Origin of the sequence: Thermococcus sp. M36 (assembly GCF_012027355.1) — an archaeon.
In the GTDB taxonomy this organism is placed as follows: Archaea; Methanobacteriota_B; Thermococci; order Thermococcales; family Thermococcaceae; genus Thermococcus.
This window is the reverse complement of the sequence record NZ_SNUH01000001.1, coordinates 488,405-597,780: the sequence shown is the minus strand read 5'-3', so window position 1 is coordinate 597,780 and position 109,376 is coordinate 488,405. Positions and strand designations below refer to the sequence as shown.

Below are 109,376 nucleotides of genomic sequence, written 5' to 3'. Positions count from 1 at the left end.
GGCGATAGTGGTTGGAGCGGTGGTCATCGGGGTGTTCCTGTTTACCATAAAGGGGGTGACGCGGTGAGGGCCGCTGCCGCCACCTTGACACTTGCACTGGGCATTCTGCTCCTCTCGCTGAGCTACTCGCCGCCCTACGGCGGGAGCTACACGTACTATGTCACCCACTGGACGGAAATAAACGTTCCCAACCTAGTATCGGCGATACTCGCTGGATGGAGGGCCTACGACAGTCTCGGCGAGGCGAGCCTGCTCTTCACGGCCGTCATCGGTTTTTACGTCCTCCTCGGGGGGAAGAAAAAGTGAAGATGAGCACCGTTGTGAGGACGACGACCAAGATGGTAAGCCCATTCCTCGTCACCTATGCGGTCTATCTGATGCTCTACGGCCACATAAGCCCCGGCGGCGGTTTCCAGGGAGGGGTTATCCTGGCGGTGGCCGTAATACTGCTCATCACATCACACGGCTACAGCAAAGTCCGGAGGAGGTTCCACTTCAACTGGGCAAGCCTCATAGAGAGCTCCGCCGGGGCGATGCTCGTGCTCCTGGGAATGACCGGACTTGCGTTTGGGGCGTTCTATGCCAACTTCCTGCCCACGGAGGGCGGGATAATCCTTCCGTTCAACGTCATCGTTGGCCTTGAGGTCGGTGCGGCGTTCACGTTCGTATTCTACATCCTGCTGAGGTGGGTTGAAAGTGATTAGCCCGGAACAGGCTGGAGTAGTAATCATGCTTATCGGGACCTACGGCCTGATGGCCAAAAAGGAGCCGATAAAGCTAGTGCTCTCCATCAACGTCGTCTCCCTTGGTCTGGTTCTCTTCTTCGTGGGGCTGGCATATTCGCCGGGAAAGGACGTCCCCATAATGCCCACGGATCCCGTTGATCCGCTCCCAGCGACGCTTATGCTCACCACCCTTGTAGTTGATGTCGCGATAACTTCCCTAGCCCTGGCGATTATAATGCGCATGCGGAGGGATAGTCAGTGATTTCGATGATGGTAGCGTCCCCGCTCCTCTTTGCTTTCCTTATCGTCCTGTTGGACACGCTGAGGGTGAAAAAGCCTATAATACAGGTTTCCTTCCTGCTTGGTGCCATCCTCCCTGCCGCGGTTCTCTTCATGGGCACCCCGGAGGGGGAGATAGTCGGCGGCTGGAACCGGATAAGTGGCATAGAGGTGGGGATAAGCGAACTGAACCTGCCGTTCATCGTGGGGGAGCTCATACTCTTCGTCTTTGCGGCACTTTACTCAATATCCTACTTTGACTTCAGGGACAAGAAAACGCCCAAGGCTTTGGCTTTGTTCCTGCTTCTCCACGCTGGCCTTCTGGGAGCGTTCATAGCGAGAGACCTCTTTAACTTCTACATCTACATGGAGATTGCATCTGTCTCGGCCTTCGCGCTCATAGCCTTCTTGGGCGAGCCGAACTCCAGGAGAGCCGCCTTCAAGTACCTCATGCTCTCACTCCTGGCTTCCTACTTCTTCGTCTTCGCCATAGGGCTGATATACATGGAGACGGGCTATCTAAACCTTATTCTTATATCCGAGAACGCCGTCCCCTCAAGGGAGCTGAACGCGGCCGTTGGGATAGCCTTTGCCTCGCTGCTCCTGAAGGCGGGCATCTTTCCGCTCCACTCATGGCTTCCGGATGCCCATTCGAGTGCTCCCACTCCGGTCAGCGCGGTTCTCTCTGGGGCGGTGGTTAAAGCTCCCGCCTACGGCTTGGTTCTCATGTTCTCAGCCCTTCCTATAGGGGGGACCCTAAGAACCCTCGCCATGGGTACGGCAGTCGTGTCCATTTTCTTTGGCATAGCTATGGCGCTCCTACAAAGGGACGCAAAGCGTTTTCTGGCTTACTCGACGGTCTCCCAGATGGGCTATGTGCTTCTCGGGATAGCGAGTCTCAACTTTCTAGGGGCAGCATACTACGCACTCGCTCATTCACTCTTCAAGGGTGGCCTTTTCCTGAGCGTTGGTGCTCTGGGAAGAAAAACCCGGGAACTCGGGAAGTTTGGCTACAGGAACGTGCCCCTCATGGCGCTTTCCGTGGTCATGCTCAGTCTGGCCATAGGCGGCGTTTCTCCCTTCGTAGGCTCCTACGCGAAGGGTTTGATCTCTTCTGGCCTCGATGGGGCATGGAAGTATGTCCTCTATGCCGGGAGCGTCGGCACGCTGGTTTCCTTCACAAAACTCAACTACTACCTGCTGAAGGGTCCCTCCGAGGACATTAAGTCTGTCTGGAAGTTTTCTTCCAGCTTCCTTGCATTCATCACTTTAGGCTCTGGGCTGTATTTAGGGGCCGTCCTTGATCCAAAAGACATCGTATACATAGTCCTGGCCATGGTTCTGTTCTTCATCCTGAAGGCAGCGGGTATTTTCGAGAAGAGAGTTCACGTCGGCTTTGGAGAAATAGGAAAGGAAGTAAACGTCCTCACGGCGATTTTTATACTGGCAATTCTGACATCGGTCCTACTCCAGGGGGCGTAGGACCACCTCCTTAACTTCCTTCAGCACCTCAAGTTCTCCCCTCAGCTCCTCCAGCGTGCCGCTCATTCCGCTCACGTCTATGACCGCAACTATCCCGGCCAGTTCTATGCCTTCAAGCTCCTCTGACTCGCTGAAGAGTATGTTCGCTCCATACTTCCCGAAGAGACCGCTTATCTTCGCCAGAACACCGGGCTTGTCTTCGACAATAAGTTCGACTTCCACGAGCTTCTTCCCTGGTAGAGCTATTCTTTCCATGTGTACCTCGTTGAGGTTCGTGTCAATCTCCAGAAGGAAGTAGGCACCTTCGACAAGACCGAGCTCGTAGGCGTAATCGAGGGGTATCTCAACCTTTCCGTTCTCCTTTATTCGAACTATCTCGTAGTGCCTCATAATTGGAGCTCTCATTTAATTGATAAAAGCCTTGCCCAGCGGAAACATTATTAACCCAGCCACCATAGGAAACCAACATGGAAATCATAGGGTACGTCTTTGTAATCATAGCCTTTGCAAGGCTCCTTGCTGAGGGCTTCGAAAGACTGGGTTATCCTGGCTTTCTTGGGGAGATAACCGCCGGGATGGCACTGAGCGCCCTTCTGATTAACATGCCCAGGGATCAGATGGAGCTGATGGCCGAGCTCGGGCTTTTCTTCCTTATGATATCCGCTGGCCTTGAGGTCACTCCCGAAGAGCTCCATTATGCGGGCAGGAAAACAGTGCCCCTGTACGTCGTCACGTACCTGACAATGCTCGTCCTAACGCTCCCCTTTGCGGGGTGGAGGTTAAGCTCGGACACTATAATAGTGGCCGCGATACTGTCCACGGCCTCGGCGCCGATAGTCCTCCGTCTGAAGAGGTTCTTCGGTGAGGACTTCATCCACGTCGCCCTGTCTTACGCAGTTATAAGCGAGGTAATGAGCCTGTTCATCGTTTATGTGATGGTGAGGGTGCACGAGAACCCTGGGAACTACCTGCCCATCCTTGAGAGCGTTCTCAAGGATGCCTTCTTCATAGGTATCATACTGTACCTGAATTATATAATTGGAATAAGGCACAAGGTTATGATAATCCGATTCCTCAGGAGACTTAAGAGTGATGAGGCCGTTTTTGGGCTTTTCATGGTTTTTTCGACGTCCCTCGCATTTGTCAGTGAGGAGCTAGGGCTCCACTTCAGCATAGGAGGGTTCCTTGCCGGCCTGATGATGCACAGCGACCTTGTCGGTACCAAGCAGTACGACAGGCTGACCACGATAGTGAGCGGCGTTACCTACGGCATCTTCGCTCCCATATTCTTCGCCTGGCGTGGCCTGAATTTCGAGACCGAGCTGTCCTTCGTCGTCGTGGAGTTCTTTGTCTTTGTTTACGTCGTCAGGCTTGTCGTATCGTCGGTGATGGTGAGGCACGGGGATCCGCTGACGTCCGCCGTCAGGGGTGCGGGGATAGCAAGCTTCGGTGTCCTGGGCCTGCTTGTCGGAGAGATAGGGTTTGTGTCAGGGGTGCTGAGCGAGCACATGTACGCTATGGCCTCGCTCACGAGCGTCATGGGTATATTTGCCTCCGCAACCCTGGGAAGGGCCGTGAACTATTACCGGGAAAGGAACTCCGACAGGGCCTTGTGACCTAAGAGGGGCTATCATATGGGGGTAGGGGGAGCATGCAGGGAGTGTGGGGCTTTTTTAATGGGATGGAAACGTTTTTAAGACCCCGTCAGATTAGGGAGTAGACAAATCGAGGTACGGTCTAAAGTCATCTAACCTGTGAGAACCGGGAGGAGGAAGCCGAGATGAGCTGGACAACGCCCAAGAGGGCTTTTATAGGAGCCGCCGCTGCAGAGGGTGGGACTAAGCTCAACGCCTTTGACAACGCACTCCTCAAGCTTGGGATAGGGAACGTCAATCTCGTTAAGCTGAGCAGTGTCATCCCGGCCCACATTGAGTGGATCAGAGAGGTTCCGGACGTGCCCATAGGCATGCTCCTTCCCACAGTCTACGCCCACATAGAGAGCGACGAGCCCGGGATGACCATCAGCGCGGCGCTCGGAATAGGCATCAGTGAGGGCAACGAGGGCGGCCTCATCTACGAGTACTCCGGCTACTGCACCAAGGAAGAGGCGGAGGAGATGGTCAGGAAGATGGTCGAGGAGGGGTTCAGGCAGAGGGGCTGGAAGCTGGCAGAGTTCCGCGTTGCCAGCGCGAGCATAACCGTCAGGGACAAGCCGGCAGCGGCCCTCGCAGTCGTCGTCATGTTCCCCTACTGACCTGCACTTTCTTATTTCATCCATTCCCCGAACGGGGGCAGGCTCCTTTCTACCGGTGCGTAAACCTTAAGCTTTAAAACACAATCCCCAACCTTAAAGCGGTGAGACTCATGGGATACAACGAGAAGGAAAGGGCTTTCATCGAGTGGTACCCTCGCGGTTACGGTGTCGGCTTTAAGGTCAAGGAGAGGCTCTTTGAGACGCAGACGAAGTATCAGAGGCTCGAACTATACGAGACGGAGGGATTCGGCAAGCTTCTCGTTCTCGACGGCACCGTCCAGCTCGTTGAGGAGGGTGAGGAGAGCTACCACGAACCGCTGGTCCATCCGGTCATGCTTGCCCACCCGAACCCGCGGAGGGTTCTCGTAATAGGCGGGGGCGACGGGGGCACACTGCGGGAGGTTCTGAGGCACGAGACTGTGGACAGGGCGGTGATGGTGGAAATTGACGACATGGTTATCGAGGCGTCGAAGCTCTACCTCAACGTTGCAAGGGGAGCCTTTGAAGACCCCCGGGCCGAGGTAATGGTCGGCGACGGTGTGAAATACCTTCGGGAGACGGAAGAGCGCTTTGACGTCATCATAGTCGACTCCACAGATCCCGTTGGTCCGGCGAAGCTCCTCTTTAGTGAGGAGTTCTACCGCGACGCCTACGAGAAGCTGAACGAGAGGGGACTATACATCACCCAGGCCGGGAGCGTTTACCTGTTCACGAACGAGCTCCTCGACGCGTACAGGGCTATGAAGAGCGTCTTTGACCGCGTTTATTACTTCAGCTTCCCGGTTATAGGCTACGCCTCTCCGTGGAGTTTCCTGGTCGGCGTCAAGGGCGACGTGGACTTCACAAAAGTTGACCTTGGGCGTGCGGCAAAGCTTGAACTCAAATACTACGACCCTGAGAGGCACGAAACTCTGTTCCAGATGCCGAGGTACGTCAGGAAGCTTCTTGAGTCGGAGTGATCCCCTCCACGACTTCCTTTTTAACACGCCCTTTCGGGGAACATTTATAAGTGCGGTGCCCAGTGGGGAGAGGGTGGTATATCACATGGCATCCATTACTGCGATCGTTAAGAATCTCCGGCCGTTGGACGGGCGAGCGTACGTGGCCCTCATAGGCCTCGCCATTCTCATGAACTACCGGCCAGGGCTCGAGGGGGCCGCGGCGGTCTCCTTCCTGGCTGGAGTGCTGTTTGTGTGGTACTCATTTTCGATAAACAACTGTTTTGATGTTGATACCGACTCAAAAAATCCCCGGAAGCTGCATAAAAATCCCGTGGCGTCGGGAGAGCTCACTTTCCGGGAGGGAATCGTGACATCCCTGTCCCTCTCCCTCCTGGGCACGCTCCTTGCGTACACCCTTAGCTGGCCGTCGTTCGTCGTGTACCTCTCGATGGTCTTCCTAGCCACCGTGTACTCCGCACCCCCGAGGCTCAAGGCCAGACCTGCCCTGGACGTCCTGGTGCACGGGCTGTTCTTTGGATTCCTGCCCTTCGTATACGGGTCTCTGGTGGACGGCACCCTCTCAAAAAACGAACTGCTCATAGCGGCAGCAGTGGGCCTCTACTCTTTCTCTCTGGAGCTCAGGAACCACCTTGAGGACTATGAAAGCGATCTCTCCGCCGGCCTAAGAACCACGCCTGCAGTCATAGGGAAGAGGCGTTCGGAGACCCTAGTTGCAGTTTTTTCGGGCCTTACCCTCGTCCTCCTTCTCGCGGCCCTGAACCCTGTGCTTGGGCTGGTTGGAGGGGCGTTTTACGGGTTCAGGGACAACTACAGGCTGAGCGATGCCGCGGTTGTTGTACTCTTGGTGTTCCATGCGCTGGGGGCGGTGGTCTGAATGAGAATAGCGCTCGTAAGCGACTGGTACTACCCGAAGATCGGCGGTGTCGCCAGCCACATCCACAGCCTTGCCCTGAAGCTCGCTGGGAGGGGACACGAGGTCTCAATAGTGACCAACGATCTGGAAACCGGGAAGGAGGGGGAGCTCGCGGAGTATGGGATAGAGCTGGTCAGGGTGCCCGGCAGGGTGAGCCCGGTGCTGGGAATAAACCTGGGGCAGTCTGTGGTTTCCAGCAAGGAAATGGGGAGCTTCCTCCAGGACTGCGACGTTGTCCACTCCCACCACGCCTTCACGCCGCTGGCCCTTAAAGCGGTAAAGGCAGGTAGGAATATGGGAAAGGCGACACTGCTGACAACACACAGCATATCCTTTTCCTACGAGTCCCGGCTGTGGGAGGCACTAGGTCTCACGATCCCCCTCTTCAGCAGGTACCTGAAGTACCCCCACGAGATAATAGCTGTGAGCAGGGCCGCCGGGGCGTTTATAGGCCACTTTACCGACGTGCCGGTCAGGGTGATCCCCAACGGGGTTGATGACGGGCGCTTCAGGCCCCTTTCCAGGGAAGAGAAGGAGGCAGTAAAAGATGAACTGGGCCTGGAGGGCAGGGTTGTTCTGTACGTAAGCAGGATGTCGCCCAGGAAGGGCCCTCACGTTCTCCTTAATGCATTCCAGGACATCACGAGGAGCAACGACGATGTGACCCTGCTCATGGTGGGCTCGGGGGAGATGCTCCCGTTCCTGAAGGCCCAGGCGAGGTTCCTCAGGATGGATGACAGGGTTAGGTTCATGGGCTACGTCCCCGGCGAGGAGCTTCCGAAGATCTTTGGAATCGCCGACCTCTTTGTTCTCCCCTCCATTACCGCCGAAGCGTTCGGGATTGTGATACTTGAGGCCATGGCCTCAGGGGTACCTGTTGTTGCAACCGACGTTGGCGGCATACCCGAGGTCATCAGGGAGAGCGAAAGTGGTCTTCTGGTCCCCCCTGGAAACGAACCTGCCCTTAGAAGCGCCATGGAAGCACTTCTGTCTGACGAGAGGCTGGCGCACAGGCTTGGAGAAAACGGAAGGAAGGCGGTTGAAGAGCGCTACTCTTGGTCAAAGGTGGTGGTGGAGATAGAAAAGGCTTATGAGGACGCGCTCCAAAAGGTCTAAGGAAGACCCGTGCAGGTGGAGAGATGTACTTGGCGGGGGTTTGGGGCCTCCTGGGCGTGTTGGGCTGGGAGACAGCGGCGCTTATCGCTGGTGGTCGGAATGGGCGTGGATGAAGTACTCGACGAGATAGACCGACGGATAAAACGCCTCCAGGCCGAGATAGAGATTGCGGAGGAGAGGATGAGGTATCTGGAACAGTTTGGGGCCCCCCAGGGCCCCTCCGGTTACATGGGGGATCATTCCTTTTACTATCTGCTTCTGCTGGGGATATGGGCCTTCATTGGCTTTCTGGTTCTCCTCTACTTAAGGAACCGCTTACCCTCCGGTGTCCGTGTGCCCATTCTGCCCTATGCCGTGATTGCCGCCGCGATGGTCGCTCTTCCCATAGTGTATAACGTCCTTCAGGGCAGGAGGGAGGAGAAGACCCTTCTTGAAGAGGCTGAAGAGAGGGGACGCCTCGCGAGGCTCGTCCTCTCGCGCTTTTACCGCCCCTTCCGGGAGGCCGTTGAGAAGAACGACCTGAGGGCAATGGAGGCCCTCGCGGACGCCCTCCTTGGGGATCCGATCCTTGCGGAGGCCATGGAAAGAACCATGGAGGGCGATCCCAAGATCGTTGCCTACGCTCTCTACCTGTACACTAGGTACAGTCCTGAGCTGAGGGACGAGGTTGCAGAGGCCATTGAGCGCCTGAACAACCGGCCCGTCAGGGCCCTCCTTCTGGAGCTGATCGGGGGCCAAAGGTTATAACTCCTTGTACCCTTTTATTACACCGGTGAGAGGCTTGAGGCTGGAGGTTCTGAGCAGGGAGGATATGAACTCACTTTCGAGGGAGCTCAGCAGGGCGGGCATCATGAACCGGACGCGGGAGGAGGTTTATCCTGAGGTGTCCCACTACATAATCCTCAAAGGGACGTACGCGGAGCTTCTTGAGCGTGCCGAGGAGATACCCCCCGTTGAGGAGTCCCTTGAGGAGCTGAAGTCCTCCTACGAGGACATGATGGGGGACTGGGAGATCGGCGGTAGAAAATCCCTTGAAGAGCTCTTCGATGAGTCTGACCTGGAAAAGCTGATACTGGTGACGGCCCTCATCGAGGCAGGGGCCGCGGTCGAGGAGGACGGGACGCTAGTCCTGAAGGAGAAGCCGCCCCTGGACATGCTTCGCGTCGAGCTCAGGTTCCCCATAGAGGAAGTCGAGGAGTACCTTGAGGATATTGAAAAGCTGTTTGAGACGAGCATGGTTACCGAGTACACCCTAGAGAAGAGGTACTACGTGGAGGTCATGGAAGTGGACAGGGAGCTCGTCGAGGCGGCCCTTGAGATAGCCGAGGGCTACGCTACCGAGGAGAGCATGGTCGAGGCCATGTTCGACGGCATAGCCCGCTCGGTTCTCGCAGACGTAATCCTAGAGCTCGCTGGAAAGCACAGGAGGAAGAACGAGCTCATAGAGGCCCTTCTTGAGCGGGAGCCGATAGTGGTTGAGGGGGAGCATGAGAGGCTCAACATATACTTCGACGAGGAAGCTATAGAGGACTTCCTGAAGGAGTTGCAGACGCTGGGATACCTCAAGGTCAAGGGCAACAGGATATGGGCATGACGCAAACCTTAAAAATTCAATCTCCTACGGGCGATGGGGGTGGAGGAGATGGCGGTGCTGAAGGCCGTCAGATTCAAGGACAGGGACGGAGAGCTCTACTTCCGCTGCCCCAGGTGCGGTATGGTCTTCCGCAGGAGCAGGGACTACATAAGGCACGTCAACAGGGCGCACGGCCATCTCTTCAGGAAGTGATCCTGCACGTTCTTTTTTTCTTGGGATGAGGAAAACGGCCAGGGCTGAAAAAGTGATGAGCGGGTTCGGGCTTGCCGACCGTCAATCCCTGATCACTATCTCCTTTGTGAGCTTCACCGTGAACGTCTTGCCGACCTTCTCCCTCTCCACCAGTTGCTTTTTCTCAAGCTCCTGGATTATCCTGCTTATCGTGGGCCTTGAATAGCCGGTCATCTCCGGGAGCTCCTCCTGCTTGACAGTCCCGCCCTTTTCAAGTATCGCTTTGACGACTATGCGCTCCTTCTCGGTGAGCACTTCTATTGGCACCCTGTTGGTGGCCCAGCGCTTCTTGGCATAGTATATGGAAACCGGAACCGCTACTGCCAGGGAAAGAATAACGGCCATAGCTATGGCCGCCCAGTCCGTTCTTTTCGGCTGTTCTGGGATCTCTATTTTGAGGTTTTCCCTGTACCAGTACGTCTCGTAGCCCATGGATCTGATTTTCGCCTCAACATCTTTGGACATCCCGGCCCCCATGAGGAGCACCAGCTTCGGGTTGAGCTTTTTCAGAGCGTTTGCTGTTGAGTCTGAGAGTGCATCTTCCTGGGTGAGGAGTAGGGGGTAGCCGTATATCATTGCCCACCTCGCCGCCGCCAGTGCGGAGCCGTAGTCGCTTGAGCTGGCGACCACAACGGTCTCGTAGCCGTTGGGGTAGAACTGGAGGGCAAGCTTCGCGGCAGTTTCGGTTCTGACGGCGCCACCTATTCTCTCAACAGTGAATCCCATGTTGAGGAGCTCGTCCTGAACCCTGTCGCTGACCGCTTGGGAATCGCCTATTATCAGGACGTGGTTCCACCCGAACTGGGCATAGCTCTGGAGCTGGGCAATGGTGCCGGGATCCAGCTCCTTCGGGTTCACAGGAAGGATCGGGACGTCGAGCATCTTGGCGTAGGGGAGCGCGACGATGTAGTCGATAAGGTCGTCGTTCCTCACGATTATGAGGTCGTACTTCGGCACGCCCTCACCGTTCTGGGCAGACGCGTGGGGGATCAGGAAGGACGAGAGCACCAGCACGATGAACGCTACAGCGACGGCCCTTTTTACCATTCCACCACCTAAACGGGGAGTAGTACGAGGCCCTTAAAAAGGTTTTTCGGTTCAGAACGCCGGAGGGGAAGTTCTGTGATTCAAAAGGCCCACTGCACAGGGATTCTGGAGTATGTACAGCTCCCCGCGCAAAACGCCGGGCACCCGCCGCAGGGGCTGGCCAACCTTGGACGGCTTAAAACGGGAAAAGAAGCCCGGAAGAGTCCCGGTATGATCAGAGTTCAAGCTCCTCTCCGGGTTCAAGGACGACGACTTCGGCCCTGTCGCCAACCCGCCTCTTAAACTCCTCCGGGTCTGCTGAAATTGGAGGCCAGGTGCTGTAGTGCATGGGGACGACCCTCTTGGGCTTCAACAGCTCGACGGCCTTGGCTGCCTCCCTCGGCCCCATGGTGAAGTGTCCGCCTATCGGGAGGAGTGCGACGTCAATGGGCCCGTAGAGCTCGTTAAAGAGCTCCATGTCCCTGAACACGAAGGTGTCGCCCGCGTGGTATATCTTAACGCCATCGAGCTCGACGATGTAGCCGCAGGCACTGCCTATGCTGTACTTACCGTCGCTGCTGGAGTGCCAGGCCGGAACCTGGACGATCTTAACCCCGTCAACCTCTGTCGGGCCGTAGTTCATGCCGATGGTCGTTATCCCCTGGTTGCCCTCGACGAGGTAGTTGGCTATGTCGTACATGGCGACTATCTTTGCCCCGGTCCTCTGCGCTATGGCAACGGCGTCGCCGATGTGGTCTCCGTGGGCGTGGGTTATGAGGATCAGGTCTGCCTCAAGCTCTTCCGGCTTTGCGGCCGCCTTGGGGTTGCCCGTGAGGAACGGGTCTATCAGGATCTTCTTGCTCCCCTCGATCAGGAAAGCAGCATGGCCGAGAAACTTCACCTTCACCATCGCTATCACCTCACTGGTTATAATAACCCGAACTAACTTAAACCTTTCGGGGAAATGAAATTCTGCGCAGTAGTGCCCTTTTCAGCCCATTGAGGCCTTACTTTTTCCCTTCCATGCCCATAATTGCCTCACTGTCCTTTTTGGGAAAGCTTATATACAATTCCACCCAGATTCCAACGGTGAGTCACAGATGACGTTTGACTATTTCTTCAAGCCGAAGGCTATAGCTGTCATCGGGGCATCAAACGACCCCCTCAAGCTCGGCTATGAAGTCTTCAAGAACCTCAAGAACTACAGAGACGGAAAGGTCTATCCCATCAACGTCAAGGACGATGAAGTCCAGGGAGTCAAGGCCTACAGGAACGTGAAGGACATCCCCGACGAGGTCGACCTCGCGGTCGTTGTAGTCCCGAAGCGCTTCGTCAAGCAGACGATAATAGACTGCGGCAAAAAGGGCGTCAAAGGAATAATCCTCATCACGGCGGGCTTCGGAGAGGTCGGAGAGGAAGGGAAGAAGGAAGAGAGGGAGCTCGTCGAGATAGCCCATAGGTATGGCATGAGGATAGTCGGCCCGAACTGTGTCGGCATAATGAACACCCACAACGACATGAACGCCACCTTCGTGATGAACGCGAAGAAGGGCGACATAGCCTTCATAAGCCAGAGCGGTGCCCTTGGAGCAGGAATCATCTACAAGACCGTCAAGGAAGGGATAGGTTTCTCGAAGTTCGTGAGCATTGGCAACATGGCGGATGTGGATTTTGCTGAGTTCATGGAATACCTCGCCGACACCAAGGAGGACAAGGCGATAGCGCTCTACATCGAGGGCCTCAAGGACGGGAGGCGCTTCATGGAGGTCGCTAAGAGGGTGACCAAAAAGAAGCCCGTCATAGTCCTTAAGGCCGGAAGGAGCGAGAGTGGAGCTAGAGCCGCTTCGAGCCACACCGGTTCCCTCGCTGGAAGCTGGCGCATCTACGAGGCCGCCTTCAAGCAGAGCGGTGTCATAGTCGCGGAGACTATAGACGACATGCTCAGCATGGCTCGCGCTTTCACCCAGCCCCTCCCGAAGGGCAACAGGGTCGCGATAATGACCAACGCCGGCGGCCCGGGCGTCCTCACCGCCGATGCGATAGACAGGCTTGGCCTCAAGCTGGCAGATCTCGAGGAGAGCACGATTGAGGAGCTCCGCTCGTTTCTGCCCCCGATGGCTGCAGTCAAGAACCCCGTTGACATGATAGCAAGCGCGAGGGGCGAGGACTACTACAGGACCGCAAAGGCCCTCCTCGAAGACCCGAACGTTGACATGCTCATAAGCATCTGTGTCGTCCCCACCTTCGCGGGGATGACCTCGACCGAGCACGCTGAGGGCGTTGTCAGGGCCGTTAAGGAGGTCAACAACGGCAAGCCCGTCCTCGGCCTCTTCATGGCGGGCTACGTGAGTGAAAAGGCCAAGGAAGTCCTCGAAGCTAACGGAATTCCAAGCTACGAGAGGCCCGAGGATGTTGCTGCCGGCGCTTATGCGCTCGTGGAGTTTGCGAAGGCAAGGGGAGTTTTGAAGGAGGAGTGAGGTGATTTTGGATGGCGAAAGTTACCGACATGGTTTTATGGGACAAGCCGGGGGAGAAGGTTCTCCTCCTCGGCAACCAGGCCATAGCGCGCGGTGCACTTGAGGCGAACATAGCGGTTTACGCCGCCTATCCAGGAACCCCCAGTTCAGAGCTTACCGACACAATGGCTATCGTTGCCAAGAAAGCCGGCGTATACATGGAGTACTCGACCAACGAGAAGGTCGCCTTCGAGACGGCTCTGGCCGCTGCATGGAGCGGTCTCCGTGCCATGACGGCGATGAAGCATGTCGGCCTCAATGTCGCGGCAGACACCTTCCTCAGCTCCGTCGGCATGGGCGTCGAGGGCGGCTTCGTCATAATGGTCGCCGACGACCCGAGCATGTGGAGCAGCCAGAACGAGCAGGACACCCGCGTTTACGGCAAGTTTGCCAACGTCCCGGTTCTTGAGCCGAGCTCGCCCCACGAGGCAAAGGAGATGACGGAGTACGCCTTCGAGCTCAGCGAGAAGTTCAAGCACTTTGTTATCCTCAGGACGACCACCAGAACCTCCCACGCGAGGGGGGACGTCGTCCTCGGCGAACTGCCCGAGGAGATAAAGCAGGGCAAGAGGAAGTTCGGAAAGTTCAACAAAGATCCGAACAGGTTCGTCGACGTCCCGGCAAACGCTAGGAAGTTCCACCCGATAATCCTGGAGAAGATAGAGAAGATCCGCGAGGAGTTCAATAACATGCCTTTCAACTGGATAGAGGGCGACGAGAGCGCGAAGGTCGGTATCATCGCCCCCGGATTGGCATACGCCTACGTCAAGGAAGCTCTCCACTGGCTCGGCGTCGAGAACGTCAAGGTCCTCAAGCTCGGAACCCCATTCCCGGTTCCCTATGGCCTGCTTGAGAAGTTCATGGACGGCCTTGAGAAGGTTCTCATCGTTGAGGAGCTCGAACCGGTCGTTGAGGAGCAGGTCAAGACCTGGGCGTACGACAGAGGTTTGAGGATCCCGATTCACGGGAAAGACCTCGTTCCACGCGTTTACGAGATGACCACCCGGAGGGCGGTTACCGCTATAGCCAAGTTCCTCGGTATTGATGTTCCGCTGGACTACGGGGAGCTCGACGCGAAGTACAACAAGGCCCTCGAGATAGTTCCGCCGAGGCCGCCGAGCCTCTGTCCAGCTTGCCCCCACAGGAACAGCTTCTACGCCATAAAGAAGGCCACCAGGGCGAGGGGCATCTACCCGAGCGACATAGGCTGCTACACCCTCGGTCTCCTCCCGCCGCTCAACGCGGTTGACACCACCGTCGCGATGGGCGGCTCAATAGGCATCGCCCACGGTCTTGAGATAGCCCAGCACGGTTCCATGAGCGAGGAGCAGAGGAAGAAGGAGAAGAAGATCATAGTGGCTACTATAGGCGACTCGACCTTCTACCACACCGGACTTCCCGCTCTGGCCAACGCCATCTACAACCGCTCCAACATCCTGATAGTCGTCCTCGACAACCTCGTTACCGCAATGACCGGCGACCAGCCGAACCCGAGCACCGGTCAGACCCCCCATGGCATGGGTAAGAGGATTCCGATAGAGGACGTCGCTAAAGCAATGGGCGCCGACTTCGTCGAGGTCGTTGACCCCTACGACACAAAGAAGACCTACGAGGTCATGAAGAAGGCCCTCGAGGTCGAAGGAGTCAGCGTCGTCGTGTCGAGACAGGTCTGTGCCCTCTACAAGATAGGCCAGATGAGGAGGAGAGGCGAGAAGTGGCCGATATACTACGTCGACGAGGACGCCTGCACCGGCTGTAAGGTCTGTATCAACGCCTACGGATGTCCGGCCATCTACTGGGACGAGGAGAGGAAGCAGGCGAGGATAGAGCCCAGCATGTGCTGGGGCTGCGGTGGGTGTGCGCAGATCTGTCCGTTCGGTGCCTTCAAGCCCGTGGAGGAGGGAGAGGAATGAAGGTTAAGGAGTACAACATAGTCATCGCCGGTGTCGGCGGCCAGGGTGTCCTTACGGCCGCCAACATCCTTGGCTGGGCCGCCCTTCACGCCGGCTACAAGGTGAGGATGGGTGAGGTTCACGGCATGAGCCAGCGCTTTGGTAGCGTTGTCTCGTACGTCCGCTTCGGCGAAGAGGTCTACGGCTCGATGGTTCCCGAGGGCAAGGGCGACGTTATACTCGGCTTCGAGCCGGTGGAAGCTCTGAGATACATCAACCACCTCAGGCAGGGCGGAATGGTCGTCGTCAACACCAAGCCCATCGTTCCCGTCCAGGTCTCGATGGGTAAGGCCCGCTACCCGGAGATCGACGAGATAAAGAAGATCGTGGAAGAGGACTTCAAGGCCAAGTGGATAGGCTTCAACGCTGAGGAGCTCGCCATAAAGGCCGGTCACGTCGTCACGACCAACACAGTCCTCATCGGTGCGCTGACACAGATCCCCGAGTTCCCGCTCGACGCGGAGCACGTCAGGGAGGTCATAAGGCTCAGCGTCCCGCCGAAGGCTGTCGACATAAACATGAAGGCCTTCGACCTCGGAATTGAAGCCGCGAAAGAGATTCTGGGGCTCTGATGCCCTTATTATCTTTCGTCTCTTTATTCTCTCTCCCAAAATGCTTATTAGTTCTCAAACGGAATAACTTTTTGGTGCAACCATGGAGTGTATTGATGGTGAGCCGTTCAATGACTGGAGAATATTCTCCGCTAAGGCAGGCTGTCGGGCATTTAAAGAGGAAGATAGAATCTGCCTGATTGAATGGACGGACTATTATATCGAAGGCGAGACTCTAAAAACGGTTATAATAAACGGCAAGCCTGCGAAAAAGCTCAAAAACGGGCTCTTTATGATATCCTTCGGAAATTTCGTTGGCCTTTCTGAATTGGTTCTCCTGTTTGAAGGCGGCAAGACAACAAAAGTTCCCGTTGAGGTTCTTTCGCTCAAAGTTTCGAGGATGTATCCAAAACTTTTTTCATCATTTGAAGGTTATGGTATTGAAAAGCTCTCACGCCTCCAGAACGCTTTTGTGGAGGCATTAACTGGCGAAATTCTTCGGTATTCGAGTGCCATCCCCTTCCACTTAGAGTCTCCCACTGGGTTCTCGACCTTGGAAAGCGATGAGCCGATCAACGAACTCTTTGCCTACCACTACCTCCGCTCGAAGGGTGAACGAATCATTGAGGCCTTTGAAACAGTGATGCACCGCATGAAGAGGGAACTGGTCATGGAGAAGGAATGGCTGAGGCCCGACGAGGTCGATGAGGTAACACCTGAAACTCTGCTCTCAATCGTCCAGCACCCGGAGTATCTGGCTCCAGCAGGAGAGGGTGTCCTGGTAGCCAATTACCTGAACGGCTATGTCCCCACCAAGGTTCTAGGATTTAGGAAGTACGAAAGCTTCGACACTCCCGAGAACCGGTTCGTAAAGCATTTCCTCAACCTACTCGTTGAGTGGAGCGAGAAGGTTATAGAAACCTTCGATGAAAAGAAGGCAAATCTGGAGCCGATCAAAGAACTCCTCGGGGAGCTTGAGTTCATAGGAAGCGATGGACTCTGGGAAGACGTTGGCGAGATGACGCTTTTTCCGTACACTTCACAGACGCTTTTGAAGGGCGACGGCTACCGCGACCTGCTTGAGCTTTACAGGGAGTTTACTTCCTATGCTCCGTTCTTCGAGGAGCTGCAGAGGGCGATAGACAACAAAGACATTGCCAAGCTGTACGAGTATTGGGCGTTCTTCAGGCTCATTGATGAGCTTGGGGCAATTCTCGGAAGGAAAGAGCTCAAAATCCATGTGCTTCCGGCGGGCGAGCTCTCCGAAAGCGGAGACGTTTACGCTGAATTCGACAATGGTTGGAGGCTCTACTACAACAAGCGGCTGACTCCAATGAGGTGGAGCTACTCGGTGACGTTAAGGCCGGACTTCTCGCTTTTCACAGGGAGCCCAAATAGCAAAAACGCACAGCTTGTAGGGGTTTTTGACGCCAAGTTCAAAGTCGAGGTGGTTGACGAACGGGAAGAAATAGAGGATTTCGATGAAGAGGCCGAGATGGCAGAGAAAAATGGCGACTACACCACCTGGGCGAAGCTTGAGGATATCTACAAGATGCACACATACCGGGACGCACTCGGGTGCAGGTTCGCGGTTGTGGTTTATCCTGGGGAGAGAAGCACGTTTTTTGATGTGAACGGGAACAAAGTCGACGGTTTCGCAATTGCCCATATTTTGGCCGGGAATCTGGATGGTGTTGGTTATTTGAGGCTGATTCCGGAGGTGGAAATATGGTAGTCACCAGAGAAGATGCGGAGAATCTCCTAAATGAAATATCCGGGGAATTTTTAAGAAAGGTGCAAGGAGAAACGCCCAAGCCCTCAAAAATAAGGTACTTCGATGAGCACCAGGTTGTTGAGGTTAAATTCGATCTGTGGCACAGGTATGTAAACAGACGGAAGCATGAAGTCTCTTATATGTGGACAATTTATTTAAGAACTCAAAGGATTAGGTACGGACTTGCCGTTTCCTGTTCCTCTGCCGACGCCAGTGAGCGGGCGTTAATTAAACTACTCGGGGAGGACACGATTAAGTCCCTAAAGGAGAGGGGCCTTTCTATCATACGGCTTGACCGCAGGGTGATGCTGGGAAAAGAGATGTCTCTGGATGCTTTTGGGGAAGCCCAGAAAGAGGAAAGCCTGAATCTGATGCTGGGTGTGCACTCGTTCCTTGCCAACAATATCTCCACGTTCGAGGAGAGTCTATGTTTTGATGGAGGGAATGACCCCCTAATCGAGGCTTTGAGGGATATGAAAACTCTTTACTGGAGGGAATGGGAAAATAAAGGAAAGCCTCTGATCGAGAAGGCCCGGGAAGAAGTGATTAAGTTCGCTAAAGGCGAGTCTGGCGAATTAAGCCTACCTTCAGACACCGATGGGGATGCTGGGCGTCTGCTCTGGTTTGTTGCAGGAGGAGTTAGTGACAGAGGAGACCCGGATGGGCTCAGAGAGTTCTTGAGGGCGCTAATAGGGACGTCTCCTGAGAATGCAATACAGCTCGTGCGAGAGTACTCCCACAAAATAAAAGGGACCAGCATGCTGGGCATCATAAACCTGGCGGCGCTGGTTTATCCAGAAGTCATCATGCCTATCTGGGGTAGTCCTAAGGATACCCGGGGCATTCTGAACCCGGTGAGTTCAAAACTTCTTGGGATTACAAAACCAGCCTCCCACCTTACCATTAGGGAGTATCTAGATTTAGTGAAACGTGTCAAATTGGCTTCTAAAGAGGCAAACATTTCAAATCTTTTGGAGATTGCGTTTTATTTAGTCAAGCTATCCCGAGAATCCCTACCACAGAGTTACAGAGTTTACATGGAAATAACAAAACCTTTTGGAGGCAGGAAACCTAGTAAAAAGTACCTTCTCCAAGATCTCAATAGAAGCCATGTCGGTCGTTTTCTCTGGTCTCCCGCTGATGAAAAATACTGGAACGGTCGTTACGGGAAGATTGGCCTCTTGAAAGTAGGGGATATAGTTCTCCATGATGTTCATGGCAAGATTGTCGGCTATTCAGTCGTAGCAGAGCCCCCTAAAGAGCTAACAAAAGAGGAAATCATAAAGCTTTTTGAAAAAATTGGGATCTGGAATGAAAAGTACAAAGAATTTGCAGAAAGTTGGTTTAAAAAGTCTCAAACTGGGAAGTTTTACATTGTTAGACTCAAGAACTTTAGGGAACTGGATAAGCCCATTGGGTATACCAAAGTTGAAGGTTTGCCATATCCATGGGAACTCCAAGGGATGTATCTGATCGAAATATCCCCTGAAGTCCTGAAGAAGCTGAAGATAGTCCAAGAAGGTATTGATACGAAGGTCATTAAATTGGATGAGTATTTCGCCTCAAAGGGCTACCTCTACCCGGAACACCTTGTCTCCCAGTTCTACACCGCCCTCAAGACCAAGGGTTTTGTAATTCTTTCGGGCCTCACTGGAACTGGAAAGACAAAGATAGCCCAAGAGCTGGCTGAGCTCCTCGATCCATCAAAGAAAAACTTCCTATTCCTCTCGGTCCGCCCAGACTGGCGTGATTCAAAACCATTGCTTGGCTACTACAATCCCCTAACAGAAAAATACCACAAAACCAGCCTTCTGGAGTTCATTTTGAAGGCTATTAAAGACTACGAAGACAATTGGGATGAGGCTATTCCTTATTTTGTACTCCTAGATGAGATGAACCTCGCTCATGTCGAGTAATACTTCGCCGACTTCCTCAGCGTCCTTGAGAGTGGAAGGAATGAGGACGGGTTCACAAGGGAGCCCTTGAGGCTCCATGACGTTGATGAGATTGAAGAAAAGGAGGGCATCCCTAAGGAACTCTTCCTCCCGCCCAACCTCTACATCATTGGGACGGTGAACATGGACGAGACTACCTATTCCTTCAGCCCCAAGGTTCTCGACAGGGCTTTCACGATAGAGTTCCACGATGTCGAGCTTGATGTATACCCTCCAGAAAATATAAGCGGCGGGTTATCCCCTGGGCTCGTAGAGTCTCTGAAAGAGGCAATACTGGAAGACCTCTGTGGCAGGGATGGCCAGTTCCTTGCCCGCTCGAAAGAGGAAATAAACGAGGCCGTCAAAAAGCTGAAAGATACCGAGTACTGGCAAATCCTCATTGAATTAAACAAAGCCCTTGAACCCTACGACCTCCACTTCGGCTACCGCGTTGTTGATGAGATTGCCCTCTTTTTCCAGAACGCTGAGGAGAGCTGGAAAAAGGGAATCGTCGAGTTCGAAAGTGAAGACGAGATATTTGATCTGGCACTGCTCATGAAAGTCCTCCCAAAGTTCCACGGGAACAGGAAGAGGCTTGAGAAGCCCTTGAGAGAGGTGCTGAAGCTCTGCCTTGCAGATGGTTCACAAGTCAACGTGGATGAGTTGAGAAGTGGGGAGATCGTTGATATCATTAGAAACTGGGAGGAACACAACAAAAACTTCCGCTTTAAGCACACAGCTAAAAAAGTCCTCCGCATGCTCCGGCAGCTCTATGAGATAGGCTTTGCGAGCTTCAGCTGACCTTTCCCTCTTTTCGAAACCCTTATAACTTACCCCGGGGTAAGTAGCTTACGGTGGGGTAAGTTGCTGTTCGACCTCCAGCCCAAGACCAAGAGAGAAGACCTGTACGACCGCGAGAAAGAACTTAAAGAGTTCCAGAATGCCATAAACCTAGGCGAAAGGCTGGTTCTGCTCCTCGGGATCAGACGCCTTGGGAAGAGCTCCCTCCTCAACGTCGCTCTTGCTGAGTCAGGGATGCCCTACGCCAAAATCGACGTCCGCTCCCTGTACTTCACTCACGGCTCGATACCCCAGGAGATTCTGGCGAGAAAAATCCTGGGCTCACTGCTATCAACGGTCTCCACAAAGAAATCCCTCCGGCTGAGGCTTGAGAAGATGTTGAACTCGATCAGGGGTCTAAAAGTTTCGGGGCTTCACGTCGAGTTCGAGAGAAAACCCGACCTGGCTGAGATTCTGGAAAAGATCGATTCCTGGGCTGAAAAAGAGGATATCAGGGCCATAATGGCCTTCGACGAGGCCCAGTACCTAAGGCTCTCAGGCATTCAATACGACGGCCTGATAGCCTACGCCGTTGATAACCTTCCAAACGTTACCTTCGTCCTCACCGGATCCGAGATGGGGATGCTCCACGACTTTCTTGGCCTCGACAATCCCAAAAAGCCACTCTTCGGGAGGTACGCAAGGGAGATAATCCTTGAACGGTTCAACAGGAAACAGAGCATGGACTTTCTCAGGAGTGGTTTTGAGGAGCTTGGGACCGAGGTTGACGATGGGGATATAGAAAGGGCTGTTGAGAGGCTCGACGGAATCGTCGGTTGGCTGACAACCTACGGTTATTTGAGGGGGATGAGGAAGCTCTCCGAGAAAGAGGCCCTTGAGGAACTTTTCCAACGGGCTCGGGCCCTTGTTAGTGAGGAGTTGTCCACCCTCATTGCATACAGCAGGAGGTACGGTCTCATACTCAAAGCCGTCGCGATGGGCAACGGAACCTGGAGTACCATAAAGGAGTACGTTGAGTTTCGGGGAGGGCCAATAAACGATGCAAAGTTCTCTAACCTGCTCAAGAACCTCGTGAAGTATGGTTACCTTGAAAAGAAGGGCAATGAATACTCCATACCTGATCCCGTTGTCGGTAAGGTGGTGGAGGGGCTTCAACTTACCCCCCGGTAAGCTCCTTACCCCCGGGTAAGTTACACGGTTCCGTCAGAGAGCTCCGGAACCACGTGGGCTGTTCTCTAATTAGTAACAAACGAAACATTTAAATGTTTTCGCAACATATCTTGTTTTGGTGAAGGCAGTGAAGCTTTACCGGACTGGTGAAGCGGCAAGAAAACTCGGAGTTTCAAAGATGACAGTCCTCCGCTGGATTAAAGCGGGCAAACTCAAAGCCCACAGAATTGGCAAAGAATACCGTGTCCCCGAAAGCGAAATCAAAAGACTCCTCGAAGGCAAAACTCTTGATAAAGTCGCCATCTATGTAAGAGTCTCAAGCCGAGACCAGAAAGAAGACTTGGAAAGACAAATCGAATACCTCAAAAATTATTGCACTTCCAGAGGTTACCAAGTGGCTAAAATCCTCACTGACATCTCCTCCGGCTTGAACGAGAACAGAAAGGGCCTAAAACAACTCTTCAAGCTAGTCGAAAGCGGAGAAGTAACCAAAGTCGTCATAACTTACAGGGACGGGCTTACACGCTTCGGCTTCAAATACCTCGAACAATACTTCAACTCTCACGGCGTCGAGATTGAAGTAATCTTTGACGATGAAGAAAAAACACCAGAAAAAGAGCTCGTGGAGGACTTGTTGGCCATAGTAACCTCCTTCGCCGGAAAGCTCTATGGGGCTCGTTCTCACAAGAAAAAACATCTCATCGAGGCTGTGAAGAATGCCCTTCGAGACGATTAAACTGACCGCCAAGTTCAAACTCAAGGAAATACCTAATGGGTTAGATGACCTCTTCTCCACTTACCGTGAGATTGTGAATTTTCTCATCACTCACGCTTATGAGAACAACATCACCAGCTTTAAACGGCTTAAAAAAGAGACTTACAAAAGCCTTCGCAAGGAATATCCAGAACTACCAAGCCACTGCATTTACACAGCCTGCCAGATGGCTACTGCAATTTACAAGAGTTATCGGAAGAGGAAGCGGAAGGGGAAGGCTAATGGCAGGCCAGTATTCAAGAAGGAAGTTATTATGCTTGATGACCACTTGTTTAAACTCGACTTGGAGAAGAGAATAATCAAACTCTCCACTCCAAACGGGAGAGTTGTTTTAGAGTTTTATCCAGCAAAATATCACGAAAAGTTCAGGGACTGGAAGGTTGGTCAAGCGTGGTTGGTTAGGACGCCAAAAGGAGTGTTCATTAACGTTGTCTTCTCCAAGGAGGTTGAGGTTGGAGAGCCAAAAGCCTTTGTCGGCGTGGACTTGAACGAGAACAATGTTACGCTCAGCCTTCCTAACGGTGAATTCGTGCAGATTATTACCCACGAGCGGGAAATTAGGACTGGTTACTTCCTAAAGCGGAGGAAGATTCAGAGAAAAATTAGAGCTGGAAAGAAGAGGAAAAAACTCCTTGAAAAGTACGGCGAGAGGGAGAGAAACAGGTTGAACGACTTGTATCACAAACTCGCTAACAAGATTGTTGAGTTGGCGGGGAAATACGGTGGTATTGCTCTTGAAGATTTAACGGAAATCAGGGATTCGATTAGGTATTCTGCCGAGATGAATGGTAGGTTACACCGCTGGAGCTTTAGAAAGCTCCAGTCAATCATCGAATACAAGGCTAAGTTGAGGGGGATTAAGGTTGTCTTCGTGAATCCTGCTCACACTTCCTCCCTGTGCCCGGTATGTGGGGAGAAACTAAGCCCGAATGGGCACAGGGTTTTGAAGTGCTCAAACTGTGGGTTTGAGGCCGATAGGGATGTCGTCGGCTCTTGGAACATCTTTCTTAGAGCCCTGAAGATGTGGGGAGTTTCCGTTCCCCCCGAAAGCCCCGCAATGAAGACGGGAGCGGAGAAGGTTATCCGCTACGAGTGGTGCGGAGGTTCCACCCGTGCCAAAAGTAGCGGATAACTAGAACGGGACAAAAACTTCGGCATACATGAAAAGCGGGAGAATAGATAACCGAGAAGGCCAAAGGCCTTCACCATTCTTCCTCTTCCTCTATGAGACCGTATTTCTCCAGCTCGCGGAGGAGCTTTCTGACGGCTTCCCAGGCGTCGTGCTCACTCTTGGCACCGGAGCAGACTATCTTTCCGGAGGAGAAGAGCAGTATCACGGCCCTCGGCTCCTTTACACGGTATATGACGCCGGGGAACTGCTCCGGCTCGTACTCACAGTTGGGAAGGCTCAGCGCAACTGCATCGAGGTTGAACTCCATGCCTATGTCGCCGCTGAAGACCATGTTCTGGATGTCTATCTGGGGCGCGCGGCCGAACTTGGCGCCTATCTTCTTGAGCATCTGGATGAGCTTGTTTACCGCCCTCTCGATGTCCTCGACGCTCTTGGCGCCGGTGACGACCAGCTTTCCGGAGCTGAAGATTAGAAGCGCGACCTTAGGCTCCTCGAAGCGGCAGATGATCCCGGGGAACTCCTCTGGGTTGTACTTGGAGTTCGGGCAGATTTCAATGACCTTCTCGAGGTTGAGCTGTGTAAACAAGTCAACAGAAGCGACAATATTCTCAATCCTGAGCTTTACATTGCTCATGTCTACCAAGGCTTACACCTCCGGATGGTGGGTTTAAAAACCCTTTATAAATGAGGCATGTTGAGTTTTTAAAGGTTTAGGTGTCTGTGGTGTGGCTCTGCATCATGGCCAGAGATCCCTGTTCAGCCCGACCAGGATCGCCCCTATTATTATCAGCACGACCCCTATCCAGCGGCTGAGCCGTACGGGCTCGTGGAGCCACACGAACGCGAGGAGCGTCGTGACTATGTACGCGAGGCTGAGCATGGGGTACATGAAGCTGAGCTGGAACTTTGAGAGCGCCAGGAGCCAGAGGAAAAAGGAGAGGGCGTAGAGGACGGCCCCGGTAAGGATATGGGGAGTGAGGAGCATCCGGATGAAGCCGCCCGGGGTGAATATGTTTATCTCCCCCTCAATGCGTGTGAGCCCCACCTTAAACAGCACCTGTGCAAATGCGCCAAAGAGTATGCAGGCGGCGAGTATACCGAAGGCCGCCATCCTGTTCATGCGGAAAACCTCCAAAGAACTATTTTTGGCATGATTTTGATGTACCTCCATATTGTCTTCTTGAGGTTCATCTTGCTCTCTCCCTCTTTGAGCCCGTAGTCCAGAACCAGCGGTACCTCCGCTACCCTCTTACACCCCAGGATGTAGGTACGTACAAGGAGCTCCACGGAAACCTCGAATCCGTGTGACGTTATGGCGCCCTCCCCGTACCTCTCGAACAGGCCTTTAATGCACTCCCACCTGTACGCGCGGTAGCCGCTAGTCAGGTCTCTCGCGGGTATGCCTGACAGGAGCCTGACGAGAATGTTCACGGCGCGGCTGAGAAAAACCCTATGTGAGGGAACGTTAAGCTGGGCTCCCCCCGGAACGTACCTTGACGCTATTACTATGTCGTGGCTTTGGATGCTCTCAAGCATCTGGTGTATGAACCTCGGGTCGTGGGTGTCGTCTGCGTCCATGGTCACGACAACGTCCCCCTCCCTCCCGAGCCGGACTGCCTCAAGGAGTCCGCTCCTGAGCGCGGCCTGAAGGCCCCGGTTTTTTTCGTGGGTGACTATCCTGAGGGGGTAAGAGGCCTCCATGTTTGAGAGAACCGAGGCGGTATCGTCCACGCTTCCGTCGTTAACCGCTATTATAATGTACTCCATGTCCTCAAGGGCGGCCCCTATCTTCGGTATGAGCTTTACCAGATTTGAGCCTTCGTTGTAGCACGGGAGCACTATGAAGATCACAGTCCCACCTTATCCTTATCCGCGGCCGGAGTTAAAAACTTTCCCGGAACATCTTTAAATACTCCCGCCTAAACAGAGCCCGGTGATAGCATGAGAAACACGATTGTGTTAGTAAGGACCGACAACTTTCAGAAGGCCAGCATAGCCCTTGCGGACCTCGTCCGCTACGGTGGTATGAAGATACGCGGCGATCCCAGGATAATACCGCCTGCACTGTCGGACTGGGCTTTTGAAAAGATAAGCGGCGAGAAGCCGAGGAGGCGCTTCAGGGCCCACGTGATTGCCCAGATAGACCTCCCACCGGCAAAGGCGATCGGCAGGCTCATGGACATCCATCCACCAGCGCACGTTCTCGTGATCCCACCGGATACCGAAGTCTGGGAGGAGCTGATGCGCCTCTGGGGGAGCTTCGAGAAGCTGCGTGGGTTCCACCCGCCAAAGAGAACCAAAGCGGAGGAGCTCAGGAAGAAGAGGGAGGAAGAGGAAGGGCTGGAGGAGTTCTAACCACATCCTTGACTTCCCATGACCTTGTTGAGAACTTTTATAAAATTCCTGTTTGGTTGGGAGGAATTCCCATTTTTTAGATATTCCAAGTCGTAGGCAACGACGTAAAGCTTAGTCCCGTCAAAGAACTCAAATTCCAGGCGTTTGTTCGCCTGTCGTATTCCTCACATAGTTTGTTGCAAGCCAAGTCTTTCCAGTTCCAGGAGGTCCATAGAGGATGACCTGACCTTTTCCTTCGATTTGTTCTTTTCCGACAAGAAGAGTCTCAAGCTTAGACAGTATCTCTTTGCTTTTTATGCAAGCTTCCTTTTTACCCATTGTTATCACCCCCATATCACCTTTCCAACTTTGTCCAGCGTTTTCCGTATCGCCCTCCAATAAATCAAATCCTTCTCATCCCGTATCTTCTCTTCATTCACAAGATAAGCCCCCTCAGGCGTCTGAAGGATCAATTTCTGCTCCAAAAGTTCCCGCAGAGTCTCATCCAGAGATTTCCATGGTTTGATGATGCTGGAGAACATCTCTTCATCAACATAGTACAGCTCCCCTAGAAATATCTCAAGGTCCTCCCTAGTGACACCCTCTTCCTTTCCTTGGACATGCTGGATATAGTAGATGATGTTTAGAAGCAAAAATCTCCGCCGGCCTGCTCGGAGCCAGTCTTCCCAGTGCTCTGGATGGTTTTCGGGATGTTCTATGCAATCACGGATGTATTTAATAATCCGAGACATATCCCGTTTCGGAGGGTTCCCCATTTTTCAGACCTCCAAGCTGTCCCCGTTTTGTAAAACAACGACCTTTTCATCCCAATGTTCAACAAACCATCCCGGCTGTTCGGTGTGAACTGGGATTATGTAATCCGGGTCTATCTCATCAATTACTCTCATCAATTCTTCCCTTGATACATGGCCTGAGGCGTGAAGACCTTTTTCAAAAACAGGCTTCCCGTTACTGTTCAGTCGGAATCCGTAAACATCGAAACCGAAATACTGGAGCCAGTTCCAAAGCCTCAGAAAACTGAACTCCTGCTCCTCGCCAAAAGCCTCGCTGGAGGAGTAAATATAGACCCCGCCCTTTGGATTTACGTCTAACAGGTGCGGGAGGTCGTAGAATGAGAAGCATAGGACATAATTATCGGGATTACGCTGCAATTCCTCAGGAGGAACCTTTAGCTCCTCATAGCGTTCCATGATCCACTGTTCCCAGCCACGCAAGGATGACCTTGAATTCTCATATATGCCCACATTGTCGAGATACCCCTTACCGGTTGCAAGTTCGAGGGCGTAGAGAAAATACGCATCCTTCGAAGTTATGACAAGCTCACGGCCGACTTCTCTGGCGATTCTTTTAAAGGTCTCAAGTCTTTCAAAATTTCTTGCGGAGAAGTCTGCAATAACAAGCCCTTTTGCCTCCTCGGTAATCTTCTTGGCGTTTAGATAAACCTCCCTCTCGGAAACGTTTCCTTCCTCATCACGTCCAACTCTAGTGCCCTCAGTAATCAAGATGCTGGCTCTTTTGGCAGCTTTAATGAATTCCTTCGTAGCGTCTGCGTTACCACCGTGGAATCTGAAATCTCCTGTGTATGCAACGCTTGTATCTCCATTCACAATGTAGCCTGTCGCACCCAGGATAGAGTGATCAACTGAATAAGCCTCAATTTCAAATCCAACCTCCGTAGCAGAAAGCTCATCTATCTTGCCCTTTTCTATGGGCTTCACCCGTTTACCTAAATCCTCTTCAACACGCTTCTGAAGGAACTCAATAGATTCATGGTTTGGACTTTCTGTCAGGAACAAGGGGCGCCATTTATACGTTTTCGTCTTTTTAGATTCAAGAACTGCGGGATTTCCCTGTTTTGGCTGCTTTGGAGAGTAATAAGGTATTCCCATACCGAGGTGGGATCCATGACCGGTGTCTCTAAGGGCTTTCAGGATCACCATAGTAACCAAAGAACCTACCATTGGGATGCCCTCATGCAGAATGGCAACGTTGCCAACGTGATCGAGATGAGCATGGCTTATGAGAACAGCATTTATAGGAATCCGGTTGTATGTTGAGATTTCGGCTTTGAGGTCATTGGGCAACAGATCGCTTCTGTATATGTTGAGCTTCGGAATTAATCCGAGCCTCCAGAGGTCATAGATTCCCCTTGATGGCCTTTCGCCTACGAAGTCTTGGTAGTAGAGAGAATATCTAGCGAAATTCATTCCAAAGTCAAGGAAAAGACCGTTATCATTTTCCAATATGTGAATTTTATTTCCACCAATACTGCCGGCGCCATCGTAGACTGTTATCCTCATTAATTCCACCCACCACATCTAGAATTTACATTTATTCAGGACTTAAAGTAAATAAATGTTATGGATATGCAAGAAAAAGTGCACAAAAATTAGTGTAATTTACCAGCATGGCCAGGGAAGTAAAAGAGAAACTGTGGTCACTTCTTCTTCCGCTTCCGTATCCTGATGTTCGCTATGTCCCCGAGCGTCGGCTCGTAGTCCCTCGGGATGGTCTTCTTCTCAAGGAGCTCCTCGCCACCCGTCTCAATGAGCTCTATCTTGAAGTACTTTTCCAGCTTCCTGGCCTCCTTTATCGTCGGCTCGCGGTAGCCGTGGGCTATTGCTCTCAAATCGTTCATCGAAAGGCCTATCTCGTGGGAAAGCTCCTCGTAACTCTTCCCCGAGCGCTGTATCGCCCGGTAAACCCTCTCTGCGTAGTCCTCCACGATCTCCTCCGTGTAGAGCGGCCTCTCGGTTCTTGGTTTGGACGGCCTCGGCCTTGAGGTCGGCCTGGAATAGGTTCTCCTGACGGGCTGTCTGCCGGTGGGCATTATGCTGAAGGTTCCGGGCTTTTTACCGCCGTATTTCGAGTAACACCTGTCGCAGACGAGAACCTCAGCACCCTCAATCCTCACCCTGTGTCCCGGTCCCCTGATTGGAGCGCCACATATCTCGCAGTACTTGGGCTTGGCCTTCCCCATCTCAACCACCTTCTTCATTCAGGGAAAGCTCGGAGTTAGCCTTTTTAAACCCCACGATGGAGCTTATAACGATGAGCGCGGTGAGGATTGAGAGACTCAAGGAACTTGACCAGGAAACGCTGGAGAGGCTCATTGAAATCTACATGAGGGGATACGAGGACATGCGCGAGTACGGCGGTGAAGGGGAGAGCTACGCGAAGCGCTACCTCAGGTGGTGCTGGGACAAGGCAAAGGACGGCTTTTTCATCGCGAAGGTCGGTGATGAGATAGCGGGCTTTATAGTCTGCGACAACGACTGGTACAGCAAGTACGAAGGCAGAACCGTTGGGGCGATTCACGAGTTTGTGGTAGACAAGCGGTTCCAGGGGCATGGAATAGGCCACAGGCTCATGGAGAAATGCTTGGAGTACCTGGGGGAGCACAATGACAGAATAGAGCTGTGGGTCGGGGAGAAGAACGAAAAGGCCATCAGGTTCTACGAGGATTACGGGTTCAAACGCGTTGGTCAGAGCGGAATATGGGTGCGTATGGTTAAAGACCTGCGAAGGGATGACATACCCCGAGAAAAAGGGAAGTAGGTGGTTGAATGTCGTGCATAAAACCGCCCGAGCCCGAGAAGGTGAGAAAATTGAAGGAAGAAAGTTTCATACGCGAAGGTAAAGGCAGGTTGAGGGTCGTTATAGAGAGCGAGGGGGAGCGGATTGAGACCACCATGAACGGCTCCCTGAAGAGTGTCAGCGAGATAGCGGAGATGCTGGGCGTCGAGGCTAGGGACGGAAAAATAGACGCCGTCGTCGACGGGGTGAAGATCAACGCCGAGCGCGGAAAGCTGGAGATGGAGTTCGAGAACGGGGACAGGCTGAGGATTGAGAAGGCCTGAGCCACGTTAAGTATAAAAAGGAAGCAGAAAAAGGCCTCATTTCACCGGTGGCCTGAACTTGTAGCCGTAGAGGATTATTCCGTCCTCCTCGAACTCCTTTATCTTCTTGGTGACGACCTCGACCTCCATTCCGAAGTCTATCTCCTCAGGGTCCACGTCGGTGAGCTGGGCAAGGACGATGGGCCCCTCTTCGAGCTCTATCAGTGCCAGCGGGAAGGGCTTGTAGTACTCGAAGCCGCTCGGCGGGTTTCTGACTATCGTCCAGCTGATGACCTTGCCCTTTCCGCTCAGCTCGATTTCCTCGACGTTCCTTGAGCCGCAGACCGGACAGACCGGCCTCTTCGGAAAGTGGACGTGTCCGTTCTCGCACTTACCACCTATGAGCCTGTACTTCTCACGGAAGTGTCTCCAGTAGCGAGAAACCTGCATGGGACGGGCCATCTTCACACCCTCCTGAATATGCTAACGGTTATGTTTGAACCGGTCCCGCCTATGTTCTGGGTCAGGCCGATTTCCGCATCGGGCACCTGGCTCGGCGCCTCGCCGCGGAGCTGGAGCACCGCCTCGACCGTCTGGTAGACTCCAGTGGCACCGACGGGGTGTCCTCTAGCCTTGAGCCCGCCCATGGTCTGTATGGGGTAGTCGGCATCGATGGCTATCTGTCCCTCCTTCGCCAGCTTGGCCCCCTCTCCCTTCTTGGCGGCGCCGAGGGCTTCGAGGCTGAGTGCCGCCATGACAGTGAAAGCATCGTGAACCTCGAAGAAGTCAATGTCTTTCGGCTCGACGCCCGCCATCTTGTAGGCCCTCTCGGCGGCCACTTTGGCGGCCTTGAGGGTGAGTAAATCCTCTCTGCTGGCGAGGCTTATGGTGTCTATGGCGCGCCCCATTCCGGCAACCTCGACCCACTTCTCCTTCGGAACGCCAAGCTCCTTGGCCTTCTCGGGTGTGGTAATTATCACGGACGCGGCACCGTCGCAGACGGGAGATGCATCGAAGAGCTTGAGCGGGTCCGCCACGTAGGGGCTCTTGAGGACGGTCTCGACCTTAATCGGGCGCTTGAACATTGCGTAGGGGTTCTTAGCACCGTTGGCGTGGGCGTTGACGGCGAACAAAGCGAGGTCCTCCTCGGTGTAGCCGTAGGTCTTCATGTAGTAGCGCATGACGAGTGCGTTGAGAGCGACAAAGCTCGCCCCGTGGAAGAGCTCCCACTCAGCATCTGCCGCGTAGGCAAGGTATCTGGTGGCGTCGCTCGGCCATGCGTCGGTCATCTTCTCGACGCCAACGACCGCGACGACGTCCTCAAGGCCGCTCATGACGGCCTTAACCCCTTCCTGAACCGCGGCACCTCCGCTCGCACAGGCTGCCTCTATCTTGACGGCTGGTATGTTCCCGAGGCCCGCCCAGTCCGCTATGAGGGCTCCGAGGTTCTCCTGTTCAACGAAGGGGCCGGAAATCATGTTTCCGACGTAGAGGGAGTCGACCTTATCTATTCCAGCGTCTTCCATCGCGTTAAAAATGGCCTCGACGGCGAGATCCCTAAGCCCGAGCTTCCAGTGTTCTCCGACGGGGGTCATGCCGGCACCGATTATAACGGCCTTTCTCATCTCAACCACCTCACATGATGAACTTTCTCCTCGCCTTCGCGTAGAGGGCGTAGTCTATGTACTTCTTCCTGTTAACGTAGTCCATGGTCTTCGGCGCAAGGTCGCGCTTCTCCTCAATGGCGTCCTGGACCACGAGGCTGAAGGCGTCGCTTCCCGCGCCGCTTCCAAAGCTTACCCACAGTATCCTGTCCCCGGGCTTGGCTATGTCCAGAACTGCCGAGACGCCGACCATCGTTGCACCGCTGTATGTGTTGCCGATTATCCCCGTGAGCAGTCCGGGGAGAACTTTTTCCTTCGGGATTCCGAGTATCTTGGCTGCCGTGAGCGGGAACTTGACGTTGGGCTGGTGGAAGACCGCGTAGTCGAAGTCGTTGACGGTCAAGCCGAGCTCCTCCATGAGCGTCTTGGCGGCGTTGATTATGTGGTGGAAGTAGGCGGGCTCACCGGTGAACCTGTTCCCGTGCCTCGGGTAGTGCTCGTGCTGGCGCCTCCAGAAGTCGGGCGTGTCTGTGACGTAGGAGTAGCTGCCCTCAAAGTAGGCGACGGTATCGGAGCTCTTGGGGCCGACTATGAAGGCCGCGCCTCCAGCGCCGGCGGTGAACTCAAGGTGGTCGCCGGGCCTGCCCTGGGCCGTGTCCGCACCGATGGCCATGGCGTAGTCAGCCATCTCTGAGCCGACGAAGCCTATTGCAGTCTGAAGCGCCTCGGTCCCGGCCTTACACGCGAACTCAAAGTCCGCCGTGCTGACGTCCGGGGTCGCGCCTATCGCCTCGGCAATGACCGTGCCGGTCGGCTTAACGGCGTATGGCTTGCTCTCGCTTCCGAACCAGACGGCGCGGATAAGCTTCGGGTCTATCCCTGCCCTCTTAAGGGCGTTTCTCGCCGCTTCAATCCCTATGGTGAGTGCGTCCTCGTCAAGGCCGGGGACTGCCTTCTCCTGTATTGGGAAGCTCGAAACCCCCCAAACGCGCCCTATCTCTTCCGCCTTGATTCTATACATCGGGACGTAGGCACCGTAGCCGACAATGCCGACTTCGCGCCTCGGCTTCAGGAGCTTTTTCATGGTGCATCACCCACAAAAGCTGAACGTAACTTCGGCTAAGGTTGAGGGGCGCGTTATAAAAGTCTTTCGGTGAAAGTAAAAGCCCCTTTCGACGATCGGCTATACCGATGTATATAAAGGTTGACGGCAACACTTTACCCGGGTGAATCCGAATGAAGTACGAGATAAGGCACAGGCCGAGCTTCTCCCTGCTTGAGGTGGAGCTTGAGAGGGGCGAGGCCATACAGGCGGAGTCCGGGGCTATGGTTCACATGAGCCCCACGATAAAGCTCGAAACCAAGGCAAAGGGGGGCATTTTTGGAGCTTTAAAGCGTTCGGTGCTCGGTGGAGAGAGCTTTTTCATAAACACCTTCAGGGCTGAAGATGGTCCCGGAACCGTTGGGCTGGCGCCAGCGTATCCCGGCGACATCGAGGTCTTTGAACTGGACGGGACGCTCTACGCCCAGAGCGGTGCTTTCCTGGCCAGCTCGGAGGGGATAAGCATCGACACCAAGTGGGGCGGTGCGAAGACCTTCTTTGGACGGGAGGGTCTGTTCCTCCTCAAGATGACGGGAAGGGGGCTCGTGTTCCTTTCTAGCTTTGGGGCAATATACAAGAAGGAGCTCCACAACGAGCGCTTCGTGATAGACACCGGCCACATGGTGGCCTTCAGCGAGGGGCTGGACTTCCGGGTGAAGAGGGTTGGCGGGCTCAAGAGCACGCTCTTCAGCGGTGAGGGGCTCGTTGCCGAGTTCTATGGGACTGGGACACTCTACATCCAGACGCGCAGTGTGGACAGCTTCATAGGCTGGATAATCCCGTACCTGCCGATAAAGAGGGAATGAAAAACAGAGGTTTTTTTCACTTCTTTCTAACCACGAAGAGCGTGTGGTCCTTCTCGTAGGGCTCAAGCGAAAGCCTCTCGACGACCTCGAAGTAGGTCGCAAGCTCCTTCTCGACCTCCTTGAAGACCTGCTCCGGCTCCTTGGTGACGTCAATGCTCCTGCTCTTGACGGATATCATTCCGTAGCCGCCGCTCTTGAGGTAAACCTTGGCGTTGTCGATGAGTATCTTCGCCTGTGTTGGCTGGGCGACGTCCTCGAAGATGACGTCCACCTTGGGAACCAGCGCGCGATAGCCCTCTGGCTTCGTTGCATCGCCAAGTATCGGGACTATGTTCCTTCTTTCCTCGACTATTGGAACGAGCTCCCTGAGGACGCGTGGAGAGAACTCCACTCCAAAGACCTTGCCCTCCCAGCCGACTATGTCGCTGACGTGGGAAGCGGTCGTTCCGCTCGCCACACCGAGGTAGAGCACGGTTGAGCCCGGCTTAATCGGGAAGTGCTTGAGGCCGTTCAGTATGGCCGCGCCGAGCTTGGAGCGCCTCGGGTTCCAGACCCTGTACTCCTCGCCCTCAAACTTGATCAGCCTCTCGCCGTAGACCTTCTGGCCGGGGACGAGGTTCTTGGTGGCTATCTTCTCGCTCCCGTCCTCATCGATGAAGACGTAAACGCCCGGGAACTTGTGCTTCTTAATCCTCATCTACCTCACCTCTTGCCTTTCTTCTTTTTCTTTCCGCCTTTCTCGCCCTTCTTACCCTTTCCTGCCTTTTCCTTCTTCTTTCCACCGAAGCCCTTGCCCTTCTTCTCCTTGCCCTTGAACTTCTTCTTTTTCTTCTTTTCCGGCTTGGCCTTCCTCTTAGGCGGGTTCGGATACTTCTGCTTTATCTCCTGGATGCGCTGCTCTATCTCCTGCTTCAGCTCCTCGGCTATGTACTCGCCGGAGAAGTAGTCGACTCTGGCAGCTATGGCGAGCTTTCCGGCCAAGGCTCTCGCTATCTTACCCCTCTGCCACCATGGTGAGCGGTTTATGGCTGGATACTGGAAGATGACGCCGTGCTTTGGAGGTTTAGCACCGCTCCTCAGGTGCCTGAAGAGGGCCTTCTCGGCACCGAGGACCTGTATGGTTGAGGCGGGCATCATGGCGAGCTCCTTGAGCCCACCGGCGAGGCTGAGGAGCCTTGCACCGAGCTTGGCGCCGACGAGGGCCTTGAGGTTCGGAGCGACCTCATCCATTGCCATCTCGAGATAGTCCTCTATCTGCTCCCTGAGCTTGTAGAGGTCGCTTATCTCGCTCGCGAGCTTCATTATGATGTCCGCGTCGAACTTTCCGAGCGGAGCACCCATCGAGGTTTCCGCCGCCCTCATAATCTTCTCAATCTTGCCCTCGGGAAGGCCAAGGCTCTTGAGCTTCTCCTCGCTCACGTTCTCCCTCGGGCCGACTGCCTTGACGAAGGCAACGTACTGCTGGTGCTTGGGTAGTATCTCGTCAAGCTCCGGGAAGTGCAGGCTGTACCACTCCCTGAGGCGTGAAACCAGCAGGTTGATGACCTTGTCGATGTCGTCAAGGGACTCGATGGCCTGGATTATCATCTTGTCTCTGGCACCGCTCTGCTCCTGTATGCGGAGCCTGGTCAGGGCAACACCGACGTTGAAGTACTCGTCAAACCAGTTCTCGCCGAGGAACTCCTCCGGGCTTGAGCGGAGCTTCTCACCGGCTATGTTTGGAAACTCCGCCGTGGCGTTGTAGCCGAGCTCTTTCAGCGCCCTTCCGAGCTCGGAGTCCTCCACCACGAACTCGTCGTAGCCCCTCTCCTTGAGTTCGTCAAGGAAAGAAACCAGCTCGTCACTTGGCTCGCCCTTTAAAAGCCTGTCAAGGCTCGCTTCCGGCCTTCCAGAGAAAACCTTCTGATCAATGAGATTACCGCTCTCGTCAAAGGCGTATATGCCCCTGACGTTCTCGGCAAGGTACGCTTTCATCATCATCACCTTCTCAGTTTTTGTCTCCGAAGTATAAAAGGGCTACCCCTTTTAAGTCCTATCGGTAGAACAGCGTGAGAGAAAAGAAAAAAGCCCTCAGTCCTCCCAGGGCTCGGTGTACTTGAGGGCCCAGCCGAACTCCTCCTTGAGGATGTCGATGGCCGCGCTCGGCGGGATTATGCCGCGCTCGGTTATGATGACGTCGATGTACTCCGGGGGAGTAACGTCGAACGCTGGATTCCAGACCTCTATGTTCTTCGGCCAGGTTTCAAGTTCCTCCTTCGGAATCACCTCGTAGGGGTCGCGCATCTCTATCTCAACCAGCTGGCCGAGCATGGTCTCCGGGTGGAACTTGTAGGTCTCGGCAGCGATCATAGTCCAAATCCTGTGCTCCTTTGCGGTGAGGGCTATGAGAGCCGTTCCAATCTTGTTTATAACCGCACCGTTGACCGTTATGCTGTCCGCGCCCATGACGACCTTGTCCGTCATCTTCATGTAGTGCCTGGCCGCCGAGTCAACGACGTAGATGACCGGAATGCCGTAGCTTGCGAGCTCCTTCGCGGTGAGCTTGCCCTGCCACTTGGGCCTTGTCTCAGTAACGATGACCTTTATGTCCTTGCCCTGCTCCCAGGCAGTTTTCATGACGCTTATAGCAGCCTTGCTGTGGCAGTGCGTCATTATAACGTCTCCGTCTTCGATGCGCTTGGCGCCCATCTCGCCTATCCTCTCGATAGCCTTCTCGGAGTTGTGGATGAACTCCTTGGCCGCGTTTATGACTATGAACTTCAGCTGGTCAAGGTCGGCACCGCCGGCGTATGCTACTTTCCCGCGGTGCATGACGTAGCGGAGCGCGTTTGGAAGGGAAACTGCCGTCGGCCTTGTCTCGTAGAGTATCTTTGCCGCCTGCTTCATCTCCTTCCAGAACTCATCAACGTCCGTCGCTCTGCTCTTCTCGGCCTGTATCTGGAGGGCGTACGCTGCGGAACGGGCGATTTTGCCAGCGCCCCTTATCTTCATATCCCTAATCTCATCTGCAATTTCAAGCACTTCCTTCACTACCGGCATCTCCGTTCACCCCCTCTGGTAACCCCCATTTATGGCGGGAGGGTTTATAGAACTTTTCGTGTTCACCAGTGCCCCCTGCTGTTCGTTGATGTTCTTAAAAATACTTTCTCCCCCACTTTTACGTTTGTAAATGGCTCTAACGACCATTGCAGAAAGATTTATAACCAATCGCCGCTAAACCTACGTGTATAGACCTGGGGACGTGTTCAAAAGTGTACATTAAATGGGGGGAACGGAAGTGGAGGAAAAGCTTATGCGCAAACTGAGTTCTGGTTCACTGGATTTTGAGGTGTACTTCTCAGACAAGGCCAGAGAAATGAAGGCGTCCGAGATCAGGGAGCTCCTCAAGCTCGTTGAGACGGGGGATGTGATTTCCCTTGCGGGAGGCCTCCCGGCCCCTGAAACGTTTCCCGTTGAGATAATAAAGGATATTGCCGCCGAAGTGCTCACCCACCACGCAGACAAAGCTCTGCAGTACGGAACCACAAAGGGCTTCACCCCGCTCCGCCTTGCCCTCGCGAAGTGGATGGAAAACCGCTACGGCATCCCGACCAGCAAAGTCGAGATAATGATGGTCGCGGGGAGCCAGCAGGCACTCGACCTTATCGGGAGGACATTCATCAACAGGGGCGACATAGTGATAGTCGAGGGGCCGACTTACCTCGCCGCACTCAACGCCTTCAAGTACTATGAACCTGAATTCATCAGCATCCCCATGGACGATGAGGGTATGAGGGTGGATCTTCTTGAGGAGAAGCTGGAGGAGCTGAGGAGGCAGGGGAAGAGGATCAAGTTCGTCTACACCGTATCGACCTTCCAGAACCCCGCTGGCGTCACGATGAGCCTTGAGAGGAGGAAGAGGCTCATTGAGCTTGCCGATGAATACGACTTCCTCATCGTTGAGGACAGTCCCTACAGCGAGCTCCGCTACTCCGGTGAGCCGATACCGCCGATAAAGCACTTCGACGACGAGGGGAGGGTTATCTACCTCGGAACCTTTTCGAAGATACTCGCCCCCGGCTTCCGCCTTGGCTGGATAGCGGCACACCCGCACTTCATAAGGAAGATAGAGATCGCCAAGCAGGCCGTTGACCTCTGTGCCAACACCCTCAGTCAGGTCATAGCCTGGAAGTACGTTGAGGACGGCCACCTCGACAGGCACATCCCGAAGATAATCGAGTTCTACAAGCCGCGTAGGGACGCAATGCTGGAGGCGCTTGAGGAGTACATGCCCGAAGGTGTCAGATGGACGAAGCCCGATGGGGGAATGTTCATCTGGGTCACCCTGCCGGAGGGCATAGACACAAAGCTGATGGCGGAGAAGGCCATAAGGAAGGGCGTCGCCTACGTCCCAGGTGAGGCGTTCTTCGCCCACCGCGACGTCAAGAACACCATGAGGCTCAACTTCACGTACGTGCCTGAGGACGTCATCCACGACGGCGTCAAGAGGCTTGCTGGGGTTATAGAGGAAGAAATCCGGGCGCTCCGGAAGTGACCTCTGCAGTTTTCCGCAAACCTTTTTTACATCTTCCCTTCCCACCTTGTATAAGGTGGTAAACCATGCCCCCACTGATAGGTATCATAGGTCAGGTGGATCCCTTGAGCGGACGGCTGTTTGTTGACGGCACCCATCTGAGGATAATCAGCTCGATAGGCGGAATACCCGTAGTGTTCGGGCTGAACCAGCCCCCGTATGATGTTGTTACCAACGTTGATGGGGTTCTCCTCATCGATGGCCCCGATGTCCACCCCTACTTCTATGGGGAAGACCCTTCGAACAGCCTGAGGGCCGTCGATACTGAGAGGGACGACTTCGAGGTGAAGCTCGTCAAGCTGGCGGTGAAGGCCGGACTGCCCCTGCTCGGGATGGGCAGGGGTATGCACGTGATAAACGTGGCCCTGGGCGGCACCCTGTACCAGGATCTCGGCGTCATACCCAAAGCCGTAAAGCATGACTGGGATCCCGCAACCACCAACCCCCGTCAGAGAGTCCACCAGGTAAGGATAAAGACGAGCTCCAAACTCTACGAGATCCTGAGACAGGAAATCAACGTTGAGAGCACCAACGAAGTTTACATAGGGGTCAACAGCTTCCACCACCAGGCGGTTAAGCGTGTGGGGGAGGGGATAAAGCCTGTGGCGTATTCCGTGGACGGCCTTATCGAGGCAGTTGAGGGCACAGAGGGGTTTATCCTCGGCGTCCAGTGGCGGCCGGAGTATCTTCCGGAGATGAAGAGGCTCTACGAGGCGTTTATCAAGGCCGCCGCGGAGTACAGGGTGCAGAGAAGAGAGCTTGAGAGGGCAGAGATAGAGGCGGAGATCCGGGAGGAGCTCACGGGGGGACTAGATGAGACCCGTCGCAGCTCGGAAACGAACGGTAGCCTTCCCGACACGAACCAAACGTGATCCCCCTTTCCAGAATCTTTCTCTCCGCTTCCCTTAAGATCTCAAACCTCAGCTCGCGCGGCAGGTAGTAATATCCGCCTATCCTCTCACCCCTCTCGTATAGCGGCCAGAGTTTTTCCATCAGCTCCGGGAACTTGGCGGACATGCGCCTCTTTGAGTCTGGCCGGAGCTTGAGAGTCGAAACCGTTATGTGGTCAACAAAATCCAGCGCGTCGAGCGTCTCATCGAAGTCTTCCCACGTGTAGAATGGGATTATCGGGTCTATGCGGGCATAAACGGGGATGCCCGCCTCTTTCGCTTTCCTGAGCGCCCGGATTCTGGCCATCGGCGACAGCGCGTTCGGTTCAAGGAGCTTTGCCTTCCTCTCGTTGACTGTCGTCACGGTTACACCAACGGCGCACTTCAGCTCGGCCAGGATGTCGAGATCGCGCTCAAATATGTCCGACTTCGTGAGGATCATGCACCTGACACCATAGCGCCTGAAGAGCTCCAGAACCTTCCGCGTTATGCCCAGCTCGCGCTCCACCGTTGGATACGGGTCGGAGGAGTATGAAAGGGCTACGATGTACCTCCTGTCGAACCTTCTGAGCTCTCTCTCCAGCTTCGGCAGAAGGCCCTCCTTAGTCCTCACCCGGAAGGCGTTGGGGATGTAGCTCGTTATGTAGCAGTAAACGCACGCGTGGTCGCAGCCAGTGTAGACGTTCAGCGTGTACTTAAAGGGGCAGGTGCAGAGCTTCGCCTTCCAGGGGTCAAAGGGTCGGATGTACATGTTTTACCCTACGAAAACCCCTTAAAAGGAATTGCGTCTTATCGAATGGGTGGAGCAAGTGGGGGACGAAATAAAGGGAAAGCTGAGGTGGACGGAAGGAGCCCAGTTCATTGGAAGGATAGAGGGTGAAAGTTGCGCGGTGGTTCTCGGGGAAGGAGGAATAAGCCCGATGAAGCTCCTTCTTCTCATCGTCGCCGGATGCACAGCCTATGATGTCGTCATGATACTCCAGAAGATGCGCGAGCCGATTAGAGGCCTGGAGGTCGAGATAAGCGGCGAGAGGCGCGAGGAGCACCCGAGAATTTACAGGAGGGTTCACATCCACTACAGGATTTACGGCGACGTGAGCAAGGAGAAGGCGAAGCGCGCCATAGAGCTGAGCCAGGACAAGTATTGCTCGGCCAGCGCGCACGTGAAGCTCAGCGGTGCCGAGGTCACGTACTCTTTTGAGATAATCCCCGATGAAAGCCGGGGGGATTAACTTTTTAACCCCATCTTTTCCTGCCGGTGCGGGTGGTCGCGTGATAGAGTATCTCAAATACTTCGTGCTGCTCTACGGTGGGCTGTTCGCGATAACCAACCCGGTCGGAGCCGTCCCTGTGTTTCTGAGTGTTACCCACGACCTGAGCTGGAAAGAGAGGCGCGAAATAGCGACAAAGACCGCACTGACGGTGGTGGTGACCCTCGTGGTCTTCGCCCTCATTGGGGAGTGGATATTCAAGTTCTTTGGTTCGAGTGTTGACGCCTTCGCGATAGCCGGTGGCATACTGCTTTTCAAGATGGCAATGGACATGCTCTCCGGAAGGCTCTCTACCGTGAAGATAAGCAAGGAGGAAACCGAAGAGTTCAGCGAGGACGTCGTCACCCTGGAGGAGGTCGCCATAATACCCCTCGCGATACCCCTTATCTCAGGCCCGGGAGCGATAACGACGGTCATGCTCTACATGGCCAAGAGCCGCGAGGTTTCCGAGAAGGCGACCGTCATAGCGAGCATCGTCGCGATAGGCCTCACTGTCTGGCTGATCCTTTGCTCCTCGAACAGGATACAGAAAAGGCTCGGAAGGGTGGGCATCAAAGTGCTGACGAGGATGATGGGTCTGATACTGACCTCTATGGCCGTGCAGATGATAATTAACGGGATCAAGGGGGCGTTTGGGCTCTGACATTTCTCTCTTGAAAGCCTCGCCCTTTGGGGCGGGGAGGAGGTTAGCGTCTATTTGGGGCCATAATCATCCTTTTAAACTCCCCTGCCTATTTTTTGATGGTGTCGAAAATGCGCGGCGACCTGATAAGGGTTCTCAGCTCTGTTGAGGAGAAGGCCAACGAGCTGAAGCTCGACGGCTACGAGCCGGACGTGGTTCTGCTTGGAAAGAAGGCCTACGAGTTCATAAGAGAGCAGGTGAACGAGGAGTTTGGCGACGAGGAGGAGGTCTTAGAGCTCTCCGGGCTGAGGGTGGAGGTTGTGGAGGAGCTTGAGGGGGACGCGGTGGTTGTAGACAGCAAAGCCCTCGGGCTCGGCCCCGGCGGCGCGAAGAGGTTTAAGGTCGTCCTATAACTCCCCATACCTTTCCGTTTCTGATTTCCATCCTGAGCCCCCTCAAAACGAGCAGGCTCAGCGAGACGGCCATTATATCAGCGAGACTGCCAGGATTCCTTAAATCACCTTTCTCTCGCATGAAGGCGTCGAACTCCTTTAGGGAGAGCTTTCCGTTGAGAACTTCCCTGGCTTTTCTCCTCACGAGATCGGCCTCTCTCCTTCCCGCCTTCCTCATTATGAGCGTGTCCTCCTTCTCAGCCAGGAGCTCAAGGAATGCCTCCACAACCGCGTCCTCAAGCGGGAGCTCCTTTATCAGATCGTAGAGCCTGCCAAAGGTGGAATAGCTCAGGTCGTAGCCGTTGAGCCACTCGCAGAAGATGAGCTCCCTTTCACAGCTCATCTCCGCCAGCCGGGCAAGGTTTATCCCGTCCTGGAAGAGCTCCCTGAAGGACTCGTCACTGTAAACGTCATACTTAACCCCGCTGGGGATTCCTTTGGGGTTGGCCACCCTTATCGCCCTGTAGAACTCCATGCTGTCCCTGACGGTGGACTCCTCTATCAGAAGCCTCGCCTTCTCCCGAGCGTCGAGCATGTTCCTGCCCAGAACCATTCCCATGATGAGCGGGACCGAGAGCGCTATAACTCCGAAGTTGGGATTCGAGTCCTGAGCCTCGCGCGAGGCCTGAACCGCGCGTTTTATCAGCTCCCCGATGCCGGCCTCACTGAAAGATAGGATGCCCTTTCGCAGGAGTTCAGCCGTCTTCACGGCCTCGTAGTAGACCCCGATGACTGCCGTATCAGCGAACAGGAAGTTGTAGAGGGTCAGATCCTCGAAGTCCCGGTAGCGGTTCACGTTGCCGGGCTTCGGAACCGTCGCCTCAATGAGGGGGCCGAGGATGAAGGCACGGACTATCTTAAAGCGCTCCATTCACACCACCAGATAGAGCAGCAGGTACAGGAGGTAGAGAACCAGAACCGCCTTCTTCGCCGCTTTTCTGAGCATCATGTAGAGCCCAAAGGCTATGAGCGTCACGCCCCAGAAGGCGTCCTTTATGTAGGGCGCATAGGGCTTCAGCGGCTCAATGAATGCGGGCTGGAACTCCCTCAGCAGGATGAGGAGGCCGAGGAAGACTAGGAGGGCACCGAGCCGCCTCATCTCAGTCACCCCTCATGAGGAGGATTATGCCAACAACCAGGAGGACGACCGCCAATAGCGTCCTGAAGTCCACTGCAGGCATGAAGGCCGGGATAAACGGTCCAGCCAGAAGGACTGCGCCGAGGACTATGAGGACGAGCGCTATCACCTTTGAGTCCTCACTGGCCGGGAAAACCTCCTCCAGCCGGGCACCTGTCTCGCGCATTATCTCATCGACCCTCTCGGACAGCGGCTTGTCGGCTTCGCCCTCTTCCTCAGGGATTATGAGCGCCGCGAGGAAGTAGAGCAGCGTCATAGCGACTGGGTTGAAGACGAGGAGAACGATGAATATGAGCCTCACAAGTGCGGGATCCACCTCAAGGTGCTCGGCCAGCCCCCCGAGGACGCCGAGGAGGACCCTGTCCTCCTTTGATCTTATCAGTTTCTTTACCATCTTATCCACCACACAAGAAAAAGGAAGCCGGCTTAAAAATCATTGCCCTATGGAGACGTCGCCAACAACGTCGGAAATCTTGATAATGATTGGTCTTCCCTCGCCGGAGTAGGTGTTCTCGACCTTTCCAAGGACGTCGTTGAGGGAAAGGCTGACAGTGTAATCATGGGGCACGTGTATTCTAATGTCGCCCACGACGTCGTTTATGGTAACGTCTCCCCCGGCATGAATCACAACGTCGCCAACCACGTCATCAACCCGGTACTCTGCCGGGGCGGCCCCCTTAAGGTCCCCGACGGTGTCCTCGATTAGGGCCTTCGTGACGTTTGCCCCTATGAAAACGTCTCCAACGGTGTTCCGAACCCACACATCGGTCAGTCCCGTCCCCACCTCTATGACGACCTTTCCGTTCCTGTAGTCCCCGCAGAGGTTGTGGGTGCTGATTCCAAACACGCTTCTCTTCTCTTCAACGAGACAGTAAACCGTCAGAAGGCCGTTCCGGTAAGTTGCGTTTACCGGGAGGTTGCTCTTAACGACCACTCCTTCAACTTCGGATGGAACCAGCTCAACGCTTCCTATCACATTTCTAACCACTATAGAGCCGGCGTGGAAGCGGCCAATTTCCTTAACCGGGCCTGCGTCCTCTTTGAATGGTCCCCCTTCGATGTGGATGTAGCCTCGAAATGCCAATGCTGTCACTACTATGCCAACAATAAGAAGGGCCAGAAAGATGCCGGCCAAGACCCCCAGGAGACCGGCCCGTCTCCTCACGAGTATCACCGGTGAAAATTTCATCATACACCGTATAAAGGTTACGCTGGATGGTTGGAGAGTGCCATCCTGCGGAGGTGAAAACAGGGTATTAAAAGAAATGGAATTACTTCAAAAGCTTAACAAACTCCCTCATCCAGGCGTAGAGGTCACCGGGGTGTCTTGAGCTGACCCAGTTGCCGTCAACCACTACCTCCTCGTTCACCCACTCGGCGCCGGCGTTTATGACGTCGTCCCTGATGGTTATGGTGCTCGTCCCTTTTCTGCCCCTCAGCACTCCCGCCGAGATGAGTATCTGCGGGCCGTGGCAGATGCTCGCCACCGGCTTCCCTTCCTCGAACATCTTCTTGGTTATGGCGACTGCCTTCTCGTTGAGCCTGACGATCTCCGGCGCCCTCCCGCCGGGGAGGACGAGCGCGTCGAAGTTGTCGGGGTCAATCTCGTCGAAGGCAAGGTCAACGTTGACCGAGTAGCCGTGCTTGCCCGTTATCTTGCCCCTCTGGAAGCTGGCGACGTAGACCTCGTGGCCCTCCTCCTTTATCCTGTGGAGGGGGTATATGAGCTCCAGGTCTTCAAAACCGTCCGCGCTCAGAAACAGCACCTTCATAAGCACACCTCCATGCTAACGTTCAGAGGAGAATAGAAAGGGGCACTTATAAGGCTTTTTGGACATAGATGGTCAGAGAGGAAGCTCCGTGGTCTCCTTATGAACCTTGAGGACGACCATGGTGTGGGTGGCTTCAACACCCTCTATCTCACCTATCGTGTCCAGAAACTCGTTGAGCTCTTCGCTCCCGCGGGTTCTTATTTTGATGAGCATGTCGTAGTCCCCGGTGGTCTCGTAGATCTCAACTATCTCCGGATACTTCTTAAGTTCGAGGGCAACGTTGGAGTACTTTCCGGCCTTGGCCTTTATCAGTATAAACGCCAGAATGCCGAAGCCGAGGGCGTTGGGGTCAAGTATCACGGTGAACCTCTTTATTATCCCCCTTTCCTTCAGCTTCTTTATTCTCTCGTAGACAGTAGACTCCGCCAGGTTGACTTCCCTGGAAATTTCCCTGAGGGGTGTTCTGCTGTTCTTTTGCAGGATGGCCAGAATCTTCCTGTCGGTATCGTCCAAGCCGGTTCGCATGAGCATCACCGCCAGTAAAAAATTTTCGAAAGATTTTATAAACCTGCCGATTTCGGAGAACCATACTTTTATAAAAAGGCCTCCGCTTTTTAATTCAGAACTTCTGGGAGGGTCAGCGATGCCAACGAACGTGACAGCGGAGTACCTTGCAGCCGAGGAGGAGTACAGGAACGCCAAGACTATCCCGGAGAAAATACGCGCCCTCGAAAAGATGTACGCCACGGTGCCAAAGCACAAGGGGACGGAGAAGCTTAGGCTCCAGATAAAGAGGAAGCTCGCCGAGCTGAGGAAAGAGCTTGAGAAACAGCGTCAGCTGAAGAAGGGTGGCGGCGGGCCTTCAATGGCAGTCAGGAAGGAGGGGGCGGCCCAGATAGTCCTGGCAGGCCTCCCAAACGTCGGCAAGAGCTCACTGATGAAGGCGCTGACCAACGTCGACGCCGACGTCGCCGACTACGCCTTCACGACGGTTGAGCCGATTCCCGGGATGATGCACCATAAAGACGTCCAGATACAGCTCGTCGAGGTTCCTGGCCTCGTGGAAGGTGCTGCACTTGGAAAGGGTATGGGGCCGCAGCTCCTGAGCGTTATTAGGAACGCCGATGCAATAGCCATAGTCGTAGACCTCTCCCAGGACCCGGTCAAGCAGATGGAAACCCTCCTGAGGGAGTTTGAGAGGGCCGGCATAAAGCTCAATAAGAGGCGCCCGAGGGTCGAAATCAAGAGGACAGCGAGCGGCGGAATCATCATCAACGGCCAGGAGAACATCAAGGGGGACATCCAGGAAGTCATGAAGATGCTCCGCGAGGAGAGGATCCATTCCGCGGAGATAACCGTCAAGGAACCGGTTACGCTTGAGGAGTTCGCAGACGCTTTAGATGGGAGCCTCGTCTGGAGGAGGGCGATAATCATAGCCAACAAGGGCGACGCCCCCGGTAGCAAGGAGAACTACGAGAAACTCGTTGAGGCCTACGGAGACAGGTTCAAGATAATTCCCGTCTCGGCGAAGAGAAAGATTCAGCTAGACAAGCTCAAGGACGAGCTCTACGAGCTGGCCGGAATAATCCGTGTCTTCACTAAGAGCCCCGGGGAGGAGCCAGCTTACCCGCCGGTGCCGCTGAAGAAGGGTTCAACGGTCATGGACCTGGCCGAGAGAATCCACAAGGACTTCGCCAAGAACTTCCGCTATGCTAGAGTCTGGGGCAAGAGCGTCAAGTTCCCGGGCCAGCGCGTTGGGGCTGACCACGTTCTGGAGGATGGGGACATAGTGGAGATTCATGCCCGTTAGCCGCAGAACGGCCCCTTGCACTTTCTTCCGCCCTTTCCGGCCATTGCATCAAGCGGGTACTCCTTTCCGTCGAGGCTGTCCATTATGAACTTTTCTCCCTCCCTCTCATAGAGCCAGAAGACCTTGTAGGCCCTCTCGTGCCTCACTATCTCTATCCTCGGGAGCCACCACGAAACGACGCGGGAGTTGCCCCAGGTTATCGCGCTCTCGAAGGCCTTCATCTTTGCCTCCTCGTAGTCCACGAGCGGTTCCATAACCTTCTTCTCCTCGACATCCCACTCGTAGAGATCTATGAAACCGTCCCCCCTCTCCGCCCCGAGGCGGTAGAGGTCTACGTAGGCGAAGTAGTCAAAAACTCTGTCCTTCATGCCCAAGCGCCTGTAGAACAGCCTGAGGTGGAATATGTGGTAAGGGTACAGCACGAAGTCCGGATTCGAGGTTTCTTCGGGTTTGAATATCGGCCTCATTACAAGCACCCTCATCCCTCACCCTCCCTGAATATACGTCGTGGGGCTTTATTAATCCTAGCCTTCCCTATTGTCACTTTGTCCAAACATTCCGTTCCGGCTTCGGAATAGTTAAACCAATATATTTATATTTGCAAATGTCTATAGTGTCGGTTGATGGACCTTAAGTAACATCGATGTATTGAGGTGGTGTCAAATGGGGCTTAGCGGTGCTGCCTGGGCAACGCTTCTGGTCCCCACCTTTCTGGGGATACTGACCATGGTGCTCTACGGCTACTGGGACAGGATAACCGGCAGGGAGTACTACGTTGACGAAGAGATTCTGGCCTACGACGAAGACCTTGTAAAACAGCTCAAGGAGGAGGGTAAGCTATGAACGCCGGAATACTCTTCGGTTTCCTTGTTTACCTGGCTCTGCTGGCCTACATCGGCTGGTGGGCCAACAGGTACACCAAGACCGAGGATCAGTACTTCGTCGGCGGCAGGCGGGTCCATGTCCTAGCGGCGACGCTCTCGGACAAGGCCAGCGATTTCAGTGGCTGGCTGATGCTGGGCTATCCAGGGGCGGCTTTTAAGAGCGGTCTGGGGGCCTTCTGGGCTGCCATAGGCTGTCTCTTTGGGACCCTTGCAGACTACGTTCTCATTGGCCCGAGGCTCAGAATCTACGCCGGCAAGTTCAGGGCCATAACTGTCCCTGACTACCTTGAAGCCAGGCTCAAAGATGACACCAAACTGATAAGAATCCTGAGCGCGCTGATAATCATCATCTTCATGACAGCTTATGTGGCCGCGCAGTTCACCGCCGGAGGAAAGACCTTCGCGGAAGGATTCGGAATAAGCGACAACGCGGGGATCATAATAACGGTGATAATCCTCACAGCGTACGTTATCACCGGTGGATTCTTCGCGGTTGTCTGGACCGACGTCGTTCAGGCCACGTTTATGCTGCTGACGCTGATTATAGTGCCCTTCCTTGCGCTGTCAAAGATAGGAGGCTTTGAGAGGGCCACGGAGATAATAGCTTCAGCTGACCCGACGAAGCTCCATCCCTTCGGGGGCGCCACTGGCCTGGCGGCCATAGTCTTCGCCATAGGCTATGCCTCGTGGATAGTCGGCTACCTCGGCCAGCCCCACATAGTTACGCGCTACATGAGCGTTGAAGACCCAAGGAAGCTCAGGAGGCCGGGCATATTCATCAGCGGCACATGGACGATACTCGTCCTCTGGGGAGCGTTCTTTGCAGGATTCCTTGGATTTGCCATGTACCAGGCGGGCATCCTCCAGGTCAGCGATCCGGAGAAGGTCATCCCCGCTATGGCGGTTGAGCTCATGCCGAGCTGGCTTGCGGGCTTCGTCATAGCGGGCATAATCTCGGCGGTCATGAGTACAGCAGACTCACAGCTCCTCGTCGCCTCTTCTGCAATAGCGAGGGACTTCTACCACAAGGTTCTCGGCAAGGAGCTCGGGAAGAAGCAGATGGTCAACATATCACGGCTGGTGGTTGCTGGCGTTGCCCTCGTCGGCCTCTGGTTCGCCATAAGCGGCCCGAAGGTCATCTACCAGATGGTCGCAACGGCCTGGGGAGGTTTAGCCGTCGGCTTCGGTCCGATACTTACGTTGAGCCTCTGGTGGAAGAGAACGACCAAGGAAGGTGCGATAGTCGGAATGGCCTACGGCCTCATCAGCGAGGTCATCCTTGAGGCCAAGATATACGGATGGGCGTTCACCAGCGATGCCCCTGGAATCTGGGGAACCATAGGCGGCTGGTTCCAAGACGTGCCGGTGTTCTTCGTCAACTTCTTCGTGACGCTGGTAGTCATCGTAATCATCAGTCTCCTCACCAAGCCGCCGGAGGACGTCGTGAAGCTCCACGAGGAGATATTCAGGAAGGTTCCCATTGAGACCGGCGGGAAGACCCTCACTGAGACCAGGGCCAAGAGCCAGGTTGAGAACGTCGCCGAGTTCGTTCTGACCAGGGGGATGGCCTGACCGGCCCCTCTTTTTGTTTTCTGGCTTCGTTGTCGTGTGTTTCTGGTTCCTGTATCAAACCGATGGTTTTAAACCATTTTTGGCCAACCTAACGTTTATAAGCATCGAGGCACATATTTGAACGCAGATTAAAATTTTCGGGGTGGGAGCATGAGACCGCTCGACCTGACGGAAAAGGACCCTTCTAAGCGCATCACGATCTATTTTGAGGGCCGCCCCCTTGAGGCCTACGAGGGTGAAAAACTCCCCGTTGCTATGCTCGCTAACGGCATCTACTGGCTTACCACCAGCACGGAGGGTAGGAAGAGGGGGGCGTTCACCTTCGGCCCGGTTCCGGTTGTCCTTAACGGGGTCAGGAACGTCAACGGAAGGAAGCTCAAGGTTAAGGACGGAATGAGGATAGAGCGCCAGAACTACGGCGAGTTCCAGGAGGCGGTCGAGATAGATGAGGGCAAGCCCGTTGAGAGGCTCGTCGTGGATGTCGCGATTGTGGGTGCCGGGCCCGCTGGAATAGGGGCGGCCCTTGAGGTTCAGGAACACCTCACCGTCGCGCTCATAGAGGAAAAGGGCTGGCTCGGCGGCGACCTCTGGCTGAAGGGCCTGCCACAGGAAGGTTTCGGGGATAGGCCCCCTCAGGAGGTCGTTAAGGGGCTGGTAGCCAGGTTCAACGAGAACGTGAAGGTCTTTAAGGGAACTATAGCCTTGGGCGTCTTCAACAAAGGCGAGTACTTCCTTGTCCCTGTTGTTAGAGGGGATCAGCTCGTGGAGATACTTGCCAAGCGCGTTGTCCTGGCAACTGGCGCCGTCGACAGCATAGCCCTTTTCGAAAACAACGAGTTTCCCGGGGTCTTCAGGAGGGACTTTGCCCTCGAAGTAATGAACGTATGGGGCGTGGCGCCGGGAAGGAAGGTGGCCGTCGTCGGGAGCAGGCCGGAAGAGGTCGTCCCGGAGCTGGAACGTTGGGGCATTGATTACATCGTCGTGCCCAATCCAAAGCGCGTTGGGGGAAGGGAGAAGGTTGAGAAGCTTATAGATATGAACGGCAACACCTACGAAGTTGACGCGGTGATAGTCTCGGAGGGGAGGATACCCGACATCAACCCGATCACACAGGCCGGCGGGAAGCTACGCTTTAGGAGGGGATACTACGTCCCGGTTCTCGATTCAAGGCACAGGATAAGGGACGGCATCTACGTTGCCGGGAGCGCCGTGAGCATAAAATCCCACTACGCGAACTACATCGAGGGCAGGCTGGTCGGGGCCTACATACTGGAGGAGTTCGGCTTTGAGAGCGAGCCGTGCGTTTACGAGAGGAAGCTGAAGGAGTACGAGCCCGTGCCAATACAGGTTCCCAGGATACCCTTTGAGAGCTTCAACCTTGAGGACGTCCAGATATGCGGCTGCGACGTGAACCTCAAGAAGGTAGATGACGTCGTTAAGAGCGGCATAACTGACCTGCAGATAATCAAGCGCCTCACCCACCTCGCGATGGGCTTCTGTCAGGGCAGGTTCTGTCTGTTCAACGGGGCCGTGGTTGTCTCCCAGAGGACGGGCACCCCGATGGCAAAGCTTGACATCCCCGTCGCAAGGCCGCCCCTCAAGAACGTTAGGATGAAGGTAACCGCCGGGAGGGAGTGAGATGCCGACAAGGGAGCTTCCCGAAAGGAGCGAAATCGTCGTTATTGGTGGAGGAATAGTCGGCGTGGCCATCGCCCACGAGCTGTCGAAGCGCGGGGAGGAGGTTACCGTCATCGAGAAGCGCTTCATCGGTTCCGGCTCGACCTTCCGCTGCGGAACAGGTATAAGGCAGCAGTTCAACGACGAGGCCAACGTCCGGGTGATGAAGCGCTCAGTTGAGCTGTGGGGGCACTACAGCGAGGAATACGGGTTCCCATTTGAGCAGACCGGCTACCTTTTCTTGCTCTACTATGATGACGAGGTGGAGGAGTTCAGAAGGAACATCGAGATACAGAACCGCTTTGGGGTTCCGACGAGGCTCATAACCCCTGAGGAGGCGAAGGAGATAGTCCCGCTCCTCGACATAAGCGAGGTCATAGCGGCTTCCTGGAACCCGACCGACGGAAAGGCCGACCCCTTCCACGCGACGGCGAAGTTTGCACTCAACGCCGAGAGATTTGGGGCAAGACTCGTCGAGTACACGGAGGTCAAGGGCTTCATAGTGGAGAACGGGGAGATAAAAGGCCTGAAGACCAGCAGGGGAACCATCAAGACCGGAACTGTCATCAACGCCACCAACGCCTGGGCCAAGCTCATCAACGCAATGGCCGGTATAAAAACCAAGATACCCATCGAGCCCTACAAGCACCAGGCAGTTATAACCCAGCCGGTAAGGAAGGGCGCGGTGAAGCCCATGGTGATATCCTTCAAGTACGGCCATGCATACCTGACCCAGACAAGCCACGGTGGCATCGTCGGCGGCGTCGGCTACGAGGAGGGCCCCACCTACGACCTGAACCCCAGCTACGAGTTCCTCCGGGAGGTCAGCTACTACTTCACCAAGATAATCCCGGCTTTGAGGGAGCTCCTCATACTGAGGACGTGGGCCGGCTACTACGCCAAAACGCCTGACAGCAACCCCGCCATAGGAAAGATCGAGGAGCTGAGCGACTACTACATTGCTGCCGGCTTCAGCGGCCACGGGTTCATGATGGCACCGGCAGTTGCGGAGATGGTGGCCGATTTGATAACCAAGGGCAGAACTGACCTTCCAGTCGAGTGGTACGACCCATACCGCTTTGAGCGCGGTGAGCTGCGTGGACAGGCCCTTCAAATGGGATGACGGATGCTTTTCTTTCATTTCCCTATATTGGCCCTTTTCTTTTCGTGCCGGAACACGCCCCTGGGGGCGGGAAGCTTTATAAGGGGGTTTCTTTTATCGCCCGGCGATGAAAAGGGAGCTCGTTGTGACCCAGGGACGCCGTGAAAAAGCGGGGAAAATCCGGAGGCTCAGAACAAAGCGCAGAAACGTCCTGCTGTTGGCCCTCAGCATGTTCATGGCCAACGTCTCCTTCGGCATCGCTTTCCCCTACCTGAGCGTCTATATGCGCCTCATCGGCGGAACCATGTTGATGGTCGGCCTGCTCAGCGTGGTCTTCAACCTCACCTCCACGGTCTTCCAGTATCCCTTTGGCTACCTCTCCGACCAGACGAGGAACAGGAAGTCGTTCATCTCCTTCGGCCTCTTCTCTGTGGGGGTATTTTACGTCCTCATGGCTGCCGTTTCCACTCCCCTCGCTTTGCTTGCCCTGAGAACCGCTCAAGGCGCCCTCGGCTCAGCGATGATGCCTGCAAAGTCCGCCCTGATAGCGGAGCTGTCAACAAGGGTCGGCTCTGCATACGGGTTCTTCTCCACCGTTGAGAACGCGGGCTACATGCTGGGCAACTTCATCGGAGGCTTCTTGGTCAGGAGGGTGGGGATAGGGGGTATTTTCCTGCTGGCGGGATTTCTGCTGGGAGTCTCGGCACTTGTTGTCCTCCTCCTGAGGGAAAGACCGAGGCCGAAAAGGGCGCCCCTGCTGCTCCTTATAGTCCAAGAGGGGAGGGGGAGCGAGAGGGTAACCTTCGAGGGAGGAGCGTTCAAAAGGCTCATGCGCGGCCATCTTGGCCTCTTCTACCTCAGCGTCCTTCTCGTGATGGTGGCGAGCGGGCAGGTGTATTCCGTCGTTTCAGTTTATTTCGGCGAGACCTTTGGAGATGAGTGGGTTGGCATACTCTTTGGGATAGACTCGCTCGCGGCCGCGCTCAGCGGCTACTACATAGGGCGGCTTATAGACCGCTACGGGGCAAGGCGCTTTTACCTCCTGGCCGTGGTGGGATACGGAGTAGCTTTCCTCGGCTACGCCTTTGCGAGGAGCATATACCTGATGGTGCCCGTGGCGGTGCTCTCAGGGATAAAGTGGTCAATGACCATTAACTCTGCCTCCACGTATGTTGCGGAAAGGGCCAAGGCCAGCGAGCGCGGCCAGGCGATGGGACTGCTCAACGCCATGATGAGCCTCGGCTGGGTGGTTGGCCCTCTGCTTGGCGGCTACCTCTCCGGGATAAGCTTCACACTCAACTTCGTGAGCACGCTGATACCTCTTGGGCTGGCCTTTTTCCTGGCGTTCAGACTCCCAGAGTGATGCACTCCGGCGGAACGCGCTCGACTATCCTAACGTTCCTCCCGGCCTTGTAGATTCTCAGGCCTTTTCTCCTCAGGCACTCGGCGTCAATTATCAGAAGAACGACGTCCCTTCCGTGCCTCCTGCCGGTTTCGAGGGCTTCAACCTTAGAAACGCTCAGGTGGACGAACTGCCTCTTCATAGGCTTCAGACCTTCCCGCAGGATGGACGGCAGGTTCCTCCTTGGCGTTCCGTGGTAGAGAACCCTGCTCTTCTCGTCTTCCTCGTGGTTCAAAGAGACGGGATAACTGTGGCCGTAGCGGGCGCGTATTTTGTCCCCTATAATTTCATAGCGGCCCTTTGGGTCGTTCTCGACTATCTCGCGCACGAACTCCTCGGTGACGTCGGGGTAGACTGTCGCCAGAGCCCTCACGAGACCATCGAGGGGAACGAAGCCCTCCACATCGGGTTTGAGCCCGAACTCCTCAGGAGAATGCCTCAGGATGTAGGCCATGAGCTTGCTGACCTTCACCCTCGGCGGCATGGTGAAAGTTTGGGCGGCGTGCATAAAAGCTTGTGCCCGGCGGACGCGGCTACCCCTCTACGAGGGGCTCCCCGATGGATATGTTTCCTTCCTCTATGCTGAACCTGCAGAACCCGGAGCGCCCGCCGGGGGACTTCTTCACCCTCATGACAAGGGTTACGTTGGACCCGTCCACCGTTTCGGTGATGTCAATGATGTGGGTGGCCAGGTTCTCGAATATGGCTATGTCTTTCTCCTTAAGGTTGCGCTTGTCCACAGTGACGACAAAGATGATTTTTTTCTCCTGCACAGTGCTGACAAGATCCTCCATGAACATATAAATCGCTTCCCTGGGCCTGAAGAGAAGGAGAACATCGAGCCGGATGGCCACGAGGAGCGATCCTTCCGGGAGTCCCTTTATCCGGTGGAGGATCTCGTAGAGCCTCTCCGCGTGGACGTTTTTCCCCAGGATGAGCAGATCAGTCCCGTCGATGGGGAGCAACCGCCTCTCGGAAGCACCCTTGGAGAGCAGTATCATTACGCGCCGTTCTGCATCCCTGCTGCCCCTGATGACCTTTGAAAGCAGTTCTATGCCCAGACTCCCGATGGTCTCGATTAGCAGGACGTCGCCCCCCTCGATCTCTCCGAGAACTCTGTCCAGCTTTTCAATACCTAGTCTCATGGGATCACCTGGCGTACAGACTCTCCGATGCGTAGACCTCTATTCCCTTTTCGGAGAATATGTACGGTCTTACGTCCTCATCGAAGGAACTTCCCCTCATTTTCAGTATCTGCACGCCCCTGACGGTGCGCCCCTTGACTCCGTACCTCTTCAGCTCTATCACGCCACTGGTGAGGTAGTCCTCTACCTCTGGATCCCCATGCAGGATGTTGGAGGTTATGAGAACAGTAACACCGTACCTCATGAACACCTTTAGAAACTCTATGAAAACCCTCCTGTACTCAAGCTCTTCCCTTGTCGTTAGCCTCAGCATGGTTATGGGGTCGACGGCAACGCGCTTTATGTTGCTGTCCCTTATCCTCTCCTCAACGGCCCTTGAGAACTTCTCAAAGCTTTCGGCAAACTCCTCGTAGTAGATCGCCTCAAATATATGGGTCCTCTTCCCTACAGGGGTGGCGTCGATCCCATGGAAAAGGGGGTTATCGAGGTCAAAGCCGAAAAGCCTCATGTCCTTTTTTACCATCTCCAGGGGCTCTTCAAGGGTTATGTACATAACGTTCTCTCCTCTCCGGACACCCTCCATAAGAAACTGTATCGAAAGGGTTGTCTTGCCCATCCCCGGCTCGCCCTTTATAAGGTATGCCCTTCCAGGAATCAACCCACCGTTCAACATCTTGTCAAGCCCGGGTATCCCGGTGGATACCCTCTCCATCACATACACACCCGGATAAATTTTGCCGGCATGATATATAAACATTCCCTGTGCCTCTCTTGGGCTGTTTAGGCCCGCACGGGGAGCGCGTTTTGATACGTAAGCGGACAAAAATTGACAAATAGAAAGGGATTACCTGAACCTTCTCATGGCCATCTCAGCAGCGACCGTTATCGGGTCGATGGTCGGGCTTACCGGTGGGGCATAGGCAGTCTCGAGGTATACGACGTCCTCAACGGTTGCTCCCTTCTGGGCAAGGGCGGAGAGCGTCATTATCCTGCCCCAGACGCGCTCGCCGCCGACTATCTGCGCGCCGATGAGCTTTCTATCGGATTTCCTGAAGATGACCTTCACAGTTATCGGCTTGCCGCCGGGGTAGTACTCGGGCTTTGTGCTTCCCTTGAACTTGCCGACGGCTATCGCAATGCCCTCTTTCTTCGCCCTATCCTCCGTTATGCCGAAGGTGCCGATCTCAAGGCCGAAGAGCTCTGTTATTGCCGTGTTGAAGACGGGCCTGAAGGCGACGTCCTTTCCTGCTATGTGCTCCGCCGCGACCTTGGCCATTCTAACGGCACTCGTTCCGAGCTGGCTGAGGGTTCTCTCGCCGGTTACGCCATCGACTACCTCAGCACAGTCGCCTATCGCGTAGATATCCGGGTCGCTCGTCTGGAGGTGCTCGTTAACGACTATGCCCCAGTGCACCTCAAGGCCTGCTTTCTTGGCGAGGTCAACGTTCGCTCTAACACCAGTTGCCACGAGAACGAGATCGGCTTCAACCTCCTCGTCGCCTATCCTCACAGCCTCGACGGGACTGCCGACTATCTCGCTCACTCCAACGCTAAAGCGGAAGGAAACGCCGTGCCTCTCCATCTCCGCCTGGACGAGCTTTGCCGTATCCTTGTCGAGCATGGTCGGCATGAGCCTGTCCATCAGCTCTACTACCAGAACCTCCATGCCGAGCTTTGCGAACGCCTCGGCCCCTTCGAGGCCTATCAGTCCGGCACCTATGACTACGGCCTTCTTCGGCTTTCTCTCGGCGATGTAGGCCTTGATTTTTCTCACATCGTCGAGGCTCTTGAGCGTGAAAACTCCCTCGTTCTCGGCGCCCTTAATTGGTGGAACGAAAGCCTTTGAGCCTAAGGCCAGAACGAGCTTATCGTAGGAAACTTCGCCCTTGTCTGTAATGACAACTTTCCTCTCGCGGTCTATTGCTTTAGCCTCGGTGCCGAGCATGAGCGTGATTTTCTGTTTCTCGTAGAACTCGTTAGGGAAGACGATAACGTCCTCAGGCTTCTCAATCGTGCCGCTTATTACGTGGGGCAGGGCGCAGGGTGAGTACTGCATCGTGGGTTCCTTCCCTATGACGGTTATCTCAGCCTTTCTGTCGAGCTTGCGCATGAATAAGGCGAAGTTGCTTCCAGCGGTTCCAGAACCGATGACGACGACTTTCATGTGCACCACCGGGAGAAGAAGGGCGAGGAGGTATAAAAAGTTGGTCTTAACCTTAGGTTCAGCGGTATGCCCTTTCGCGTGGTTCGACCTTCAAGATAACAATGGTATCCTCGTCCCATCGAACCGTGTAAAGAACCCGATAACTGCCGAGTCTAACGCGGTAAGCCCTCTCCGAACCGCGCATCTTCTTGACGTCAAAACTTTCAACGGGGACAGGGTTGGTTTTCAGTGTCTCAACAAGTTCGGCAAAACGCTTTAGATGGACTGGAGGAAGGTTTCGTATCCCCTTCTCGGCCTTTTTGCCGATGATAACCTTAAAGCTCATAGGCCAAGCTCCTTCTTCAGCTCTTCCCAGTCCTTTCCGTTTTCAAGCGCTTCCCTTTCGAGGGCTTCGATTTCATCAGGACTTTCACCCTCTTCCTCCTCAACGAGCCTCGCCTTGAGCATAAGGAGGGCTTTTTCCATCTCGTCGAGCCTCTTCTTCATCTCGCGGATATCGTAGAGGAGAACGTTTATCGGGTCGGCTTCCATGCTCCCACCTTTTCCAACTATGTGCCGGAAATATAAAAGGATTGAGTCAGCGCATCCACTTCCTCGCTATGACCGCAACTATCAGCGCCATGAAGACCGCCCCGGTTAATGCTTCGAGGGCGCTAAGAGCTTTTAGCCAGCCGGTCGGGTGCATGTCGCCGTAGCCGAGGGTGGTGAAGGTGACGAGGGAGTAGTAGAGAGCGTTGAGAAAACGGACGAGGTAATTTGAGGTTTGAGGAAAGCCTTCAATGTAGGCGCTCCAGAGGGCGTATGGAACCGCGTTGCCAATAATAACGAGCAGTGAAAAGAGAAAGAGCCGAACCCAGTTCGTGCCGTATTCTGAGGGCAGATCGCCCAAAAGCCATTCAATGAAGTTGTGAGTGCGAGCTTTAAGTTTCTCTACCTTACCCTGTGCGTTCCTTAGCCGTGCCCTTCTTTTGGCGCGCATTTCGAGGACAAACATTCTGTCGGCATCGTCGCGCTTGCCTTCCTTTTCATAGCTGAGGCGCTGAACGCGACGGGCTTCTATTTCCGCTTCGGGAAGTTTGAATAAACTACTGTCAAAATCAATCTCTATACCACCATGTAAAACCACATTTGAAAAGTCCAAATAGCCATGGAACATAAAACCTCCTGGAAGGGATATTAATTTCTCAAGTTCCTCTTCGAAATCAGGCCATACAAATAGTAGTTTCCCTCGAAATATTGAACCTAAAAGAGTAAGATTATGATGGAAAACTCCAGAAAGTAAGTGATACTCAGTATCATTAAATTGTGAGTTAGCGAACGACACAGATCCTTCAAAAATAACATTGCAAAAGAATGGATTAAATGGGGCATAATAGGGTTCATGACCTCTTGAGTTGAAAGATACCCTATCAAAAGACACATCACAATGAAAAGTGCTTCTGTTAAAGTAAGCTCCATCTTCGAAGATAGAATTGCGGAATGTGACCCCGGGCACTATAAGATCATCCAAGACTGAGAATTTATCTTGACGGTGCTGTTTGATGAATTTTATAAATTCATTGATCGTTGAAAACTTAGTAGAGCCGTCAAGAGTACTCTCTGGGAAGTGAGGACGGTCATAAAACTCTGCATTTTCAAAATCAACTTCCCATTTAAAAACAGAGCTTTCAAAATTGACGCCATTCCTGAAAATAGAGAATTGAAAAAACAATTTCGAGTACTCCTTTGGGGGCTTTGGAAAAACATAGCCCATACATTCGACATAATCCTCGAAAACCAACCTCTTTATCTTCCGCCCATCAACCTCAATCTCCTCAACCCTCGGCTTGAACCTCTCCAGAAACTTCCTCCAAAACTCCTTCGCTTCCTCCTCGCTCTTGTTCGGTTTATGAAAAATACAGTACTCCTGGTCGGCCGTCTCAGGGTCGCAGTTTCCGAAGTGCGCCTTCTTGCACATGGGTGCTCACTAATTTAACTACGCCTTGAAGTTTTTATCCCTTTCGACGACCTCAAGGAACTCGGCGGGGGTCAAGATTAGAAACTCATGCCCTTTAAGAGAAAATCTTCTCTCTCCATCCCTCAGCTTCAGCACGTGCTTCTTGTCTAGGCTTATCATAAAGTCAGCTTTGGCCGAATACACCACGTCAAACAACTTGTTGTCGTCTGGATCAGGCGAGACCTCAAAGCGCTCAGCCGGCTCAACAAGGATTGACAAAGCCCTAAAAATCCGGTAAATCCATAGGGCGTAAACCCGGCTCTCAAGGTATTGCAGAACTTTCTCGCTCGTCAGCTTGAAGCGAAGCTCCTCAAGTATCGCCTCCGAGGTGTAGGAAAGAACCCTCTTCCCGACGACTAAGTCCATGACCTTTCCAGAACTTCCAAGGGGGTTTATCGCGGCCGTTATGATGACGTTGGTGTCTAAGACGACCTTGAACGCTTCCATTCCTCGTCCACTTCCTCAAGGAGCTTTTCGATTTCCTTCTCGGATGGGACCCTCCTCTCCTTCGCGAGGAGCTTATATGTCTCCCAGAGATCCTCGGGGGACTCGTAGTGCATCAGGAAGAACCTCACGGCTTCCTTGATAAGCTCGCTCCGGCTTGAGAACTCGCCGCTCTCCACGAGTTCATCAATTTCCCTCATAATGCCCTGAGGAAAGCGGACTGAAACCTTCTCGGTGGCAGACATTCAATCACCGTAGGACAATAGTCGGACAGAATATATAAACGTTGCGAAGCAAAATTGAAAGGAACCTCACGGCTCCACAACCGTCCCGCTGTGCTTACCCTTTATCACTTCGAAGAGGCTGTAAGCGTCCTTCTTGCCCACGATGTACGTCCTTATCTTGCCGCGCTGGATGAACTTCGCAGCAAGGGCATCGACGACGCCGCTTCCGCCGGCCTTGCTTTCGCCCTCCATCGCTATGTCGACGAGCTGGTCGACGGTTATCCTGTCGAGCTTCTTTGCGTCAGGGTTCTTCCTCGGGTCGCTGTCGTAGACGCCATCGACGTTGGTGACCACGATCAGAAGGTCGGCCTGCAGGTACTCGGCGAGAAGGGCAGCGACCGCATCGGTCGTGTGTCCTGGGTGAGTTCCGCCCATTATGGGTATCTTCTTGAGCTGTATGACCTCCCAGGCCTTCCTGAAGTCCTGGACGACGAAGGGATAAGCTTTCTCGCCGAGCGCAGCTATCAGAAGCATCGCGTTGGCCCTGGTGATGTGAATCCCTATGTAGTCCTTGAAGGTCTCGTTGGGCGTGAAGGTCTTCGCAGCCTTGATGTACTTGCGCGCCACTTTGCCGCCGCCGACTACCACAGCCACCTCATGGTCCTCGCTTATCTTGGTGAGCTCATACGCGATGGCCTTGATAAAATCGATGTCGGGATCGTCCGGAACGAGAACTGAACCTCCTATGTCAAAGACTATCCTCATGATGACCCTCACGATGCTAACCGGGGCCCCTTTATAACCTTTTCTTGCCGAGAAGATATCAAAGAAGATAGAAAGCCCTCAGTAGTAGTACCAGATGGTCTCGTAGTCTTCCCGCTTCTCCCCGATGCTCTCCAGGTAGCGGAGGTACTCCTTTATTGGGACGTCCGTGTATGTGTAGAGTTTCGTCTCGCTGATGCCCTTCTCCCACGGGTGGAAGAGGTACACCCTGCTTCCGTCGGGCTTTATGGCTATGAGCTCCCTGTCCTGCCAGGCCCTCAGGTGGTTCTTGCCCATCCTCGGCACGTTGAATATCGGCTCGTCCGTCCTGAACTGGCCCGGTAAGAGCCTCGCCTCCTCCTTCCTCTCCTGGACGACCCTCGCTATCGGCACGAGGTAGTCCCTCTGCTCGGTCTTGCCCTTTGGATAGAAGGTGTAGTATGGATCGATGCCGATCTTCTTGAGGGCTATTCTAAGTGCAACGTTCTCGAAGCGCCTGCTGACGTTTCTCTGGTAGACCAGCTGGTTGTAGACGTATATTCCCTGCCTCCTAAGGTTGTAGACTGCCCTGGCCATCTCTGGGGTTACCTCGTAGGCCGTTTCTACATGGGTCGAGACGGCCACGTTCCTCTTGCCTGGTTCGATGTACGATCCGAGTATCTCGGCCAGCTCTTCAGTTATGCGCATTGGGACGGTCACTGGAATCCTTGTTCCCCAGCGGATGTTAATGACGTGGTCGAACTCGCTCAGACGGGACATTATCTTGTCTATAATCTTGTTGCTCAGGGCGAAGGGGTCTCCTCCGGTTATGAGCACGTCTATCATCGACTCGCGCTCGCCGAACCACTCTATAGCCTTCTCTATCTTGTCCCAGCCCGGGAAGGAGCCGGCCATGAATGGCTCAAGGACCTCCCAGTTCCTCTGGCAGTAGACGCATATCTGTGGGCAGGTGTCGAAGGCCTTGAGGATCGCTATCATCACGTACCTCCTCGTGACGAGGTCTATCGGAGAGGTGTCGTGCTCGCCCATGAAGTCGAAGGCGTACTCTCTGTCCTTGCGGTGGAGTATCATGTTGTCCATGTACCACTTGGGCGGCATCACCTGCCTTCTGACGTGCCTGTCCTCCTTGTAGGGCTCCTTAAAGTCCCAGAGGTGGAGGTAGTAAGGTGTTATTCCCCAGGGGATGCGATACTTGACCGCCCTCTCGACTTCTTCCAGATCCTCCTCTGGAACCTTGACGATACCAAGTTCGTTGAGCTCTCTGAGGGTTTCGAGGCCCTTCCTGCCCTTGAGGACATGGCTGAACTGCCACCTGTAGTCGAACCACTCCTCATCGCCTATGCCCCAGTACTCCTCGAGCTGCTTCCTCTGCTCCTCCCTCTTCTTGATTATCCTCTCGTCGAGTCCACTTGGATAGCGGTCGAGCCAGGTCTTTATGTACTCGTAGACCTTGTCTAGGTAGTCGGAGCGTAGCTTCCCTGCCTCCCTGCCGTGAACCTTACTGAAGTCGGGTGAAACTATGCCTGCTTTTTCCAGCTTCGGCCCAAGCCAGCCCTTGGAGTAGTTGGCCTTACCAGACATGGCAAGGAAGAGGTGCCTGAACTCCTCGAGGAATCCCTTGGTAAGAATGCTCAAGGCCTTTTCGTCGCCCTTGGCGGCTTTCCAGAGGTATTCCAGCGTTGAGAAACCTGCTGCCTTTTCGCTGTATGGCGAGAGAACGTTCTCAAAGACGTCGCAGGCATAGAGCGCGAGCCACCTGTCTATGGGGCTTACCTCTATCTCGCTGTTTTTGAACTTCCACCTTAGGTTTCTCGTGAATTCCAGGAGCTTCTGCCTTGCCTCCTCAAGACTCTCGCTCCTCTGGAGAATTTCGCCTATTTCTGGCAGTGGCTCGAAGATTTCCATGAATTCTCCGTGTCCCACCCCCTGCTCGAGGCCCCATGGGGACTCCTCAACTCCAAAGGCTGAAAGGGCACTCTCAACCCTAATCACGGTGACCACCTCCTGATCTTGAAGAGGACAGAAAGAGGCGTGGAAGTACGTATGCGTGCATTAATTCTGAGAAGACCTATTTAAATTTTACTCCTATTCCCGAATAACCTTCGTTACATAGTGTAAAAAACAAAAGAATATTTGGCAAACTTTTGGGATACATCAGCCTATCTGGAAGGCCGAGCTCCTCAGTTCGCCGCGCTCGAATCTGTACGGGTCGTACCACTCCCAGTCGAGGGGCACTTTGCTTCTTCCTTTGGTCATGAACTCCGCCATCGCTTGGGCAACCGCTGGGGCCATCATGAAGCCGTGGCCGCTGAAGCCTGCTGCAATATAGAAGTTGTCGAGGAGCTTCCCTATGGCAGGGTTCTTGTCAGGAGTTTTAGCGTAGAAGCCGGCCCACTGGCGAACGATGTGGGCGTGTCTGATGGGGGGAATTATCTGGACGGCGTACCTCAGCACACCCCTCAGGAAGTCGTAGGTCGGCTCGTAGTCATCGAGGCTTTTGGCTTTATGCTCTATTCCCGAGCCGCAGATTATTCCACCGTCCTCGCCGTCCTGGATGACGTAGCTGTCGTTCCAGCTCGGCGGGCATACCAACGGTTCGACCTGACCAGGCTTGAGGGGCTCCGTCTTCACGAGCTGGTGCTTGTACGCGGTTATGGGAACGAGTTCCCTGCTCAGGCCTGCCATCTCATTAATCAGCGGTGCCCATGCGTTGGCCGCGTTGAGAAGGGCGTCAACCTTAACGCTCTCCACCTTCCCGTTGCTTCTGAACTTCACCGTGATTATCTCGTCCCTCTCGCGCTCCAGAGCCACAACCTCCGTGTGCTCCCTCGCCTCAACGCCCATCTCCTTGGCTTTCATGAGATAGGCAAAGAGCGTCTTGAAGGGGTTGGCCTTTCCGTCCATCGGGTTCCAGGCCCCGGCCAAGAACGGCTCCGTGTTGAGCGGCGGGACTATTTCCTTTGCCTCGTCCATATCTATGAGCCTCGTGGGAACGCCAAATCTGTTCTGGAGCTTTATGTTGTTTTTAAAGGCTTCAACCTCCTCTTCGCTCGTCGCCAGGAAGAGGTAACCGGAGTGCCTGAAGCCTATCTCGGCCTCGAGCTCCTCTTCAAGCCTCTCCCAGCGCTCGATGGAGTACTTCATGAGCCTGATGTTGGCTTCGTCCGTGAACTGCGCCCTTATTCCCGTTGCACAGCGGAAGGTCGAGCCCGAGCCGAAGTAGTTCTTCTCGAAGAGGATTACCTCTTCCCCGAGCTTTGCCAGCTCGTAGGCCGTCGCGACGCCTATTATTCCGCCGCCGATGATCGCTATCTTACTCATCGGCATCACCCACCAGAACCTCGACGCGGACGGGCATTATCGGAACCCTCGACTTCGGGAGCGGTATATCTTCCTGCCTCTTTCCCGTCTTTCTCGCAAGGATCGAGAGCACTATCGGGATGCACGTCCTCCCCTGGCAGGGCCCCATGCCTATCCTGAGAAGCCTCTTGATTTCCTCGATGTCCGTGATGCCCGAGTCGATAAGCCTCTCGACGTCTTCAACCGTGACGTCATTGCAGCGGCAGACGATTTTCTTCCCGCTCATTCTCTCACCACCACAGCCCTTTCTGATGAAAGCGCTGGCGGAATGTTTCTGACTCCCAAACTAGCTTCAACGATATTGGGTGCCCGCGCAATTGATGCCATTCCCTTGTTCACCCCTGAAATGCGCCCTTCGGGCGCGAGATGACTGTGAACCTTACAGAGGTGTCCCATCTTTTGGCACCCATCAGATACAATCTCGGCGACCGTCATTCTCTCACCACCCTAACCGCTCTGACCTCCCAGGCAAGCTCTATCGGAACTTCCACGATGATTATTGGCGTGTCACCCTTGCTTTTCTCCCTCGGGACTACCGTGAGGACTTTCCCCTTACCAACAGGCTCCCCGACGCGGTTAAGGAGAACGACCTCCTCGCCCCTCTCCGGAACCGGCAGAAGCTCGTGGGGCATCGTTATCCTCGCCTTGTCGCCAACGTAGTGCATCATGAAGAACGCTAGGCCGGGGCATATCTGGACACAGAGGGAGCAGCCTATGCACTTGTCATAGTCAACGATGGGCAAATCGTTCGGCGTGGGCATGCTTATGGCTCCAGTAGGGCATATCTCCCTGCAGGGGGCGCAGGGTATCTCCTGCGGACACTCTGGAATTGCTACTGGCCTTTTCCTCAGCCTCTCCTCGCTCGGAAGCGGGATGAACTTCTGAAGCTCCTCGGGCGTTATGTAGCCGGTTCTCAGGTACTCAGGAATCTCGCTCATTCTCTCACCACCAGAGCTTTCTTAACACCTTCCATAGCGTGCCTGCCGAAGGGCCCGGAGCGGAACTCGTCCAAGTCCCTCTGTGCCTTCTCTATCTCTTTGACCCAGCTTTCGTCGGCTATGCCGAGCCTCAGGGCAGCGGCTATTCCTGCTATCTTGCCCTCCAGCATTGCAGTGGTAGCCTCCTCTATTCCGGCGGAATCGCCGGCCACGAAGATGCCTCTCACGGTTGTCTCCATCCACTCGTCGCGAACTGCCACGTGGCCGCTGAGCTCCCGGATGTATTTTATCTGGCAGCCTACCTGGTGGAGGAGCTCTATGCTCGGCCTCAGGCCAACGGCAAGGGCTATCACATCGACCTCGAAGACCTTCTCCGTTCCGGGAATGACGTTCCAGTTCTCGTCGAGCTGAGCAACGACGGCCCTCTCGACCCTCTCCTTTCCTTCAGCGCGAAGAATAGTGTGCCTGGTCAGTATCGGAACGCCCAAGCGCCTAACCTTGGCCGCGTGAACGAAGTAGCCTCCCACCTTCGGCATCGCCTCGACTATAGCCTTGACTTCAACTCCAGCCTGGATGAGCTGATACGCCAGAATAAGTCCCACATTGCCCGCACCAACGATTAGAACCTTGTCGCCTGGCTTCACCCCGTAGGTGTTCATGAGGGTCTGAATGGCTCCGGCGCCGTAGATTCCGGGCAGATCGTTGTTCTCAAAGGGAATCATCTTCTCCATCGCACCGGTGGCAACGATGACGGCCCTTCCACGGAACTCTATGAGCTCGCGGTTGTTTTTGACGGCCAGGACGAGCTTCTCATCCCCATCTTGGAATATTCCCACCGCCGAAGTTCCGAGGAAGACCTCGACGTTCTCCCTTCTTCTGACTTCATCCTCCAGAATCCTGGCTATCTCGACGCCCCTCACTCCAGCGAACTGCTCGCGTTTGCCAAAGAACTTGTGGGTCTGCTTGACGAGCTGGCCGCCGAGCATCGGGTTCTCGTCGAGAAGAACGATCTTTGCTCCAGCATCGGCCGCATGGATTGCCGCCATCAGTCCGGCGGGCCCACCCCCAATGATGACGATATCTGCCTTCACGACCTTGGCGTCCTTCCACTCCGGCGGCTTGGCGTCCCTCGGGAGCTCGGCCTTCCCTCTCTGACGCTCTATGGTCATGCCATCCTCGACGAGGGTTATGCACGTCCTGACGTTGGGGATTCCGTTAACAACCATCAAACAGGAGGAGCACTTCCCTATGGCGCAGAAAAGCCCCCGCGGACGTTCGGAGTTCTGAGAATAATTGAGAACCCGTATTCCCGCGGCGTGGAGTGCCGTTGCTATTGTTTCTCCCTCATAGGCTTTGATCGGTTGTCCTTCGAAGTAGATTGTTACCTCTCTTCCACGCTTAAAATGTAGAACAGGATGTTCAGTTAGGCGCACGGTATATCACCCGAGCACTTATCTGCGCATTGGCTTATGAAAATTTTTCAATCCAATGGTGGGCAACCTTTGGTTGCTGGAGGTTCCACCACCTACCAAAGCTTTATATATCTGCCCGAGGATAAGTTAGCTGGCGGCGGGCTAGGCCGGGGGGTTCGGCGTCCCCTGTAACCGGAAACCGTCGATATGCCGGGGCCGAAGCCCGGGGGGCGGTTCCCAAAGCCACCCGCGGAAGCCGGGGCACAACGGTGATCCCTCGTCCCACGGGGCCGGCGGTGGGCGGGGTCCGGCTGGAGGGCCGGACTAACGCCCTTTACCCGCCGAACCCCGCCAGGCCCGGAAGGGAGCAGCGGTAGGCGGGACGTTCGGCGCTCGTGGGGTAGCGGGGGTGAGCGAGCCCCGGTGGAAGCGGACGGTGGAGGGTTCCCACCCCCGGGCGCGCCCGCCGCCGTTAGAATTCTGGCAAAAACCTTAATAGCAAACCACCTCTTTTGCCTTCGGGGTGTTAAATATGGTGAGGCTTTCCGTTGAGGTCGCCGGTCTTAAGCTTGAAAACCCGCTTATTCTCGCCTCGGGGGTAAACGATAAGACCCCTGAACAGTGGATACGCGCTCATGAGGAAGGTGCTGGCGGCGTCGTTACCAAGTCCATCGGAATCGAGCCGAGGGCAGGTTACGACAATCCAACGATTGTGGAGCTTCCCTACGGCCTGATAAACGCGATGGGCCTTCCGAATCCCGGCTGGAAGGGCTTTCTGGAGATGGTTGAAGGCTACACCTTTGACTTTCCGCTGATAGTCTCGATATTCGGCGGAACGCCGGAGGAGTTTGCCTTTCTCGCTGAGAAGCTGAGCGAAGTGGCCAATGCCTTCGAGCTCAACCTCAGCTGTCCGCACGCAAAGGGCTACGGCATGGAAATCGGCCAGAGACCGGAGATGGTCTACGAGGTCGTCAAAGCCGTTAAGGACGCGACGGACAAGCCCGTTATAGCGAAGCTCACGCCAAACATAGACGACATAAAGAAGCTCGGTCTGGCAGCTGAAAAGGCCGGTGCAGATGCGGTCGCAGCCATAAACACGCTGAAGGCGATAGCGATAGACGTCTACGCGAGGAGGCCGATACTGAGCAACAGGGTCGGCGGCTACTCCGGGCCGGGTGTTAAGCCCGTAGCTCTTAGGGCCGTCTATGACCTTACCAAAACCCTCGACATTCCCGTCATTGGGATGGGCGGCATAACCACCTGGAGAGATGCTGTGGAGTTCCTTCTCGCTGGAGCCTCGGCGCTCCAGATAGGCACTGCCGTCTCGCTCCGCGGGTGGAGGGTCTTCCGGGAGATAAACGAGGGAATTAGGAGATACCTTGAGGAGGAGGGCTTTTCGAGCGTTAGAGAGATAGTCGGGCTTGCCCTCGAGTGAGCGAAAGAGTTATCTAGTAGAAAGACATACTATACTACTGGGATTTACTATGCCAGTCACCAAGGTGACACGGAACTACCAGATAACGATTCCGGCGGAGATAAGGAAGGCACTGGGGATCAAGGAGGGGGAGTACCTCAGCGTTGAACTAAGGGGGGACGAGATAGTCATCAAGAAGGCCGAGATGGAGTGGCCGAGCCTGGACCTTGGAAGGGACTTCACTCCCGAGGAGATAGAAATGAATACACGGAAGGCTCTAACGGAGGCTTCAGAATGGGAGGATTAGCCGTTGTTGATACCAACGTTCTCCTTTATTCAATCAACCGGAGCTCCAAGAGGTATCAAGAGACGAGAGACCTGATAGCTTCCCTCAATAAAATCGTGATACCCACGGTCGTTGTTTACGAACTTCTCTGGAACCTGGCCACGGCGGGGGTATCTCCTAAAGAGGCGAAGGGAATAATCTCCAGAATCCTATTAAACGAAAGAGTCAGCTTGGCTGATGATAGGCGGTACCTACTTTCAGCCTTTGAGCTCTTTGGAAACTTTGGCCTGAAACACTACAACGACTCCGTAATCCTTGCGATAGCCAGAGAAGTCGGAACCCTCGCAACCTACGACAAAAAGCTTAGAAAGAGAGCTTCCAAGTTTAATATCACACTGCTTCCAGGGGTGATAGAATGAAGCGCGCGGTTGTTTTGTTCTCCGGTGGACTGGACTCAACGGCCTGCCTCTACTGGGCCAAGAGAAACTACGAGGAAGTCATAATGCTGGTAATCAACTACGGGAGCAACGAGGAGCGCGTTACGAACAAAGTTGCTGAGTTCTTCTCTAAGGAGCTCGGTGTGCCTCTGAAGATCGTCAGGCTCGACTTCCTCGAGGAGTTCTCCAAACTGAGAGGAACGACCCTGGTTGGCGGCGAAACTCCAAAGGTCAGCGCGGAGGAGCTTGAGGACTTGAGCGTTGCACAGGAAACTGCGAAAAGCGTCTGGGTTCCGGCAAGGAACGTCGTTCTCATAAGCGTCGCCGCTTCGCTCCTCGATGCGCTCGGAGGGGGCGATATAATAGTCGGCTTCAACGCTGAAGAGGGAACAACGTTCCCAGACAACACGCCCGAGTTCGTCGAGAAAATGAACGAAATGCTGAAGTACGGCACCATGGCCGAAGTAAAAGTCGTTGCACCGCTCATTGACCTCGACAAGAAGGGGATAGCGAAGCTTTTGAAGGAGCTCGGCGCCAAGTACGAGTACTCCAACTCCTGCTATATGCCGAAGGGCTTCACCGAGGACGGAAAGCCGGTGCACTGTGGCGAGTGTGAGAGCTGCGTCAGGAGGCACCGCGGGCTTATGGAGGCTCTCGGCGAGGACAGGACGGTCTACGCTGTTGAGCCGAGGATTTAATCGGTGAACATGGTGGGACATCGGGCACCGCAAGATTTATAAATCTCTTCCTGCCCCTTATCTTTGGGCATGGGGCGGTAGCTCAGCCTGGGAGAGCGCCGGACTGAAGATCCGGGTGTCGGGGGTTCAAATCCCCCTCGCCCCACCACTTTCTCTAAGGGCAATGCGGTGGTAGTCTAGCCTGGTCTAGGACACCGGCCTTCCAAGCCGGTGACCCGGGTTCAAATCCCGGCCACCGCACCACAATTCGCTTCTTGGACCATTACGGTGCTCATGGGGATATTTATCCACATCCAGCTCCGATTGGTTTTAAAAGAAAAACACTGCTGTCGAACGAGACTTCTCAATGTTGCAAAAACCCCTCAGAAGTGATGAAAAACGTTCTATAGAATTCTGGTGGTCCCGCGGCCCGGATTTGAACCGGGGACCTGCGGATCTACAGTCCGCCGCCGCTCCCAGGCTAGGCTACCGCGGGACCCTACAGGCAACCCGTTCCATAATCGCCCGGGTAGGTTTATAAATTTTTCTCTCCAGTTAGGTGCGGTGAGACCATGAGGCTCTACGAACCTGTAAACCTTGCCATGCCCCTTGCCAAGAGGATCGGGGAGTTCATCATGGACAGCGGGCGTCTCCCCACGGGGGACGAGGTAAGGGGTTTCCTGAGGGAGCTCGGCATGGAGGAGGTCTGTCTTGACAGGGGGCTGGCGGTGTGCAGGGCCAAGTTTCTGATAGCCCTCGTCCTTCCCCGGGGAGGGGCCCTGGTCGTTGATATAATATCCTCCAGCGGGGAGCTCAGCGATGCACTGGAGGTCATAGCCTACAACGACAAAAAGCTCGGGGCATTCGTCGTCGAGATTCTGCCAAGCAACGACCTCGAATACGAGGGAAACATAGGGGTAGAGCCGGTAATCATAGATGAGAAAACCCTCGAACTGGAGAGCAGCCCGGTTCTCGGCCACTTCGAGGAGGATGAGGAGGGCCTCTTCCTCGTCATAGACCGCGAGACCTACGAGCGCTGGAGAAACGAAGGGGACGTTCACGTCTGCCCCCTCTGCGGCGGAGAACTCGCCTGGAAGGGAGAGAAGGCTTACTGCCAAGACTGCGGCTACGGAGTGAAGGTGGTGGGAGAATGAGCCGGGTAATAAAGGCACAGCTGGTGAAGTACTCCCGGCTCGCCCACGAGCGCGGTCTTACCGCGGCATTCGGAGGGAACCTGAGCATCAGAAAGGGGAACCTCGTCTTCATCAAGGCCACAGGGGCTGTGATGGACGATATGACCAGGGAGCAGGTGGCAGTTATAGACATGAGCGGAAGGCAGCTCTCCGGGGTGAGGCCGTCCTCGGAGTACAGGCTCCACCTCGCAGTTTACAGGAACCGGCCGGACGTTAAGGCAATAGCCCACCTCCATCCACCATACTCCATAGCCGCATCGACGCTCGTCAGCGGCGAGTTGCCAATAATAACCCCCGAGGCTGAGATATACCTCAAAAGAATCCCGGTGGTCCCGTTCAGGCCCGCTGGAACCCAGGAGCTGGCGGATATCGTTGCCGAGGCGGTACTCCAGTCGGACGCCATCATAATGGAGAGGCACGGGATAGTCACCGTCGGGAGAACCCTCAGAGAGGCGTTCTACAAGGCGGAACTCGTCGAGGAGAGCGCCCGGCTGTGGTACCTTACGGAAAGGGAGTAATGCCCCAGCGTTTTTCAATTTTTGTCGAAAACGTGGAAATGAGCGTAAAAAGAAAACGCTCACTTGACCTGCTCAAGGGCACCGAGGACTTCCCAGATGATCGTCCTCGTGTGCATGGGCATGTTCGGGTCCTCGCTTATTTCTTCCAGGATGGCTATGGCATCGGCCGCCCTGACGGCGGGCTCCTTGCTCTCGTCGAGGAGGGCTTCTATGGCCTGCTCGGCGGCGCGCCTTATGTTCCTGGGGACAACGGTGTCCTGGACAACCTGCTCCTTGAGAACCTGGACAATCTGGTTGATGAGCTCGCTCATCTTATCACCTCCTTTTCTAAAGAATTGTTACTAAAATCTCCTCGGCTTATCTTAAGCTTTCCTAACTAAAAAACTTTTCGGTTAACGTCGAAACTGCTGGGGATTCACAAAGGAAAGAAGGAGTCAGAACTCCACGCCCCTCCTGGCGAGAATGCCCCTCCGGTAGGGGTGCTTTACCTCCCTCATCTCCGTGACGTAGTCGGCAAGCTCAAACAGCTCCTCCGGACAGTAGCGGCCCGTCAGAACGAGCTCGGTGTGGGGTGCCTTGTTCCGGATAAGCTCCCTGACTTCCTCGACATCGAGCATGCCGAAGCCCAAAGCAACGCATATCTCGTCGAGTATTACCAAATCCCATTCGCCGCTTGAGACTACTTCTTTAGCGCGTTCCAAGGCTTTTTTAGCGGCCTCTATGTCATCCGGTTCGGGCTTTCCGTGGACGAACTTGGGCAGGCCGAAGGACTCAATGACCGCACCGCAGTCAGCTATCTTCTTCTGCTCGCCGTAGACGTCGGGGGCCTTCATGAACTGGAGGATGATGACCCTTCCTCCGGAGCCGAGCATCCTCACAGCGAGGCCAAAAGCGGCCGTCGTCTTCCCCTTTCCGTTGCCCGTGTATATGTGGACGAGGCCGAGTTTTTCTTTCCATGCCATGGGTTTCACCGGGTGGATATAATCGCCAGGGTTTTTAGGGGTTTGGGCAAAAAATTAAATCCGGAGAGGAGCAGGGCAAGGTTTCAAGAGAGTTAAAATTTAGGGAGGGTAACATGAGCGTATCCTCACACCATCCCCAATGTCCCCAGGGCTTTGTTTCAAGTGCAGCTTTCCTCAGGGGTCTTGGTCTTTCCATCCGTGAAGTTGCTTTTCATCCTGTACTCAACCTGTGCAGAACATAGTGAACCCCCCTTCACTTGGGAAGGGGCTTCATTTTCTATGAAAACCAGAGTGCAGGGTATAGACACATTCTGTACTTTTTCCCTCGAGTTCAGGGAGTAATTGGATGGATACAACTGCCAGGTTTTCAGGGGGTTTGGATGAGTATATTTTGTAACTCATGCTGAGCATTTGAGAACTCACTAAATCGTTAGAATGGGTCTTCAGTAGGTTTGCCAAAATTTTTATTATGTTATATGTGAATAAACTGGGTTGATGATTGAGGTAGATATCGAGGTAAATGACTTCAAGATTAGAGCAAGTGGAAAAGGCAGTAAGTCCCCGGAAGACTTCATCCTTAGAGCGAAGTTTAGGGGAAAACGGGAGTTTACACCTAAACATGCTCACTTTATAATTGATTTCTATGGCAAACTGTGCTACTCAACAGAGGTCGGACAGAGTTTGTTTAAGCTAATAACCCGTGTATATCTCGGAGAAACTCCTGAGGAGGTCCTGGAAAAACTGGATCCAGTTACCCTTAAACTGTTAAATACCTCTCCAGGTTATCCTATTGAATACATCCTTTATGCACTATGGTTATTGTTTGAGATAGAGGACATTAATTATCCTCAATCGCAGGGTAAAAATGGAAGACGTCAACCTTACCAGATGTTTGTTGACGTAATGAGCGGGATGCACCCAGTAAATGCTATGAAAAAGGCGGGTCTTAGGATATAACACACTTGGTGAGCGTCCATGAGAGAAGTTCCGTTCGAGGAATATCTGGAATTCATAAAAAAGCACGATCACGTCATTATAGGGAATCAAAGAATAGAGATTGGAAAACCCATCCCAATCAAAACATTTCAGCCTCAGAACTTCAAGCTTGAAACAACGACCGTATGGAGCTTTCCAGATCGGGGGAAATGGGCAACTCATCATGCAAATGCAAAATACAGGGGAAATTGGGCCCCACAAGTTCCACGAAACCTGATATTACAGTATACAAAACCAGGGGACGTTGTTCTTGATGCATTCTTGGGAAGCGGAACAACGCTGATAGAGTGCAAACTCCTAGGACGACACGGGATCGGGGTTGACATAAATTATGAAGCTCTAATGGTAGCATGGGATAGATTGAATTTTGAGTATGATCCCCGTAAAGAGGGGCAGCCCACGTTAATTTCATACCTTGGACTAAAAGAGAGCATTGAGTGGGTGGAGCCCCAAATTCACCTTTATCAGGGCGATGCAAGAAAATTAGACAAAATTGAAGACGAAAGCATAGATCTAATAGCTACTCATCCACCCTATGCCAATATCATCGGATACACAAAAAGAGCACGTTCTCTTGTGAAAGGGGATTTATCCAACGTTAAGTCAATAGATGAGTTTGTTTCAGAAATGAAAAAAGTTGCTGAAGAGTTCTACAGGGTACTAAAACCCGGAAAATACGCGGCTATTTTAATGGGAGACACTAGACGTCACAGACATTACGTTCCTATAGCGTTTAGAGTCATGAAAGTGTTTTTGGAAGCTGGATTTATATTAAAGGAGGACATTATCAAGGTTCAGCATCATATGAGAGGTACAGAATCCTGGAAAACAAGGAAGAGAGACTTCTATCTGATTGCACATGAACATCTGTTCGTATTCAGAAAATCGGGAGAAGGGGAGAAAATCGAGAAATTCCGGGAAAGTAGAGTGGTTTAACTTCTCCAAAGCTCAAAAAGGGAAATACCGTATTTCTTCGGCGCTGGCCTATTTCGAACGGCAGTCGTTATTATTTTGTCTATATCACCGTATTCGCTCTGTGCGATCCATCGTATGAACCGCATAAGAAACTCTCGGGGAGGATCAAGTTTGCTCTCTTTGCATCCTCTGCTACCATAATTCCAATCCTGCTCGACCATTAATAATGAGCCATAGAAAACCGTTACATCAGGGGGATCGAGTTCCATTGGGAAATTTATACCCCGAACGTCGTCTAGAACCTCATTTATGTCCTCTCCATGATTAATCCGTTCAAATGCCAAAAACACAGCCCTCGCATGCTTTTCATCACTTATCCGCTTAAGATACAAGTCAAAGAACAACCGGACATGTGTTGGGGCAAATTCTTTTCTTCCCTCAGGTTGGAGAACGACTTTAAAATCCCCTGGACATATCTTGTCCGTTCTGACAATGTAGACCTTGGTTCCGTTGGAGCCAGAATATAACAGGACCCTTCCCCCTTCTTTGATAACTCTACGGGTCTTTTTAGTCTCCTTTATTTCTGCAGGTCTTAGCTTTTGAACTATCTCAAAAACATCATCCACTTTCACGAACTTCACCAAATATCAAAAAGAAGGCAGGACTTTTTAAATAGATCGCTCTGCAACGGTTAAATACTCAACAAGCGACTTAGAAGTCATCAAAGCCCTCGATCTACCGTTGTTGACAAGAAGCTTTGCTCTTTCCCGGCCCACTTGTAATTCCGTAGGAACATTTGTAACAAGCATCTCTGGAACTTCACCCCTGCGATCGGCTTTTGAGTTTATTGGCCTCTTTGCGTAGATCTTGAGTATCTTAAACCCTTCTATCCCCTCATACAGCTCACGAACCGGCTTTACATAGGAGTTGCTTAGGATAAAGTAAACCCCTTTCTCATGGAGCTCAAGGCAGACGTCCCTAAGCCGCTCCTGGTCTTCTTTGCTGAAATCTTCCTTCGAATAGCTAGTAAAACTGGCAGTTTCTGAAACCGGGTGATAGGGGGGATCAAAATAAACCAGGTCTCCAGGCTTGGCGACTCTCAAGATATAAGTGAAGTCTTCGTTGTAAATATCGAGCTTTTTCAAAACTTCACTAACCTTTCTGAGTCGCTCTTCATCCACTATTTTAGGGTTTTTGTATCTCCCAAACGGAACGTTAAACTCGCCTTTCTTATTCTCACGGTATAAACCATTGAAAGCAGTTTTATTTAAGTACAAAAGCAGGCTCGCGAGTCTAATATTCGGAATCTCAAATCCGTTTCTGACTATCTCATTGAACTCCGCACGAGCCTTGTAGAAATACTCCTTCTCATTTTTGTGCCTCTTTGCATCTTCAATTAGTTCGTCAACATAGTCTCTAACGACAACATAGAAGTTTATTAGTTTGGGATTTATGTCGTTTATAGTCCCCCTTTTGGGCTCCATCCAGAAAGTAACCGCACCGCCGCCAAAAAACGGCTCATGGAACGTTCTATTTCTAAAGTTCTCTGGCATTAACGCAACGATTTCATGGAGTATCTGTCTCTTTCCCCCGGCCCACTTAAGGATAGGTTCCGCCATCGATTACATCCTCCCAGCCATTATTTAGGTCACGCCCTAATAAGGCATTCGATAAAATTACGTGCAACATAAATATAAAATTTTTGGTGTAACATAATATTCACGATTTATACTCAAGACCCAACCTCTTTCTAATGTAGTTAGATATGTCCAATCCCTCCCCCCGTGCCTGCTTAGAAATCGTCTCATACTCCTCCTCAGTAACGCGGATTGACAACCACTTATTCCGCTTGTTTTTGGCAGCTAATGTTCTAGCTTCAATTTCCCATATTTCTTTGAGGGCCCTAGCTTTTTTCTTAAGTGGTTTGGTGTTATTTAACCCTGAAAATTCCCTAGCAAGAATTTTCTTGAAATCCGAAACCACCTGGGAATCACCTTTAGAATACTTAGAGAACTCTGTTACGGCTAGACCAACAGCCGTGGTGGCGTTCGAAATTTCGTTGGATTTCAAAATGACCTCAAATGCCCTAATTCCTGCAAGAGGAATTTTAAGTTTACGGGTGGTAGGAGCTTGTATTTCCATGAGCCTCTTTATGACTTGCTCGAACATGGATTTCACCAAATACAGTGCAACATAAAATCTTATTTAAGAATAATGCTCAATAAAGTTCGGTGAACCCCCATGGCCTACTGGCTCTGCATCACCAACCGCGACAACTGGGGGGTTGTCAAGGAAAAGAACGTTTGGGGAGTCGCGAAGAGGCATAAAAACACCATTGCCAAAGTCAAGCCCGGTGACAAGCTTGTCTTTTACGTCAAGCAGGAGCGGAAGAATAAAGAAGTCCTCGAACCGAAGATTGTGGGCATCTTTGAGGTCGTGAGCGAGCTTTATACCGATTCAACAAAGATATTCAAGAGCCCGCCTCACCTCAGTGAGACTTACCCACTTAGGATTAAGATTAGGCCAATAAAGCTCGGCGAGCTCGACTTCAAGCCCCTCATTCCAAAGTTAAAGTTCATCACGAACAAGAAGAAGTGGAGCGGCCACCTAATGGGCAAAGCCATGAGGGAAATACTGGAGGAGGATTACAGGCTTATCGAGGGCCTGCTTTAATCTCTATTTTCTTGATAACTCCTGAAAAGCAAGGAGTTTTAAGAGTTCCACTTGCTGTTTCTCCGTGAGAATGGAAATCACGAGTTTTGAACTTTCCTCATATTTACGTAGGAGGTCATTTAATCGTTTGTTCTCCAAACTGAGTTCCATAACAGTATAACGTAGCCTTTGGTTCTCCTCTTCGAGTTGCATTATCCTGTGGGGATCCGAAGCATCCACGAGTCTTTCAAACCCCTCCAATATCATCCTCGTGAATGCGTCTGGATCACTGGCCGAGCGGGAGAGTTTCCTAACATCAATGTACCCTCGCTGGATTAGCAGAAGAAAGGCCATCTTGCCGAGTTGGGAGTATATCCTTCTCTCGACAAGCATGTCCCTAACTTCTGAACTCAAAAGCTCTGAAGCTGCCTTGTCAACCTCTCTGAAAGTTGTTGTTCTAAAGCTGTATCCAAGTTCAGTTTTGCCCGTGGTGCCCCTTTGAGGTTTCTTCTGTGTGGTCCAAAATTTGGGGGGAGCTGGGATTCCCGCGTTTTCCTTCCTCTGCCCAGAAGAGTCTGAGGATATCCTCAGTTTACTGGACTCCCACTCTTCCCTATATTCCTCAAACGCTGATATCAACCTCTCCCAGGCTTTTTTGGCCACATTCTTGTGGCGCCTAGATTTTCTGGAAGCTTCCCTAAACGATTTAGACGTGTAAAGGTGCTCAACAGTTTCCCATTGAGCAAACGTTAGCGCCTCTGGGTGGTTTTTGGCAAGCCATTCCACGAACTCCGACGGAGGGAGCATTTCCCTCCAGGATACGGGGGTAATTTTTGGACGGGACTGGGTACCGTCCCTTCTATCCTTTACCTTAAGTTCTTTGCTTGAGTTTTTGTCGGATTCAACCTTTCCCGTGTTTATCACCCATGGAATGTTTAACATTATCGTTTAAACTTTTTACGCTGAGTTCATATCGTGAAATGTTATGCAGGTGGGCACGTGGGCACTCAAATTTATCCTGACTATCACAAAGTCGGGTGGACAATTGAACTCCGTGCATTTTATGGGCTTCACAGGGTGTTTATGGTACATTGGTGGTTAGTTCCCGCGTGAGATACTCACGCGGGAGGTGGGGAAAGGTTGAATGTCCAAAATGCCCGCGTGCCCAATGTGCCCGTTGTGACCACATGTGACACAAGATAGCTCCAAATATGATACCCTATCCTGTGGCAGTGTCCGGTGGATGTTGAGCAAAAGAGCGCACTTCCTTGTCACAGGGGGTAAAACCGCCAAAGCTCATGATCACTATTCACGAAGAGCTACGAACTTTGATGAAACTTTGGGCAGGCGATGTTATCGGGGGTGTGGGGGCGGAGCTCCCTGGTGATTGGGGAGTAATGAAGGTGGGGAAACGTAGTTTCCCAGGTTTTTAGAGAAAAAAACGGGGCTGTGGGGCGAAACCCCACTTTGGGGGTTTGAGAGTACAGAGAGATAATGGGGTGGAGCCCCCTTGTCTTTCGTTATGGCGGGCCCGGCGGGATTCGAACCCGCGACCTCCGGCTTAGAAGGCCGGCGCCCTATCCTGCTAGGCTACGGGCCCTCGCTCCTATGCTTTTGGAGCGCTCTTATAAAAGTTGCGGTGGGGAGAAAAGGGAGAAACCTCACCGCCTCCTCCTGAGGAGGAGCGGTACCAGGGCAAGACCGACCACCAGAGCCGGACCGCAGATTCCATTGTTTTCCTCGGAGGTCGTCGTGGTCGTCTTCCCGAGTATCTCCTCCGGGCTCTTGCCCTCCACCATGAGCTGGGTCCACTGGTCGAGCCAGGTCTCGTAGTTCTTCTCAATCTCGTTCGGGTCAACGGTGACGGGTTTGTCGACCTTCACCGCGTACTTGAAGACCTCGGGCAACTGGACGTCTTTGTTGACGGGGTACATCCACTGGTTGAGCGGGAGCTTCTCCTGGGCCTCCTTACTGATGAGGAACTCGATGAACTTCTTGGCTAGGTCGGGGTGCTTGGCGCCCTTTACTATTCCAGCGCCCTCGATCTGGAGGTAGTTGCCCTCCTCGAAGGCAACCGCGCCGACGTTGGTGTTGTTGTCGTAGTAGACGGTCGCCGCCGGGGAAGTGGCGTAGCTCAGGACGAGCGGATATTCCCCTTCGCTGAAGGCACCCCAGGCCTCGCTCCAGCCCTTGACGATCTGGACGTCGTTCTCCTTGAGCCTCTCCCAGTAGTTCAGCCAGTCGTCGCCGTAGACCGCTATCGTCCAGAGGAGGAAGGCCATTCCCGGCGAGCTGGTGCGCGGGTCTTCGATTATGAGCTTGCCCTTCCACTCGGGCTTGGTGAGGTCTTCGAGGCTCTTGGGCGGGTTCTGGACCATGTCCCTGCGGTAGTTGATGGCTATGTAGCCATAGTCGTAGGGGGTGAGGTGGAAGGTTGGATCGAAGCTGTCGATTATCCACTGGGGGATTACGTCGGCGTTGCTTGGTTTGTACGGCTCCAGGATTCCCGCGTCAATGGCTTTAGCCAGGTAGCTGTTGTCTATTCCAACGACGACATCGGCCTGCGGGCTGTCCTTCTCAAGGATTAGCCTGTTGAGAACCTGTCCCGCGTCGCCTATGAGGACGAGGTTGACCTTGACGCCGTACTTCTCCTCGAAGATTGGAACGATCTCCTTCATCCACCACTCTATGCTGTCGTAGGAGTAGACCGTCAGCTGCTCCTGGGCTTTAACGGGCTTTGCCGCCCCGAGAGCACCGAGGAGCAGGAAGGTGAGCAGCAGGGTGGCAAGCTTTCTCATTTTTCCACCTCCATGAACCGGTTTTGGGTTTTCATAAGGGGGTAATAGACGGAATTAAAAAGCTTTGCGCCCCAGAACTGTGCCCTAAAAAGTATCAGGATAAATAGAGAATGGTCATCCCTGCGGCAGGTGGACACCGCCGGTGAAGTAGACGTAGAGGAAGTAGGAATAGATAGCCAGCAGCACTCCCCCGGTAAGCCTGTCTATCCTGCCGGTGAAGCGAAGAACGGCCGTCAGTATGGCCATAACAATGAGAGTCAGCGGCAGCGTGAAGGTGTAGATCGTGGAGTCGACGTATATCGGGTTTATGAGGGCCGCTATGCCGATGACCATGAGGATGTCGAGGATGTTCGCACCTATTATGTTGCCAACGCTTATGTTCGGGAGCCTTTTGAGGGTGGCCGTGAGGGAGTTGGCCATCTCCGGCAGGGACGTGCCGATTGAGACCATGGTGAGGCCTATGACGACCTCGGGGACTCCAAAGGCCCTGGCCATCGTGACTGCGCTGTCCACCACGAGCTTCGCACCGGTCACGACGAGGATGCCGCTCCCGAACATTATGAGGGCATCCCTCTTCGGGTTTCCGCGCCCACCCTCAGGGAGCTCCTCAAGCGTCATGTGCTTCCGGTAGAGGTAGTAGAGGAAGCCGAAGTATATCAGTATCAGGCTCGCTCCGTCGAGCCGGCTTATCTTGCCGTCGTACATCAAGAGACCCGCATAGGCGGTGACGGCTATCATGAAGAGCGCATTCCTCCAGGCGGTTTTCTCCACCTTCAGGGGGTGGAGCAGGGAGGACACACCGAGGATCAGGGCTATATTCGCCAGGGCGCTTCCAATCGCGTTACCCAGCGCAATATCTGGCTTTCCCTGGTAGGACGAGATCGCGGAGACCGTAACTTCCGGCAGGGTGGTGGCTATGCTGGCCAGAACGAGCGCTATGATGAACTCGCTCACCCCGAAGCCCTTCGCAACGCGCGAGGCAGCTTCAACAAAATAGTCGCTCCCCTTGATGAGCAGGATGAGGCCGACCGCGAAGAGTATGATTTCAACTATCACTTTCTCCCACCAGAATAGGGCTGGAAAGAAGGCTTAAAAGTTTATTTGAACTCGTGGCCTTCGCCGCCTTTACCCTCCATCTTGATGACGTAGTCCGCCGCGTTCTGGAGTGCAACCGAGAAGCCGGGCTCCACACCGATGACTATTGTATCTTTTCCCCTGCGCTTGGCCTCGTTAACTATCGGCAGGAAGTCCGCGTCCCTCGTTGCCAGGGCTATGACCTCGACGTCGGAGTTGTAGATGAGCTCCATGGCCTCTATGGCTATCCTGACGTCGGTGTCCCCGGCCACTATGATGGGCTCCAGCCCCTGGTTAACGACCGCCTCTATGAGGCCCTGGGGCGCGTACTGGTTGAGGACGACCTTAGCAACGCGTATTTTTCCTATCCTTTCGAGGGCTTCCACTATGTCCTCGAGCTTTATTCCAAACTCCTTGCGCAGGATGTTGGGGCCGTCTATGATGAGCCCGATGCTCTTCATTTTTTTGGGCCTTTTGGGTTCCTCCCCCACTCCTTGAACCTCTTTTTCACCCCTCCGCAGGATCTTAAAGAAGCGCTCCTTCATCCTTCCTCACCGCCCCCTAGGATTATGGTGTAGTCTGCAGCGTGCTTTAAAGCGGCGGAAAAGCCCGGCTCGATGCCGATCACTATGGTCTCCTTGCCCTTCTCCTTTGCCTTGAGGATGACCGGAAGGAACTCTGCGTTCCTGGTGGCTAGGGCTATGACGTCTATGTTTGGGTTGTAGATCTCGCGCATAGCCTCGACGGCCAGCTTTACGCCGGTTTCTCCTGACACAACGACCGCCTCGAACCCCTGGTTTGAGACGGCCTCTATCAGCCCCTGGGGTGCGTACTGGTTGAGTATGACCTTGGCGACCCTTATGTCCCCCAACCCCTCAAGGGCCTCAACGATGTCCTCAAGCTTCACTCCAAACTCCTTGCGCAGGATGTTGGGGCCGTCTATGAGCAGGGCTATCTTTTTACCTCGGCTGATCTTTCTCTTCATTGTTCCGATGCTCCTCATTCCATCCTTTGTCATAGAAATTATCTTCTCCCAGTTGCCGCCCGGCATAGGAGTCACCGTTGAAATGGTAGACAGCGCGGCGCCACGTGGACTACGTATCAATAATATAAAAAGTTACTTTAGGTCTGACCTCTTCCCCGCCCTGAAGGGCGAGGCTTGTGGAAAGGAAAATGTCAGAGGACGATCCTCTTGTAGTAGTACCACAGCCCCCTGATGATGTCGCGCACCTCTATCATGGTGAAGGTCTCGGTTCTGTCTATTAGCTTTGCCGTCTCCTCCCAGCTGTGGGCCTGGAGAACGCGGTAGATGAGGAGCCTTATCTGTCTCTCGTCGAGGTAGGGCTTCATCCAGCCGTCGAGGAAGTAGAGCTTGACTATTGGCTTCACCGCGTCGACGACGGTGTCGTAGGTGAGAACTTTGCCCGTGAACGCATCCAGCCGCTTCTTCTGGATGGCGGTGAGGTGTATCGGATACTCCACCGCCTCGCCGAAGGGCGTCTCGAAGAGCCAGCGCGCTATCTCAGGCTCAAGGTCGCGGTGTGTGTCGCCCAGCCACTCCGTCAGCCTTATGCGGAACTCGTCGTTGGCCTGCCTGATGAGCTTCTTCGCCTTTTCGCTTATCGGCTTCAGGACTATTGCGGTAAACTCACCGCTTACCGGATTCCTGGCGGGGCTGAGGTGGACGACCGCAAAGCCGTTCCTGACCCAGAAGCGGACGAGCTCTTCGCTCGCCCCAAAGCCCGAACCGATCCAGTCGAGGCCTTTCTCACGCGCTTCCTTTTCCAGGAGCTCCAAAGCTCTGCTTCCGAGTCCCATGTCCATGGCATCGGGGTGGGTGGCTATCCTCACGATGCGGTAGCCTTTCAGCCTGGCGAACTCCTTTAGGAGGTGGTGTTTGACCATCATGTCGGGGATTATGTTGCCCCGCGGCTTGTACCCCTTCAGCATCTTGTCTATGACCTTCTTCGGTATGCCGCCCTCCTTGGCTATCTGGATTGCCGTGACTATCTTGCCGTTCTTAAGGCGGAGCACGCGGGCCTCGTGGTGGGGCGCGTCGGCGAGCAAAGCCACGTCGCTCGGCCTGTTGCGGTAGTGGGCTAGGATGTAGATGCCGACAAAGTTTCTGAGATCTTCCCTGTCGTTCTCGAACCAGTCGTCGAGGTCGGGCTCCTCGAAGTAGACCTCCTTGTCCTTTATCAGCTCGAAGTCTTCCTCTGTCAGCTCGACAGGCTCGGCGTCGAGGAGGAGGACGTCAAAGAGCCACTTCTCTATCGGGTCGCCCTCTGCGTAGCGGATGGGTTCGTCCATGTGGAGCTCCTTAAACTGCCTCTTCTCCCTGGCCCTCTTCAGGAACTTGACCGAGAAGCCTCTGCCAGCACCCTCATAGCCGTGTATGGTGGAGGAGTAAACCACGCGGGGCTTGCTGAGGTACCTGTGGAGTATCGGCACGTGGATTCCAGCCGCTTCGTCGAGTATGTACAGGTCGGCGTTCTTCCTGTATCCCTCCGTTGGGGGGTAATAGCGGAGGCCGATCTTCCTCGCGTAGAGCTCCTTGATGAGGCCCTTCTCCTCAACCACGTGCGGCTTAAAGCCGAGCCTCTCAAGCGCGCGCTTGGCAAAGCGGAACAGGGCCTGGACGTTCTCCGGCTCGGGGGCTGTGACGACTATCCTTGTGCGCTTCTTCAGGGCAAGGGCGAGACCTATCGCCGCAATACCAACGGAGACGCTCTTGCCTCTTCCCCTGTCGGCGGTGAGGACGACCATTCCCTTGTTTTCAACCAGCTCCTCGAAGGCCTTCAGAACCTCAACCTGTCCCCCGGTAAGGGCCATCTCGTAGAGCTCGCGCGGGAAGATAGTCTCCTCGGGAATCTCAACGCCCTTCCTCGCTTTGATCTTTGCCTGGGTTTTGTTCCTCTTCGGCTTCTTCCTGAGCTTTCCGTTCTCGGTGATTATGTAGATGCCCTCGTGTTCGGTGAACTTCCTGATAAGGCGCCTATTGAAGCGCTTCTTCACGTCGTCTATAGTGTAGGGCGGCGTGACGAGGCTCTTGTGGAAGCCCGTCCACATGTTTTTCCACTTCTCGAATGGGTGGGCGAGGATGAATATCAAACCGCCGCCGCGGACGGTCTCGATGATTCTGCCAAGGTCGTTGGGGGAGTAATCATAGCTCATGTCCAGGACGAGCAGGTCGTATGTCCTGCCAAGGATATCGCGGGTGTGCTTGAAGGTAACGGCTTTAACCTCAACGTTTGAGCCGGCTAAAACGTCAAAGTGCTTCCTGAAGGCTTCGTAGCGCTTCCGCCCGAAGGTTTCCTCCCCTAGGGCGTCCGTCGCGTAGAGAACCTCAATCCTGTCCTCGCTCTCATCCCTCAGCCTTTTCTCCTTAAGCTCCTCGATGACCTCACTCAGAACTTTAGCCGAAGCGCCGGCCAAGATCCCGGCCAGCTCGGCCTTCCTGAGCGTGTCCCCCTCGATTAGAATCATTCTCCTGTGGAACTTCTCAAGGGCCTGAGCGAGGGCAGTTTCGGTGAGCCTGAGAACCTGATCCTTAACCTTCTCGCTTTTGGCGTAGTCTCTCACTTCCTTATCAAAGCGGACCTTGACGGTCACGGCCGCCACCTCCCGGATAAAAGGGAGAAGGGGGATTTAAAAAGGTAGCTCAGCGGTAGAAGTAAATCCATATTGAACAGTCTGCTGCGAACTTGAGGGACAGTACGTTCTTCCTCTCCTCCTCCACGTAGTCCAGAAAGGTCCTGTGGTCTCCCTCCGTTATGTAATCCCCTTTAAGAAGCTCCAGAGCCAGTTCCTTCTCCCTGTCGAGGGTCTCCATCATTTTCTCGTCCGTGCATTCCCGGCGCTCGACCAGAACACCGGTGGTTTCGTTGAGCCGGGCAAACAGACGGCCCCTCTCACTTTCATCGACCCAGAGTTCCAGTGAGGTCACGGAGGAGGACGGGCGAATGGCGTTTACAACAAAACCCCTCTCTCCTTCCTCCAGAAGGATCTTCTTGACGGCGGGGCTGGCCTTGATAATCCAAGTCTCCTGGCACCGGGTAATGTTGAATGGCTTCTCGCTGACCTTTATGGTCTCCAGGAATCCATCGGAGGGAGGCTCGTGCCCCGTGAAAGGAAAGCCCGTCAGGACGTAGTAGTATCCTCCAAGCAACAGGAACATAAGGGCCAGGAGCTTGATGACCGAATTTAAGTTCCTCCCCTTCCAGGCTCTTCTCATCAGTATGATCCCAGAAACTGTGAGAACGGGCAGCTGGACGAGAACGACAAACCAGAAGGGGCCGGTGGGAAATATGTAGACGTTGGAGTAATTCAGCCGCTCTCTGTACTTCTCGATCTCCCGTTCGTTCCAGGCCATTGCCATGAGCTCCTGATGGAGGGACTTTCCGTCCCAGGTTCCCTTTCTCTTCCTTATCTCTGCCAGGGTTTTGTTCAGGGACCTTTCCCGTTCCCCTATGAGCCTAAGGAGATCAGGACGGTAGTCGTAGTACACTGGCAGGTTCAGTCCTTCATCGGTTTTCACGAGGAAGGAATGCCTAGACCAGTTCACTATCTCGCCTTTCCTCTCGGCCTCCAGAATCCCGTAGACCTTGGGGAAGTAGGAGTTGTACTCAATGGAGGCAGTGGGAGTATACGGGAGCTCTGGATACTTAGAAAGGTAAAGGTAGGCAACTAGATTGTCTAGAAACGGCAGGAGAACCAGACAAACCAGTAGCAACACGGCGGCCTTCTCACCCCGATCCATGGCCCATCACTTTACTGTCCTGACATATAAATACTCCGGGTAGTTCATTTAAATACCTTTTGGCATCGTATCCAGCTCACTTCGACCACAGTCGAAACGCTAAGCTTTTATACGAAATGCATCCAGTTTATTCGGTGGTTCTAGATGACGAAAGGTCTCACCGAGAAGGACCTCGGGAAGTTCAAGCTCGTCGGGAACATCGACGCCTTCAGGAAAAGGCTCGTCTTCCAGGTAACGGGGATAAGCGTTGAGAAGGACGACTACTTCTCAAGGCTCTACCTCTATGACGGCAGGAGGGTCAAGCCCTTCACCGCGGGAAAGAAGGACGGAAACCCGAGATTCTCCCCGAACGGAAAGCTCGTCGCGTTCACCTCAAAGCGCGATAAGGAGAGCAAGGAGGCGGAGCTGTACGTAATCCCGACCGACGGCGGCGAGGCAAGGCTTCTGACCAAGTTCAAGTACGGGATTAAGAACCTCCGCTTCACCGAGGACGGGAAGAGCTTGGCGGTCGTTACCCCGATAGACATCGAAAAGAAACCCAAGGACGACGTCCACGTCATCAAGGAGATGCCATTCTGGTTCAACGGCGTCGGCTGGGTCTACGGGAAGAGGAGCGCCGTCTATCTGGTGGACATCGAGACCGGCAGAAAGAGACGCTTAACCCCCAAGAACCTCGACGTCTCGCAGATTCGCTTCCACAACGGCAGGCTCTACTTCACAGCCCAGGAGGACCGTGAGAGAAAGCCCCTCGTCAGCGATCTCTACGTCCTTGAGGGCAGGAAGGCGAAAAGGCTTACCCCCGGAGAGTGGAGCGTCCAGGACTTCATACCCCTCGACGATGGGACTTTCGTCCTCAAGGCCAATACGAGGGAACGCGGTATTCCCACAAACACCCACATCTACCACTACAACCCGGAGACAGGCGAGATGAGGAAGCTCACCTCGGAACTCGACCGCTCGGCATACAACTCCCTCAACTGCGACGTCAGGGGAAGCCAGAGGGCTGAGCTCCTCTTCAAAGACGGCTGGATCTACTACGTCGCGACCGACGGGCCGAGGGCCAACCTCTTCCGCGTGAACCTTGAGGGGAAGATAGAGCGCGTCATCGGCGGCGATAGAAGCGTCGAGAGCTTTGCCATCGGAGACTACATAGCCTTCACCGCCCAGGACGCGGTCACTCCAACGGAGCTCTACGTTCTCCGTGACGGGAAGGAAAAGAAGGTTACGGACTTCAACGGCTGGATTAAGGGCTACAAACTCTCGAAGCCGGAACACTTCACCGTCAAGGCCAGCGACGGCGTTGAGATAGACGCCTGGATTATGAGGCCGGTTAACTTTGAACCGGGCAAAAAGTACCCGGCCGTTCTTGAGATTCACGGCGGGCCTAAGACGGCTTACGGCTACTCCTTCATGCACGAGTTCCATGTTCTGACCGCCAAGGGCTTCGTGGTAATCTTCTCCAACCCGCGCGGGAGCGACGGCTACGGCGAGGACTTCGCCGACATACGGGGGCACTACGGTGAGAGGGACTACCAGGATCTGATGGAGGTCGTTGACGAAGCCGTTAAGCGCTTCGACTTCATCGATGCGGAGAGGATTGGCGTCACCGGCGGCTCCTACGGCGGCTTCATGACCAACTGGATAGTCGGGCACACAAACAGATTCAAGGCCGCTGTAACCCAGCGTTCAATCTCGAACTGGGTGAGCTTCTTCGGAACTACCGACATAGGCTACTTCTTCGCCCCGGACCAGATAGGCGGCGACCCGTGGAGCAACACGGAAGGCTACTGGGAGAAGAGCCCGCTGAAGTACGCTCCCAACGTCGAGACGCCGCTCCTCATAATCCACTCGACGGAGGACTACCGCTGCTGGCTTCCCGAGGCTCTCCAGTTCTACACGGCGCTCAAATACCTAGGCAAGACCGTTGAGCTAGCTATCTTCCCCGGCGAGAACCACGACCTCAGCAGGGGCGGAAAGCCGAAGCACAGGGTTAGGAGGTTGGAGCTCATAGCCGGGTGGATGGAGAGGTGGCTTAAGGGATGAAGCTTATCTCTTTCTTCCCATTATTGCCAGCAGGATTACTACAGCCGTAAACGCGAGCAGGTAAACGATTATCGGATTTATGGGTTGTAGATTTTCAGGTTCCTCCAAACTGACTCTGTGGAGTTCTCCATCGTAGAGGTAAAGCGACGAGTTCGCCGAGAGTAGACACTTGTTATCCTGACAGTCCACTCGAGAGCACGAAACATCCAAAAGGGTTGTGTTTCTAATTTTAATTGACTTTCCGTCACAGAAGATGAAACTGCCGTTTAGGACTGAGAAATCAGAGACCGGCCCATTTAAGGTTATGTTTTTTCTGAAACCTCCGCCAGAATAGACATAAACCCCAGTGGCGTTCATTAGGTAGAGCTTTCCTCTCACAGCCTTTACTCTCACCCCATCTATGTAGCCGCACGATACCGCTTTCTCGACGCTCCCGTTGGGGGATACGATGACGAGCAAGCACTCCCCGGTCATCGCCGATTCTGAGACGGGGATGTAGTAGGTTCCGTTCAGGTACGTCAGACCCCGGCAGTCGTAGCTGTGCAGCTTAAATAACCCCGAGCCGTTGGGGGTTTGGAAGATCACGTTATCGGGGGTGAACGTTTCAACGATCCATTCACTTCCGTTCCAAGCTAAACCGCAGGGTTCTCCGGTGGGATTCAGCCTTATTTTGCTGACCAGCTTCCCTCCACTTACGATCAGGAGAGAGTACGTACCATTTGCTTCCTCAAGAACACCCCAGGAGCTTCCGCTGTGAGATATAGAAACTATCTCGATTCCAGCAAGTGCAATAGGAGAATAATACGAAAAAATACCAATACAAACAAAAATAAGGAAATATACTCCTTTTCTCATTTCTGCACAACCTCGAGATAATTGTTAATATCCGTACTAAAATAATAGACCACATAATTGAATTTTCCAAACCTAGTTTCAATGTCATTAAGAGCTAATAGATAATCTCTTGCCCTATCCGTGCACTTAACGGCATCACATCCGTACCCACAGTGCTCGCAATATCCTCTAACTGCTGAGTCCCATTCCATCTCGACACCAAATCCATTTTCGTGACAGAACCACATGAACTCATTTAGATCCTGATAATTCATGCCATTTGGTCGATAATGATCTCCGTGATTATCGGTAACCATGTAATAATGTGGCTGTGGAGCGACGTGAGAAAATCCTGTTTCTTCTACACATTTTCTTGTTAGAGATAATGGTTCATTGCTACTCCATCTCTCTATTGGTATCCAGAGAGTAGGTTTCTTATAAATATCCCTGACATAACTTACAATATCCCTTACTTTAGTGGAATCCTGAAGAACAGACGCTGCACCCTCTAGGCTGAAATAGTACCCTGTTATCCTGCTAGATATCCAAGAAAATTCTAATTTGTTTATCCAGTTTTGAATATCTTTAAGAGTCCGAGGAGACCCATTGGGGGAATAATAGGGAATTTCGGCCCATATCTCAAATCTCGAACTAGATTTCGTGGCAAATGTCTCTATATTATGGATAAGGGCTGAAGCATTGGCGTATTTTCCCTCCCCTGTAGATAACAATATGACACCATCAAACAGTTCGATAAACTTAGAAATTTGTTCCACTGGAGTGGTTTTTGTTCCAGCATAGTAGAACAACGCCAGTCTAGTCACAGCATCACCATGGAAAGTTGTATTATAAGCATATAAATTTTTCGTTTGTCATGTGAAAGCAATAAAAGTAAATAAAGATATCAAAGCGTGTAGTCCAATACCTTCCTCGCTTCCTCGATGTGCTCAGGATAGACGTTCTTGATTTCCGGGTGGAGGGCCTTGATGACCCTTCCGACGAGCACGAAGAGGGTTCCCGCGATTATAGGCAGCTCGTTGATAACGTCTTCATCGAGCGGAACTTCGACCGGAATCTCGCGCAGGACAAACTTCCTTATCAGCTCTATCTCGACGCCCTCTTCCTCGATAACTGCCCTGAAGAGGCTCATGGAGCCTTTGAAGCCCCTGCTGAGCGGCAGGTGGCGGAGCTTTATAGTCCCGCTCCCCTCGGCGATGGCGTTCTCGTAGGCGACCTCCAAGAGGTCCGAAAGCTTCTTCTCCACGATGCCCATCATCTCCTCGGCGCGTGGCTTTATCACCGCCAGGCCGCAGGTCTTTTCCAGGATCTTCCGGAGCTGGGGGTAGGGGGATTATCATCTCCGCCATGGCCACCATCCCCACGTTTCCCGCCATATTTTAGTTACAACAGGTATTTAAAATTTCGGAGCAGGGAGTTGTGATGGAGGTGGAGCAAAGGGAGAGAACAAAACCTGGAAAGCAGGGAAAGCCAGAGCGGGCCTATCCCAGGAAACCCCTTATTCCGGCCGCTTCCACCACAAGGGACTCGTTGAGCTGGCCAGAGAGTATCGCGGAGGTTATTTCCTCGTGGCCCTCGTCCCGCTCGTAGTTCCCCGCCATCTCAGCGAGGGGGCTGAGGAACGGGAACTTCTCAACGGAGGACGGGTTGAAATAGCGGAAAGCGAACTCGATGTCCCTGTACAGGCCGAGGTAGTGGTCGGAAATCTCATCCAGCTCCCTCTCACTGAGTGCACTCAGGCCGAGCAGCTCCGGGGGAATTCCGAGGGAGTAGAGCGACGCGGTGAACTTTATGGCCCTCGGCAGGGCCGAGCCGTTCACCTCCCTCGAATAGCCAAAGAGTCCTATGTGGATCTTCCTGTGCCTTCTGGATGGGACGTACTTTGCAATCTCCCTGATGTAGGGGGCGAGCGCCTTCAGCTCTCTCGAATACCTCTCCTCATACTTCTTAAGGGGGGAGAACGCCTCCTCCGGCACGGGATCCGCACGCCCCCTCCTCCTGGACTTAACTCTCTCAACGGCTTTCATAACCTCCTTCGTGGGCCAGTCGTATTTGAACGAGCTCTGAACGGTGTAGGTCTGGGCACTCGGGTACTCATCCATCACCGCGTCCACGTTTTCAGGCGTAAAGTGGCCCCTGAAGGGAGCGCCGCCGACGCCGACGATGGGGTACACCTCAACGCCCGTCTCCTCTTCCAGCACCTGGGGGTCAAAGAGGGCCCTTTTATCGTAGAGCACGGCACTTATCAGGCCGTAGTTCAGTGCCGGGTCGCTCCTGGCCAGAAAGACCCTCTGGTATTCGAACTCCTTTCCCTTCAGGTACTCGGCCACGACTGCAGCCGCGCCCAGATGGCCTCCTTCGTCTCGAAGAGGGGGATAACGCTTATCTCGCAGGGATAGAACTCACCTATCCACTCGTGGAGCTTTATGTCGTAGACCCTCTTGTACTGCTTCCCCGCTATGTAGTGCCGGTATAGTTCATAAACCTGGTTCAGCTCGGCCGGGGAGGTCGCCATCGGCAGGATGACCTCGAATATTGGGGCAGCTTCCTCACCGTAGAATATTCGGGCGTAGTCCGCTGAGCGGGGGGATTGTCTCAAGGGTTTCGAGGAGGAGCTTTGCCTCGGCCTTCTCAACGCTCGGGTTGGGAACCCTGGGGGTCAGTCTGAACTCCCGGCCGAGCCTGCGGCGTCTGAAGAAGTGCCCGTAGCGCTCGAAGAGCTTTTTGACGACGAACTCATCCACCTCTTTGCCCTCAAAGTCCCACATCTGCTCGTCCATCCCGAGGACGTTGAAGGCGTAGAAGACCTCCATCACCTCGTCCTCTCCCCTCATCACGGGGGAACTGGCGAAGAAGGGCATGTAAACGTTGTCAGGATGCTGAGTGCTCATCAGTCTTGGTATCATTTAGGCCACCATTTATGGAAATATATGACATAATTTAAATTTTCTGAGAGAAATTTCGGACAAATGACAGCCACCTTAAAAAAGGTTTTTAAAGGCGAGCGGAGACCCTTCTCCATGCGGGCAGTGGTCATGGCGTTTCCGGAGAAGCGGTGGGAGAACTACACTCTGCCCGTTGCAGATGAGCCGGTCGTCAGGCTCACGGAGCGGAGACTTTTGATGAGCAAGAGAATAGATGATGTCCTAACGGTGGTCAGAAAGGACAAGCTCAGAACCTATTCCCTCCACGTCTTGAATCCCATTCCCGTTTCCGCGAGGAGTAGGATGGAGGCGCTTTTGAAGGCCATGCCGTCTGAACCATTCTTCCTCGCCGAGGGCAACATGCCACTGATAATGCCCTTCCTCGTAAACTACATGATCGGACTCTTCTACGAGAACGAGCCCGAGGCGCTGATACCGGTCTGGCGCGACGGGACTGCGGAGATAACGCACGCCGTTTATGAATCCGACGCGCTGAAGGATGCTATAGAAGCGGCACTGGCAGAAGGTTACAAAAGCCTGAGTAGAATAACGGAGTTCCTTGACTACGAGCCACTGCCTATTGAGGAGCTGGCGAAGAGGAACCCCAAGGTAACGCTCAGCTTTTTCAGGGTGAGACGCTCCTTTGATGTTATCTTTGCGGAAAAGACCCTGGAAAAAACCGCCGAATAATTTTTGGAAAATATCCAATTATGTGCAGAAATGCTTAAGTACTATAAAATCTATAATAATCTAAGGTGGGAGTCTCCCTCAAAGGACCCTTCTGCCTGGTTCGGACCAAAAGGAGAGGGTTGTTATGAAGAAAATTCTGAGCGCAGCGCTATCGCTGCTCGTACTGTTTAGTTTGATGGCCGTGTTAGGGCCCGCTTCCGTTTCTGCAAAACCGCTAAGCGAATACAACGTGCTGATACTGAAGAACGTAGATGCATGGAACTCGCCGGCGGTTGAGGACACTCTCACTGACATGGGCGTCCCGTACGATGTCATGACGAGTACTGAGCTTCAGAACAAAACGGCTCAGGATCTAATAGACACGTATGACATGATTATCATCATCAGCGACCAGCCCCAGAGTTTTTACGATGAGATAGGCCCCCAGATGGGCAAGCTGGAAGACTACGTGAAGGCCGGAAAGGTTCTTGAAATCCATGCCGCCAACTGGGGATGGAACGGCGGGCTTTGGACGACGCCTCTTCCCAGAAACGTCACGATAGTGCGGAGCTATTCGAACTACGATTACGTAGTCGCCAACAACACGATGCTCTACAGCAGCTACGCCAGCCACGGTTACTTTGTTGGCCTCCCGGCCGATGCAGAGATAATAACCGTCCAGGCACCCGCGGGAACTCCCGACTACGGCAAGCCAAGTACCGCGATATACACCCTCGGAAACGGTAAGGTTTTCGTTACCGGCCTGACCGTAGAGTACAGCGTCGCCAGAGGGGGGCCTGAGTGGAGGGCGTTCTACATCGAAACAATAGGGGGTAATCTTGCAGCTTCGGAGACTATCCAGCCCATTGTGGGGCCGGTGTATCCCTCAGCGATGAGCCTGCTGATAACATACAACCTCTACTATTACATGGCGTACGAAAGCGCCCTCCGGAGGTACAACACGGCCTACGCGGAGGCCGTTATCCAGGGAGTGGACAACGTGACCCTCATGCGTTCCAGGGAGCTCAACCGGACGGCCACCCTCCACTACGCGAACGTGACCAAGTACGGGCCGGTCGTAGGAAACTTTCCGAGGGTTCATATTTTTGACGATCTCAGGTGGGCCGCGCTGTACCAGGGAAGGGCACTAAAAACGATAGAAGGGGCACTGGGGAGGTGAGCCTCACAACACCCCCCACTTTTTTACTGTTTTAGCTACAGCCGCCGCCACGAGGGCTTTTCCCAGGTCGGCCGGTATGAATGGTAGTACCCCTATGAAAAACGCTTTTTTGAAGTCGTTGCCCATCAGAAGCCCCAGCCTCAGCCATCCAAGGGCGTATATTACGGCGATCGCGATGACAGAGCCGGCCACCATTGCGGCCAGGGAGTCCTTCCTCTCGGCCACATAACCGGCCAGAAATGCCGCCAGGGGGAACGCCACGAGATAGCCCCCTGTGGGGCCGTATATAACCGCCAGGCCCCCCTGGACGTTCGCAAACACAGGGATCCCCACGACGCCCATGAAGAGGTACACCGCCTGGCTCAGGAAACCGAGCCTTGACCCGAGGATCAGTCCGCTCAGGAGTACTGTGAAAACCTGGAGCGTTAAAGGCACTGGGCCTATGGGGATGCTTATCTGGGCACCGACTGCAGTCAGAGCGGCGAAGAGACCTGCGAAAGCGACATCCCGTGAGTTCATCCGAGCCACCCCTCAAGTTTTTAAGGTCGTAACTTGAAACGTCCACGATGATCGCGGTTAAAAACCTTTGGCACATCTACGAGAACGGCAGGGAGGCCCTGAGGGGCGTGGACTTTACGATGGGGGGTGAGATAGTAGCCCTCGTTGGCCCTAACGGCAGCGGGAAAACTACCCTGGCCAAGCACCTCAACGGCCTCCTCAAGCCAACCCGGGGCAGCGTTACCGTGGACGGTATGGACACGCGCGAGCATACCGTGGCGGAGCTGTCTCGGGTGGTCGGCTACGTTTTTCAGAACCCGGAGCACATGTTCTTTGAAGAGGACGTTTTTAGGGAAGTTGCTTTTGGGCCAAAAAACCTCGGTCTGAGTGGGGACGAAGTTGAGAGGCGTGTCAGATGGGCGCTCGGCATGGTCGGCCTTGAAGGCTATGAGGAAAGAACCCCCTACTCCCTGAGCGGTGGAGAGAAGCAGAGGCTGGCAATAGCATGCGTCCTGGCCATGAAGCCGAGGTACCTCATCCTGGACGAGCCCACGACCGGACTGGACGCAAAGGGCGCTGGGGAGGTTGCGGAGGTAGTAACGCGTCTGCGCTCGGAGGGGCATGGTGTGCTCATCATAACGCACGACATGGAGCTCGTTCTTGAGCTTGCCGAGAGGGTGGTTCTACTCTACGAGGGTGAGAAAGTATTTGACGGCCCGGTAGAGCAGTTTTTCACCATAGATCTCCACCACTATGGCCTTGAAAAGCCCGGACTGCTGAGGATAAGCGAAAAAATGGGTGCCGGGTTCGTAAGGAGCGTCCGTGAGCTGGTATCCCGCATTGGGGGTGGGGGGCAGTGATGTACTCGTTCTACTCCGGTGGCGACTCGGTGCTCCACCGTCTAGACCCCCGCGTCAAACTGCTGGCCGCGGGCGCTGGCATAGCCGGGACCCTACTGTTCAACGACCCAGCGGTTCTCCTTCCCATGTTCGCCGCCACGATCCTCTACGGGCGGTTCTTGGGGGGGATCCCCGTTCGGAGGCAGATGCACCTCCTGAAGCCCCTGCTCCCCCTGGTGGCGATAACCGTTGTTCTGTGGCCGGTTATCTATGAGCCCCGCCTCAAGGGCCTTGTGCTGGGGGTGTCCTTCTCCTTCCGGTTGCTGACGATAGCCCTGTTCACGTTCGTCCTTCTCATGACGACCCCTCAGAAGGAGCTCGTTTTGGCCTTTGTGAAGCTGGGGATGCCCTACGAGTTCGGGCTGACGGTCTCTATAGCCCTGCGCTACATACCCACTCTGTACCTCCTGGCCAGCAAGATAATGGACGCCCAGAAGAGCAGGGGGTGGGAGGTAGAGAAGGGAAACGTTTTCGTCAGGGTGAAGCGCATGAGTGCTGTGCTGATCCCCCTTCTTGTTGCCTCCCTGAAGACCGCCCATGAGCTAAGCATCGCCCTTGAGAGCAGGGGCTTTGGGGCTGGGAGAAAGAGGACGGCTCTCTACGACATCCGGATGACGCGGAGGGACTTCGTCGCGGCTGGCATTGTGCTGCTGCTGTTTATTGCTGCCGTCTATGTCCGCTACGTTCTCGGTTTCGGGCACATTGATATCTACGGCTAAAGTATATGCTTTACGAGGGAGTCGGCCGGAATTGAGTGATCCCCAACGCTGGAGACGTGGTCTGGGGGAGCTTTGAGGACGGTGATGTTGAACCTGTGGTGGCCGCGGTAGGAGCTGGTTCTCAGTACGGCGAGGACATCAAAGATCTCCGGGAGGTCATAGAACCGCCTGAATTCTCCAGGAAGGTCGAGCTCGTTGAGCTCTATGGTCGAGTGGCTGAGAACCAGAACGAGGCCTTTCTTATCCACCTTTCGCCGGATCTCCACGAGCCTTTCCGCGGAGCGGTTAAGAAGGGTGGGGAAGCGGGAAACAATGACGAGGGAGCCGTCGTCCACGACCTTAAGCGCATCAACGAGTTCGTCAACGGAATAGACGTTCCCGGCGTAGAGGTTCGAGACGTCCTCTGTAAGCTTCCTAAGGAGCTTGAGCGAGGGACTGCCCGGGCCGACATGGTAAACGGGGCCATCACCGAGGGAGTTGGCCATAAGGTGGTACAGAAAGACGGTCTCGGCGAGCTCATCGGCCGCTATCATAGCTGACATGCTCCCCTCGGCAAACGCGAGGGGAAACGCATCGAAGGGCTTGATCTCCCTTGGCTGGAGCTCGGCCGGTTTGAAGAACATACGCATCAAAGGGTCTAGGTGCTGGGGATATTTATACCTTACTCAGAACCAAAAAGGCTAAATGGAAGCTCATGGGTGGGCCATGCCCCCGACGGCAAACATACCCACCAGCGCCAGCACCACCATGACAAGACCCGCGATTATCGCCGATAGCAGCCACGCTAGGAACGCCCTTAACCAGTCGGTGTCAAACACTGTTTTTATGACCCACAGGTACGCTATCAGGGCCAGTACCGGGGCGAGGGGTGCAAAAACCGTCGCAACCGCCACCATCACTATGCCGGGACGATACCGCCGCCCAGTATCGCTATCATGGACCTGCCGATGGAAGCCTTTTCAATCCCGACCAGCTTGCCCGCAAGGGACAGGAATACCGCCGCTATGAACAGGCCCAGCAGGAAGGCAAATACTCCCGCGGTACCCATTGCGGCGACGACGCCCGGACCGTACATCGTATCACCTCAGAACTTACGTGTCCCTGAGGGGTTATTAATCTTCCCATTTCTGTCCCAAAAGACCTTTAAACCTGAAAACCCGTTCAAACTAGGGGTGAAAAAATGCTGGAATCCCTAGTGGACTTTCTCTACCGCTACTTCTGGGAGCCGATGTTCACGAGGAGCGGATACAACCCGGTCAACACGTTCGTCTATGCCCTCCTGCTGGGGTTTGGAGTGATATACTCATATAAGTATATAATTAAGCCCCTCAGGATAAAGGTCGATGAGAGGCTCTTCCTGGCCGTCACGCCCATGGTAGTGTTCGGCTCGACGGTGAGGGCGCTCGTTGACGGGGGAGTTCTTCCGAAGAACCCCCTCATACTGACTCCTGGTATATTCTTCACGGCATTCCTCCTGATACTCCCCGCCCTCGCGGCGGACGCAAAAATGGGCACATACCCGAAAATAACGCTTGCCTGGGGAGCACTGCTGGCGCTCTGGGCCAACTACCTCCTGGTGACCAACGCCAAGAGCTGGGAGCCCTACGGGCTGACTCTCATCCACACCGCAGTCAGCTTTGCCGCAGTCTTTGCGTTCTACCGGTGGAAGCCCTTTGACAGGCTCTACCTCTACCCGGTTCTCGCCCACTACTTCGATATAGCCTCGACCGTCGTAGCCATCCACTTTTACGGCTACCGCGAGGTGCACTGGCTGGAAAACATCCTGGTGAACTACCTGGGGGCGTACTCATACTACCCGTGGATAACACTGATACTTGTGGTGGTTTACTACGGGCTCAGGTACCTTGTGCCCGACGAAGAGGAGAGGCGCTTCTGGTACCTCGCAATATACATCCTCGGCTTAGGCCCGGCCATAAGGGACCCGGCCCAGCTGGTGCTCCAGATAGGAGGCTGAGCCTTCAGCCGTTCCTTTTTCCTCTTCCATCCGGCCTTTTCCAGGTCTGGTTCCGTGTTCTCTGTTTTCCTTGGTCTCTCTGGCTTGCAGGCCTTTGGTAACCCCTCTTACCTCCGTAGTCCCGGCGTATCATCCTGCCCTCTTCAATCTCCCGCCTCAGAACCTTTGCCTCCTCTTCGGCACTCCTTACGCGGAAGACCCTCGCGATTCTCTCTATCGCTTCAAGCTTCCTCACAATGCCATCGAGCCAAGTAAAGACGTCGCCCGGATAGACTATCAGCCCGTAGACCTTCCTGAAGTGCTCCGCTATTTGCGTGGGGTGCTTTCCGTTTCTCCTCAGCTCGATTATCATGCTGCTCACGCGCTCCATCGCGTGCTCGGTGCAGTCCTCCTCAGGACACATGAAGAACTCCTGGTAAATCGTGAAGAGCCTCTCCGCCGCGTTGGGGCTCAGCTCGGGAATCACTTTATCCAGTTCATCGAGTATCGAGGCAAAGCTCGGGGAGAAGACGTTTGCACTCAGCCTTCCTCTAACTGCCCCCTCAAGCTCCCTCTGGAGCGTCCCGCTCAGGTAGAGGTTCTCGAAGGGGAGGAGCTTGACGGCTATCCACTGGGCCGGCTTCTTTCCGAGGTTATCCCTTATGAACGCTGCCTCCTTCGGGAGGAGGAAGCTCATGCTCACGGCCCTTCCGTAGGGCGTGACCTCAACAACCGGCCTTCTAAGCCGGACGAAGCCGAACTCCTCAAGCTTTTCAAGGACTTTCTCGGCGTTCTGGTTGGCACCGAGGCACTTTTCCTGAACCTCCTCGATGACGTCGAGGCGGTTGAAGACGCAGGAGTGGGCCAGAACGTTGTCCTGCTCAAGCTCGTCGCTCCACTCGACGAGGACAGGTTCAATCGGTGCGGTGAGAAGCTTGAATGCAACTTCGTCCTCCGAGCTTTCCATTTGGGCAGAATACTTCCTCCCGGGCTCGACTATGAGGTAGACCTTCCCCTTCTCGTGGTAGAGGGGCCTTCCGGCCCTTCCGAGCATCTGGTGGAACTCCCTAACAGTAAGCCACTTGTTGCCCATTGCAAGGCTCTCAAAGATGACCTGCGAAGCTGGAAAGTCCACCCCGGCCCCGAGGGCGGCGGTTGTAACCACAACGTCGAGCATCTGGGCCTGGAACTCCATCTCGGTGAGCTTTCTCTGTCTGTAAGGTAAGCCGGAGTGGTAGGGCTTCGCCTTGAGCCCCTTGCTCGTGAGGTAAGCGGCCAGCTCGTGCGTCCTCTTGCGCGAGAATGTGAAGACTATCGTCTGCCCCTTGTAGCCCTGCCTTGACTTCCTGTTCGCCTCTGCACGGCAGAGAACCGCTATGTGGCGCCACTTCTCGCTCTCGTTCCTCGCTATGATTATGTGCCTCTCCAGATCGACCGGTCTCTCGTCGTAGAGCACCAGCTTCAACCCGAGTTCTCTGGCCAGCTCGCCAGGGTTCCCGACGGTGGCGCTCAGACCTATGAACTGGGCATTTGGGTAGAGCCTCCTCAATCTTGCAATTAAACCGTCCAGTCTTGGTCCACGCTCCTCGTCGTCTAGCATGTGGATTTCATCTATCACGATGGTTCCGACGTTGCCGATCTTCCTGCCGGCGCGGAGGAGGTAGTCTATTCCCTCGTAGGTTCCAACGATTATGTCCGCGTCTATTCCAGTATCAACCACAACCAGCTCGTCCCTCGTCTTAATCCTGCTCATCCCGACCCTAATGGCCACGCGGAGGCCGAGCTTGGAATATCTCCGCTTAAAGTCTTCGTACTTCTGGTTTGCCAGGGCAACGAGGGGGACAAGGAAGAGCATCTTCTGGCCTTTCATGGCCTTGGGAACTCCCGCCAGCTCGCCGATGAGGGTCTTACCGCTCGCAGTGGCAGAGACTACGAGAAGGCTCTCACCCTCAAGGAGGCCATGTTTTACCGCCAAGCTCTGGACGGGGAGAAGTTCATTGACTCCCTCCGCTTTGAGAACGGATTTGAACTTCTCCGGGAGGTCGAGCTCATCAACCTTTACCTTCTCCACCCTGACGTGCTTCGCCTTCAGCTCGTCCCACTTGGTTATCTCCGGGTGCCTGGTGGGGTCAAAGCGCGGGTCGAAGGCGTAGAGAACCTTGTCGAGATCGCGGAAGCGTTCGAGGAGCTTCTTGGCCTGGTCGAACATGGCCGTGCTCCTGAACCTGAAGCGGAGCTCCCTCTTCAGCTCGTCTTCCGCACACCTCTCGCAGATGTACTCGCCCTGGTATTTAATGCGGTTCCCCTCGGTGAGGACGGTGATTTTACCCTCCAGAAGGCAGAGGCGGCAGAGTTCCGCCCTCTCCACGCGCTTGTTCTGGAGCCTGCGCTTGAAGTAGTCCTCCCACTCGTCGGCGTTCACCAGGACTATCCTCGCCCCCCGGAGGAGCTTCTCAGTTTCCTTTGGGTTCCTGTACTGGCTTCCCTCCAGTACCTTGAAGAGCCTCCCCTCGCGCATTATGAAGCGGTATATAGCATCGGCTTTGAGGTTCCTCATCTGTGAGAGCTTTTCGGGCTCGTTCTCAATAAAGAAAGCCTCAAGCTCGTTTTTCTTTCTTCCGGGCCTCACGACAAAGAGCATCGCTATCTCCCCTTTCAGTGCCTTCCCCGCGATCCAGTGCCTCCTCCCCTTCCGCTGATTATCCAGTTCTCCTTGAAGGTCTCAATGATGAGAGTAACCTCAACCCTCTCCAGGTTCTTGCCAAAGATGCGCTTGAGCCTTCCCGCGAAAGCTTTGACCCCGTCAGTATCATGGAAGTGGGCCTTGATCAGTATCTGTTTCTCCCCGCTTCTCCTGTAAACAGACTCAACGTTCTCCATCCCCGCGACCTTTCTCAGTATTGGGTCGACGGTGTGGTCGTCTATAGCCAGCTTAAGCTCGAAGAAGACTGAAACGTATTCCTCCAGAAACGCCGGATCCACAACCGTCGAGTAGCCTCTAATGGCACCTATCTTCTCAAGTTTCTCCAGCCGGTTCTTGACACTGGCGGGGGACAGGTTCACGCGCCTGCCCAGCTCTGTGAGGGTTACCCTTCCCTCACCCCGGAGGATTCTGAGTATCTCCCTGTCCTTCTCGTCTATTCCCGGCATGGCCCCCACCAGATTAAGGGATAAATGGTAAGAAAAACGAAATCAGCGGGTTATCTTCACCTGGTTCATGAGCTCAAGCGGCTCGGGGTGCCTCTCGAAGTAGTCCCTGACGGGCTTGAGGAGGTCAATAAGGTATTCTGCCACCGCGTTCTTGAGGTCGAGCGGGTGGAGCTTGCCCTCGGCAAAGTCCCTCTTGAGCTCCTCAATGGTCGTGTAGGTAACGTCGCCGCCGAACTTCGCCGGGCGGTGGATTGTAAACTCGACCGGCTCCTCGCGGAAGATTATGTACTCCGCCCAGTCGAGGACGGGGTTGTACTTGACCTCCCTGGCCGGGCAGAAGGCCTTCCTGAGTTTTTGCTTTATCTCCTCCGGCGTGTCGTGGATGAAGACCGCCGAGTAAGGCTTGCTCTTGCTCATCTTCATCTGGGTCTTCAGCTCCTTGAACTTCTCCTCGCTCTCTATTGGCCAGACCGGCGGCTCCTGTAGGCCCAGGAGGAGGTGGTGGTGCAGAGCGACCGGCTTGAGCTTTTCGCCCTTCCATTCGAGGGCGTGGTACTTGAGCTTCTGTGCCACCTCGATGGCTATGACGTGGGCCTTCCTCTGGTCCATTCCGGCGTGGGCTATCGTGACCCCCTGGTAGAAGATGTCCGCCACCTGCATCGCCGGGTAGATGAGCTTGGCGAAGTCTATGGCCTCACCCATCTGACGGCCCATTATCGTTATCGAGCGCATCATTCTCGCGAGGGTGACGTTCTTGGAGATGTCTATCACCGTCTGCCAGTAGTCGCCCTTCTCAAGTATCTCGCTCGCCAAAACGAACTCGACCTTCTCCGGGTCGCCGCCCATGACTTTTATGCTCTGCTTCATTCCCTCCTTGAAGTAGGTGAGTGCCACCTTCTGGATGACCTCCAAATCCCCACCCAGCTTGTCGTTGATCCAGCTGTGCCAGTCAGCTAAGAATATCCTCGTCTTAACCCCCGCCTTCTGGAGGTCGGCTATCTTTGCTCCAGCCATAAGCCCGGTTCCGAGGTGAATGTAACCGCTTATCTCAAATCCGATGTAGTGCTGCATTGGGACTCCCACTTCAAGGAGGTGCCTGAGGTTCTCCTCCGTCAGGAGCTCTTCCGTGGGCTTCCTCTTGATAAGTTCTATTTTCCTCTCAATGTCCATACACACCACCTGAAGCGAAAACGATGCAAGCCTTTAAGGACTTTGCGGAAGTTTTTCCGGCCTGTTAAAGTTCGGATTCATAAGATTTATAACTTCATGGAGCGTAAATAACCCGGTGATACCATGAGGAAGGCTGCAATAATAATGGCAGTGTTTGTGTTCTTTGGTGTTTTTGGTTTTGCCATGGCAAGTGCAACGACAATCGGCGTTGACCTCGCCCACGGCGAGAGCGACAAGGGCCTGGCAGTTCTGACCGACAAGGACGGCAACGTCCTCGCGGAGGGAATGATAAAGACCCTCAGCGACTTCAACTGGGTCTACATCGGCGACCCGGCAGCTGCCGACACCCTTGGAATCCAGAACGTCGGCGACAAGATAACCTACGACGCGATTAAGGATGTTGACTTCCTCATCCTCGGGCAGCCGAGCCAGGCGTTCAGCCCGGATGAAATACAGGCTATCGTCCAGTGGTGGAACGACGGCAACAGGATCCTCTGGATCGCCGCCGATTCGGACTACGGCGACGGCCCGAACAGGATTGACTTCGCAGACACTATTCTCGATGCCATCGGTGCGAACCTCCGCGTTGACCAGGCTTCAGTTGAGGACGCCACCAGCAACGCAGGTGCTGGATACCGTGTCATAGGCCTCGTCAACCCGGACTCAGACACCCCGGAGAAGGACATGATAACCAAGGATCTTGCCAACGGCGGAAAGGTTCTCTTCCACGGCCCGGGTGTTGTCGCTTACTACGATGAGAACGGCGACTGGAAGCCCCTCCCGGTTGAGGGAGGCATTGAGAACATCTATGTGATCGTCACCAGCAGCCAGGACGGTCAGATCGTTGAGAACACTGACCCGGCCGCCAACGCTTACACCGCTGGTGACACCGGGCAGTTCCCGCTTATGGCCGTCCAGCTCTTCCCGGACCTCAAGAACGTCCTCATCGTCAGCGGTGAGACTCCCTACGGCGGCTACGAGCCCATGTGGAGCCCCGAGTACCACGGTGTCCAGCTCGATGGCCCGCAGTTCGTCACCAACTTCATCAAGTGGGCCGTCTACGTCCAGGGCGAGCTCGGCAAGGAGACCGCAACCGAGACCGGTGAGACCACCAGCGAAACAGGCGAAACCACCGAGACCAGCGAAACCGGCGGCGAGACTGAAGGAACTACCTGTGGTCCGGCCGCCCTTGTTGGCCTGGCACTCGTCCCGCTCCTCCTCAGGAGGAGGAAGTGACCCCTTCCTTTCTTTTGTCCTTTGAACCATTAATTTTTTATTGGGTTTTGCCAACTTCAGCTGATTGACATAGCAGGGTGGTAAAAATGAAAAAGCTGGCGTCGGTGGGTATAATCTTTCTTCTTGCACTCAGCATAGTGGCCAGCGGATGTATAGGTGGTGGGGAGACCTCCACAGGGACATCCGGCGAAGGGATAACCCTCGTTGTCGTCACGAGGCACGATGCCACCATCCAGTACATGGTAAAGCAGGCCTTCCTTCAGAGCGACATAGCCAAGGAGTACAACATAGAGGACCTCAAGTTCATCAAGGTCCCGGAGAGCCTCTGGCCGAGCTACATCCAGAAGGGTGCCGATGTTGGATGGGGTGGAGGTCCGACACTTTTCGACGACCTCTACAAAGCGGGATACCTTGCCCCGATAACCGATAAGAAGATACTCGACCTTCTCGGCAACCCGATACCGACCGAGCTTGCTGGAATGCCCATGGTTAGGAAGGACGGGGACAAGGTGTACTGGATAGCCGCGGCCCTCTCATCCTTCGGTTTCACCGTCAACAAGAAGCAGCTCGCCAAGTGGAACCTCCAGATGCCTGAGAAGTGGGAAGACGTTGCCAGCGAGAACTGGGCACTCAACCCGCCCCAGTACGGTATAGCCGACCCGACCAGGAGCACCTCGAACACGAGGATATACCAGATCATCCTCCAGGCCTTTGGATGGGATCAGGGATGGCGCATCATGACCCTCATAGCGGCCAACTCCAAGGTGTACATGGCAAGCGATGCCGTTAGGGACGCCGTCATCAACGGCGAGATTGCCGCCGGAAACACAATAGACTTCTATGGATACACCGCCATGCAGCAGAACCCTGACTGTGTTTATGTCGTTCCAAAGGGAGAGAGCATCATCAACGGCGACCCGATAGCACTCCTTGCCAAGGCACAGCACCCGGAGGCTGCCCAGGCCTTCATCTACTGGGTTCTCACCGAGGGCCAGGCCGTCTGGATGAGTCCGGACGTCAACAGGCTGCCCATCAACCCGCAGATATTTGACATGAAGATAACCAAGACCTATGCCGACGTTATATTCAAGGGCCAGCATGAGGGCCAGACGTACGGCGAGGCCAGGCCCGCCCTCAAGAAGGCGTACGAGGATGCCACCAGCGCCCAGGGAATCCCGTTCGATGACAAGAGGGCCCTTGAGACGATAAGCGCCCTCCAGTACTACTTCAAAGCTACCCTCGTTGACCCGAACCAGCAGCTCCACAACGCGTGGGTCGCCATAGTCCAGGCATACAGGGACGGGAAGATAACCAAGGAGCAGTTCGAGCAGCTCAAGGACGAACTTACCGCGCCGATACAGTTCAAGGATCCGGAGACCGGCAAGACCGTCACCTTCACCGAGGAGTACGCCAAGAGCATCAACGACAGGATTGTAAAGGACAGGAACTTCCAGGACCAGCTCGTCCAGGCCTGGCGCCAGGCCGCCATGGACAAGTACAACAAGGTGCTCCAGGACCTCCAGAAGCTCACCGGATGATTTTTGACATTTTTCTGAAAATTATCCCCTTTCATCTTTCCGAATTTCTATGCGTTCAGCGCAAGAATGCTTTGGAAACGTTTAAATAGGCCCCTCGAGACCATGTGAGAAGCAAAGGAGTGTTGCACAAAGAGAACGGGAGGTCGATAACCCATGAAAGTTAGCAAGTGGAGCGAGAGGCTCTTTGGAACGCCTATTTTCGACCCTGTTGTGACTGCATCGTTCCTGCTGCCCCTTCTGTACCTCGTGGCGTTCCTAATAATCCCCGTGCTGGCAATGCTGGCGGTCGCCTTTGAGTACAACGGCCACTTCTCACTCCACTGGTTCACGAGCATACTGACCTCAGATTACTACATCAGCTTCCGTCCCGAAGGGACGTTCTCGCAGCTGATAACGATGCCCAACGGCGAGCAGATATACTACGTCCAGGGCGTGGACTTCGGCGTCATCCTGAATTCGATAATAGTCTCCGTCAGCGTCATGATACTGACGACGATTCTGGGGACAATCTTCGCCTTCGTCATGGCCCGCTACGACTTTCCGGGCAAGAACATCGTCAGAATCCTCCTCTTCGTCCCGCTCCTCGTCACACCCTTCGTGAACGTCTTCATCGTCAAGAAGATGTTCCTCCCGGACGGACTTATCAACTGGCTCTTCTACGACATCCTTCACGTGTTCCCGCACAGAATCGTTATCGACGGCCTCGTTGGTGTAATCGTCGCCCAGACCATGACATACTACCCAATCGTCTACCTCAACGCCTACGCCAGCTTCATCAACATTGACCCCACCCTTGAGGAGCAGGCCGAGAACCTGGGGAGCAGGGGATTCCACCTCTTCAGAACGGTGACGTTCCCCCTCGCGCTTCCTGGAATCGCGGCGGGAGCGACCCTCGTCGGCATATTCAGCCTTGAGGATCTCGCTGCGCCGATAGTCTTCCAGGGCAACCCGCTTGCGAGGAAGCTCATGTCCTTCCAGATCTACAGCGCGTTCACCAGCGGCTTCAACGTCGGAAGCCCCCAGCTCGCCGCGCTGGCCCTCATAATGCTCACCATAGCGATACTAATGTTCCTTGGCATCAGGAAGTACGTCAGCATGAGGCAGTACGCAATGATCAGCAAGGGTGGAAGGTGGAAGCCCCGTGTGGCCAAGCCCAAGGGCTGGCAGGCTGTCCTCATATACTTCGTTGTTCTGCCGATGCTCCTTATATCAATCTTCCCCCAGATCGGTGTTGTTCTTCTTGCGTTTAGCAAGAGCTGGGCCGGCACGTGGCCCGATGGCTTCACAACCGCCCACATAAAGAGCATCATAACTCAGCCGGACATTGAGAGGGTAATCCTCAACAGCATCATGTACTCCACCGTGGCCATAGTGGTCATCATCCTCCTGTCCCTCACGGCGTCCTACGCGTCCAGCAGGTTCAAGAAGAGCAAGCTTGGCCCGGTGCTCGACAGCCTCGCCACGATACCCATAGCGGTTCCGGGAATAGTCATCGCCATGAGCTACTTCTTCTTCTTCGCCAAGGTGTTCCCTGACACGCCCCTCGACCCGACCAACCTGCTCGGCTTCAACCCGGCGATGGTGCTAGTGCTGGCCTACTCGATAAGGCGTCTGCCCTTCGCGGCGCGCTCCATCTCCGCTGGAATCCAGCAGGTTCACGTCTCGCTTGAGGAGGTCGCACTGAACCTCGGGGCCAGCAGATGGAAGGCCCTCACGGGGATACTGATACCGTTGATACTACTGAACCTCCTCGGAGGTGCAATGCTGAGCTTCGTTTACTGTATGAGCGAGACCAGCGTCGGCATCACCCTCGGTTCCATCAACCCGGACTACTACCCGATAACGGCAAGGATGGTGGAGCTGATGACCAGCGCCGTCGGAAGCGCCAACCTGGCGGCAGCTCTGGGCGTGTTCCTCATGACGGTTCAGATAATCGCCATAGTCCTTGCTAACGTGATAACCAAGCAGAGGTACTCCTTCATAGGCCTCACATGAGGTGGTTGGGATGGTTGACGTTAAGCTCGAAAACATAGTCAAGACCTTTGGAGAAACCGTCGCCCTCAAGGGAATAGACCTTCACATCAAGGCGGGGGAGCTCTTCACCCTGCTCGGACCGAGCGGGTGTGGAAAGTCAACGACGCTGAGAATAATAGCCGGTCTCGACTTCCCGGACAGCGGCACCATACACTTCGGCGACGAGGAGGTCACCTACCTCCCGTCCAGCAAGCGCGGTGCGGTGCTCGTCTTCCAGAACTACGCCCTGTGGCCCCACATGACGGTCTTCGACAACGTCGCCTACGGACTCAAGCTCAAGAAGCTCCCGAAGGACGAGATAAAGAAGAAGGTCGAGTGGGCCCTCGAACTCGTCAAGCTCGAGGGCTTCGCGGACCGCTACCCGACCCAGCTTTCCGGAGGTCAGCAGCAGCGTGTCGCAATAGCGAGGGCACTCGTCGTCGAGCCCAAGGTTCTCCTCCTGGACGAGCCGCTGAGCAACCTCGACGCCAAGCTCAGGCTTGAGATGCGTTCGGAGATAAGGAGAATCCAGCGTGAGCTCGGCATTACCGTCATCTACGTCACCCACGACCAGGAGGAGGCCATGGCCATAAGCGACAGGATTGCCGTCATGAACGTCGGAACCGTCGAGCAGGTGGGAACACCGAAGGAGATATACGAGACTCCGAGGACGGAGTTCGTTGCCAGCTTCATGGGCAAGACCAACGTCATTCCCGCCAAGGTCGTGGAGAGGGATGGGGATAAAGTTACAGTCGAGTTCGAGGGCATTAGGCTTGAGGGCCTGCACTATACGGAGAAGAGCGACGACGTCGTCATAGTAATCAGGCCGGAGAGGATAAAGCTCAAGCCCATGGAGAACGCCGTTTCCTTCACCGGAACCGTTGACCTCGTTGAGTACTACGGCTTCTTCATTGAGGTCGTCGGCCTCTTCGGCGAGACGAGGATCATAGCCAGAACCATCAGTGACAGGGATGTCGTGGGGCTTAGACCCACACAGCCGGTAACGTTCTATGTGAACAGGGACGACATCATCGTCCTGCCGAAGCAGCAGCTTTAAATTCCCCTTTTTCTACTTCCCTTTGGTGGTTCCATGGGGCTCATTGATTTCTTCAACGAGGGCCAGGTCTACGAGGTTCTGCTCGTCACGATGTCGAACGTAACCCCAGTGGGTGTCATCAGGAGGGGGAATAAACTGTTTTTCAAGCTCTTCGGGGGGAAGAGCGCAGGGGAAATAAAAGACCACCCGAAGGCTTCGACACAGATAACCAACGACGTGGAACTCATGGTTAAACTCGCCCTCAACTTTCCGGTGGAGCTTGAGTTCGAAGAAAGGGATGGTTATCGCTGGGTAATGGGCCTCCCAGGTGTTTACGGGCGGGTTGAGTTTCTGGAGGAGCCCCACGAGGACGAACTCGGTTCAACCACTGTTCTGAAGTGTGCCCTCTCTCCTGTGGGGGAGATTGATGGGGTTCTGCCGCCAAGGCCGATGAGCAGGGCGGACATGCACCTGCTTGAGATGGCGGTTCACCTCACAAGACTCCTTGTGGCAGTTAGAAACAGAAAACTCGACGTTGCAAAGAGGCTCTACGGCGACGTGATGTTGAACTACCGCATGTATAAACGCTTTGGGGGACGCTCCGAGTTTGCCAGGAGGATGATTGAAACGGCGGAGGCCAGTTTTGGCCAGAATTCCACCGAGGCCCCAGTAAAGGAAAGCTTATAACCCATTTTTCCCACGATGATTTTGGTGATGCTATGCTGGGCAGGAGAATAATATCCCTGTTGATAGCCCTTTTTGCTCTGGCAGCGGTTCCGGCGAGCACAGTCTGGGCAGCCACTCCAGCTACCCCTGGGGACATCCTGATTCAGCCCCTGCCGGGAGCACCGGCGATAGGAATGCCGGGTGATGTCATAGAGATATACCCGGCGGAGGGTGTTACAATCCAGGAGCTCCAGATAGTCTCAATACTTCATGGGCCGTATAATTTGGAGATCGTGGGCACGGAGAACGGGGTCGTTAAGGCTAAAATCCCGGAGGACGCCGCGCCGGACGTCTACTTCCTCACGGTCAAGAGCGACAAGGGAGAGATTACGATCCCCAACGGTGTATGGGTCATGAAGGACGCCCCGACGGTTCTCAGGATAGCCCACGGCAGCGACCTCCACGTCACGAGCGGCTCCAAGATGGGATTCGTCTGCGGGGACTACTTCCAGAAGAGCATTCCCGAGATACTCCAGTACTGCGACCACCCCTACGCGATGCACAGCTACACCGCCGCTGACAGCTTCATGACGTACTACGCCATGACAGGCCTGCAGAGTGAGAACGTCATCAACCTCATAATCAGCACGGGCGATGATGTTGATACCAACGGCGACAGCGAGGGCTACAAGATGTTCGACGAGGCAATACTCCACGGAACCGCGGCAGGAACTCCGCTCATAAGCATAAAGGGCAACCACGACCACCCGCCGACCTACTACAGCAAGTACGTTGGCCCCAGGTACTTCTACGAGGTCATCGGGGACTTCATCATCATAGGCCTCGACAGCAGGGGTGAGGAGAGGCACCCCGAGCTTGAGCAGCTCCAGTGGATGGAGGAGGTCCTCAAGAGCCACCCTGACAAGGTACCGATAGTCCTCGTCCACCACCCGTTCTGGTACAGCACCCCCGACGGCAAGTGGGGCGGAACCATAAAGGGCTACACCGCCTTCGATGACGGTGACTGGCAGACCCTCACCGGGTACATCAGCTGGGACTGGGAGGGCAAGAACGGAGAATACGACGAGATAGCCAGAACCTTCCTCCAGCTCGTCGAGAAGTACAACGTCAGGCTCGTCCTTGCCGGACACATCCACAAGGACAAGCCGGTTCTCTACATCGACAAGGAGGGCAACGAACACTGGTTCTACACCGTCACCACCACCGGCGCCCCGGACAAGACCAGCAACCCGCCGAGCCAGGCAGACCAGAGCAGGGGCTACACCACTCCGAGCTGGTACGGCTCGCAGGTCATCTACGTCTATGAAAACGGCACCGTTGAGTTCCCGTTTGTCAGCAACCTCTTCGAGAAGGACAAGCCTGTCTCGCTTCCGGTTCCGCAGAAGTTCATTGTCTTCCGCCAGGACGGAGAGGACGGAACGGCGGTCAAGTTCATCAACGAGCTCGGTAAGAGCATAAGCGGTCCGATAGTCCTCCAGATACCCGCAGGGGCCAAGGTTGACCCTCAGGCAACCAACATAACCTACACAGTCCTCGGAGAGAGGGAAATCGCTGGAACCTACTACATGCTCCTCAACGTCACCGTTCCTGAGGGAATCAGCCAGATAACAGTGGTTAAGAGCGCCGACACCAAGGCGCCGGACATCAAGGTCGGCTACCTCTCGCCCAGCAAGCCCAAGCCGGGGAAGGCCTTCAAGGTATACATCAGCGCCAGCGACAACGTTGGAATCAAGGACATGAAGGTACAGATAATAAGCGACGGCAAGGTTATAGCGGAGTACCCGGCGTTCTCAATGAAGCCCGCGGAGGTCTCGGCTACCTACTTCACAGAGGTTCCAGGTGTTGACGCGGCCAGCTTTACAATAAAAGTCATAGCGACCGACTTCTACGGCAACACCGCCGAGACCACCTACACCGTCGGAGGAACCACTTCGACCAAGACTACCACCCCGACGGCCACGAGCGCCACCGAGAGCACCACCGAAAGCGCCACCCAGGGCACTACCGGAACCACCTGCGGTCCGGCCGCCCTTGTTGGCCTGGCACTCGTCCCGCTCCTCCTCAGGAGGAGGAAGTGACCCCTTCTCTTTTTATCTTAACATCTCCGCCGCGCTCGCGGCGCTTCCCATGGAAGAGTTTTTAAACCATCTTCCCAAGCCCCCAATGGTGGTGAGGGTGAAGTTCAGAGGCAAGGCCTTCGGAAACCTGGTGAGGATGGAGTTTGAAATCCTCACGCTCGGCGAGCTTAAAATTGATGATCTGCGAGACTTTGACGTTGAGTCCATAAGGATAGAGCTCAAGCCCACTTCCTCGGGTATCAAGGTGATCGGTATATGGGAGGGCACGGTTGAGGCCGCAGGAGAGGGCATAAAAAAGGCCCTCCTTGAGAGCTACAAACTCCGTGAGAGGATACTGAACAGGATAAAGAGCAGGACTGAGTCCATACGGAGCACCATGCGCCAGCTCGGCTTCAGGGAGGAAGTCGAGGGCTACGGGAGCGTCATAAGGTTCACAAAAAAGGTGGGCTCCTACGAGATAATAGTGGTCGCCTCAACGACGGAGGACATGGTGAGGGTCGAGGTCTACGGCAACGACAGGAAAATACTGAGCCCCGAGCTTGAGAGCATCTTTGAGGACGTGGAAATAGAGGAGCTTGAGATATACGACTTCGAGGAGGGCAAAGAGGAGCGCCTTGTGATCAACCTTGAGATACCCAAGAACGAGGAGAGGCCCGAGCGCAAAATAGCAGAGGCCATAAAGATGATAGAGAACATGCTGATGGCCTAGCTTTCCTTTCTTATCACCTGGGGTGTTCAAAATAAGTTTTTAACGGGGTATGGGTAACACCCCCGCGGTGGTGAAATGTTCAGGCTCACCGATTTCAGCTTTCACGGCAGGACGGTTTTTCTCAGGGCGGACCTCAACTCGCCGGTGAGGGACGGGAGGATAATCAGCGACGCTCGCTTTAGGGCCGTTCTTCCGACGGTGATCTACCTCCTCGAACACGGGGCGAAGGTCGTTATAGGCACCCACCAGAGCAAGCCCTACAGCGGCGACTACACGACCACGGAGGAACATGCGGCTGTTCTGAGCCGGCTTCTTGGACAGGAGGTGGAATATGTTGAGGACATCTTTGGTAAGTACGCCCGTGAGAGGATCAGGACCTTGAAGCCCGGAGAGGCGCTGATCCTTGAGAACCTCCGCTTCGCCGCGGAGGAGGTCAAGTACATGCCGATTGATGAGTGCGAAAGGACGTTCTTCGTGAGAAAGCTCGCACCGCTCATAGACTACGTCGTCAACGACGCATTTGCCGCTGCCCACAGGAGCCAGCCCTCTCTGGTCGGCTTTGCCAGGCTCAGGCCCATGATAATGGGCTTTCTCATGGAGAGGGAGGTCGAGGCGCTCACAAGGGCGTACGGGACGGAGGAGGGCCCCCGGGTCTACGTCCTCGGTGGGGCAAAGGTGGACGACTCCCTAAGGGTTGCCGAGAACGTCTTGAGGAACGGCCGCGCCGACCTTATCCTCACCGGAGGACTTGTTGCCCACGTCTTCACACTCGCCAAGGGCTTCCACCTCGGCGACGCCAACCTGGAGTTCATGGCAAAGCGGGGCCTCCTTGAGCTC

The 109,376-nt window shown here is 54.4% G+C and carries 122 protein-coding genes, 4 tRNA genes, 1 other RNA gene and 2 pseudogenes (2 of these 129 running past the window's edge); 63 read left to right on the top strand and 66 right to left on the bottom strand.

Annotated features, from left to right (window positions below; all coding sequences use genetic code 11):
• The 5 genes in view from E3E36_RS03475 to E3E36_RS03455 are tightly spaced (at most 5 nt apart) and all read left to right on the top strand, a layout consistent with a single transcriptional unit that may run on beyond the window.
• Positions 1–67, top strand: partial view of a hydrogenase subunit MbhD domain-containing protein gene (locus E3E36_RS03475; protein ID WP_167893975.1) — the 3' portion only. It extends 164 nt beyond the left edge of the window; 67 of the gene's 231 nt are visible here — the last part of the coding sequence; its start codon lies off the left edge, out of view; it ends in the stop codon at positions 65–67.
• On the top strand, positions 64–306 hold the full coding sequence (locus E3E36_RS03470) for a hypothetical protein (protein WP_167893974.1): 243 nt from the start codon (positions 64–66) through the stop codon (positions 304–306). The genes E3E36_RS03475 and E3E36_RS03470 overlap by 4 nt, the downstream gene beginning before the upstream one ends.
• Positions 303–704: a Na(+)/H(+) antiporter subunit B gene (locus E3E36_RS03465; RefSeq protein WP_167893973.1), complete on the top strand. Its 402-nt coding sequence runs from the start codon at positions 303–305 to the stop codon at positions 702–704. Before E3E36_RS03470 ends, E3E36_RS03465 begins: the two co-directional genes overlap by 4 nt.
• Positions 697–987 carry a cation:proton antiporter subunit C gene (locus tag E3E36_RS03460; RefSeq protein ID WP_167893972.1) on the top strand — a complete coding sequence of 97 codons (291 nt, stop codon included), beginning with the start codon at positions 697–699 and terminating at the stop codon, positions 985–987. The genes E3E36_RS03465 and E3E36_RS03460 overlap by 8 nt, the downstream gene beginning before the upstream one ends.
• Positions 988–992: 5 nt before the next feature.
• A complete protein-coding gene (locus tag E3E36_RS03455; RefSeq protein ID WP_206203468.1) occupies positions 993–2,486 on the top strand; it encodes a proton-conducting transporter membrane subunit in 1,494 nt (497 codons plus the stop codon).
• On the opposite strand, the gene E3E36_RS03450 is transcribed toward E3E36_RS03455, so the two are convergent.
• A complete protein-coding gene (locus E3E36_RS03450) occupies positions 2,469–2,876 on the bottom strand; it encodes an ACT domain-containing protein (protein ID WP_167893970.1) in 408 nt (135 codons plus the stop codon). The two genes, E3E36_RS03455 and E3E36_RS03450, sit on opposite strands and share 18 nt — an antisense overlap.
• Positions 2,877–2,953: 77 nt before the next feature.
• Here E3E36_RS03450 and E3E36_RS03445 point away from each other — a divergent pair, with 77 nt between their 5' ends.
• From E3E36_RS03445 to E3E36_RS03410, 8 genes are all read left to right on the top strand, one after another.
• Positions 2,954–4,102 (top strand): cation:proton antiporter, encoded by a 1,149-nt coding sequence (locus tag E3E36_RS03445; protein ID WP_167893969.1) that lies wholly within the window; start codon positions 2,954–2,956, stop codon positions 4,100–4,102.
• 164 nt (positions 4,103–4,266) lie between these two features.
• The gene (locus tag E3E36_RS03440; protein WP_167893968.1) at positions 4,267–4,740 is read left to right on the top strand and encodes a pyruvoyl-dependent arginine decarboxylase; all 474 of its coding nucleotides are present in this window, start codon (positions 4,267–4,269) and stop codon (positions 4,738–4,740) included.
• Between the two features lie 110 nt (positions 4,741–4,850).
• The gene (speE, locus tag E3E36_RS03435) at positions 4,851–5,699 is read left to right on the top strand and encodes a polyamine aminopropyltransferase (RefSeq protein WP_167894742.1); all 849 of its coding nucleotides are present in this window, start codon (positions 4,851–4,853) and stop codon (positions 5,697–5,699) included.
• An 85-nt stretch (positions 5,700–5,784) separates the two neighbouring features.
• Complete coding sequence (locus E3E36_RS03430; RefSeq protein ID WP_167893967.1) at positions 5,785–6,576, top strand: UbiA prenyltransferase family protein; 792 nt, start codon at positions 5,785–5,787, stop codon at positions 6,574–6,576.
• Positions 6,577–7,731 carry a glycosyltransferase family 4 protein gene (locus E3E36_RS03425; protein ID WP_167893966.1) on the top strand — a complete coding sequence of 385 codons (1,155 nt, stop codon included), beginning with the start codon at positions 6,577–6,579 and terminating at the stop codon, positions 7,729–7,731.
• 99 nt (positions 7,732–7,830) lie between these two features.
• On the top strand, positions 7,831–8,478 hold the full coding sequence (locus E3E36_RS03420) for a hypothetical protein (protein WP_167893965.1): 648 nt from the start codon (positions 7,831–7,833) through the stop codon (positions 8,476–8,478).
• Between the two features lie 34 nt (positions 8,479–8,512).
• Positions 8,513–9,325 (top strand): hypothetical protein, encoded by an 813-nt coding sequence (locus tag E3E36_RS03415; protein ID WP_167894741.1) that lies wholly within the window; start codon positions 8,513–8,515, stop codon positions 9,323–9,325.
• Positions 9,326–9,373: 48 nt separating this feature from the next.
• On the top strand, positions 9,374–9,517 hold the full coding sequence (locus E3E36_RS03410) for a C2H2-type zinc finger protein (protein WP_167894740.1): 144 nt from the start codon (positions 9,374–9,376) through the stop codon (positions 9,515–9,517).
• An 81-nt stretch (positions 9,518–9,598) separates the two neighbouring features.
• On the opposite strand, the gene E3E36_RS03405 is transcribed toward E3E36_RS03410, so the two are convergent.
• Together E3E36_RS03405 and E3E36_RS03400 are read right to left on the bottom strand one after the other, a co-directional pair.
• A complete protein-coding gene (locus tag E3E36_RS03405) occupies positions 9,599–10,603 on the bottom strand; it encodes a cell wall-binding repeat-containing protein (protein ID WP_167893964.1) in 1,005 nt (334 codons plus the stop codon).
• A gap of 214 nt (positions 10,604–10,817) precedes the next feature.
• Positions 10,818–11,492 carry a metal-dependent hydrolase gene (locus E3E36_RS03400; protein WP_167893963.1) on the bottom strand — a complete coding sequence of 225 codons (675 nt, stop codon included), beginning with the start codon at positions 11,490–11,492 and terminating at the stop codon, positions 10,818–10,820.
• A 190-nt stretch (positions 11,493–11,682) separates the two neighbouring features.
• On the opposite strand from E3E36_RS03400, the gene E3E36_RS03395 reads away from it, so the two are divergent.
• The 9 genes from E3E36_RS03395 (at position 11,683) to E3E36_RS03360 (ending at position 23,187) form a co-directional block, all read left to right on the top strand.
• Positions 11,683–13,059, top strand: coding sequence for an acetate--CoA ligase family protein (locus E3E36_RS03395; RefSeq protein ID WP_167893962.1), 1,377 nt, complete (start codon positions 11,683–11,685; stop codon positions 13,057–13,059).
• Positions 13,060–13,070: 11 nt separating this feature from the next.
• The gene (gene iorA / locus E3E36_RS03390) at positions 13,071–15,011 is read left to right on the top strand and encodes an indolepyruvate ferredoxin oxidoreductase subunit alpha (protein WP_167893961.1); all 1,941 of its coding nucleotides are present in this window, start codon (positions 13,071–13,073) and stop codon (positions 15,009–15,011) included.
• A complete protein-coding gene (locus E3E36_RS03385; protein WP_167893960.1) occupies positions 15,008–15,622 on the top strand; it encodes an indolepyruvate oxidoreductase subunit beta in 615 nt (204 codons plus the stop codon). Before iorA ends, E3E36_RS03385 begins: the two co-directional genes overlap by 4 nt.
• A gap of 82 nt (positions 15,623–15,704) precedes the next feature.
• A complete protein-coding gene (locus E3E36_RS03380; protein WP_167893959.1) occupies positions 15,705–17,336 on the top strand; it encodes a DUF2357 domain-containing protein in 1,632 nt (543 codons plus the stop codon).
• A complete protein-coding gene (locus E3E36_RS13330; protein ID WP_306463665.1) occupies positions 17,330–19,291 on the top strand; it encodes a hypothetical protein in 1,962 nt (653 codons plus the stop codon). The genes E3E36_RS03380 and E3E36_RS13330 overlap by 7 nt, the downstream gene beginning before the upstream one ends.
• A gap of 66 nt (positions 19,292–19,357) precedes the next feature.
• Positions 19,358–20,110: a hypothetical protein gene (locus E3E36_RS13325; RefSeq protein WP_306463664.1), complete on the top strand. Its 753-nt coding sequence runs from the start codon at positions 19,358–19,360 to the stop codon at positions 20,108–20,110.
• 63 nt (positions 20,111–20,173) lie between these two features.
• Positions 20,174–21,280: an ATP-binding protein gene (locus E3E36_RS03370; RefSeq protein WP_167893958.1), complete on the top strand. Its 1,107-nt coding sequence runs from the start codon at positions 20,174–20,176 to the stop codon at positions 21,278–21,280.
• A gap of 127 nt (positions 21,281–21,407) precedes the next feature.
• A complete protein-coding gene (locus E3E36_RS03365) occupies positions 21,408–22,016 on the top strand; it encodes an IS607 family transposase (RefSeq protein ID WP_167894739.1) in 609 nt (202 codons plus the stop codon).
• Complete coding sequence (locus E3E36_RS03360; protein WP_167893957.1) at positions 21,997–23,187, top strand: RNA-guided endonuclease TnpB family protein; 1,191 nt, start codon at positions 21,997–21,999, stop codon at positions 23,185–23,187. The genes E3E36_RS03365 and E3E36_RS03360 overlap by 20 nt, the downstream gene beginning before the upstream one ends.
• A gap of 70 nt (positions 23,188–23,257) precedes the next feature.
• Here the strand turns inward: E3E36_RS03360 and E3E36_RS03355 are convergent, their stop codons facing one another.
• From E3E36_RS03355 to E3E36_RS03345, 3 genes are all read right to left on the bottom strand, one after another.
• Positions 23,258–23,830, bottom strand: coding sequence for a TATA-box-binding protein (locus E3E36_RS03355; RefSeq protein WP_048152114.1), 573 nt, complete (start codon positions 23,828–23,830; stop codon positions 23,258–23,260).
• Positions 23,831–23,923: 93 nt separating this feature from the next.
• Positions 23,924–24,307 (bottom strand): EamA family transporter, encoded by a 384-nt coding sequence (locus E3E36_RS03350; protein ID WP_167893956.1) that lies wholly within the window; start codon positions 24,305–24,307, stop codon positions 23,924–23,926.
• Positions 24,304–25,038, bottom strand: coding sequence for a glycosyltransferase (locus E3E36_RS03345; protein ID WP_167893955.1), 735 nt, complete (start codon positions 25,036–25,038; stop codon positions 24,304–24,306). The genes E3E36_RS03350 and E3E36_RS03345 overlap by 4 nt, the downstream gene beginning before the upstream one ends.
• A gap of 90 nt (positions 25,039–25,128) precedes the next feature.
• Here E3E36_RS03345 and E3E36_RS03340 point away from each other — a divergent pair, with 90 nt between their 5' ends.
• Positions 25,129–25,542 carry a DUF356 domain-containing protein gene (locus E3E36_RS03340; protein ID WP_167893954.1) on the top strand — a complete coding sequence of 138 codons (414 nt, stop codon included), beginning with the start codon at positions 25,129–25,131 and terminating at the stop codon, positions 25,540–25,542.
• 129 nt (positions 25,543–25,671) lie between these two features.
• Here the strand turns inward: E3E36_RS03340 and E3E36_RS03335 are convergent, their stop codons facing one another.
• From E3E36_RS03335 to E3E36_RS03320, 4 genes are all read right to left on the bottom strand, one after another.
• On the bottom strand, positions 25,672–25,860 hold the full coding sequence (locus E3E36_RS03335) for an AAA family ATPase (protein WP_167893953.1): 189 nt from the start codon (positions 25,858–25,860) through the stop codon (positions 25,672–25,674).
• Positions 25,861–25,865: 5 nt separating this feature from the next.
• Complete coding sequence (locus E3E36_RS03330; protein WP_167893952.1) at positions 25,866–26,297, bottom strand: hypothetical protein; 432 nt, start codon at positions 26,295–26,297, stop codon at positions 25,866–25,868.
• Between the two features lie 3 nt (positions 26,298–26,300).
• Positions 26,301–27,842 (bottom strand): ribonuclease J, encoded by a 1,542-nt coding sequence (locus tag E3E36_RS03325; RefSeq protein WP_167893951.1) that lies wholly within the window; start codon positions 27,840–27,842, stop codon positions 26,301–26,303.
• Positions 27,843–27,979: 137 nt separating this feature from the next.
• On the bottom strand, positions 27,980–28,522 hold the full coding sequence (locus E3E36_RS03320) for a multiprotein bridging factor aMBF1 (RefSeq protein ID WP_167894738.1): 543 nt from the start codon (positions 28,520–28,522) through the stop codon (positions 27,980–27,982).
• A 71-nt stretch (positions 28,523–28,593) separates the two neighbouring features.
• Here E3E36_RS03320 and E3E36_RS03315 point away from each other — a divergent pair, with 71 nt between their 5' ends.
• Both E3E36_RS03315 and E3E36_RS03310 read left to right on the top strand, forming a co-directional pair.
• Complete coding sequence (locus tag E3E36_RS03315; RefSeq protein WP_167893950.1) at positions 28,594–29,100, top strand: GNAT family N-acetyltransferase; 507 nt, start codon at positions 28,594–28,596, stop codon at positions 29,098–29,100.
• A gap of 8 nt (positions 29,101–29,108) precedes the next feature.
• Positions 29,109–29,402, top strand: coding sequence for a hypothetical protein (locus tag E3E36_RS03310; protein WP_167893949.1), 294 nt, complete (start codon positions 29,109–29,111; stop codon positions 29,400–29,402).
• Between the two features lie 36 nt (positions 29,403–29,438).
• Here E3E36_RS03310 and E3E36_RS03305 read toward each other — a convergent pair whose 3' ends face one another.
• Genes E3E36_RS03305 through E3E36_RS03295 form a run of 3 tightly spaced genes read right to left on the bottom strand, consistent with a single transcriptional unit; the run spans position 29,439 to position 32,069 of the window.
• Positions 29,439–29,843, bottom strand: a complete 405-nt coding sequence (locus E3E36_RS03305) for a Zn-ribbon domain-containing OB-fold protein (RefSeq protein ID WP_167893948.1) — start codon at positions 29,841–29,843, stop codon at positions 29,439–29,441.
• Between the two features lie 2 nt (positions 29,844–29,845).
• A complete protein-coding gene (locus E3E36_RS03300; protein ID WP_167893947.1) occupies positions 29,846–31,006 on the bottom strand; it encodes a thiolase domain-containing protein in 1,161 nt (386 codons plus the stop codon).
• Positions 31,007–31,016: 10 nt separating this feature from the next.
• Positions 31,017–32,069 carry a hydroxymethylglutaryl-CoA synthase gene (locus E3E36_RS03295; protein ID WP_167893946.1) on the bottom strand — a complete coding sequence of 351 codons (1,053 nt, stop codon included), beginning with the start codon at positions 32,067–32,069 and terminating at the stop codon, positions 31,017–31,019.
• Positions 32,070–32,221: 152 nt separating this feature from the next.
• Here E3E36_RS03295 and E3E36_RS03290 point away from each other — a divergent pair, with 152 nt between their 5' ends.
• Positions 32,222–32,893 carry a TIGR00266 family protein gene (locus E3E36_RS03290; protein WP_167893945.1) on the top strand — a complete coding sequence of 224 codons (672 nt, stop codon included), beginning with the start codon at positions 32,222–32,224 and terminating at the stop codon, positions 32,891–32,893.
• Between the two features lie 16 nt (positions 32,894–32,909).
• Here the strand turns inward: E3E36_RS03290 and E3E36_RS03285 are convergent, their stop codons facing one another.
• The 3 genes from E3E36_RS03285 to E3E36_RS03275 all read right to left on the bottom strand — a co-directional run bounded on the left by E3E36_RS03285 (position 32,910) and on the right by E3E36_RS03275 (position 35,932).
• Positions 32,910–33,590 (bottom strand): fibrillarin-like rRNA/tRNA 2'-O-methyltransferase, encoded by a 681-nt coding sequence (locus E3E36_RS03285; RefSeq protein ID WP_167893944.1) that lies wholly within the window; start codon positions 33,588–33,590, stop codon positions 32,910–32,912.
• Between the two features lie 5 nt (positions 33,591–33,595).
• A complete protein-coding gene (locus tag E3E36_RS03280; RefSeq protein WP_167894737.1) occupies positions 33,596–34,867 on the bottom strand; it encodes a C/D box methylation guide ribonucleoprotein complex aNOP56 subunit in 1,272 nt (423 codons plus the stop codon).
• Positions 34,868–34,963: 96 nt separating this feature from the next.
• Entirely contained in the window at positions 34,964–35,932 is a 969-nt protein-coding gene (locus tag E3E36_RS03275) for a ribose 1,5-bisphosphate isomerase (protein ID WP_167893943.1), read from the bottom strand.
• A 238-nt stretch (positions 35,933–36,170) separates the two neighbouring features.
• Here E3E36_RS03275 and E3E36_RS03270 point away from each other — a divergent pair, with 238 nt between their 5' ends.
• Positions 36,171–37,427, top strand: coding sequence for a PLP-dependent aminotransferase family protein (locus E3E36_RS03270; protein ID WP_167893942.1), 1,257 nt, complete (start codon positions 36,171–36,173; stop codon positions 37,425–37,427).
• 65 nt (positions 37,428–37,492) lie between these two features.
• The gene (locus tag E3E36_RS03265; protein WP_167893941.1) at positions 37,493–38,338 is read left to right on the top strand and encodes a gamma-glutamyl-gamma-aminobutyrate hydrolase family protein; all 846 of its coding nucleotides are present in this window, start codon (positions 37,493–37,495) and stop codon (positions 38,336–38,338) included.
• Here E3E36_RS03265 and E3E36_RS03260 read toward each other — a convergent pair.
• A complete protein-coding gene (locus tag E3E36_RS03260) occupies positions 38,265–39,107 on the bottom strand; it encodes a radical SAM protein (protein ID WP_167893940.1) in 843 nt (280 codons plus the stop codon). The genes E3E36_RS03265 and E3E36_RS03260 overlap by 74 nt on opposite strands.
• Before the next feature lie 58 nt (positions 39,108–39,165).
• Between E3E36_RS03260 and E3E36_RS03255 the strand changes: the two genes are divergently transcribed.
• From E3E36_RS03255 to E3E36_RS03245, 3 genes are all read left to right on the top strand, one after another.
• Positions 39,166–39,588, top strand: a complete 423-nt coding sequence (locus E3E36_RS03255) for an OsmC family protein (RefSeq protein ID WP_167893939.1) — start codon at positions 39,166–39,168, stop codon at positions 39,586–39,588.
• A 40-nt stretch (positions 39,589–39,628) separates the two neighbouring features.
• Positions 39,629–40,270 carry a neutral amino acid NAAT transporter SnatA gene (gene snatA / locus E3E36_RS03250; protein ID WP_167893938.1) on the top strand — a complete coding sequence of 214 codons (642 nt, stop codon included), beginning with the start codon at positions 39,629–39,631 and terminating at the stop codon, positions 40,268–40,270.
• A gap of 110 nt (positions 40,271–40,380) precedes the next feature.
• Positions 40,381–40,662: a family 4A encapsulin nanocompartment shell protein gene (locus E3E36_RS03245; protein ID WP_167894736.1), complete on the top strand. Its 282-nt coding sequence runs from the start codon at positions 40,381–40,383 to the stop codon at positions 40,660–40,662.
• On the opposite strand, the gene E3E36_RS03240 is transcribed toward E3E36_RS03245, so the two are convergent.
• The 6 genes from E3E36_RS03240 to E3E36_RS03215 form a co-directional block, all read right to left on the bottom strand.
• Positions 40,646–41,572, bottom strand: a complete 927-nt coding sequence (locus E3E36_RS03240) for a triphosphoribosyl-dephospho-CoA synthase (protein WP_167893937.1) — start codon at positions 41,570–41,572, stop codon at positions 40,646–40,648. The genes E3E36_RS03245 and E3E36_RS03240 overlap by 17 nt on opposite strands.
• Positions 41,573–41,800: a hypothetical protein gene (locus E3E36_RS03235; protein WP_167893936.1), complete on the bottom strand. Its 228-nt coding sequence runs from the start codon at positions 41,798–41,800 to the stop codon at positions 41,573–41,575.
• A 1-nt stretch (position 41,801) separates the two neighbouring features.
• Positions 41,802–42,233: a PspC domain-containing protein gene (locus E3E36_RS03230; protein ID WP_167894735.1), complete on the bottom strand. Its 432-nt coding sequence runs from the start codon at positions 42,231–42,233 to the stop codon at positions 41,802–41,804.
• Positions 42,234–42,272: 39 nt separating this feature from the next.
• A complete protein-coding gene (locus E3E36_RS03225; RefSeq protein WP_167893935.1) occupies positions 42,273–43,013 on the bottom strand; it encodes a hypothetical protein in 741 nt (246 codons plus the stop codon).
• Positions 43,014–43,110: 97 nt separating this feature from the next.
• Positions 43,111–43,611, bottom strand: coding sequence for a deglycase PfpI (gene pfpI / locus E3E36_RS03220; protein ID WP_167893934.1), 501 nt, complete (start codon positions 43,609–43,611; stop codon positions 43,111–43,113).
• 72 nt (positions 43,612–43,683) lie between these two features.
• On the bottom strand, positions 43,684–44,136 hold the full coding sequence (locus E3E36_RS03215) for an Lrp/AsnC family transcriptional regulator (protein WP_167894734.1): 453 nt from the start codon (positions 44,134–44,136) through the stop codon (positions 43,684–43,686).
• A 118-nt stretch (positions 44,137–44,254) separates the two neighbouring features.
• On the opposite strand from E3E36_RS03215, the gene E3E36_RS03210 reads away from it, so the two are divergent.
• Positions 44,255–45,421: a GTP-binding protein gene (locus E3E36_RS03210; protein ID WP_167893933.1), complete on the top strand. Its 1,167-nt coding sequence runs from the start codon at positions 44,255–44,257 to the stop codon at positions 45,419–45,421.
• On the opposite strand, the gene E3E36_RS03205 is transcribed toward E3E36_RS03210, so the two are convergent.
• Positions 45,418–45,903 (bottom strand): hypothetical protein, encoded by a 486-nt coding sequence (locus tag E3E36_RS03205; RefSeq protein ID WP_167893932.1) that lies wholly within the window; start codon positions 45,901–45,903, stop codon positions 45,418–45,420. The genes E3E36_RS03210 and E3E36_RS03205 overlap by 4 nt on opposite strands.
• Positions 45,904–46,084: 181 nt before the next feature.
• Between E3E36_RS03205 and E3E36_RS03200 the strand changes: the two genes are divergently transcribed.
• The 5 genes from E3E36_RS03200 to E3E36_RS03180 all read left to right on the top strand — a co-directional run bounded on the left by E3E36_RS03200 (position 46,085) and on the right by E3E36_RS03180 (position 52,019).
• Entirely contained in the window at positions 46,085–46,264 is a 180-nt protein-coding gene (locus tag E3E36_RS03200; protein ID WP_167893931.1) for a hypothetical protein, read from the top strand.
• Positions 46,261–47,877, top strand: a complete 1,617-nt coding sequence (locus E3E36_RS03195) for a sodium/proline symporter (protein ID WP_167893930.1) — start codon at positions 46,261–46,263, stop codon at positions 47,875–47,877. The genes E3E36_RS03200 and E3E36_RS03195 overlap by 4 nt, the downstream gene beginning before the upstream one ends.
• A 150-nt stretch (positions 47,878–48,027) precedes the next feature.
• Positions 48,028–49,515, top strand: coding sequence for an FAD-dependent oxidoreductase (locus tag E3E36_RS03190; protein WP_167893929.1), 1,488 nt, complete (start codon positions 48,028–48,030; stop codon positions 49,513–49,515).
• Position 49,516: 1 nt separating this feature from the next.
• The gene (locus E3E36_RS03185) at positions 49,517–50,677 is read left to right on the top strand and encodes an FAD-binding oxidoreductase (RefSeq protein ID WP_167893928.1); all 1,161 of its coding nucleotides are present in this window, start codon (positions 49,517–49,519) and stop codon (positions 50,675–50,677) included.
• A 106-nt stretch (positions 50,678–50,783) separates the two neighbouring features.
• Complete coding sequence (locus E3E36_RS03180; RefSeq protein ID WP_167893927.1) at positions 50,784–52,019, top strand: MFS transporter; 1,236 nt, start codon at positions 50,784–50,786, stop codon at positions 52,017–52,019.
• On the opposite strand, the gene E3E36_RS03175 is transcribed toward E3E36_RS03180, so the two are convergent.
• From E3E36_RS03175 to E3E36_RS03100, 16 genes are all read right to left on the bottom strand, one after another.
• Positions 52,003–52,542: an RNA 2'-phosphotransferase gene (locus E3E36_RS03175; protein WP_167893926.1), complete on the bottom strand. Its 540-nt coding sequence runs from the start codon at positions 52,540–52,542 to the stop codon at positions 52,003–52,005. The genes E3E36_RS03180 and E3E36_RS03175 overlap by 17 nt on opposite strands.
• Positions 52,543–52,591: 49 nt before the next feature.
• A complete protein-coding gene (locus tag E3E36_RS03170; protein ID WP_167893925.1) occupies positions 52,592–53,203 on the bottom strand; it encodes a hypothetical protein in 612 nt (203 codons plus the stop codon).
• Positions 53,204–53,207: 4 nt separating this feature from the next.
• A complete protein-coding gene (locus E3E36_RS03165; RefSeq protein WP_167894733.1) occupies positions 53,208–53,915 on the bottom strand; it encodes an ATPase domain-containing protein in 708 nt (235 codons plus the stop codon).
• A 132-nt stretch (positions 53,916–54,047) separates the two neighbouring features.
• Positions 54,048–55,367 (bottom strand): NAD(P)/FAD-dependent oxidoreductase, encoded by a 1,320-nt coding sequence (locus E3E36_RS03160; RefSeq protein ID WP_167894732.1) that lies wholly within the window; start codon positions 55,365–55,367, stop codon positions 54,048–54,050.
• A gap of 58 nt (positions 55,368–55,425) precedes the next feature.
• Positions 55,426–55,692 carry a type II toxin-antitoxin system RelE/ParE family toxin gene (locus tag E3E36_RS03155; protein ID WP_167893924.1) on the bottom strand — a complete coding sequence of 89 codons (267 nt, stop codon included), beginning with the start codon at positions 55,690–55,692 and terminating at the stop codon, positions 55,426–55,428.
• Positions 55,689–55,898 carry a hypothetical protein gene (locus E3E36_RS03150; protein ID WP_167893923.1) on the bottom strand — a complete coding sequence of 70 codons (210 nt, stop codon included), beginning with the start codon at positions 55,896–55,898 and terminating at the stop codon, positions 55,689–55,691. The genes E3E36_RS03155 and E3E36_RS03150 overlap by 4 nt, the downstream gene beginning before the upstream one ends.
• Before the next feature lie 46 nt (positions 55,899–55,944).
• Positions 55,945–57,324: a potassium channel family protein gene (locus tag E3E36_RS03145; RefSeq protein ID WP_167893922.1), complete on the bottom strand. Its 1,380-nt coding sequence runs from the start codon at positions 57,322–57,324 to the stop codon at positions 55,945–55,947.
• An 18-nt stretch (positions 57,325–57,342) separates the two neighbouring features.
• A complete protein-coding gene (locus tag E3E36_RS03140) occupies positions 57,343–57,810 on the bottom strand; it encodes a putative toxin-antitoxin system toxin component, PIN family (RefSeq protein WP_167893921.1) in 468 nt (155 codons plus the stop codon).
• Positions 57,786–58,052, bottom strand: a complete 267-nt coding sequence (locus E3E36_RS03135; protein WP_167893920.1) for a ribbon-helix-helix domain-containing protein — start codon at positions 58,050–58,052, stop codon at positions 57,786–57,788. The genes E3E36_RS03140 and E3E36_RS03135 overlap by 25 nt, the downstream gene beginning before the upstream one ends.
• A 66-nt stretch (positions 58,053–58,118) precedes the next feature.
• The gene (gene pyrH / locus E3E36_RS03130) at positions 58,119–58,796 is read right to left on the bottom strand and encodes a UMP kinase (protein ID WP_167894731.1); all 678 of its coding nucleotides are present in this window, start codon (positions 58,794–58,796) and stop codon (positions 58,119–58,121) included.
• 78 nt (positions 58,797–58,874) lie between these two features.
• On the bottom strand, positions 58,875–60,785 hold the full coding sequence (locus E3E36_RS03125; RefSeq protein WP_342764372.1) for a KamA family radical SAM protein: 1,911 nt from the start codon (positions 60,783–60,785) through the stop codon (positions 58,875–58,877).
• Between the two features lie 162 nt (positions 60,786–60,947).
• Positions 60,948–62,114 (bottom strand): FAD-binding oxidoreductase, encoded by a 1,167-nt coding sequence (locus E3E36_RS03120; RefSeq protein WP_167894729.1) that lies wholly within the window; start codon positions 62,112–62,114, stop codon positions 60,948–60,950.
• Positions 62,107–62,379 (bottom strand): (2Fe-2S)-binding protein, encoded by a 273-nt coding sequence (locus tag E3E36_RS03115; protein ID WP_167893919.1) that lies wholly within the window; start codon positions 62,377–62,379, stop codon positions 62,107–62,109. Before E3E36_RS03115 ends, E3E36_RS03120 begins: the two co-directional genes overlap by 8 nt.
• Complete coding sequence (locus E3E36_RS03110) at positions 62,376–62,588, bottom strand: hypothetical protein (protein WP_167893918.1); 213 nt, start codon at positions 62,586–62,588, stop codon at positions 62,376–62,378. The genes E3E36_RS03115 and E3E36_RS03110 overlap by 4 nt, the downstream gene beginning before the upstream one ends.
• Positions 62,585–63,091 (bottom strand): 4Fe-4S dicluster domain-containing protein, encoded by a 507-nt coding sequence (locus tag E3E36_RS03105; RefSeq protein ID WP_167893917.1) that lies wholly within the window; start codon positions 63,089–63,091, stop codon positions 62,585–62,587. The genes E3E36_RS03110 and E3E36_RS03105 overlap by 4 nt, the downstream gene beginning before the upstream one ends.
• Positions 63,088–64,524 (bottom strand): FAD-dependent oxidoreductase, encoded by a 1,437-nt coding sequence (locus E3E36_RS03100; protein ID WP_167893916.1) that lies wholly within the window; start codon positions 64,522–64,524, stop codon positions 63,088–63,090. The genes E3E36_RS03105 and E3E36_RS03100 overlap by 4 nt, the downstream gene beginning before the upstream one ends.
• Positions 64,525–64,658: 134 nt before the next feature.
• Between E3E36_RS03100 and ffs the strand changes: the two genes are divergently transcribed.
• The 7 genes from ffs to E3E36_RS03065 all read left to right on the top strand — a co-directional run bounded on the left by ffs (position 64,659) and on the right by E3E36_RS03065 (position 67,581).
• Positions 64,659–64,972: signal recognition particle sRNA (ffs, locus tag E3E36_RS03095), an RNA gene on the top strand.
• A gap of 63 nt (positions 64,973–65,035) precedes the next feature.
• Positions 65,036–65,938: a dihydroorotate dehydrogenase gene (locus E3E36_RS03090; protein WP_167893915.1), complete on the top strand. Its 903-nt coding sequence runs from the start codon at positions 65,036–65,038 to the stop codon at positions 65,936–65,938.
• 49 nt (positions 65,939–65,987) lie between these two features.
• Entirely contained in the window at positions 65,988–66,224 is a 237-nt protein-coding gene (locus E3E36_RS03085; RefSeq protein WP_167893914.1) for an AbrB/MazE/SpoVT family DNA-binding domain-containing protein, read from the top strand.
• Entirely contained in the window at positions 66,212–66,622 is a 411-nt protein-coding gene (locus E3E36_RS03080) for a PIN domain-containing protein (RefSeq protein ID WP_167893913.1), read from the top strand. Before E3E36_RS03085 ends, E3E36_RS03080 begins: the two co-directional genes overlap by 13 nt.
• A complete protein-coding gene (gene queC / locus E3E36_RS03075) occupies positions 66,619–67,338 on the top strand; it encodes a 7-cyano-7-deazaguanine synthase QueC (RefSeq protein ID WP_167893912.1) in 720 nt (239 codons plus the stop codon). The genes E3E36_RS03080 and queC overlap by 4 nt, the downstream gene beginning before the upstream one ends.
• Positions 67,339–67,409: 71 nt before the next feature.
• Positions 67,410–67,486: transfer RNA gene (locus tag E3E36_RS03070), tRNA-Phe, on the top strand.
• Positions 67,487–67,503: 17 nt separating this feature from the next.
• Positions 67,504–67,581: transfer RNA gene (locus tag E3E36_RS03065), tRNA-Gly, on the top strand.
• A 154-nt stretch (positions 67,582–67,735) separates the two neighbouring features.
• On the opposite strand, the gene E3E36_RS03060 is transcribed toward E3E36_RS03065, so the two are convergent.
• Positions 67,736–67,813: transfer RNA gene (locus E3E36_RS03060), tRNA-Tyr, on the bottom strand.
• Between the two features lie 76 nt (positions 67,814–67,889).
• On the opposite strand from E3E36_RS03060, the gene E3E36_RS03055 reads away from it, so the two are divergent.
• Both E3E36_RS03055 and E3E36_RS03050 read left to right on the top strand, forming a co-directional pair.
• Positions 67,890–68,471: a hypothetical protein gene (locus tag E3E36_RS03055; RefSeq protein WP_167893911.1), complete on the top strand. Its 582-nt coding sequence runs from the start codon at positions 67,890–67,892 to the stop codon at positions 68,469–68,471.
• Positions 68,468–69,028, top strand: a complete 561-nt coding sequence (locus E3E36_RS03050; RefSeq protein ID WP_167893910.1) for an aldolase — start codon at positions 68,468–68,470, stop codon at positions 69,026–69,028. Before E3E36_RS03055 ends, E3E36_RS03050 begins: the two co-directional genes overlap by 4 nt.
• A 59-nt stretch (positions 69,029–69,087) precedes the next feature.
• Here the strand turns inward: E3E36_RS03050 and E3E36_RS03045 are convergent, their stop codons facing one another.
• Together E3E36_RS03045 and cobO are read right to left on the bottom strand one after the other, a co-directional pair.
• Positions 69,088–69,339: a UPF0147 family protein gene (locus E3E36_RS03045; RefSeq protein ID WP_167893909.1), complete on the bottom strand. Its 252-nt coding sequence runs from the start codon at positions 69,337–69,339 to the stop codon at positions 69,088–69,090.
• A gap of 123 nt (positions 69,340–69,462) precedes the next feature.
• Positions 69,463–69,990: a cob(I)yrinic acid a,c-diamide adenosyltransferase gene (gene cobO / locus E3E36_RS03040; protein ID WP_167894728.1), complete on the bottom strand. Its 528-nt coding sequence runs from the start codon at positions 69,988–69,990 to the stop codon at positions 69,463–69,465.
• 495 nt (positions 69,991–70,485) lie between these two features.
• Here cobO and E3E36_RS03035 point away from each other — a divergent pair, with 495 nt between their 5' ends.
• Together E3E36_RS03035 and E3E36_RS03030 are read left to right on the top strand one after the other, a co-directional pair.
• Entirely contained in the window at positions 70,486–70,947 is a 462-nt protein-coding gene (locus E3E36_RS03035; protein ID WP_167893908.1) for a hypothetical protein, read from the top strand.
• Between the two features lie 18 nt (positions 70,948–70,965).
• Positions 70,966–71,922 (top strand): DNA methyltransferase, encoded by a 957-nt coding sequence (locus E3E36_RS03030; RefSeq protein ID WP_167893907.1) that lies wholly within the window; start codon positions 70,966–70,968, stop codon positions 71,920–71,922.
• Here the strand turns inward: E3E36_RS03030 and E3E36_RS03025 are convergent.
• The 3 genes from E3E36_RS03025 to E3E36_RS03015 all read right to left on the bottom strand — a co-directional run bounded on the left by E3E36_RS03025 (position 71,919) and on the right by E3E36_RS03015 (position 74,070).
• On the bottom strand, positions 71,919–72,545 hold the full coding sequence (locus E3E36_RS03025) for a hypothetical protein (RefSeq protein WP_206203463.1): 627 nt from the start codon (positions 72,543–72,545) through the stop codon (positions 71,919–71,921). The genes E3E36_RS03030 and E3E36_RS03025 overlap by 4 nt on opposite strands.
• 24 nt (positions 72,546–72,569) lie before the next feature.
• A complete protein-coding gene (locus E3E36_RS03020) occupies positions 72,570–73,520 on the bottom strand; it encodes a DNA adenine methylase (protein WP_167893905.1) in 951 nt (316 codons plus the stop codon).
• A 100-nt stretch (positions 73,521–73,620) separates the two neighbouring features.
• Complete coding sequence (locus E3E36_RS03015) at positions 73,621–74,070, bottom strand: plasmid mobilization protein (protein WP_167893904.1); 450 nt, start codon at positions 74,068–74,070, stop codon at positions 73,621–73,623.
• 72 nt (positions 74,071–74,142) lie between these two features.
• Between E3E36_RS03015 and E3E36_RS03010 the strand changes: the two genes are divergently transcribed.
• Entirely contained in the window at positions 74,143–74,574 is a 432-nt protein-coding gene (locus E3E36_RS03010; RefSeq protein ID WP_167893903.1) for an EVE domain-containing protein, read from the top strand.
• Positions 74,575–74,577: 3 nt separating this feature from the next.
• On the opposite strand, the gene E3E36_RS03005 is transcribed toward E3E36_RS03010, so the two are convergent.
• The 8 genes from E3E36_RS03005 to E3E36_RS02970 all read right to left on the bottom strand — a co-directional run bounded on the left by E3E36_RS03005 (position 74,578) and on the right by E3E36_RS02970 (position 83,184).
• A complete protein-coding gene (locus tag E3E36_RS03005) occupies positions 74,578–75,477 on the bottom strand; it encodes a hypothetical protein (RefSeq protein ID WP_167893902.1) in 900 nt (299 codons plus the stop codon).
• A gap of 599 nt (positions 75,478–76,076) precedes the next feature.
• A tRNA-Arg gene (locus E3E36_RS03000) sits at positions 76,077–76,153 on the bottom strand.
• A 61-nt stretch (positions 76,154–76,214) separates the two neighbouring features.
• Entirely contained in the window at positions 76,215–77,351 is a 1,137-nt protein-coding gene (locus E3E36_RS02995) for a thiamine ABC transporter substrate-binding protein (protein ID WP_167893901.1), read from the bottom strand.
• Positions 77,352–77,465: 114 nt separating this feature from the next.
• A complete protein-coding gene (locus E3E36_RS02990) occupies positions 77,466–78,407 on the bottom strand; it encodes a calcium/sodium antiporter (protein ID WP_167893900.1) in 942 nt (313 codons plus the stop codon).
• 41 nt (positions 78,408–78,448) lie between these two features.
• Positions 78,449–78,970, bottom strand: a complete 522-nt coding sequence (locus E3E36_RS02985; RefSeq protein WP_167893899.1) for a TIGR00288 family NYN domain-containing protein — start codon at positions 78,968–78,970, stop codon at positions 78,449–78,451.
• Positions 78,967–79,476 (bottom strand): TIGR00288 family NYN domain-containing protein, encoded by a 510-nt coding sequence (locus E3E36_RS02980; RefSeq protein WP_167893898.1) that lies wholly within the window; start codon positions 79,474–79,476, stop codon positions 78,967–78,969. Before E3E36_RS02980 ends, E3E36_RS02985 begins: the two co-directional genes overlap by 4 nt.
• A 125-nt stretch (positions 79,477–79,601) precedes the next feature.
• Positions 79,602–82,037 carry a tRNA(Met) cytidine acetyltransferase TmcA gene (locus tag E3E36_RS02975; protein ID WP_167893897.1) on the bottom strand — a complete coding sequence of 812 codons (2,436 nt, stop codon included), beginning with the start codon at positions 82,035–82,037 and terminating at the stop codon, positions 79,602–79,604.
• Between the two features lie 49 nt (positions 82,038–82,086).
• Positions 82,087–83,184 carry a hypothetical protein gene (locus tag E3E36_RS02970; RefSeq protein WP_167893896.1) on the bottom strand — a complete coding sequence of 366 codons (1,098 nt, stop codon included), beginning with the start codon at positions 83,182–83,184 and terminating at the stop codon, positions 82,087–82,089.
• 144 nt (positions 83,185–83,328) lie between these two features.
• Between E3E36_RS02970 and E3E36_RS02965 the strand changes: the two genes are divergently transcribed.
• Positions 83,329–85,227, top strand: a complete 1,899-nt coding sequence (locus tag E3E36_RS02965) for a S9 family peptidase (RefSeq protein ID WP_167893895.1) — start codon at positions 83,329–83,331, stop codon at positions 85,225–85,227.
• 3 nt (positions 85,228–85,230) lie between these two features.
• On the opposite strand, the gene E3E36_RS02960 is transcribed toward E3E36_RS02965, so the two are convergent.
• From E3E36_RS02960 to ppcA (E3E36_RS13340), 5 genes and pseudogenes are all read right to left on the bottom strand, one after another.
• A complete protein-coding gene (locus E3E36_RS02960) occupies positions 85,231–86,082 on the bottom strand; it encodes a hypothetical protein (protein ID WP_167893894.1) in 852 nt (283 codons plus the stop codon).
• The gene (locus E3E36_RS02955) at positions 86,079–86,885 is read right to left on the bottom strand and encodes a DUF4855 domain-containing protein (protein WP_167893893.1); all 807 of its coding nucleotides are present in this window, start codon (positions 86,883–86,885) and stop codon (positions 86,079–86,081) included. Before E3E36_RS02955 ends, E3E36_RS02960 begins: the two co-directional genes overlap by 4 nt.
• Before the next feature lie 80 nt (positions 86,886–86,965).
• Positions 86,966–87,428, bottom strand: a pseudogene (locus tag E3E36_RS02950) (DUF1931 family protein).
• Between the two features lie 132 nt (positions 87,429–87,560).
• A pseudogene (ppcA, locus tag E3E36_RS02945) lies at positions 87,561–88,678 on the bottom strand (phosphoenolpyruvate carboxylase).
• Entirely contained in the window at positions 88,629–88,985 is a 357-nt protein-coding gene (gene ppcA, locus E3E36_RS13340) for a phosphoenolpyruvate carboxylase (protein WP_342764371.1), read from the bottom strand. The pseudogene ppcA (E3E36_RS02945) and the gene ppcA (E3E36_RS13340) overlap by 50 nt, the downstream one beginning before the upstream one ends.
• 114 nt (positions 88,986–89,099) lie before the next feature.
• Between ppcA (E3E36_RS13340) and E3E36_RS02940 the strand changes: the two genes are divergently transcribed.
• Together E3E36_RS02940 and E3E36_RS02935 are read left to right on the top strand one after the other, a co-directional pair.
• Positions 89,100–89,693, top strand: coding sequence for a molybdenum cofactor guanylyltransferase (locus tag E3E36_RS02940; RefSeq protein ID WP_167893892.1), 594 nt, complete (start codon positions 89,100–89,102; stop codon positions 89,691–89,693).
• Positions 89,694–89,817: 124 nt separating this feature from the next.
• A complete protein-coding gene (locus E3E36_RS02935; protein ID WP_167893891.1) occupies positions 89,818–90,852 on the top strand; it encodes a pyrolysin in 1,035 nt (344 codons plus the stop codon).
• Positions 90,853–90,855: 3 nt separating this feature from the next.
• On the opposite strand, the gene E3E36_RS02930 is transcribed toward E3E36_RS02935, so the two are convergent.
• Positions 90,856–91,371 carry a biotin transporter BioY gene (locus tag E3E36_RS02930; RefSeq protein ID WP_167893890.1) on the bottom strand — a complete coding sequence of 172 codons (516 nt, stop codon included), beginning with the start codon at positions 91,369–91,371 and terminating at the stop codon, positions 90,856–90,858.
• 47 nt (positions 91,372–91,418) lie between these two features.
• Between E3E36_RS02930 and E3E36_RS02925 the strand changes: the two genes are divergently transcribed.
• Together E3E36_RS02925 and E3E36_RS02920 are read left to right on the top strand one after the other, a co-directional pair.
• Complete coding sequence (locus tag E3E36_RS02925; protein WP_167893889.1) at positions 91,419–92,210, top strand: energy-coupling factor ABC transporter ATP-binding protein; 792 nt, start codon at positions 91,419–91,421, stop codon at positions 92,208–92,210.
• Positions 92,210–92,968 (top strand): energy-coupling factor transporter transmembrane protein EcfT, encoded by a 759-nt coding sequence (locus tag E3E36_RS02920; protein WP_206203462.1) that lies wholly within the window; start codon positions 92,210–92,212, stop codon positions 92,966–92,968. The genes E3E36_RS02925 and E3E36_RS02920 overlap by 1 nt, the downstream gene beginning before the upstream one ends.
• Here E3E36_RS02920 and E3E36_RS02915 read toward each other — a convergent pair.
• From E3E36_RS02915 to E3E36_RS13155, 3 genes are all read right to left on the bottom strand, one after another.
• Positions 92,965–93,597: a hypothetical protein gene (locus E3E36_RS02915; protein WP_240911759.1), complete on the bottom strand. Its 633-nt coding sequence runs from the start codon at positions 93,595–93,597 to the stop codon at positions 92,965–92,967. The genes E3E36_RS02920 and E3E36_RS02915 overlap by 4 nt on opposite strands.
• 63 nt (positions 93,598–93,660) lie before the next feature.
• On the bottom strand, positions 93,661–93,864 hold the full coding sequence (locus tag E3E36_RS13160) for a hypothetical protein (RefSeq protein ID WP_240911757.1): 204 nt from the start codon (positions 93,862–93,864) through the stop codon (positions 93,661–93,663).
• A gap of 2 nt (positions 93,865–93,866) precedes the next feature.
• Complete coding sequence (locus E3E36_RS13155) at positions 93,867–94,043, bottom strand: hypothetical protein (protein ID WP_240911755.1); 177 nt, start codon at positions 94,041–94,043, stop codon at positions 93,867–93,869.
• A gap of 105 nt (positions 94,044–94,148) precedes the next feature.
• Here E3E36_RS13155 and E3E36_RS02905 point away from each other — a divergent pair, with 105 nt between their 5' ends.
• Positions 94,149–94,943 carry a DUF63 family protein gene (locus E3E36_RS02905; RefSeq protein ID WP_167893887.1) on the top strand — a complete coding sequence of 265 codons (795 nt, stop codon included), beginning with the start codon at positions 94,149–94,151 and terminating at the stop codon, positions 94,941–94,943.
• 4 nt (positions 94,944–94,947) lie between these two features.
• Here E3E36_RS02905 and E3E36_RS02900 read toward each other — a convergent pair whose 3' ends face one another.
• Genes E3E36_RS02900 through E3E36_RS02890 form a run of 3 tightly spaced genes read right to left on the bottom strand, consistent with a single transcriptional unit; the run spans position 94,948 to position 99,242 of the window.
• The gene (locus tag E3E36_RS02900) at positions 94,948–97,563 is read right to left on the bottom strand and encodes a DEAD/DEAH box helicase (protein WP_167893886.1); all 2,616 of its coding nucleotides are present in this window, start codon (positions 97,561–97,563) and stop codon (positions 94,948–94,950) included.
• A 14-nt stretch (positions 97,564–97,577) separates the two neighbouring features.
• Positions 97,578–98,072, bottom strand: a complete 495-nt coding sequence (locus E3E36_RS02895; RefSeq protein ID WP_167893885.1) for an Lrp/AsnC family transcriptional regulator — start codon at positions 98,070–98,072, stop codon at positions 97,578–97,580.
• A 42-nt stretch (positions 98,073–98,114) separates the two neighbouring features.
• Positions 98,115–99,242 (bottom strand): tyrosine--tRNA ligase, encoded by a 1,128-nt coding sequence (locus tag E3E36_RS02890; RefSeq protein ID WP_167893884.1) that lies wholly within the window; start codon positions 99,240–99,242, stop codon positions 98,115–98,117.
• Positions 99,243–99,365: 123 nt separating this feature from the next.
• Here E3E36_RS02890 and E3E36_RS02885 point away from each other — a divergent pair, with 123 nt between their 5' ends.
• From E3E36_RS02885 to E3E36_RS02850, 8 genes are all read left to right on the top strand, one after another.
• Entirely contained in the window at positions 99,366–100,478 is a 1,113-nt protein-coding gene (locus E3E36_RS02885) for a CGP-CTERM sorting domain-containing protein (protein WP_167893883.1), read from the top strand.
• 86 nt (positions 100,479–100,564) lie between these two features.
• Positions 100,565–102,016, top strand: coding sequence for an ABC transporter substrate-binding protein (locus tag E3E36_RS02880; RefSeq protein ID WP_167893882.1), 1,452 nt, complete (start codon positions 100,565–100,567; stop codon positions 102,014–102,016).
• 153 nt (positions 102,017–102,169) lie between these two features.
• Complete coding sequence (locus E3E36_RS02875) at positions 102,170–104,011, top strand: iron ABC transporter permease (RefSeq protein WP_167893881.1); 1,842 nt, start codon at positions 102,170–102,172, stop codon at positions 104,009–104,011.
• Positions 104,012–104,021: 10 nt separating this feature from the next.
• Positions 104,022–105,086, top strand: a complete 1,065-nt coding sequence (locus E3E36_RS02870) for an ABC transporter ATP-binding protein (protein WP_167893880.1) — start codon at positions 104,022–104,024, stop codon at positions 105,084–105,086.
• 33 nt (positions 105,087–105,119) lie between these two features.
• Positions 105,120–105,752: a DUF447 domain-containing protein gene (locus E3E36_RS02865; RefSeq protein ID WP_167893879.1), complete on the top strand. Its 633-nt coding sequence runs from the start codon at positions 105,120–105,122 to the stop codon at positions 105,750–105,752.
• 32 nt (positions 105,753–105,784) lie between these two features.
• A complete protein-coding gene (locus tag E3E36_RS02860) occupies positions 105,785–107,830 on the top strand; it encodes a metallophosphoesterase (RefSeq protein WP_167893878.1) in 2,046 nt (681 codons plus the stop codon).
• 85 nt (positions 107,831–107,915) lie between these two features.
• Positions 107,916–108,539 (top strand): hypothetical protein, encoded by a 624-nt coding sequence (locus tag E3E36_RS02855; protein WP_167893877.1) that lies wholly within the window; start codon positions 107,916–107,918, stop codon positions 108,537–108,539.
• A gap of 75 nt (positions 108,540–108,614) precedes the next feature.
• Positions 108,615–109,376, top strand: partial view of a phosphoglycerate kinase gene (locus E3E36_RS02850; RefSeq protein ID WP_167893876.1) — the 5' portion only. It continues 480 nt past the right edge of the window; only the first 762 of its 1,242 coding nucleotides appear in the window; it begins with the start codon at positions 108,615–108,617; its stop codon lies beyond the right edge, outside the window.

Bases quoted from the DNA above. Each gene is read 5' to 3' on its own strand.
- E3E36_RS03455 (WP_206203468.1), top strand. From the start codon at position 993: ATGATGGTAGCGTCCCCGCTCCTCTTTGCTTTCCTTATCGTCCTGTTG.
- E3E36_RS03450 (WP_167893970.1), bottom strand. From the start codon at position 2,876: ATGAGGCACTACGAGATAGTTCGAATAAAGGAGAACGGAAAGGTTGAG.
- E3E36_RS03445 (WP_167893969.1), top strand. From the start codon at position 2,954: ATGGAAATCATAGGGTACGTCTTTGTAATCATAGCCTTTGCAAGGCTC.
- E3E36_RS03440 (WP_167893968.1), top strand. From the start codon at position 4,267: ATGAGCTGGACAACGCCCAAGAGGGCTTTTATAGGAGCCGCCGCTGCA.
- speE (WP_167894742.1), top strand. From the start codon at position 4,851: ATGGGATACAACGAGAAGGAAAGGGCTTTCATCGAGTGGTACCCTCGC.
- E3E36_RS03430 (WP_167893967.1), top strand. From the start codon at position 5,785: ATGGCATCCATTACTGCGATCGTTAAGAATCTCCGGCCGTTGGACGGG.
- E3E36_RS03425 (WP_167893966.1), top strand. From the start codon at position 6,577: ATGAGAATAGCGCTCGTAAGCGACTGGTACTACCCGAAGATCGGCGGT.
- E3E36_RS03420 (WP_167893965.1), top strand. From the start codon at position 7,831: ATGGGCGTGGATGAAGTACTCGACGAGATAGACCGACGGATAAAACGC.
- E3E36_RS03410 (WP_167894740.1), top strand. From the start codon at position 9,374: ATGGCGGTGCTGAAGGCCGTCAGATTCAAGGACAGGGACGGAGAGCTC.
- E3E36_RS03405 (WP_167893964.1), bottom strand. From the start codon at position 10,603: ATGGTAAAAAGGGCCGTCGCTGTAGCGTTCATCGTGCTGGTGCTCTCG.
- E3E36_RS03400 (WP_167893963.1), bottom strand. From the start codon at position 11,492: ATGGTGAAGGTGAAGTTTCTCGGCCATGCTGCTTTCCTGATCGAGGGG.
- E3E36_RS03395 (WP_167893962.1), top strand. From the start codon at position 11,683: ATGACGTTTGACTATTTCTTCAAGCCGAAGGCTATAGCTGTCATCGGG.
- iorA (WP_167893961.1), top strand. From the start codon at position 13,071: ATGGCGAAAGTTACCGACATGGTTTTATGGGACAAGCCGGGGGAGAAG.
- E3E36_RS03385 (WP_167893960.1), top strand. From the start codon at position 15,008: ATGAAGGTTAAGGAGTACAACATAGTCATCGCCGGTGTCGGCGGCCAG.
- E3E36_RS03380 (WP_167893959.1), top strand. From the start codon at position 15,705: ATGGAGTGTATTGATGGTGAGCCGTTCAATGACTGGAGAATATTCTCC.
- E3E36_RS13330 (WP_306463665.1), top strand. From the start codon at position 17,330: ATGGTAGTCACCAGAGAAGATGCGGAGAATCTCCTAAATGAAATATCC.
- E3E36_RS03360 (WP_167893957.1), top strand. From the start codon at position 21,997: ATGCCCTTCGAGACGATTAAACTGACCGCCAAGTTCAAACTCAAGGAA.
- E3E36_RS03350 (WP_167893956.1), bottom strand. From the start codon at position 24,307: ATGAACAGGATGGCGGCCTTCGGTATACTCGCCGCCTGCATACTCTTT.
- E3E36_RS03340 (WP_167893954.1), top strand. From the start codon at position 25,129: ATGAGAAACACGATTGTGTTAGTAAGGACCGACAACTTTCAGAAGGCC.
- E3E36_RS03335 (WP_167893953.1), bottom strand. From the start codon at position 25,860: ATGGGTAAAAAGGAAGCTTGCATAAAAAGCAAAGAGATACTGTCTAAG.
- E3E36_RS03330 (WP_167893952.1), bottom strand. From the start codon at position 26,297: ATGGGGAACCCTCCGAAACGGGATATGTCTCGGATTATTAAATACATC.
- E3E36_RS03325 (WP_167893951.1), bottom strand. From the start codon at position 27,842: ATGAGGATAACAGTCTACGATGGCGCCGGCAGTATTGGTGGAAATAAA.
- E3E36_RS03320 (WP_167894738.1), bottom strand. From the start codon at position 28,522: ATGGGGAAGGCCAAGCCCAAGTACTGCGAGATATGTGGCGCTCCAATC.
- E3E36_RS03315 (WP_167893950.1), top strand. From the start codon at position 28,594: ATGAGCGCGGTGAGGATTGAGAGACTCAAGGAACTTGACCAGGAAACG.
- E3E36_RS03310 (WP_167893949.1), top strand. From the start codon at position 29,109: ATGTCGTGCATAAAACCGCCCGAGCCCGAGAAGGTGAGAAAATTGAAG.
- E3E36_RS03305 (WP_167893948.1), bottom strand. From the start codon at position 29,843: ATGGCCCGTCCCATGCAGGTTTCTCGCTACTGGAGACACTTCCGTGAG.
- E3E36_RS03300 (WP_167893947.1), bottom strand. From the start codon at position 31,006: ATGAGAAAGGCCGTTATAATCGGTGCCGGCATGACCCCCGTCGGAGAA.
- E3E36_RS03295 (WP_167893946.1), bottom strand. From the start codon at position 32,069: ATGAAAAAGCTCCTGAAGCCGAGGCGCGAAGTCGGCATTGTCGGCTAC.
- E3E36_RS03290 (WP_167893945.1), top strand. From the start codon at position 32,222: ATGAAGTACGAGATAAGGCACAGGCCGAGCTTCTCCCTGCTTGAGGTG.
- E3E36_RS03285 (WP_167893944.1), bottom strand. From the start codon at position 33,590: ATGAGGATTAAGAAGCACAAGTTCCCGGGCGTTTACGTCTTCATCGAT.
- E3E36_RS03280 (WP_167894737.1), bottom strand. From the start codon at position 34,867: ATGAAAGCGTACCTTGCCGAGAACGTCAGGGGCATATACGCCTTTGAC.
- E3E36_RS03275 (WP_167893943.1), bottom strand. From the start codon at position 35,932: ATGCCGGTAGTGAAGGAAGTGCTTGAAATTGCAGATGAGATTAGGGAT.
- E3E36_RS03265 (WP_167893941.1), top strand. From the start codon at position 37,493: ATGCCCCCACTGATAGGTATCATAGGTCAGGTGGATCCCTTGAGCGGA.
- E3E36_RS03260 (WP_167893940.1), bottom strand. From the start codon at position 39,107: ATGTACATCCGACCCTTTGACCCCTGGAAGGCGAAGCTCTGCACCTGC.
- E3E36_RS03245 (WP_167894736.1), top strand. From the start codon at position 40,381: ATGCGCGGCGACCTGATAAGGGTTCTCAGCTCTGTTGAGGAGAAGGCC.
- E3E36_RS03240 (WP_167893937.1), bottom strand. From the start codon at position 41,572: ATGGAGCGCTTTAAGATAGTCCGTGCCTTCATCCTCGGCCCCCTCATT.
- E3E36_RS03235 (WP_167893936.1), bottom strand. From the start codon at position 41,800: ATGAGGCGGCTCGGTGCCCTCCTAGTCTTCCTCGGCCTCCTCATCCTG.
- E3E36_RS03230 (WP_167894735.1), bottom strand. From the start codon at position 42,233: ATGGTAAAGAAACTGATAAGATCAAAGGAGGACAGGGTCCTCCTCGGC.
- pfpI (WP_167893934.1), bottom strand. From the start codon at position 43,611: ATGAAGGTGCTGTTTCTGAGCGCGGACGGTTTTGAAGACCTGGAGCTC.
- E3E36_RS03215 (WP_167894734.1), bottom strand. From the start codon at position 44,136: ATGCGAACCGGCTTGGACGATACCGACAGGAAGATTCTGGCCATCCTG.
- E3E36_RS03210 (WP_167893933.1), top strand. From the start codon at position 44,255: ATGCCAACGAACGTGACAGCGGAGTACCTTGCAGCCGAGGAGGAGTAC.
- E3E36_RS03205 (WP_167893932.1), bottom strand. From the start codon at position 45,903: ATGAGGGTGCTTGTAATGAGGCCGATATTCAAACCCGAAGAAACCTCG.
- E3E36_RS03200 (WP_167893931.1), top strand. From the start codon at position 46,085: ATGGGGCTTAGCGGTGCTGCCTGGGCAACGCTTCTGGTCCCCACCTTT.
- E3E36_RS03195 (WP_167893930.1), top strand. From the start codon at position 46,261: ATGAACGCCGGAATACTCTTCGGTTTCCTTGTTTACCTGGCTCTGCTG.
- E3E36_RS03190 (WP_167893929.1), top strand. From the start codon at position 48,028: ATGAGACCGCTCGACCTGACGGAAAAGGACCCTTCTAAGCGCATCACG.
- E3E36_RS03185 (WP_167893928.1), top strand. From the start codon at position 49,517: ATGCCGACAAGGGAGCTTCCCGAAAGGAGCGAAATCGTCGTTATTGGT.
- E3E36_RS03180 (WP_167893927.1), top strand. From the start codon at position 50,784: ATGAAAAGGGAGCTCGTTGTGACCCAGGGACGCCGTGAAAAAGCGGGG.
- E3E36_RS03175 (WP_167893926.1), bottom strand. From the start codon at position 52,542: ATGCCGCCGAGGGTGAAGGTCAGCAAGCTCATGGCCTACATCCTGAGG.
- E3E36_RS03170 (WP_167893925.1), bottom strand. From the start codon at position 53,203: ATGAGACTAGGTATTGAAAAGCTGGACAGAGTTCTCGGAGAGATCGAG.
- E3E36_RS03165 (WP_167894733.1), bottom strand. From the start codon at position 53,915: ATGGAGAGGGTATCCACCGGGATACCCGGGCTTGACAAGATGTTGAAC.
- E3E36_RS03160 (WP_167894732.1), bottom strand. From the start codon at position 55,367: ATGAAAGTCGTCGTCATCGGTTCTGGAACCGCTGGAAGCAACTTCGCC.
- E3E36_RS03155 (WP_167893924.1), bottom strand. From the start codon at position 55,692: ATGAGCTTTAAGGTTATCATCGGCAAAAAGGCCGAGAAGGGGATACGA.
- E3E36_RS03150 (WP_167893923.1), bottom strand. From the start codon at position 55,898: ATGGAAGCCGACCCGATAAACGTTCTCCTCTACGATATCCGCGAGATG.
- E3E36_RS03145 (WP_167893922.1), bottom strand. From the start codon at position 57,324: ATGTGCAAGAAGGCGCACTTCGGAAACTGCGACCCTGAGACGGCCGAC.
- E3E36_RS03140 (WP_167893921.1), bottom strand. From the start codon at position 57,810: ATGGAAGCGTTCAAGGTCGTCTTAGACACCAACGTCATCATAACGGCC.
- E3E36_RS03135 (WP_167893920.1), bottom strand. From the start codon at position 58,052: ATGTCTGCCACCGAGAAGGTTTCAGTCCGCTTTCCTCAGGGCATTATG.
- pyrH (WP_167894731.1), bottom strand. From the start codon at position 58,796: ATGAGGATAGTCTTTGACATAGGAGGTTCAGTTCTCGTTCCGGACGAT.
- E3E36_RS03120 (WP_167894729.1), bottom strand. From the start codon at position 62,114: ATGAGTAAGATAGCGATCATCGGCGGCGGAATAATAGGCGTCGCGACG.
- E3E36_RS03115 (WP_167893919.1), bottom strand. From the start codon at position 62,379: ATGAGCGGGAAGAAAATCGTCTGCCGCTGCAATGACGTCACGGTTGAA.
- E3E36_RS03110 (WP_167893918.1), bottom strand. From the start codon at position 62,588: ATGACGGTCGCCGAGATTGTATCTGATGGGTGCCAAAAGATGGGACAC.
- E3E36_RS03105 (WP_167893917.1), bottom strand. From the start codon at position 63,091: ATGAGCGAGATTCCTGAGTACCTGAGAACCGGCTACATAACGCCCGAG.
- E3E36_RS03090 (WP_167893915.1), top strand. From the start codon at position 65,036: ATGGTGAGGCTTTCCGTTGAGGTCGCCGGTCTTAAGCTTGAAAACCCG.
- E3E36_RS03085 (WP_167893914.1), top strand. From the start codon at position 65,988: ATGCCAGTCACCAAGGTGACACGGAACTACCAGATAACGATTCCGGCG.
- E3E36_RS03080 (WP_167893913.1), top strand. From the start codon at position 66,212: ATGGGAGGATTAGCCGTTGTTGATACCAACGTTCTCCTTTATTCAATC.
- queC (WP_167893912.1), top strand. From the start codon at position 66,619: ATGAAGCGCGCGGTTGTTTTGTTCTCCGGTGGACTGGACTCAACGGCC.
- E3E36_RS03055 (WP_167893911.1), top strand. From the start codon at position 67,890: ATGAGGCTCTACGAACCTGTAAACCTTGCCATGCCCCTTGCCAAGAGG.
- E3E36_RS03050 (WP_167893910.1), top strand. From the start codon at position 68,468: ATGAGCCGGGTAATAAAGGCACAGCTGGTGAAGTACTCCCGGCTCGCC.
- E3E36_RS03045 (WP_167893909.1), bottom strand. From the start codon at position 69,339: ATGAGCGAGCTCATCAACCAGATTGTCCAGGTTCTCAAGGAGCAGGTT.
- cobO (WP_167894728.1), bottom strand. From the start codon at position 69,990: ATGGCATGGAAAGAAAAACTCGGCCTCGTCCACATATACACGGGCAAC.
- E3E36_RS03035 (WP_167893908.1), top strand. From the start codon at position 70,486: ATGATTGAGGTAGATATCGAGGTAAATGACTTCAAGATTAGAGCAAGT.
- E3E36_RS03030 (WP_167893907.1), top strand. From the start codon at position 70,966: ATGAGAGAAGTTCCGTTCGAGGAATATCTGGAATTCATAAAAAAGCAC.
- E3E36_RS03020 (WP_167893905.1), bottom strand. From the start codon at position 73,520: ATGGCGGAACCTATCCTTAAGTGGGCCGGGGGAAAGAGACAGATACTC.
- E3E36_RS03015 (WP_167893904.1), bottom strand. From the start codon at position 74,070: ATGTTCGAGCAAGTCATAAAGAGGCTCATGGAAATACAAGCTCCTACC.
- E3E36_RS03010 (WP_167893903.1), top strand. From the start codon at position 74,143: ATGGCCTACTGGCTCTGCATCACCAACCGCGACAACTGGGGGGTTGTC.
- E3E36_RS02995 (WP_167893901.1), bottom strand. From the start codon at position 77,351: ATGAGAAAGCTTGCCACCCTGCTGCTCACCTTCCTGCTCCTCGGTGCT.
- E3E36_RS02985 (WP_167893899.1), bottom strand. From the start codon at position 78,970: ATGAAGGAGCGCTTCTTTAAGATCCTGCGGAGGGGTGAAAAAGAGGTT.
- E3E36_RS02980 (WP_167893898.1), bottom strand. From the start codon at position 79,476: ATGCCGGGCGGCAACTGGGAGAAGATAATTTCTATGACAAAGGATGGA.
- E3E36_RS02970 (WP_167893896.1), bottom strand. From the start codon at position 83,184: ATGGATCGGGGTGAGAAGGCCGCCGTGTTGCTACTGGTTTGTCTGGTT.
- E3E36_RS02965 (WP_167893895.1), top strand. From the start codon at position 83,329: ATGACGAAAGGTCTCACCGAGAAGGACCTCGGGAAGTTCAAGCTCGTC.
- E3E36_RS02960 (WP_167893894.1), bottom strand. From the start codon at position 86,082: ATGAGAAAAGGAGTATATTTCCTTATTTTTGTTTGTATTGGTATTTTT.
- ppcA (WP_342764371.1), bottom strand. From the start codon at position 88,985: ATGATACCAAGACTGATGAGCACTCAGCATCCTGACAACGTTTACATG.
- E3E36_RS02940 (WP_167893892.1), top strand. From the start codon at position 89,100: ATGCGGGCAGTGGTCATGGCGTTTCCGGAGAAGCGGTGGGAGAACTAC.
- E3E36_RS02935 (WP_167893891.1), top strand. From the start codon at position 89,818: ATGAAGAAAATTCTGAGCGCAGCGCTATCGCTGCTCGTACTGTTTAGT.
- E3E36_RS02930 (WP_167893890.1), bottom strand. From the start codon at position 91,371: ATGAACTCACGGGATGTCGCTTTCGCAGGTCTCTTCGCCGCTCTGACT.
- E3E36_RS02925 (WP_167893889.1), top strand. From the start codon at position 91,419: ATGATCGCGGTTAAAAACCTTTGGCACATCTACGAGAACGGCAGGGAG.
- E3E36_RS02920 (WP_206203462.1), top strand. From the start codon at position 92,210: ATGTACTCGTTCTACTCCGGTGGCGACTCGGTGCTCCACCGTCTAGAC.
- E3E36_RS02915 (WP_240911759.1), bottom strand. From the start codon at position 93,597: ATGCGTATGTTCTTCAAACCGGCCGAGCTCCAGCCAAGGGAGATCAAG.
- E3E36_RS13160 (WP_240911757.1), bottom strand. From the start codon at position 93,864: ATGGTGGCGGTTGCGACGGTTTTTGCACCCCTCGCCCCGGTACTGGCC.
- E3E36_RS13155 (WP_240911755.1), bottom strand. From the start codon at position 94,043: ATGTACGGTCCGGGCGTCGTCGCCGCAATGGGTACCGCGGGAGTATTT.
- E3E36_RS02905 (WP_167893887.1), top strand. From the start codon at position 94,149: ATGCTGGAATCCCTAGTGGACTTTCTCTACCGCTACTTCTGGGAGCCG.
- E3E36_RS02900 (WP_167893886.1), bottom strand. From the start codon at position 97,563: ATGCTCTTTGTCGTGAGGCCCGGAAGAAAGAAAAACGAGCTTGAGGCT.
- E3E36_RS02895 (WP_167893885.1), bottom strand. From the start codon at position 98,072: ATGCCGGGAATAGACGAGAAGGACAGGGAGATACTCAGAATCCTCCGG.
- E3E36_RS02890 (WP_167893884.1), bottom strand. From the start codon at position 99,242: ATGGACATTGAGAGGAAAATAGAACTTATCAAGAGGAAGCCCACGGAA.
- E3E36_RS02885 (WP_167893883.1), top strand. From the start codon at position 99,366: ATGAGGAAGGCTGCAATAATAATGGCAGTGTTTGTGTTCTTTGGTGTT.
- E3E36_RS02880 (WP_167893882.1), top strand. From the start codon at position 100,565: ATGAAAAAGCTGGCGTCGGTGGGTATAATCTTTCTTCTTGCACTCAGC.
- E3E36_RS02875 (WP_167893881.1), top strand. From the start codon at position 102,170: ATGAAAGTTAGCAAGTGGAGCGAGAGGCTCTTTGGAACGCCTATTTTC.
- E3E36_RS02870 (WP_167893880.1), top strand. From the start codon at position 104,022: ATGGTTGACGTTAAGCTCGAAAACATAGTCAAGACCTTTGGAGAAACC.
- E3E36_RS02865 (WP_167893879.1), top strand. From the start codon at position 105,120: ATGGGGCTCATTGATTTCTTCAACGAGGGCCAGGTCTACGAGGTTCTG.
- E3E36_RS02860 (WP_167893878.1), top strand. From the start codon at position 105,785: ATGCTGGGCAGGAGAATAATATCCCTGTTGATAGCCCTTTTTGCTCTG.
- E3E36_RS02855 (WP_167893877.1), top strand. From the start codon at position 107,916: ATGGTGGTGAGGGTGAAGTTCAGAGGCAAGGCCTTCGGAAACCTGGTG.